Below are 115343 nucleotides of genomic sequence, written 5' to 3' on the forward strand. Positions count from 1 at the left end.
TTTAGGATTTTTCTCTTCAACTGAACCGGCTTAATCTGTGAAGTTGTTCACATTTGCCGTGTCAGTGGGAGCGCATTATAGGGAGTTCTTTTGGTATGGCAAGCCTTAAAATACAAAAAACCTATCAAGCGCTCATTATTTGAACTTTCCCTTCCATCTCACGAATAGCTGATACCGCTGAAACCCAGTACTGGCGCGGCCTGCGGCCTATTCCCATCTCCAGGCAGTTTTTTCAAAAAATGTATGGCGTCCCGCACGCAGACGGCGGCCGCTGGCGTAGAGGAGCCATAAACGGCGGATTAAGCAGCCGCTTTGACTCACGACAAGGCGCCCTCGGTTCACACCTTTTTATAATCAGGACCGTTTCTCCTTACTGGTGTGAATCTATGGCTTATCAACTGAACATTAACTGGCCCGAGTTTTTAGAGAAGTACTGGCAAAAGCGGCCGGTAGTATTAAAGAATGCTTTCCCAAACTTCGTCGATCCGATCACCCCGGACGAGCTGGCGGGTCTGGCCATGGAACCGGAAGTCGACAGCCGGCTGGTCAGCCTGGTGAACGAGCAGTGGCAGGCCAGCAACGGGCCGTTCGAACATTTTGATGGCCTGGGCGAAACCGGCTGGTCGCTGCTGGCGCAGGCGGTCAACCACTGGCATATGCCTGCCGCCGAGCTGGTTCGCCCGTTCCGCGTGCTGCCTGACTGGCGCCTTGATGACCTGATGATCTCCTTCTCGGTCCCGGGCGGCGGCGTTGGCCCGCACATCGACCAGTACGATGTCTTCATTATTCAGGGTATGGGCAGCCGCCGCTGGCGCGTGGGCGACAAGCTGCCGATGCGTCAGTTCTGCCCGCACCCGGCGCTGCTGCACGTCGATCCTTTCCCACCGATTATTGATGAAGACCTCGAGCCAGGCGATATCCTTTATATTCCACCGGGATTCCCGCACGACGGCATCACTCACGAAACGGCGCTCAACTACTCCGTTGGCTTCCGCGGGCCGAACGGTCGCGACCTGATCAGCAGCTTTGCCGACTACGCGCTGGAAAACGATCTCGGCAGCGAGCACTACAGCGATCCGGACCTGACCTGCCGCGAACATCCCGGCCGGGTTGAAGAGTATGAGCTCGACCGTCTGCGCGGGATGATGATCGACATGATTAGCCAGCCGGAGGACTTTACCCAGTGGTTCGGCCGCTTTGCCACCACCCCGCGTCACGATCTGGACATCGCGCCGGCCGAGCCGCCTTATGAAGAAGAAGAGATTGTTGATGCCCTCAACGGCGGCGAAACGCTGGCCCGCCTGAGCGGCCTGCGCGTGCTGCATATCGGCGACAGCTTCTTTGTGAACAGCGAAGCGCTGGCAATCACCGATATCGACGCGCTGGACGCGCTGTGCCGCTACACCTCGCTGAGTAAAGATGAGCTGGGCAAGGGGCTGCATAACCCGGACTTTATCGCCGAGCTAACGCGCCTTATCAACCAGGGTTACTGGTACTTCGAAGAGTAAGCCTCCCAAAGCCTGGCACCGCCAGGCTTCTTTTTATGGTCTGCTTTTATTACCCGCTTTTATTACGCCCGTTTTGGCAGCGTCAGAATAAAGCGGGTTGAGCGCGCGTCGGACTCTACCGCCACGCTGCCGCGGTGCGCCGTGACGATCGATTTAACGATAGCCAGGCCAATGCCGCTCCCCTCGCCTTTACGCTGGCGGGAGGGATCGACGCGGTAGAAGCGGTCGAAAAGCCGCGACAGATGCTCTGTAGGTATCGGCGCTCCCGGATTCTCAACGATCAGCTGAACCCGGGCATCGGCCTCCGTCAGGTGAACGGTGACCGCCCGGCCGCCCGGCGTATAGCGAATGGCGTTAGAGAGCAAATTACTCATCGCCCGGCGCAGCATCAGCGGGTCGCCCACCACCCAGCAGGCGCTGCCGCTAAAGTGCAGGGTCACTTCCCGCTCCTCGGCCCAGGCCTCAAAGAAGTCGAAGACCTTGCTGACCTCATCGGCCAGATTCAGCGCTTTTAGCTCCGGGATCAGCTGATTGTTGTCGGCCTGCGCCAGAAACAGCATATCGCTGACCATCCGCGACATCCGCGAGAACTCTTCCAGATTGGAGTACAGCACATCCTCCAGCTCTTTTTGACTGCGGGTCTGACTGAGCGCGATCTCCGTCTGGGTCACCAGGTTAGTTATCGGCGTGCGGATCTCATGGGCAATATCCGCGGAAAAGTTGGACTGACGGGTAAACACATCCTCGATACGTTCCAGCATATGGTTAAACGACAGCACCAGCCGCTCCAGCTCAATCGGCACCGACTGCGGGTTTAAGCGCACGTCGAGGTCGCGGGAGGTAATGTTTTGAATCTGTCGACTGACCCGGCGAATCGGCTTATGCCCGTGATAGACCACGAACAGCACAATAAAGAAGATAAGGATGCTGATAATCGTCGCCGCCGAAATCAGCCTCGCCTTCAGCTCGTTAATATAGTGGAGATGAAAATCGATCGACAGGGCCATAAGCAGGCGGTAGGCCGGCCTGCCGTCCGCCGCGCGGCCAAGCGGCAGCATAATCAGCCGCCAGGAGCGGGTCTGCATCTGGTGGTTATCGTGAGTTAACGCCCGCGGATGCGGATCTACCCACGAGATAACGTTGCCATCCTGCAGCCTGGCGGCAATGCCCGGCGTGCTCATGATATGGCTGAGATCCGGGCCGTTCGGTGACTGGAAAAGGGTCTGGCCGCTGCCGTCATCGAGGCAAATAAAGACGTTGGCGTAGCCATCGATCACGTTCTTTAAGATCTCCAGCCGCCGCGCCTGAGGATAGTCGGCGTGGTTGAGCACCGTCTCAAGGGTGGTGGCCAACTGCCTGAGGTCGTGGGCGTCGCGCTCTTCAAAATGCGCCTTTACCGAATGGATCATTATCCAGGTGAAGGCGAAAAAGGCCACTATCGTCGCCAGGCTGATAAAAAAGGTCAGCCGCGTCGCCAGCGAAAACGGGCGCCGCAGCAGCTTAATCGCCATCCGGCACCTCGAGCACGTAGCCGACGCCGCGCACGGTCTGGATAAGCTTAGGTTCAAAATCATTATCGATTTTGCCCCGCAGCCGCTTCACCGCCACGTCGATGGCGTTGGTGTCGCTGTCAAAATTCATGTCCCAAACCTGGGAGGCGATTAGCGAACGGGGCAGTACTTCCCCCTGATGGCGAATAAAGAACTCCAGCAGCGTAAACTCTTTGCTGGTCAGCGTGATGCGCGCGCCCGCGCGGGTCACCCTGCGGCTGACCAGGTCGAGCGTTAAATCCGCCACCTGGAACTGGCTCTCAACGATCGTCGCCGCCCCGCGGCGCAGGAGCGTCCTCACCCGCGCCAGCAGTTCGGCAAAGGCAAAGGGCTTGACCAGATAATCATCGGCCCCGAGCTCCAGCCCCTTCACCCGATGCTCAACGGTCCCCAGCGCGGTCAGCAGCAGGATCGGCATGCCTTTATCGGCGGATCGCAGCATTCTGACGATATCCCAGCCGTTCACATCCGGCAGCATGATGTCGAGGATCAGCAGGTCATAATCGCTAGTCATCGCCAGGTGATAGCCGTTCAGACCGTTATCCGCCAGATCGACAACAAAACCGGCTTCCGTCAGCCCTTTCGTCAGGTACTCACCGGTTTTCATCTCATCTTCGACGATCAAAATCTTCATCACCTGCTCCTTCACGCGCCGATTGTGCGGGCTTTCAATTTTAGAGGAGCCCAACCGGATAGCAATGAATTCTCAGGAAAATGACAGCTTTGTCATTTTCCCGTCACGCGTCAAACAGACGCCGTTGCGTAAAGTACAGGGCATTCCCTGATAGCCGATAAACCTGCCACTATGCGCCAGTTAAAGCTTATTTCGCTCAGCGTTATTTTTATCCTGACGGGCTGTCTCTCCTTAGCCCCGGACTACCGCCAGCCGACCTCGCCGGTACCGCAGCAGTTCTCCCTCAGCCAGAACCAACTGGTGACGCCGCCTGCGGGCTATCAGGAGACCGGCTGGCGCGCGTTTTTCGCCGACCCGCAGGTTAAATCGCTGATTGTCACCGCGCTTGGCAATAACCGGGACCTGCGCATGGCGACCCTGAAAGTGCAGGAAGCGCGGGCGCAGTACGGCGTGACCGATGCCGACCGCTATCCGCAGCTCGACGCCTCCGCCAGCACCACCTACGGCGGGAAGCTTAAAGGCGATACCACCACCAGCAGCGACTATCAGGCCGGGCTGAACCTCAGCTTCGATCTCGACTTCTTCGGCCGCCTGAAAAACATGAGTGAAGCGCAGCGGCAGACCTTTTTCGCCAGCGTAGAAGCCCAGCGCGCGGTACACATCTTATTGATTGCTAACGTTTCACAAAGCTACTTCAACCAGCGCCTGGCCGCAGCGCAGCTCGCCGTGGCCCGCGAGACGTTACAAAACTACCGCCAGTCCTATGCTTTCGTAGAGAAACAGCTGCTGACCGGCAGCAGCAGCGTGCTGGCGCTGGAGCAGGCGCGCGGGGTGATTGAAAGTACCCGCGCCGATATCGCCAGGCGCGAAGGCGAGCTGGCGCAGGCCAATAACGCCCTGCAGCTGCTATTGGGCAGCTATCAGCGCCTGCCGGACGACGCGGCCGACGGCGCGGGGGATATTCACAGCCTCAGGCTGCCGCCCGCCCTCTCCTCGCAGATCCTGCTCCAGCGCCCCGATATTTTAGAGGCCGAGCACGGGCTGCGGGCGGCGAACGCCAATATCGGCGCCGCGCGGGCGGCCTTCTTCCCGTCGATTACGCTAACCAGTTCGCTTTCCGGCAGCAGCGCCGACCTCTCCAGCCTGTTTAATCCGGCCAGCGGGATGTGGAACTTCATCCCTAAAATCGAGCTGCCGATATTCAACGCCGGGCGAAATCAGGCCAACCTCGACGTCGCCGAAATCCGCCAGCAGCAGTCGGTGGTGAATTACGAACAGAAAATCCAGAACGCCTTTAAAGAGGTGGCCGATGCCCTGGCCTTGCGCCAGAGCCTGGCGGATCAAATCAGCGCCCAGCAGCGCTATCTCGCCTCCCTGCAAATCACCCGCCAGCGCGCCGGAACGCTCTATCAACACGGCGCGGTCAGCTATATCGAAGTGCTGGACGCCGAACGTTCGCTGTTCGCCACGCAGCAGATCCTGCTGGATCTCAACTACGCCCGCCAGGTGAACGAAATTCAGCTCTTTACCGCCCTCGGCGGCGGCTGGCTCGAATAACCCATTATTGAATATCAGGAGTGTTAATCATGAATCATGTCGCAAAAACGGTCATTTTTGGTCTTCTTCTGTCCGCAGCGGTCTCCGGCGCCCAAGCCACCGGACACCAGCATGGCGAAATGATGCCCGCCGCGCCCGCCGCCGGGCAGGCGCAGGCCATCAGCGCCACCGGCGAAGTCAAAATCATTGATATGGAGAGTAAAAAAGTCACCATCGACCATGACGCCATCCCGGCGCTGAACTGGCCGCCGATGACCATGCGCTTCACCATCACTCCGCAAACCCAGCTTAACGCGGTTAAGCCCGGCGATAAGGTCGCCTTCACCTTTATTCAGCAGGGCAACCTCTCCTTATTACAGGATATCCACGTTAACTAATAAGGTGTTCACGGAGCGCATTACGATGGTCTCTCTAAAACTTAAAACCGCTGCGCTCATTATCAGCAGTATGTCTCTTGGCGGGATGATTGCGGCGGGCCTCTATTATAGCGGGCTTGCCCCCGCTCACCCTGCGGGCGACGCGGAGCCTGCCGCCGGGCAGGCGCGTAAAGTCCTGTTCTGGTATGACCCGATGTACCCCAATACGCGCTTTGATAAGCCGGGGAAATCGCCGTTTATGGATATGGACCTGGTGGCCAAATACGCCGATGAAGAGGCGCCGCCTTCGGCCGCGCCGGGCGTACGCATCGACCCGACGCAAACCCAGAATCTGGGCGTTAAAACCGCCGCCGTCGTCCGCGGCCCGCTCAGCTACGCCCGGACCTTCCCGGCCAACGTCAGCTATAACGAGTACCAGTTTGTCATCGTCCAGGCGCGCTCGGCGGGCTTTATCGACAGGGTCTACCCGCTGACCGTCGGGGATAAGATAAAGAAAGGCACCCCGCTTATCGACCTGACCATTCCCGACTGGGTCGAGGCGCAGAGCGAATATCTGCTGCTGCAGGAAACCGGCGGCACCGCCACCCAGGTGGAGGGGATCCTCGAGCGGCTGCGCCTCGCCGGAATGCCGGATGAGGATATCCGCCGCCTGAAGGCGACGCGCAAAATTCAGACCCGCTTCACCCTTAAAGCGCCGATTGACGGCGTGATTACCGCCTTTGATCTTCGCACCGGCATGAACATCGCCAAAGATAACGTGGTGGCCAAAATTCAGGGCATGGACCCGGTGTGGATTAGCGCCTCGGTGCCGGAATCTATCGCCTGGCTGATTAAAGACGCCTCGCAGTTTGTCCTTTCCGTTCCGGCATGGCCGGACAAAGCCTTCACCATCAGCAAATGGAGCATGCTGCCCGGCGTGGATGCGGCTACCCGCACGCTGCAGCTGCGTCTGCAGGTCGATAACCCGGACGAGGCGCTGAAGCCGGGAATGACCGCCTGGCTGAAGCTGAACGCGCAGAGTCAGCCGATGCTGCTGATCCCGTCGAAAGCGCTGATCGACAGCGGCGCGGAGCAGCGGGTTATCACCGTGGACGGCGATGGTCGCTTCGTGCCGAAACCGGTCGAGGTCTTCCAGCAGTCCGGCGATATGACGGCGATCCGCTCCGGCATTCATGAAGGAGAGAAGGTCGTCGCCAGCGGCCTGTTCCTGATTGATTCCGAGGCCAATATCTCCGGCGCGCTGGATCGGATGCGCGCAAAGCCGACCGCCGCGACGCCGAACGTACCGAATAGCGCGGCGCATGCGCACTGAGGAGATGACAAATGATTGAATGGATTATCCGTCGCTCGGTGGCCAACCGCTTTCTGGTGATCATGGGGGCGCTGTTCCTCAGCATCTGGGGGACGTGGACCATCGTCCATACGCCGGTGGATGCCCTGCCGGATCTCTCTGACGTGCAGGTGATCGTCAAGACCAGCTACCCCGGCCAGGCGCCGCAAATCGTCGAAAACCAGGTCACCTGGCCGCTGACCACCACCATGCTCTCGGTGCCGGGAGCCAAAACGGTGCGCGGCTTCTCGCAGTTCGGCGCCTCCTACGTCTACGTGATTTTTGCCGACGGCACCGATCCCTACTGGGCGCGCTCGCGGGTGCTGGAGTACCTCAACCAGGTGCAGGGCAAGCTTCCGGCCGGCGTCAGCGCCGAAATGGGCCCGGATGCCACCGGCGTCGGCTGGATCTACGAGTACGCGCTGGTCGACCGCAGCGGCAGGCACGACCTCGCCGAGCTGCGCTCGCTGCAGGACTGGTTTTTAAAATATGAGCTAAAAACGATTCCGGACGTTTCGGAAGTGGCCTCGGTGGGCGGCGTGGTCAAAGAGTATCAGGTCGTGGTCGACCCGCTGAAGCTGACCCAGTACGGCATTACCCTGGCGGCGGTGAAATCGGCGCTGGATGCCTCCAACCAGGAGGCCGGCGGCTCTTCCGTCGAGCTGGCGGAAGCCGAATATATGGTGCGCGCCAGCGGCTATCTGCAAAGCCTCGATGACTTTAACCACATCGTGCTGGCAACCGGCGACAGCGGCGTGCCGGTCTATCTGCGCGACGTCGCCAGGGTACAAATCGGCCCGGAAATGCGCCGCGGCATCGCCGAACTGAACGGCGAAGGCGAAGTGGCCGGCGGCGTGGTGATCCTGCGCTCCGGCAAGAACGCCCGCGAAGTGATTTCGGCCGTAAGGGCCAAACTGGCATCCCTGCAGAGCAGCCTGCCGGAAGGGGTTGAAGTAGTCACCACCTATGACCGCAGCCAGCTGATCGACCGGGCCATCGACAACCTCAGCATGAAGCTTCTGGAGGAGTTTATCGTCGTCGCGCTGGTCTGCGCCCTGTTCCTGTGGCACCTACGCTCGGCGCTGGTCGCCATTATCTCTCTCCCGCTCGGCCTGTGCTTCGCCTTTATCATGATGCATTTCCAGGGGCTGAACGCCAACATCATGTCGCTGGGCGGGATTGCGATTGCGGTGGGGGCGATGGTCGATGCCGCCATCGTGATGATAGAAAACGCCCACAAGCGGCTGGAGGAGTGGGATCATCAGCATCCCGGAGAGCGGCCCGATAACGACACGCGCTGGAAAATCATCACTGACGCCTCGGTGGAGGTCGGCCCGGCGCTGTTTATCAGCCTGCTGATTATCACCCTGTCGTTTATCCCGATTTTCACCCTCGAAGGGCAGGAAGGAAAACTGTTCGGCCCGCTGGCGTTTACCAAAACCTGGTCGATGGCCGGGGCGGCGCTGCTGGCGATCGTGGCGATCCCGATCCTAATGGGGTTCTGGATCCGCGGCAGGATCCCGGCGGAGAGCAGCAACCCGCTCAACCGCTTCCTGATCCGCATTTATCATCCGCTGCTGCTGAAGGTGCTGCGCTGGCCGAAGGCGACCCTGCTGGTCGCGGCGCTAACGATCCTGACGGTCATCTGGCCGCTCAGCCGGGTGGGCGGCGAGTTCCTGCCGCAGATCAACGAAGGCGATCTGCTGTATATGCCGTCAACCCTGCCGGGAATTTCCGCCTCGCAGGCGGCGGATATGCTGCAGAAGACCGATAAGCTGATCATGACGGTGCCGGAAGTGGCCCGCGTATTCGGCAAAACCGGTAAGGCCGAGACCGCCACCGATTCCGCCCCGCTGGAGATGGTCGAGACCACCATTCAGCTCAAGCCGCAGAATCAGTGGCGCCCGGGGATGACCATGGAGAAGATCGTCGAAGAGCTGGATAAAGCCGTGCGCCTGCCGGGACTCGCCAACCTGTGGGTGCCGCCGATCCGCAACCGGATCGATATGCTCTCCACCGGGATCAAGAGCCCGATCGGCATTAAGGTCTCCGGCACTAACCTCGCCGATATCGATGAGAGCGCAGAGCAGATTGAAGCGGTGGCCCGCACCGTGCCGGGCGTCACCTCAGCGCTGGCGGAGCGGCTGGTCGGCGGGCGCTATCTCAACATCGATATCAACCGCGAGCAGGCCGCCCGCTACGGCATGAGCGTCGGCGACGTGCAGCTGTTCGTCTCCTCGGCCATCGGCGGCGCGATGGTGGGCGAAACGGTAGAAGGCGTCGAGCGCTACCCGATCAACATCCGCTACCCGCAAAGCTACCGCGACAGCCCGGAGGCCCTGCGCCAGCTGCCGATCCTCACTCCGCTGAAGCAGCAAATCGTCCTCGGCGACGTGGCGCAGGTCAAAGTGGTAACCGGCCCGTCGATGCTGAAAACCGAGAACGCCCGCCCGACCAGCTGGATCTATATCGACGCCAGGGATCGCGACATGGTGTCGGTGGTGCACGATCTGCAGCAGGCCATCGCCCAGGGCGTGAAGCTGAAGCCGGGGACCAGCGTCTCCTACTCCGGCCAGTTTGAGCTGCTCGAACGCGCCAACCAGAAGCTGAAGCTGATGGTCCCCATGACGCTGATGATCATTTTCGTCCTGCTGTACCTCGCGTTCCGTCGCTTTGGCGAGGCGCTGCTGATCATCGCCAGCGTGCCGTTCGCGCTGGTCGGCGGCATCTGGTTCCTCTACTGGATGGGATTCCATCTGTCGGTGGCGACCGGTACCGGCTTTATCGCCCTTGCCGGGGTGGCGGCGGAATTTGGCGTGGTGATGCTGATGTACCTGCGCCACGCCATTGAAGCGGAGCCGTCGCTGGAAAACGCGGAAACCTTCAGCGCTGATAAGCTTGACGAGGCGCTGTACCGCGGCGCGGTGCTGCGCGTGCGGCCAAAGGCGATGACCGTGGCGGTCATTATCGCCGGCCTGCTGCCGATTTTATGGGGTACCGGCGCCGGTTCGGAGGTGATGAGCCGCATCGCCGCGCCGATGATTGGCGGGATGATCACCGCCCCGCTGCTGTCGCTGTTTATCATTCCGGCGGCCTATAAGCTGATGTGGCTGTACCGGCACCGACGCCCGGCGCAGCGGGCATAACCGGGCGGCGAGCGGGCCAGATCGCTATCCGCCCCGCTCGCCCTCGCTCGCGCACTCTGCCAGGAGGCGCTAGCACGTTGATGGCGACATCTGCGTGGTTCGATGCTGGATATGCGCCCGCAGCAGTTTCTCCATTTCCTCTTCTCTCACTTCGGGAGCAATTTTTTCACACGCAAAGGCCAGCGTTCGCTGCCGGTAAGGAGCCAGCAGCGGGTTATTATTTAATAATAATTCGCCGATCGCCTTAATCCGGCTCGCTTCAAGCCCCGGCAGCGCTTTAATGATGGCCCCGCACGGAATATCGCCGTCGTCGCCGATCATAACCAGCGAATAAAAATCGCTGAAGGCGGAGAGTTTCCACGCCGGCACGTTAAATTTATTGTAGTTAATTCCGCTGCTGTCGATATTGGCAAAATTGACGGTATAGAACGGAATAAAATCGTTTGCCTGCAGGGCCAGGGAAATAAACGCCGCGTCCCCGGTCTTATGTATCGTTGCCAGCAAAAGGTTGAGCAGAAACTCCATCTGCGTAACCGTCAGATCGACGGATATCACCTCATCATTTTGCAAAAAGAACAGAAAGGTGACCTTCTCCTGGCCATCTTTCATCGCGAAATCGGTCACCCGCAGCGCGACGTTGGGGTTCTGTATTTCCTCAAGCGTGACGGTGAGCGTACGGTTGTTTAACCGCTCGGTATCGGCGATGGTGCGGGCTCTGATGCTCTCGGGGTCCTCGCGAAACAGCATTTGCAGCCTGCGGTAGCCGCTGAAAACCGCAAATACCAGGTCCTGAACCCGATCGGGCGGGAGATACACCAGCGCTTCCGCACTCACGACGCTTTGCATCTTCAGGGCTAACGCCAGCACCGCGTTGGGGGATTTAATTATTCCGCTATTAATACCCGTTAAGATGTTCATCAAATAGTCTCCGTAGTAAGCTGCTGTGGCAACGAGGTCAGTTTCGCTAAATCAATAATTCGATCGGCGCTGGCGATGGTTGAAGGACGGTGGGCGATAATAATTCGGGTGATGTTTAAAGATTCAATCGCCGCGTTGACCATCTTTTCATTATTAATATCGAGATGGCTGGTAGCCTCATCCATAAATAAAATTTTCGGCTTTTGATAGAGCGCCCGGGCAATGAGCAAGCGCTGCTTTTGACCGCCGGAGATCCCGGCGCCAAGCTCGCCGATAATCGTTTCATAGCCCATCGGCATGCGCTGGATCTCTTCATGGATATTGCATCTCATGGCGCAGTCAACGAGCAGCGCCCGATCCATCTCCTCATCAAAGCCCGAAATGTTATCGGCAATAGACCCGGAAAACAGGCGGTCCTCCTGTAATACGCAGGCGATATTGCTGCGGAAGTTATTAATGCCGATTTTGTTAATATCAAAACCGCCGATAAATATATCGCCGCGCTCGGGCGTCAGCAGGCCAGACATGACTTTAAGTAACGTTGTTTTACCGATGCCTGACGCGCCGATCAGCGCGACGGACTCTCCAGCGGCCACGCTGATATTGACGTTAGAAAATACGGGTTTTGACAGCAGGTCATACTGATAGGCCAAATTCTGCACGTCTAAAGAAACGCCAATGTCATCGGCAAAAATCTTTCTTACCGGCGACTCTGCCTCCGGTTCGCTGTAGACAATTTCAGAAATACGCTCGTTATGTAGCGACAGCATTTTCAGCTGCATCGTGAGGTCGATAAGCGACGCGGCGCGCTGCGCAAACTGGCCGCGATAGGCGTTAAACGCCATATACATACCGATGGTCATCGTGTTATCCATAACCATTTGCGCGCCCAGCCATAAAATGACAACCTGATCGGCCGAGTTAATGAAGGTATTAATCCCGCCAAACAGCATATCGAAACGCGTTTGCTTCAGACCGGCGTTGCTGACATCGATATTGGTATTCAGCCAGTGCTGGGAGCGCCTGTTTTTCAGGTTAAGCGATTTTATCGTCGCGATGCCGTACAGCGTCTCCATAAAATGCGAGCCCGAACGCGCACGTTTGACGATCAGCTCTTCATTGATGGCGCGATAAAATTTATAGGTGATCGCGCGCATCGCGGCGTAGCAAAGGGTGAACCCCAGCACAACCCACACCAGCCAGCCGCCGTACAGGCTCAGCATCACAAGCAGGCCGATGGTCATGATGGAGTCAATAATTCCGCTAACGATGCTGTTGGTAAAGGTTGAGCGGATGGTATCCAGAGAAGCAAACCGCGACTGTATATCCCCCAGTTGGCGCTTCTCAAAGAAAGCGAGCGGCAGGCCGATCAGATGATCGAAAAAGCTCGTTTTCCACTGCACGTCGGTCAGCGTATTCAGCTTTAGCGAAACCCACGCGCGCAGCATACTGACCCAGGTTTTAAAAATCGTAAAAAACATTAGCCCGACGCAGATGACCAGCAGCAGGTTTTCATCATGTGCGGTAATAACATGGTCGGTAACAACCTGCGTGCCCATTGGCAGCAGCAAATTCACCGTTTCAATGACTACCGACAGCATCAATATTTTCGTCAGCGCTGACTTCAGGCCAACAATGTTGTGCATTAACTCCCGCAGCTTTAGCCGCGAGCGCTGCTTTTCCTGAACGAAGCCGCTATCCGGCCACGCCTCAAGCGCGATGCCGCTGAAGTTTTCTGATAATTCCTTACGATGAACCACGCGTCGCCCAAGCGCCGGATCGTTAATAACAAAACGCTTACCCTTTACCGCAACCAGCACGACAAAGTGATTTAATGACCAGTGCAGTATGCAGGGCAGACGGAGCTCGCCGATCTCTGCAATATCCAGGGATAATGCCCGCGTTTTCAGGCCAGCCTTCTGCGCAACCGTCGCCAGGGCGTTTAACGTCGTTCCGTGGGATGAGGAGCCGTAGGTATTGCGAAAGTTGAACAGATCGATATCTTTGCCGTAGAACCCACAAATCATTGCTAAGCAGGCATTACCGCACTCCGTTGATTCAGACTGTATAATTACCGGGACTTTGTTCCTGATTGAAAAGTTGATCCTTCTAAAAATTGAATCAAGCACATCTTTATTCATCTTTGGGACCCTTAAGGCTCTGAACTACTTTATATACTGGTGAGAACAGCCACTGATACAGCGGCCTCTCCTCGGTAAAAACAATGCTCTTCGCCTTAAGGCCATTCGATAGCACAAGCGTTCTGTTCTTATAAATAAACTCTTTTTCTTTAACGTTGATAATTGCTTTGTAGAGCGTGGGTGTCGTATTGCTGTTGGCCTGGCTATTGCCATAGTCAGATAATTCCCGGCGAGTAACCGGCATTGATGAGATTGACATCACCTTGCCAGAAAATTGACCAAACTTATCTGAAGGAAACGCATCGTAGCGGATATTCACGGTATCGCCGATTTTGACATAGGGTAAACTGTTATCGGGTAGCCACAGCAGTAAATAATAGTTAATGCCGGTAAGCTGCTTAACCTGAGCCAGGCTGCTCCCGGCCTCGATCATTTGACCACGGGTAACGGCTATCGACTCCACCCGGCCATCAATCGTCGACTTCACTAAAATTCTTCCGCTCGCGCTGTTTTCAATCAGCTGAGTTTGCAGATCTCTCAGCTGGCTATATTGTGAAGTAATCTGATTATCAATCTCAGCGGTCTTTACCGTTAAATCACTCCGGGTCTGGGTGAGCTGCAGTTCTATCTGCATTTTCTGCGATGATAACGACTGAAATGCATTTTGCTGCTGGACGAAAAGAGAGTGCTGATTATTGTACTGATCTTTATTGATCAACCCCCGCTGCAGGTAGCTGCTGTAGTTTTTCAGCGATGTCTCAATATGTGAAAGCCCTTTTTTGGCCGTCGTCAGCATTTTCTCGGTTTCATCCAGGGAGCGCTCATAGCGCTGAATCTGGCGACGCGTGGTGCCAATAAAATCATCTTTGTTAGCTTTTAGTTTTTGGATGATATCTTCAGCATTGACAATCTTGGCTTTCACCATCGAAACATTGGTATCACTGACGTTGCCGACGTCGGTGTTTTTGGACACATCCAGCTCAAATAACACGGCGCCTTTCTTAACAACATCACCAACCTGGACATACTGTTTCGAGATCGAACCCAACAGCGGTGAGGAGATATTAAGAGGATGAGGCAAAGTGATCACCTCGCCGGCGACATCAATTCTTTTGGTATATTTAAAAAAGCAAAGCATGGCGATGATAACAGCTAAAAAAGCGATACAGCAGGCGGAAACTATCAGCGGCGAAACGCCGCCGAACAAAATCACGCGTCCTTTCCAGTAGCTTCGCTGATGCTCTATCGCTTCCTGTCTGAACAATCTTTTACCCATGAGTACCTGACCTGATATAAAAAGGCCCGACGCATCGGGCCAGAAGAGGAATTAATTCAAAATCATGGTTTAAAGGTGCCGTCGAGGTAACCCTCGACCAGCTTTTGGGTATACTTCCAGGTATCATCGTAACCCACAATCGCGCCGCCGATACCGCAGGTAATGCCGCCGATAATACCGCCGACGATCATGCCAACACCCTGACCAATCGAACCAACACCCAAGAGCCCGCCGCCGTCGCCGCCATGCGTACCACCAATAACGGCCCCGCCAGCAAAGCCGGCAACTGCGCCAAGCGTTGCGCTGACTACCGCTTCACCGATATTGCCAAAAATATCCCACGGGCTGCTCCAGGAGTAGGCACCCGAAACGGCATTCATTTCTTCAAGAGAAAGTACTTTCATCACAATTCCTTATATATTTAATTTGTATATTCCAGATGGTATAAATTTATCAATCACATATGCTGTGTTGATGGGAGGCTATTTTCGGCACTTCCTGTAAAAAAACAACTTTAGTTTCATGAATAATCCAGGCTTCAGATCTAAATAAGAAATAAAAATATGAATAAGAAAAGTGATTGTTATCAAAGAGTATCGTTATCCGAACTTAACCTGTTCTCTACAGCCTTCGATCATATAGAGGGCAGCATCCTCATACCGCGGTGCTGATACCAGCGTCGGCTGTGATGACCTGTCGCGAAGGGCACCGGACTGGGCACTATTATTTTTTCTGAATCACAAAAAATAAGGTGAAATTTATGATAATTAACAACAACATAGAATTAAATTAACCAAGGAGAAAACCAAAGCATCAACGACTCAGCGGCCCATGGATGATGAACTTTAACGCTCACTGGTAGCTATCTCATTTTTTATTTTCTGAGCACCAGAGCTTGCAAAGCGTTACCGCTGTCGATAACAAGGATATTACGACTGCCATGAATAATAATAATCACGCGGCCACGATTATTATAAGCGTTTCACTACTATCTTACCTAAAAGAAGAGCGACGCTGACTCAGCGCCTCAAATCAAACCGCACTCAATCTTTATAGATATTAACTTTGTTTAACCTCATAACTTATCTCAACGGATGTTTTCCCACCTATATCGCCCCGGCAGCGCCCGCCATGAGTACGCTCCCCATCGTCCAGGAAAGCCATTTCCCCTGCTCGCTGCTTAACGTTTTACCTGTATTAAGTTTTATTGAAAAAAATTCAGATGAGTATTTTAACAGACCAGGATTAATATAGCGGCACTTACCCATACAAGCCGTAAGGGTTGCAGAGTAAGTATATATGGATACATACGGGAGAAGTTGCTGAAGTCTATATACACGGTCTCTTTTCCGGTACTCAATATTTTAACTTTAAATGAATGGATTAAACGGATGAAAAAAACAATTCTGGCTATGGTTATTACTGCCGCTACCGCTTTCAGTGCTCAGGCTTTGGCAACGAACCAGGCTGAAGTTACTATTCTGGGTGAAGTAGCAGACTCTCAGACTTCCTGCGTCGTGACGCCGACCGGTACCCTCAACAACGGTATCGTTAAGTTAATGACCGTGACCACTGCTGAAGCAACCGGTCAGTCTGTTAATACCTTATTTAAAAACCAGAAGTTTGGTTTCCAGGTTAAAGACTGTGCTATCGGCGGCGCGGATGAAAGCAACATTACCGGTCTGAGCGTGAAAGTCACCGGTACATCCTCTGTAGCTCCTGAGATTCTGGACAACGTTGCCGATAACGGCGCTCAAAACATCGGTATTGGTATTCAGAAAGTAAGCAACAGCGCTCGTATCAAATTCGATGGCACTGCGGTTGCTGAAGCCTATACCCCGCAGCAGGCAACTAACCTGGAATATCTTGCTGGCTACGTGAAAGTCAACGCGGCAAACCCGGTTACTGAAGGCCCGGTTAAAGGTGTTGCAACCTTTACCATTGATTACACCCTCTAATTAATTTTTAAGGGGCCTGCTCATTCAGCAGGCCCTTTTAATTAAATGCTGAAGGAATCTAATGTACCAGATGATGATCAAGGCAATCATTGCCTTCGCCATGATACTGAGCGGCTTTGCGCATGCAGGTATTGTTATCGAATCAACTCGCTATCTTTATAAAGAAGGCGCTCGTGAGATATCTGCGCAGATTGATAATAAAGACGAAATGCCTTACCTGATCAAGTCGTGGGTTGAAGCAGCAGAGGGAAAACCTCCTGCATTTATGGTCACGCCCCCCCTTTTTCGCCTGGAGATGAAACAGAAAAATACCGTCCGTATATTCTCCACTGGCAACGTCAATGCCCCCACTGACCGTGAATCATCCTATTTTTTCAATATTATGGCCATCCCGCCGTCGGATGATACCTATGCGAGCAACAATACTATACAGCTCGCCGTTCGCCATCGCATGCGGCTTATTTACCGACCGAAGGCGCTAGCCGAGCTGTCCAATAATACCGAAGCCGAGAAAATAGAATGGCGCAGGGCCGGAAAGCAGCTCACCATAAAAAACCCAACGCCATTTTTCTTTTATTTCAGAAATGTCCAGATTGGCGCCAGTGAATATCAGGCACAAATTAAATTTATTGAGCCTTTCTCCTCAAAAGCTATAACGCTAAAAGATAACGGCAATGCTACCAAAGTAACGTGGAAAATAGTCAATGATTATGGAGGTGCAGGTTCCCTCTATTCATCGATATTGCCATAAACAGTTCGCATTTATAAATGGATGTTTTTATGCCAATAGAACACAAAGATCACTTCAGGCTATCTACGCTCTGCATAGCGATTATTACTATAATGACGGCGAGCATTCACACTACGGTGAATGCGCGTGAATTCTTTGATCCCGCATTTATTACATCAGCCAATGGAGGTGACGCCTCCAACGTCCCCGACCTGTCAATTTATCAGTCGGTCAACGCTCAGGCTCCGGGCGACTACCGGGTTGACGTCGTCTTTAATGGTCGCTACCTGGAAACCAAAAACGTTAAATTTGTCGCGACCGAGCGCAGCAGCAGGCTTGATAAACAGCTAAACCTAACCCCCTGCTTTACGCTGGAGGCCCTCTCCCGGTATGGCGTCAGAGTTAAATCATTTCCCGAGCTAAAAGAGAACGAACAAGGCTGCGCCAACTTCGATATTATTCCAGACAGCAAAACAGTGTTCGATTTCACCGCCCAGCGCCTGGATATTTCCACCCCTCAGGCCGCGATGAGCACGGTAGCCAACGACTACATCCCGCCGGAAAAGTTTGATGACGGCATAAACGCCATGTTTGTGAACTACCAGTTTAACGGTTCGCAGGATTATAAAAGCGATAATGAATACTACGGCCTGAATCTGGAATCCGGGATAAACCTAGGCCCCTGGCGCATCAGGAACCTTAGCATGTGGAACAAAAGTAAGGGGGAATCAGCTCATTTTGATTCCGCCTATCTTTATCTGCAGCGCAGCTTGCGCTCTATCAGCAGCGACCTGATCATCGGTGAAAGCTCTTCTCTATCCGGCATATTTGATAGCGTCCCCTTTTCCGGCGTGCAGCTGGCGACGGATACCAGCATGCTGCCGGAGAGCATGCGCGGCTACGCCCCGGTGATCCGCGGTATTGCTAAAACCAACGCCCGGGTGGTGATCAAACAGAATGGCTATCAGGTTTACCAGACCTACGTCGCGCCGGGCGCGTTTGAAATTACGGATATGTACCCCAGCGGTGGGAGTGGCGATCTGTATGTTACGGTTGAAGAGTCCGATGGCTCGAGACAGAACTTTATCGTGCCCTTTGCGGCTCTGCCGGTGATGCTGAGGGAGAACCAGTTCGAATATGAAATCACCTCGGGGAGATACCGCCCTTACGTCGGCAGCATTGATGAACCCCCTTTTACACAGGCCACCGCCAAATACGGCTTATCAACCAGCGCCACCATTTTTGGCGGTATGCAGGCATCGGCAAAATATCAGGCCCTTTCTGGCGGAATGGGGTATAACCTCGCCAACCTGGGCGCCCTGTCAGCCGACGTGACCCAGGCATGGTCAAAAAAACGCTATGACGATAAAACGTCCGGCCAGTCGTGGCGCATACGCTACGGTAAAAATATTATCGAAACCGGAACCAATTTCACTATTGCCGGCTATCGCTACTCGACAAAAGGGTTTAACACCCTTTCCGAAGTGCTTAATACCTATTCCGATGACGGACGTTATTACTCGGCGCGCTCTTTACGCAATCGTACTAACCTGACGCTTAACCAGAGCCTGGGTAAATCGCGAGGTAGCCTGTCCATCAGCGCCCTCATCGAAGATTACTGGGATAACAAGCGTACCAATAAATCATTGAGCCTCGGCTATAACGGCGGCTGGCGGGGTGTTAACTACTATCTGGGCTATAGCTATAACCGCTATACCTGGGGTACACACAGTTCCAGCCATGAGGTGCGAAACGATCAGCGCCTCGCGCTCACCATTTCCATACCTCTGAGCAACTGGCTGCCAAATACCTATGCCAGCTATCAGATCACCGAAAGTAGCCCAGGTTCTACGGATCAGTACGTTTCTTTAGGCGGCATCGGGCTGGAAAACAATAATCTCGCCTGGGACATCCAGCAGGGTTACAGCAACCGTGAGCACTATAGCGGCGACCTCAGGGGAACCTATAACGGCTCGCGCGGCAGCATCAACGCAGGCTACAGCTACGACAACAACAGCCGGCGCTTCGACTACGGCGCCAGCGGTAGCCTGATCGCGCATGCGAACGGAATAACGTTTGGCCAGAATATCAGCAATGCGGCCGTGCTAATCCAGGCCCCAGGTCTGGACAACGTCAGGCTCAGCTCGGATTCAACGATCGTCACCGACAGTCGCGGCTACGCCATCGTTCCCTATATTACCCCCTACCGCAGTACCGATATCACTCTGGACAGCACATCCTTTGGCGACGACATGGAGCTGATGCAGACCACGCAGCAGGTTGTTCCCACCCGTGGCGCCATCGTGCGCGCAAACTATGCCGGGAATATTGGGCAGCGGGCATTTATTCGGCTTAAAACGCCAGCAGGCCGGGAGGTGCCATTTGGCGCGATGGCCACGCTTGCCGGGGCGGCTAAATCCCAGGCCAGCATCGTGAGCGACGCAGGCATGGTTTATATGACCGGCCTGCAGCCAACGGGTGCGCTGACGGTCAGCTGGGGTAAAAATGCGGGCCAGAAATGTACCGCCATCTATACCTTACCTGCCAGCCAGAATAAAAACGCCGGAGTCAGCCAGACTGAAGCCCTGTGTCGATAATAATCATAACGAGATGAGTGAAATGAAAAAAATGATTGTACTGCTGGCCGGAATATTTTTCTGCGGCGGGGTTTCGGCTGCACGGCTATGCTCTTATACCGATTCTGCGGGTAAAGAGGGTCCTAATGGTGGCGTAGAAGAACGTCAGGGTATGACGCTGTACCCCAAGATATCAGCCGATCCGACTCTTCCGGTTGGTGCAATCCTTTATAGCCGAACGATAGGCGGGATGAATCTACATCACCGACTCTATACCTGCGGACCGGGAGCAAATTATATCGTCGCCGTGAGCAGGCCAGAGGTTCCGGGGATGAGCCTTCGCGGCATGCCGGTTTATGAAACCGGCGTTGACGGTATCGGTATTCAGTTCAGCGATATATTCTCGAGCCGAGTCGGTAAACAGATCGTCGGAAAGGCAGGAACCTGGCCAACGCCTTATGATAAATCCGCGCAGTTTCTCGCAACGCCGTACTTTTCTGCCTGGTTAGTTAAAACGGGCCCCATCGATACCAGCGGGGCGACCAACATCAACGTCGAAATTGAGTTTCGCGTGGCAGACCCGGCCGACCCGGCATATGCAAGAAAAGGCGCTATCTACTGGGTCAACCCCAAAACATCAAGAGCAATATCCTTTCGTAATGAGAGCTGCAATATTTCGCTTAAAGGGCCGAGTACGGTCCATCTGCAAAGAATTGCCAAAAGCGATCTGCTGGCGCTTGCTCGCGGGGCGACAACCGGCAAAGGTAAAGAAATTGACATGAATATTACCTGCCCAACTGAGCTGCAAGGTCAGAAACTCACCTACTGGTTTAACCCCAAAGGGGAAGCGGTTGGCGCCGATCCAGGAGTACTGGAAAATACAGCAGGAGCCGGAGGCGCCAACAACGTTGGGATCATTTTGAAAAAAAATAATATTCCGGTGAAATTTTTCGATACCGATGCCTACACTATTCCGTCCCTTAGCCTTAATCAGGACATCAGCTTTACCGCTGATTATTACATGATAAATCCTGCTATTACAGACGGGCCGGTTAAAGCGGTTCTCGAGGTCGTTATCCAGGAAGATTAATCCCTGGCATTCAGAGTATAAAATGCCCTCAGCAAGAGGGCTTAAACGATTGGGGTAGATACGGGTATTTTGAATAACGTTGGCAGGGCCTGCTACACGAATCTCCGCATTCGGCCGTTAACAGCCCGACTCAGGAAACAAAACGACTAGCGGGGCCCTTATCCTTAGGCCAGCCCTGAAGTTCAGGAGACCGCCCTGCCAGCCTGACTCATCGCAGCTTTTTTACATATCTGGCCTGAGCGTTCCTTTGACAGGCTCAGAGCGAAACGGCTAGCGAGCCTTCACCTAACGTCACGAACGAGTATGTTTAAATAATATAATAATAACAAAATTCATTTTACAGCTATTACGTTCACGTGCTTATGCTTGTCTTTTACCAGGAGATAAATAAAATGGCGAACGACAGCAATAAATTACATAAATTAATAACAGACTTACGCACCAATTATATCATTAATGAATGCGTAGAGTTCCAGCCGGCGACAAGTACCCTACGTAATATCCACAATCCAGATCTTAAGGTCACGCTTAATTTACCCGCCGGACGCTGTTTGCTGTTATTAATTAATCATGGGGGCGACGTCGTCACGCAGCAGGATTTTATGAATATCGTCTGGAAACAGAGCGGCATGCGAGTCACCGCCAACGCCTATTACCAGAATATCTCGATTCTCCGCAGAGGTCTTTCCCATGCCGGGTTAGAGGAAAATGTGATCATTACCCTTCCCCGGATCGGGCTGACTCTGGCCTCCGGCACGCAAATCCGTCAATCAGTCACGGACGCATCCCCTGACTCAGGAAGCACCAAGAAACCGCTCCACAATACATCGATCGCGGTGGTTAAAGACAATAGCCACAAGGAGATCGAACTCGCATCGACGATTATGGACGAATATAGCTTAAAAAATGAGCCGGCATGGTCGGGAGACGGCAACAAACCCTTGCCAGCCACTCTTGTCAGCATTAAGAGACGCAGACCGGTTCTCACGCTAAAAAATGGCGTTCTTCTGGCGGCAGCCATCGTGGCGATGGCCGCGCTTTTCTCATACATGGCGGGTATAAAAGAAAGCTATTTTTCTGGCTATGAAACGATAACCTCGACCCAACAACGCTGCCATGTTTTTTCGGCAGAACCGGCATCCGACAGCCTGAAAAAAGCAGTGCTCAGCAAATATGGCGAACATATCACCCGCGATTGCCGGAACTATCCCTGGGTATACGTGACGACAACAACAGACCTCCCGAGAACATCGATCATCCGCTGCAATAAACCCTTCGCGCAATCGACTGCGTGTATTTCCGAATACTTTATTGAATAATGGCAAAAACGTTATGCCGCCATTTCGCTACATCGACGAATTAAAACATCAAGTAAAAATCATGACGGGATCGCTCTTAATTTAATCTGACATCAGACAATCTGCCGTCAGGTTCATGCAGACGCGTAATGGCAACCCGATGATTCGCTTATGTTATTGAGGGAAAGAATGTCCTGCCCGCGATAGCCCGCCCGGACAGGCTAGTTGATTCAAAGCAATTATATAAATAAGACTTTTCGCCAGGAGCCAGAGTATGCAGTGCTTAATCTATCACTTATACTTTTATCTAAATGTGAAAATATCTTAATTTTATCTGCATCCGCCGGATAAATCTTACCTGCTGCTGAATGAGTTATATATAATTAATGCATAGATATTACGTTATTAACAATACTGTTGAATTCCACCCAACGACCCGCAAGTTAAGAAATATTATCATCCCCACGAATATGGTCGTTCTGAACTCTCCGGCAAGCCGTTGTTTATTATTATTAATCGAGAGATCCGGCACAATTGTGACGCAGCAAGAGTTTATGTATAACGTTTGGGAAAAACTCGGGCTCGTAGTCTCAGCAAATACCTACTATCAAAACATTTGTCTACTCAGAAAGGGAATGAAAGAGATTGGATTTACCCGCGACCCCATCACAACGATACCGCGTATTGGCTTAACGCTGGCCCTTGATACACAGATTCAGACCATTGAATCCACTGACCCGCCAGCACCAGACAATGATGATGGACAGGCAGCCGATGACGCAGCATTGCCCGCATCTTATGAAGAGCTGAACAAAGCGGACTCTGGCCATGCCAGCAGCCCGCACGAAACCGTCGAGTCCGTTGCTGATATACCGGCATCAGTCCCCGACATTCCCGATCCGCTGTACCTGAAAAAGGGAGACGCCGGCAGACTCAGTAAACTTTTTTTGCTCATCTCGATTCTTATCTTTTCTATTCTGCTGACGGATCTCAAGGTCATTGTGGCCCACTTCCAGGATCAGCGTTACTTCGAAAACTATCAGCTCACCGTCAACACCGATGGCTGCCATCTGTTCCTCAATAAAGATATTCATAGCGCCGATGAACGAACGAAAGCGCTTAACTACGGCGTTCAGTTCAAATCTGACTGCCAAAAGTTCCCATGGGTATATATCAGCAGATACGCCATGCTGCCCAGGGCTTCGGTGATTCGCTGTAATAAACCCATGTCCAGCCCTAACTACTGTATTTCAAACTATTTTATTGAGGATCATTAGAATGAGACATTACCGTGTATCGGTGTATGTGCTTTGTGTATGCTTATTTTTAACTTTAATACTGGCGGGTTATTCGTTGTGGCAGCGCTATCAGCCGCTTGAATTCACATGCAAAGCAACCTTTGTTCAGCACCACGCGGACGAGAACCTCTATGTCTCGTTAACTTACAGAATTAGCAAAGATAGCGGCATGCTCAGCATGAATGGCCGTTCCATTACTAATGGGGCAAACAAATTCAATCGAAAAATATTTTTCAACATTGAAAAGCGCAACAACGTTTATCACCTGCACTCGGTTAACAATGTCGTTTTCCCTGATGAAACCGTTAACAACAGCTGGTTAGAGAAATATGAACCTATGTTTTTCGTTTATCCCCAAAAGGATATTTACGTGAAAATACTTGAGCAACAAAACAGCTATTTATTTATATTCTCGACCTTGCCAGCCTACGTATGTCATAAGCAAAAAGGTCTCTGAGATCGTCATCGTCCTTGCAGGCCACGGCGTTTTTTGCGTAACCGGCCATGACAGGCAGAGTCCTGCCGGATGATTTAAACGTGATTATATTTCTTACAGTAGAACACCGGCATATTATGTAAGTAGATGACAGGATTTTTATACTTATCGTACTCAATCTTCAGCGCAAGCTCTTTTCCTGCTTCATAAAAGAATGCAGGAAAATGAAAATCCACATTGCTGCCTTTGCTGTTATCGGTACTCAGGTACTCGACATACTGATTTTTAAGTATGTAAACATCATTATTTTTCACGTATGTAAAATTAATGACTCTGCCAACCTGCGACTGCACGCCATTCTCAGCGGCGATGGCGTGCACCGTGAGTTCGCCTTTATCATTCCCCAGGGTGAAACCAAAATTTGAGTCCAGACGAAAACCATCATGCAGCAAGGTATGACGACTCTGGCATACAATTTTATTATTTGAATCATCCGAATTGAAAAAATAGACCGCCGCAAATACACTCACTATCAGTAAAGCTGCCAGGTAATATATCTTTGTTCGCATTACTTTACCTTCATGTTTTTCATTACCGTCAGCGAGCGGCAGTTTTGATTGTTTTTATCGTATACGGGGCAATACATTAAGTTTAAGCGTGTATTCATTGGCGACGCAGTAAAATAAACCACTTCTTTATTCGCACAGGATAACCCTAGTGCCCTGAGGATTTCCTTAATCTCAGCGGGTGAATAATTGCGGTCTGCCGAAAATAGAGTACAGCCATCGGAAGAGATTTTGATATAGTCAGCAAAAGCATCGCCGCCGGCGCTATAGTGATGATTAAAAATACTCACTAAAGCCATCACCACAATGACGACTATCCCTGCATTCCTTAACCATTTACCTCTGTTATTGCCATGACTATTTACCGAACTCTCTGCTGGCTTGATTTCATCTACCGCCGGATCGTGTAATACCTCGGGCGTGCTATCAAACACCTCCAGAGTATCATCAACCTCTGCCAGGGTTGGAATTTCACCCGCGATATTATTCGGAGCCAGGGCCTCTTTGCCGTCAAGGTCGGTTTTTACACTGTTGTCAATTTGTAGCTCAATATCTTCATCCGGATACAGATATGCTACTTTTACGCTATTATTAAACCTCAATCCGTGCCTTGGCACCGTATCAATAACATCTGAAAACCCTAAAACTGCAAGGGACTTTCGGAGATGTAAAATACACTGGTAATAAGTGTTATGGCTCACCCCGGCATTGCGCTTGCTTCCCCATCCGCAGAGGATCAGCTCTTCCTGAGAAACTATCTCGCCCTGGTGACGGAGTAACTTTTCCAGACAGCAGCTCGCAGGAAGATGTAGCTTAATTTCTTTTGCATTTAGCTTATCAACAATCACCCGCTGGGAAGGGACGAATGCAGCCCTCTCCCCAATAATAAAGCTTTGGATGTTATCTGAGCGATCCATATTACTACACCCTTAGCTACCAGTGTCTTTGAAATCAGTGAGTTAGATATTCGGCGAATGAAGAAAATTTTTCGCGCAAATATTAACCGAACAAATAAAGATTAACAAACGGAATTTAACTATGTTCCGGTGTAAAAAATCCATATCGCAATACGCAAAATGCGAGGGATATCTATTTATTTCAGCAACATCCATTGACTGACTATCAACTTGTTTCCAGGTTAGCATTGGTGTAACTAATTATAAATACTAATGCCTTCCAAAAAGTCTTTAAAAGGTTATCAGAATGATTAGTTTATTAATCACCGTTCCTGACAACTCGTATCACGTAGCATCATCTTCTTCCCCGCCAGCGGGATATTTAGCCAGATTCTACTCTAACCGCTTACTTTTCGCCGGCAGTCGGGACGGCTGAAACGCATGAGATGATGAACGCAAATGATAAACAAAGCTGGAGTATTGCACCACAGACCGCGATGTCGGTAGAAACATATCAAAACATCCGATAACCTTCTGAAAATAGTCGCCTGCTTCTATATCCTGAAAAGAGTGGCCAATAAGATTGATATATTAAGATCAGATTGTTACGAGACCACGCCAGGTTTTAACCGTTCTAAAACACCTGACTTACACATGGCAAGCATTTCATTTACCAAACAGGTATTCGAGTTTAAAACACTCTGCGACTATATACAGGCACTGATTATAAAGCCGACAAGCCAGATATTCAGCCACGAGAATTGATGGTAGTTTTTGTTCACAATAAGGCAATCCGTTTTGGGAGGGGGAAATAATTAACGAACTATCGTGTGGCGAAGGGGTTACAAAACACCACGGCAAATCAGCGGCGCGCTCGGACGGAACAATAAGATAGCGTCGGGAGCGATTAAGGCGGCGAGGCTGGACGCTATCACCTTCTCTATCGTGGGCATCGACTGCGCCCTCCATGCGAATAAATCCGGGAAATGACGTCTATCTGCAGGATGTACAGAACCCAATGCAAAGCGCTATCGGCATCGCGCTGCGGGGGAAGGCTTCGGCAGTCATCCTCAGGAACTGCGCGCACAGCCCGCGCTAAGATAAATAAAGGACGCTATCTCCGTCGCCGGTTACCGCCCGCCTTCAGCGTAAAGGAGAGTAAAACCGCCGGGCAAACTGGCAGTCTCGGGCAGAATTACTAAGCTTAATCAGGTAAAACGGTTATTTTTCTTATAGGGAGCGTATATGGGATTCTGGAGAGTTGTTTTAACGATTATTCTGCCGCCGCTTGGCGTACTGTTGGGTAAAGGCTTCGGCTGGGCATTTATTCTTAACATTGTGCTGACGCTGCTGGGCTATATTCCCGGCCTGATTCACGCGTTCTGGGTGCAAACCCGCGATTAACCGACCCCACCATTACGGCGCACAGGCGCCGTTTGTTTCGTGAAGCCCGGCAGAACAATAATGGCTATCTGTATATTAGGCTTGAATACTATTTTTCAGCCGAGCCTCCCTATCGCGCGGCTCAATGCCGTTTTAATAACAGCCCTCTTATTATGGGGTCCTTATCCCTGGCTAAAATAAAGCTAGCAATATGCAATTACTCCCCAGCTAGCACCAATAATTTAAGACCCGAAAAATGATTCAACTCTTATGTTCCATATTTCGACATAATAATATTTAATATATTAGCCGGATCAATAGAAAGCAAGACAGCAATATGTGCAAATTCCACGACATCTAATCTCCTCTCGCCACTCTCCATTTTGGCGACAAATGATTGTGGGCGCCCCAGTGCCTGGGCCAGCTTTACCTGAGTTAACCCCTTTTCCTTCCTTGCTGTGCGCAATAATTTTATAACCATTTGATATTCTTCAGAATAAATAGAAGGCATGTTGTTTTTCTCGATCTATATCCCAAAATCGAATATTGATCGCTTCCATGAATATCCCAAAATGGGATAATTTATTATCCAACGCTCCCCAGAAAAAAACAGAGCGCATTACGGTAGCTCACGCGCTATGACCGAAGAAAAGAAGAAAAATAGCCGCCAGCTTATTTATTAGGCGTGAAACATCGGGATCCTGGCCGTTCCGTAACTCAGGTACATCACAAAGGCAACTGCATTAGCTTCCAGGGGAATCCAAATATAACCCCGTTAAAACAATGAGTTTCGTTTGTAACCTTAACCACCACAGGGAACTTTACTTATGAAAATCACCACCGCTGCCGCACTGCTCACTCGCCTTACGCAAGGAGGTCGCCATGTTTCTGGTTACCCTTGCTGAAAGCTTTATCGATATCTTCCAGCTCGCCGGGAAGGTCTTTCTCGACATGATGAGCGGGATAATCCCGATGCTGATCTGCCTGCTGCTCGCCATCAACTTTCTGATGAAGCTGGTAGGCCAGCAGCGCATGGAGCGGGTCGCGACGCTGCTTGGCCGCTCGCGCATTCTGACCTATGGCCTGCTGCCGATCCTCGGCTGGTTTTTTATGAGCAGCCCCGGCGCGTTGACGCTCGGCAAGCTGCTGCCCGAAAAGAGTAAACCCGGTTATGAAGACGCTCTGGGCACCACCGCCCATCCGCTAACCAGCCTGTTTCCCCACGTGGTGCCTTCGGAGCTGTTTGTCTGGCTCGGCGTCGCCGCAGGGATCCAGACGCTGGGGCTACCGATAACCGAGCTGGCGCTACGCTATATCGCTGCCGCCATCGTAATCGGCCTGCTGCGCGGCATGATCACCGAATATCTGTTCCTGCGCTTACGCCATAAAGCAACGGGAGGTACAGCATGATCTATCAGGCCCATATCGAACGCATCGGCCCTCACGTAGCGGACGGGCTGGCGGATAACCTACTGATTACCTTCCGCGCCGACGGCCCGGCGGACTGCCTGGACTATGCCCTCGCTCTGAGGCCGGTTTTCCAGCACGAGCATGCCCGTCTCCTGGCGGGAGATCGGTTAGTTATCGACGGCGAAAACTACACTATCAGCGCCGTTGGCAGCCATGCCCTACAGGCTCTGCTGGAACTCGGGCACCTGACCTTCATCTTTGACGGCGCCAGCACGCCACGCCATTCGGGAGCCGTGCATCTGGCAGGGAACGCGCCAGCGCTCGTTGCATTACAAGGGGATATGACCGTTAAGGAGGGGACGCGATGAACGTTGTCAATGTTGCTCCCGGCAGCGAGGGTTACGGTTCCGGGCTGGCGCTGCCAATCGGCAGCGGCCTGAAGGTAGTCTCGCTGACCGGACGCGAAATCCATCCCGTCGCCCGCAGGCTGGGTGAGCTTACGCAATCGGAAGTGATCAACGGCTTTCAGGCCGTCCCGCCGGATGAGGAGACGCTGTGCGTGGTGATCAACTGCGGCGGTTCGCTACGCTGCGGGCTGTATCCCAAAAAAGGGATCAAAACGATTAACGTGCTGCCCACCGGCCAGGCCGGACCGCTGGCGCAGTTTATCAACGCCGGCAACTACGTTTCGGACGTGCGGGAGGCGCAGATTACCCGCATCCCCCGGGAGACGTTAGCGAGTGAGCCGCAGACGGCGATTGTCGAGCCTTCCCCGCCTGCCGCGAGGCTCCAGTCCGTCCCCACGCCCGGCAACATGCTGATTCTGGCGGTGGAAAAGCTCGGCAATAAGACCGGCCACGTGATTGCCCTGCTGTTTGCCGCCAGCCGCGAGGCGGTGGACGTGTCGTTGCGCACGGTGATCCCCTTTATGGCCTTTGTGTCGGTGCTGATCGCTATCGTGCAGGCCACGTCGTTGGGCAACGTAATCGCCCACGCCCTGACGCCAATGGCGAACTCGCTGTGGGGATTGCTACTGCTGTCGGCGATCTGCGGCATCCCCTTTCTGTCGCCCATTCTCGGGCCCGGCGCGGCGATTACCCAGGTAGTGGGGGTGATGATTGGCACCCAGATTGGGCTGGGGCATATCTCGCCGGCCTTCGCCCTGCCCGCTCTGTTCGCCATTAACGTGCAAGTGGGTTGCGATTTCGTCCCCGTCGGCCTCTCGATGCAGGAGGCCAAACCGGAGACCATTGCCAGCGGCGTATCGGCCTTCTTGCTTTCCCGCCAGCTAACCGGCCCGCTGGCCGTGATGATTGGCTGGGTATTTTCCCTGGGACTGTTTTAATACATCTGAAAGGAACGTCATGATGAACAACTTAAAAGTGGCCGTTGTCGGCGCGGGAATTTACGGCAAACATCATATCAACGCCTATCTGCATAACCCGGACGTGGAGCTGGTCGCGGTGTGTGACAACAACGTGGAGCGGTGCCATGCCGCGGCGAATGAGCTGGGCATTCCGGGCTATGCTAGCCTGCCCGCGCTGCTGGATAAACAGCAGGTGGATATCATTTCCGTGGCGACTTCCGATCCTTTCCATAAGGAACCTGCGCTGCAGGCCATTGCCCAGGGTAAGCATGTGCTGATTGAGAAACCGCTGGCGACCTCGGTCGCCGACTGCGAGGAGATTATTGCCGCCGCCGTGGCGCACGGGGTGACCGTCGGCGTCGACTTTCACAAGCGCTGGGACCCGGCGGCGCTCCGCGTGCGCATGGAGGTACAGAAGGCAGAAAGCGGCAAGATCCTGCGCGGCTATATCAATATGGATGACGTGATCGCCGTTCCGACCGAATGGCTGGCCTGGTCGGCACAGAGTTCGCCGGTGTGGTTCCTCGGCTCGCACTGCTTCGACCTGGTGCGCTATATCAGCGGGCAGGAGGTGAAATCGGTTTACGCGGTCGGGCAGAAACGGCTGCTGGCGAGCAAGGGGCTGGACACGTGGGACAGCGTGCAAAGCACCCTCCTGATGGAGGACGGCAGTTCGTGGGTGATTGAGAACAGCTGGGTCCTGCCCGCCGCTTTCCCGAAAGATAACGACGGGCGCATGGCAGTGCTGTGCGAGAACGCCTGGATCCGCTCCGATTCACAAAACCGCGGGCTGGAGATCTTCGGCCAGCAGACGGTTAAAACCCCGAACAGCTACTTTATTACCTACCGCGACGGCGTCGCCAGCGGGTTTGGTATTGACCCGATTAATGACTTTATTAAAGCGGTGAAAACCCATACTCCGTATGCCGCCAGCGCAGACGACGGGCTACAGGCCAGTCGGATTTGCGAGACGGCGCATAAAAGCCTGCAGAGCGGCCAGGTGGAGCTACTGGTTTAACGGGGCCGGGAACAGGGATGTCTCCTCTCCCTTTGTCACTTTATACATCCGGTGACTGGCATTAGCCGATAACCGGATGGACTGCCCCCGCGGATGGCGATTCGCGCCACGCCTTCGGGCGCCAATAATACATACTTCGAACACATCTGTTTCTTCATGCTGCCACATCGTTTAAAAGCAGCGCGCCGCAGAACGGGACATTCCCGGAAGATGCCGGGCATCCTCCTGAGCGTCGATGAGGTGAAGGGGCTTATTCGCAGGATAGCGTCATGGGCTGATATTTTTACCCTGTGGTTGATAATAATATTTCTCGTTAAATAGTTTAATTTTCAATAAGGAAGTAAATCCATTCATTTATTTTATTCATTATTTTAAAACATCACGATTAAATATTAATTCCATGATTCTTAAAATAGACCAGAAGGCGCCGATTAAGTTTTATTATCAGTTGGACTTTATTTTTATTACTGGGTAAATTTACAGGTGTTATTTAGCGCGATGCGAACGTGTTGAAGCACGCCCGCACCGCTCATCACAATCACTATTTAGAAGGAATAGCAATTATGACTGAGACCGATTGTATTGCAGATTCATTCGATGCAGAAGTGCCGGTGAAAAATAAGCGCCAGCTTACCGTGAGCTATGCGAGCCGCTTTCCGGATTATACCCGTATTCCGGCTATCGTTATGAAGGGCCAGTGGCTGGAGGCGGCCGGGTTCGCGACGGGAGCAAAGGTAGAGGTTCGGGTCATGGCGGGCTGCATCGTGCTGACGGCGGTTGAGCCGGAACCGGAGCTGGAAGAAGCGATGCGCAAAGTAGAGAAGCTGTCAGCGAGGAAGCAGAAACAGGTCCGGGAGTTTATTGGGGTGATTGCGGGAAAGCGAGGTTGAAGCCTCTCGCATAAGGTAAATATCAATGCTTAATTCAAATGAGGGCTTAGGCTAAGCCCTCATTACATCCAGCAGCATTCTGCCATATGAGACAGAGGCTCTTGCCGTTGCTAAGCCATCAGCGCTTCTCAATGATGAAACCATCCCGCCGCAAAAAATCTATCACCTTTTCGATATTGCCAATTCCCCACTGATTAGATATCGCAATCAGTTCGCCGGATGGGAGTTCGATCAGCGCATCTTCGTGCATATGATACCTGTTTTGCCTGCCTTCCGGGATTTGTTCGGCCAGGACGATCGTTCTGTGTATCAGAATTTCGCTTAGCTTAGATTTCAGCGTATTAAGATCCTGGGGATTATGTTTACTAATCCAGTCAGTGAAAAGTGCCAGGGCCAGCTTACGTTTATTATAAATCACGCCATTATATTTATACTCGGAGTAATCTTTTTCTGATTTTTGGCTGCTGATTATTTGCTCTGTCCGCTTCTCCCGGAATCTCACCTGGTACTCTTCTAATTCCGGCACCGGAATGATCTGTTCGGCATTAATGAAAACTTCGCCCTTAAAGCTATACGGCGTGAGGCGAACGCAGCGAATATCGATACCCTTATCCCTTAACCATATTGCGGTAGTCGTCAGCTCTTTGCTAAAACCTGCAGAAGCAAGAATAATGCGAATATCCTTACCAAAATCAACGAGTTCACTCTCATCAAGGTCAACAAATTCAAGTAAGCTATCTTTGGCATTTATCTCTTTATTGTGCTTCAGCAAATAGGATTGATAGTATTCACACGCTTTAGTAAAGCTCATTGTGGAAATCATTGCCGCATATCTTAGCGCCTGCAGCTCCATATGCGCACCGATCTCATCTCGCTTCAGCTCGATGACCACAAGATTGGCCTGCTTATCAATGGCTAACAGATCGATTCTACGACGGCTATCTTCCCAGTCAGAAAACTCTTCCGCGATCACCATGCAATCTGGCGCGATAATATCGATATTTTTCTCGATCGCTGCCTGTAAATCATATCGTTCCTGGAGGCCTTCTGAAGTGAAAGACGTTTTTTCCAGGGCTGTGAGTTTTTTATCAAAAATATTATACAGTGCCACCTTTAAGTTCCTTGTAGGCAAAAAATAATTATTCTACATCCATCAGGCTTTTTAATTCTTGCGGTGTAAACGGGGGATTTCGGCGATGCAACATAGCATGGCAATTAGGGCAAACCGGAATAAGATCGGTTTTTGGGTCCAGATGATAATCCTCTTTAATTGCCGACAGCGGAGTCAGATGGTGAACATGGATAAATCCTTTCGCTATGTTCCCGTACTTCTTTGACATATCGAGGGCACAAACCATACATAAGTAGCCATGATAGCGCAGCGCAGCCTCGCGGGCATGACGATCCCGTTCATAGCGATTTACCATCACCTGAACCGCCGCCCCTTCAACGAACTCGTCCTGCGACAGTAGCTCATCGGGGAACAGAGAATCATCTGCAGCAACGCCGCCTTTATGATCGTCAATAATGCGAAACCCCTGGTCCATCAGCAGCTTGACGCATTTTGATTTGATCCCACCGCTGAAATCCGCAGGCGTAAACTCAAAGCCGGTGACCATTGAAGCGGCAATCCCCACGATAGCCTTTGAAGGGTAACGACGCCCCTCAAACTCGACTTCGTACAGCCGCGCTGCCTTGAACTGGTGAGCAACACCTGCGTCATAGGCGCGAATGGCTTCGATGATGCTTTCCCTTGATAACCGATTCGGTAACTTCTTCACCTGGTAAACTCATGCCATGGGAGATAGCTCATTATACTCAAATCGATATGCATTTCTCGATCGCATAGACCAGAGGAATGATTCTGTCGGACCGATGTTATTACTGATTTTTTGCTTTATTAGACTTGAATAGACGTGGACTGATACAACTCTCGCGGGCAACATTTATGCTGCGACAGACGCCGTACATTGACTTTTCACTCACTAAATAGTTTACTTTTTTTATTATAGTTACACCATGAGTGAATCTATGGCATCAAAAATAAACTGGCTATTGCAAAATACCTCTCCAGGAAGCCTGGTTTTGCAATCCTGGCTAACCCGGAACAACATATCGCCTTCTCTGGCCTTTAAATACGCGCAAAATGGCTGGTTAATAAAACTGCGGGCTGGCGTTTATGCGCGCGCAGGACGAGAACCAGACTGGAGTGATGCGCTATGGTGTCTGCAAAACCAGCTTGAAGCGCCGGTGCATCTGGCCGGACTGAGCAGTCTCTCCTGGCAGGGCCGTTCCCATTACCTACAGCTTAAGCAGAGTCAATGCTGGCTTGGCGTTGAAAACAAAGCGATATTGCCCAAATGGTTTAAAGAATTTCCCGGCGTTGAGTGGTGGGTGGTATCGGCTCTGAAGCTCCCTGAACTGGATGAAAAATACCGAACTGAGCTTGAGGTTAAAGGAAAAAGAATAACCGCCAGTACGCCAGAACTGGCAGCCTACGAGCTATTAAGCGCAGTACCTCAGGAAATCTCATTTGAGCACGCTGCCGAGCTTTTTCAGGGACTAGTCAATCTCAACCCACGTAAAGTGGAGAAGCTGCTTACGCTCAGCCAGTCCGTACAAACCAAGCGCCTGTATCTGTTTTTCGCCAGTTTCTATGAACATGCATGGTTTAAACGGGTAGATACCAGCAAAATCGACCTGGGGTCGGGCAACCGACAAATCGTTGTTAATGGCAAGCTGAACACGCAATACCAGATTACCGTGCCCGAAAATTTTACCAGGAAGGGAATAAACCATGGATAAAACCTCTCCCTACTACCGCCAGGTCGCCCTGCTGGTGCGGGCATTACCCTATGTCGCTAACGAGCCCTGTTTTGCGCTGAAAGGCGGAACGGCGATCAACTTATTCATCCGTGATTTTCCCCGCTTGTCCGTTGATATCGATCTGGCCTGGATCCCGCTGGAAAGCAGAGAGGTCGCGTTGCCTAACGTGCGGGAGGCACTCACCCGTATTGCCGCTGAACTGGAAGCGCAAGCCGGGATCCGTGCAGTGCTGCAAACCCATAATCCCGATGAGATGCGCATCATTGTCACCACGGACGACGCGCAAATTAAAATTGAAGTCTCGCCGGTTGCCCGGGGAACACTATATCCACCGCAAGAACGCGACGTCGTCGAAGCCGTGGAGGAAGAATTTGGTTTTGCCGCGATCCCGGTTGTCTCACTGCCCGATTTATACGGTGGCAAGCTATGTGCTGCGTTAGATCGCCAGCATCCCAGAGATTTCTACGACGTCAAAATGCTCCTTGATACACAAGGAATCGACCGCGCCATTTTCAATGGTTTTATCGCTTACTTGCTCAGCCATAATCGCCCATTGTCCGAAGTACTTAACCCACGCTGGAAGGATATCGTCCACATAGCAGTTTCAAAATCGACTTCTGACCAACGAGCAAATCGCAGTTCACTAGATCGAATAAATACCAATAACGTCAGTTCCACAGCTAAGCGTGTTAGTGGTCTGCCGGTATATGTGTCGATCCGATGAAGTAGTTCAGGTATACGATTAAGTTCTAGTGCAGCACGATGCTGACGTTTAGCTGTGGCGACCGCTCCAGTTATCTCTTGTGCGGGGTTGTAATCGATTAAACCGCTCTGCACGGCAAATCGCATAATTGCTGTTGTTCGTTGTTGTAGACGCGCTGCCACCTCAAGACGTCCAGACATCTCTACGGCTTTGATGGGAATAAGTAAATCTCTGGTTTTTAACTCAGCGATATTCCGCTTACCAATCGTATCGAACAGATTATCTTCCAGACTTTTAAGAACACGAGCACTATGCGACTCAGACCACTTTTGATTGCTAGCGTGCCAGTCTCTGGCAACAGATTCAAATATGATGACCTCTTTAGCCTGTTCTTCTTTTACTGCACGCTTATGCTCACGAGGATCGACACCGGCAGCAACAAGCCTCCTGGCCTCTTCCCTTTTTTGACGAGCATCAGCCAGTGACGTTTCGGGATAAACACCAAAAGCCATCAGGTGTTGTTTACCGCCAAAGCGGAAACGAAAGCGCCAGTATTTGGAGCCGTTAGGGTGTATCAGCAAAAACATGCCGTCGCCATCGACGAGCGAGTATTCCTTTGCCTCAGGTTTTGCAGAACGCACCTTGGTATCAGTCAGGGCCATGATGGTATTCCTTCCATATGCTGCCGTGAGTATATAAGCATTATCGAACCAGCATATATACTCGGTTCTATACTCACAAGCATGTTGATGTGGGGTAACTCAGATTGACGTCGGTTGACTGAAAAGCGGGGCAAAGCCTTGCGGATACTGGATTTCAGGCACAAAAAAAGACGTCCGTTGACGTCTATTGATGTTCCGATGGTGCCGAAGGCCGGACTCGAACCGGCACGTATTTCTACGGTTGATTTTGAATCAACTGCGTCTACCGATTTCGCCACTCCGGCACAGAAGGGATACGGAAACGTTGTGGATTATACCTGTCGTTGGCTGCCATGCAAGCAACAGCGTATGCCGGCGACGCTAAGTGTCGAAAAAAACAGCGTAACCCGCCTTATGCCGCGCTAACCCGCGCGCTCCCCTGCTCTCTCAGACCTTTATCTCCGAACCTGCTCGCAAAAACCTGCAAACGCTTCAGGGCGGTTTACATTTTCAGCCATTTGTTATCAGATCCTGTTATTGGTTCGCGTAATAACGCCGATACTTTCCCAATAACAGGGTGCCCGCTATGCGTTTCTATCAGATCGAACCCACGCTGGAGAACTACTGGCGCGGCATTATTCTGTTTGGCAAGAACGTCGCCTCCTACAAGTTCGCGCTGGCCCACGCCCTGTACGACGTCCGCCGCGACGGCAGCGACCTGATCCTGCTCGAAGACCTGGCGCTGCCCTTCAGCCAGCATCTGTGCCGCCATCTGCAGCAGGCGCCGAAGCAGATCACCTCCGCCAGAAGCCAGTTCCTTAATACCTGCGACAGCTTTAACCGCCGGGAGATAAACCAGGATCGGCTCACCGCCGCCACGGTGAAGCTCGGCTTTAGCGTGGTGCTGGATAAGTTTCACAACGTCAATCAGGGCGAAATCGATACGCGCTTTTTTATCGACGAGCGCAAGACGCATAAGGGCATCCGCCTGACCGACAGCTTTTACCAGCTGACCGAGCGCCAGCAGTACCCGAACCTGATCCATGAAACCGAGGCCCGCTGGCGGCTGGTCGAGCAGGCGTGGGCGATGAACGTCTCCCGCAGCCTAATCGCCATCGAGTACGATGCGGCCGAACAGCAGCTATTCAGCACCAGCAATGCCCGTCGGGTAGCCATCTCCAGCTGTCGCGACAGCCTCAACGGCTACCAAAAAGGACGATGCTTCTACTGCTACGCGCCGGTTAGCCTCGATAGCGGCGACGAGAATCTGGCCGACGTCGACCACTTTATCCCATGGAGCGCCCGTCATGAGGTGGGCAATATCAACGGCGTCTGGAATCTGGTCCTCGCCTGCCGGAGCTGCAACCGCGGCGAACGGGGCAAGTTTATGCGGGTGCCGTCGCAAAAATTACTCTACCGGTTGCGCGACAGGAACGAATATTTTATTACCAGCCACCTGCCGCTGCGCGAAACGCTCATCCGCCAGACCGGGAGCACGCCGGCGCGCAGGCATGATTTTTTAAACAACGCCTGGAATACCGCGCGTATTACGCTGCTTCATGAATGGGAGCCCCAGGCCGCCGGGCCGGATATCTTCTGATGACCATCAACTACTACCAACACAACGCCGACAGCTTTTTTACCGCCACCGTCGCTGTCGATATGTCCTCCCTGTACGCCCCCTTCGTTGAGGCGCTAACGCCGCCGGAGCTGATCCTCGATGCTGGCTGCGGTTCCGGGCGCGATGCGAAAGCTTTCGCCGAGATGGGCTATCGGGTTGAGGCCTTTGACGCCTCCTCAGAAATGGTGGCGCGGGCGGCGCGCTACAGCGGGCTGCCGGTCCGCCAGCGCAGCTTTACCGACATCAGCGAAACCGCGCGCTACGATGGGATCTGGTGCTGCGCATCGCTGCTGCACGTGCCTGGCGATGAGCTTCCCGGCGTGATGCAGCGGCTGGCGACGGCGCTTAAACCCGGCGGCGTCTGGTACGTCTCGTTTAAATACGGGACCGGCGAGCGCGAAAAAGAGGGGCGACGTTTTACCGACCTCGATGAAGCGGGCCTCACGGCGCTGGTCGCCGCTCTGCTGGATATCGACATCACGCGGATGTGGCAAACCCTGGATAAGCGCCCGGAACGCAGCGAAACCTGGCTGAATGCGCTGCTGCTGAAGGCCTGAGCCTGGTCTCCCTTCCCCTCGCCGCCGGGGGGAACCCTGGCCGCTCTTCGTTTCTCGCCCCTCCCCCCACACCTCCTTCTGCCAAGCGGCGCCACCCCCAATGCTCTACACTTCCTTCTTATCTACGCCAAACCCAAGGAAACCGTCATGAGCATAATTAAAAGCTACGCCGCCAAAGAAGCGGGCGCCGATCTGTCACTGTGGGAATACGACGCCGGTGAACTCCGGCCGGAAGATGTCGAGGTCCAGGTAGAGTACTGCGGCATCTGCCACTCGGACCTGTCGATGATCGACAACGAATGGGGCATGTCGAGCTACCCGCTGGTTGCCGGGCATGAAATCATTGGCCGCGTCGCGGCGCTGGGCAGTGCGGCGCAGGAGAAAGGGCTGAAGGTCGGTCAGAAGGTCGGCATCGGCTGGACGGCGCGCAGCTGCGGACACTGCGACGCCTGTATCAGCGGCAACCAGATCAACTGCCTGGAAGGCTCGGTGCCGACCATCATCAACCGCGGCGGCTTTGCCGATAAGCTGCGCGCCGACTGGCAGTGGGTGATCCCGCTGCCAGAAAGCATCGATATCGAATCCGCCGGCCCGATGCTCTGCGGCGGCATCACCGTCTTTAAACCGCTGCTGATGCATCACGTCACCGCCACCAGCCGCGTCGGCGTCATCGGCATCGGCGGCCTCGGCCACATCGCCATCAAGCTGCTGCGCGCGATGGGCGCGGAGGTCACCGCCTTCAGCTCCAACCCGGCAAAAGAGCCGGAAGTGCTGGCGATGGGCGCCGATCGCGTAGTCAACAGCCGCGATCCTGAAGCCTTAAAAGCGCTGGCCGGTCAGTTCGACCTGATCATCAACACCGTGGCGGTGGATCTCGAATGGCAGCCGTACTTCGAAGCGCTCTCCTGGGGCGGCAACTTCCACACCGTCGGCGCGGTGATGAAGCCGTTCCCGGTTCCCGCCTTCACCCTGATCGGCGGCGACCGCAGCATCTCCGGTTCGGCGACCGGCAACCCGTCCGAGCTGCGCAAGCTGATGAAGTTCGCCGGACGCAGCAAAGTGGCGCCAACCACCGAGCTGTTCCCGATGTCGCAAATCAACGAAGCGCTCAAGCACGTGCGCGAAGGCAAGGCCCGCTATCGGGTAGTGCTGAAAGCCGACTTCTGACGATCTCCGCCGCGCTCAGGCCGCATGTACGCTGCCTGAGCGCCGGTGTGTAACCTCTCCGCCGGGCGGCCCGTCTGCCCGGCAGCTGCGCCCCCGGTCATTAAATAGTCATCTTCCCGCCATACTTTTGCAGTCAAAGCTTCTCACAATCCGTGCTTCGACAATGCCCGATTGAGACGTCGCCGTTATGAGAAAAAGCTGGCTCCCCTGGCTGATACTGTCACCTTCGCTGCTGTTTTTACTGCTCTTTACCTGGTTCCCGCTGGGGCGATCGGTCTACGACAGCCTGTTCGATACCCGGATGGTCAGCGACGGCGCGCAGTTCGTCGGCCTCGATAACTTCACCCGCCTGTTCGCCGATAGCGTCTTCTGGCAGTCGCTGGTCAACAACCTGCTCTATATCCTGCTGACGGTGGTGCCCGGCGTGACGCTGGCCCTGCTGCTGGCGGTGGCGCTGAGCGAAAATCACCGCGTCAACCGCTGGCTGCGCACCGCCTTCTTCTTCCCGATGATTATCCCGATGGTCAGCGCCGCCGCGCTGTGGCTGTTTATCTTTATGCCCGGCCTCGGCCTGCTCGACCACTATCTGGCGAAGATCGTCGGCCCGATGAACAACAACTGGCTGGGGCGCAGCAACACCGCCCTGCTGGCGCTGGCGCTGATCGGGGTGTGGAAGTTTGCCGGCTACTACATGCTGTTTTTCCTCGCCGGCCTGCAGAGCATCCCGGCCTCGGCCCGCGAAGCGGCGATTATGGAAGGCGCCACCCGCAGCCAGGTGTTCTTTAAGGTCACCCTGCCGCTACTGCGCCCGACTCTCAGCTTCGTCATCACCACGGCGCTGATCTACTCCATTACCCAGATTGACCACGTGGCGGTGATGACCCGCGGCGGGCCGGACAACGCCACCACCGTCCTGCTCTACTACATCCAGAACCTGGCGTGGGATACCCACGACCTCGGCAAAGCCTCCGCCGCCACCTTCCTGACGCTGGCCGGGCTGTTCGCCTTCTCGCTGCTTAACCTCAGACTACTGGAGAAAGGAGCCCACCATGAGCGCTGAAATCTCGCCGCTGGCCGTGCGCTCACCGGCCGCATCGCGCCCGCTGTGGCTGCGCCTGCGTCGTTCGCAGCCCTTCACCCTCAGCGTGCTGATGTGCTGCCTGGCGCTGCTGTGGGTGAGCCCGTTTATCTGGATGCTGGCAACCTCGTTCAGCGCCACCACCTTCGGCGAGGATATGGCCTCGCTGCTGCCCAGGCTGCCGCTGACCCTCGATAACTTCCGCGACGCCTGGGCCAGCGCCGACTGGCTGAGCCTCTATGCCAACACCCTTATCTTCACCTTCGGCACCTTCTTCGTGCAGCTGCTGACCATCACCACCGCCGGCTACGTCTTCGCCTGCCACGAGTTCCGCGGCAAGCAGACCCTGTTCCTGCTGTTCCTGGTGCAGCTGATGATCATGCCGGTGGTGATGATGGTGCCGAACATGCTGACCCTTAAAACCTTCGGCCTGCTCAACACCCTCACCGGGGTGATGATGCCCTACTTCACCTCGGCGTTCGGCGTGTTCCTGATGCGCCAGGCGTTCCTCGCCATCCCCAAAGAGCTGGAGGAGGCGGCGCTGATGGAGGGCTGCCGCTGGTGGCAGGTGCTGTTCCGCGTGCTGCTGCCGATGTCCTGGCCATCGGTGCTGGCCTTCGCCACCGTCAGCATTACCTACCACTGGAACGAATACCTGTGGCCGCTGATGATGCTCAACGATCCCGATAAGCAGGTGCTGACCGTGGGGCTGGTCTCTTTCGCCATGGGCGCCGAATCCGGCGGCCAGTGGGGCACCATCGGCGCCGGGACGCTGATGGTCTGCCTGCCGCTGATGCTGGCGTTCATCCTTTTCCAGAAACAGTTCCTGCGAAGCTTCGGCTTCTCCGGGATCAAATAAGGAGTTATTGATGCTGTTAGCGCAAATTTCCGATACCCACTTCCGCAGCCACGGCCAGAAGCTGTACGGTTTTATCGACGTTAATGCCGCCAACGCCGACGTGGTTTCCCAGCTCAACGCCCTGCAGGAGCGTCCGGACGCGGTGGTGATCAGCGGCGATATCGTCAACTGCGGTCGCCCGGAGGAGTACGAGGCGGCCCGCCAGATCCTCAGCGGCCTGAACTATCCGCTGTATCTCATTCCCGGCAACCACGACGACAAAGCGCTGTTTCTCGAATACCTGCATCCGCTGTGCCCGCAGCTCGGCAGCGACCCGCAGAACATGCGCTACGCGGTGGACGATTTTGCCACCCGCCTGCTGTTTATCGACTCCAGCCGCGACGGCACCTCCAGCGGCTGGCTGACCGATGAAACCATTAAATGGCTGGAAGCCCAGCTGTTCGACGGCGGCGACAAGCCGGCGACGGTGTTTATGCACCATCCACCGCTGCCGCTGGGTAACGCCCAGATGGACCCCATCGCCTGTGAAAACGGCTATCGCCTGCTGGCGCTGGTGGAGCGCTTCCCGTCGCTGACGCGCATTTTCTGCGGCCATAACCATAGCCTGACGATGACCCAGCACCGCCAGGCGATTATCTCCACCGTGCCGGGAACCGTCCATCAGGTGCCCTATTTCCACGAAGATACCCGCCCGTACTACGACCTGTCGCCGGCCTCCTGCCTGATGCATCGCCAGGTGGGCGAGCAGTGGGTGAGCTACCAGCACTCGCTGGCGCACTATGCCGGGCCGTGGCTGTATGACGAAAACATCAGCTGCCCGACGCAAGAGCGCTAATCACGATGCTGAGTCTGCAAAATATCACCAAACGCTTCGACGGCAAGCCGGCCCTCAGTGCCCTGTCGCTGGATATTCACGAAGGCGAGTTCGTGGTGCTGGTCGGCCCCTCCGGCTGCGGCAAAAGCACCCTGCTGCGCCTGCTGGCCGGGCTCGATCGGGTCAGCGACGGTGAAATCTGGCTCCACGAGCAGAACATCACCGATATGTCGCCGCGCGAGCGCAACTTCGCGATGATCTTCCAGAACTACGCCCTGTTTCCGCATCTGTCGGTGCGCGACAACATCACCTTCGGCATGAAGGTGCGTAAAGAGGAGAAGGCCAGCTGGCAGCCGCGGGTGGATAACGTCGCGCAGATGCTGCAGCTGGACGCCCTGCTGGATCGCAAGCCGGCGAAGCTCTCCGGCGGCCAGCGCCAGCGGGTGGCGATGGCCCGCGCCATCGTGCGCAATCCGCGCCTGTTCCTGATGGATGAGCCGCTCTCCAACCTCGACGCCCGCCTGCGCAGCGAGGTGCGCGACAGCATTATGAACCTCCACCAGCAGCTGAAAACCAGCACCGTGTACGTCACCCACGACCAGACCGAGGCGATGTCGATGGCCGACCGCATTGTGGTGATGAACGCCGGCCACGTGCAGCAGGTCGGGCGCCCGGAGCACCTCTACGCCCACCCGGCCAACCTCTTCGTCGCCGGGTTTATCGGCTCTCCGGCGATGAACCTGCTGTCGCTGCCCTGCGCCGACGGCGAGGTGCGGCTCGGCGAGCTGCGCCATCCGCTGCCGCCGGGCTATCGCGACGAGTCCCGCGTCTGGCTAGGCCTTCGCCCGGAACACATCAGCGATCGCGTGGAGGAGGGCCACCTGCGCCTCTGTGCCACCGTCCTGCAACGAGAGCTGATGGGGGCCGATTACCTGCTCCACGTCAGCACCCCCATCGGCACCCTGCGCTTTAGCCGCCGCCATCGCGGCGCGGTGCCGGAGAAAGGCGATTCGCTGATCCTCGGCTTCTCGCCCGGGGATATTCATCTTTTTCATGCTGAGAAACAGCATAATTTAGCGCCCGCTCATCAGGCGCTTACTCCAGGAGATTGACCATGCTTAAAACTCTGACAGCGGTCGGGCTGTCGCTCGCGCTAAGCGGCGCAGCGCTGGCGAAAGAGAAGATCGATTTCATGTTTCCGGCGCCGGTAGACGGCAAGCTGACCATGGAGATGACCCGCGTCATCAAGGCCTTTAACGACTCGCAGCAGGACGTCGAAGTGCGCGGGGTCTTTACCGGCAACTACGACACCACCAAGATCAAAGCCGAGTCGGCGCAGAAGGCCGGGCAGCCGCCGGCGCTGGTGATCATGTCCGCCAACTTCACCACCGACCTCGCGCTCAAGGATGAGATCCTGCCGATGGACGAGCTGTTCAAATACGGCGACCAGAAGGCCGGAGATTTCCTGGTCAAAGAGTTCTGGCCGGCGATGCACAAAAACGCCCAGGTGATGGGCACCACTTACGCCATTCCGTTCCATAACTCGACGCCGATCCTCTACTACAACAAAACCCTGTTCGAGCAGGCCGGGATCAAGCAGCCGCCGCAGACCTGGGCCGAACTGCTGGCGGATGCCAAAAAGCTGACCGACGAGAGCAAAGGCCAGTGGGGCATTATGCTGCCGTCCACCAACGACGACTACGGCGGCTGGATCTTCTCGGCGCTGGTGCGCGCCAACGGCGGGAAGTACTTTAACGAAGACTATCCTGGCGAAGTCTATTACAACGCCCCGACCACCATCGGCGCCCTGCGCTTCTGGCAGAACCTGGTCTATCAGGACAAGGTGATGCCCTCCGGCGTGCTGAACTCGAAGCAGATCAGCGCGTCGTTCTTCTCCGGCAAGCTCGGGATGGCGATGCTGAGCACCGGCGCGCTGGGCTTTATGCGCGAGAACAGCAAAGACTTCGAGCTCGGCGTGGCGATGCTGCCGGCCAAAGAGCAGCGCGCGGTACCGATAGGCGGCGCCAGCCTGGTGAGCTTTAAAGGCATTTCCGACGCGCAGAAAAAGGCGGCCTACCAGTTCCTCACTTACCTCGTCAGCCCGCAGGTCAACGGCGAGTGGAGCCGCTTCACCGGCTACTTCTCCCCGCGTAAAGCGGCCTACGATACGCCGGAAATGAAGGCCTATCTGCAGCAGGACCCGCGCGCGGCCATCGCCCTGGAGCAGTTGAAATACGCCCATCCGTGGTACTCCACCTGGGAGACCGTCGCGGTACGCAAGGCGATGGAGAACCAGCTGGCGGCGGTGGTCAACGATGCGAAGGTCACCCCGGAAGCGGCGGTCGAGGCCGCGCAGAAAGAGGCCGATGCCCTGATGAAGCCCTACGTGGATAAAACCGCGCTCGCCGAGATAAAGTAAACCCCCGCCTCGTCGCCCGCCCGGTCGCACCGCGCCGAGCGGGGCGACGAGGAGTTTTCACCCCAGCCGTTTGATTTTTCAGCGTAAAAAAGGTACTTTTTCACCCTCTCCCCGCGCGAATGGTCGTACATAATGCCTATTATTCAGTCTGTTGAACGTGCCTTGACGATCCTCGATCTGTTTAACGACCAGGCGAAGGAGCTCAAAATCACCGACATCAGCAAGCAAATGGGCCTGAGCAAAAGCACGCTCCATTCGCTGCTCAAAACCCTGCAGCTGCACGGCTATATCGATCAGAACCCGGAAAACGGCAAATACCGCCTCGGCATGAAGCTGGTGGAGCGCGGCCACTTTGTGGTGGGCTCAATGGATATCCGCCAGAAGGCGAAGGGCTGGCTGACGGAGCTCTCGCAGCATACCGGGCAGACCACCCATCTCGGTATTCTCGACGGCCGCGAAGGCGTCTATATAGAGAAGATCGAAGGCCGGCTCGCCGCCATCGCCTACTCGCGCATTGGCCGCCGCCTGCCGGTGCACGCCACCGCCATCGGCAAGGTGCTGATTGCCTGGCTGAGCGACGCCGAGCGGGATCCCCTGCTCGATGGCTATCACTACACCGCCTTCACGCCCGCGACCATCACCTCCCGCGAGGCGCTGCTGGATGTCCTGGCGCAAACCCGCGCCCGGGGCTACGCCCTGGACAGCGAAGAGAACGAGCAGGGCGTGCGCTGCGTGGCGGTACCGGTGTGGAATCATGAATCGCGGGTGATTGCCGCCCTGAGTCTCTCCACCCTTACCTCACGGGTGGATGACGACGAGCTCACCCGCTACCGGCTGCAGCTGGAAGAGGCCGGGCACCAGCTGTCAAAAGCGCTGGGCTACCCGGCCTGATGGCCTACGCCTCTACCGGCAGGTAGCGGAAGTAGTCAAAATCAGCGTAGCAGCCGTCGCCGCTGATGTCCTCGCAGTGCAGGCCGACGAACGCCCCGGTAAAGAACCCGCGGCCGCCGATATAGTCGTCCGACAGCTTCCACGCCGCATAGTCGACAGGCACCTGGTGCCAGTTCTCGCCGTCAAACGAATAGCTATAGCGGTACACCAGGTGGTCGACGTCCACCCGCAGCCACACGCTCTGCGCCTCGTCCGGCACCGGGATCGGCTGCTCGTGCAGCGGCCAGGAAGGCACGTTGTGGTCGAGCTGCAGCACCTTCAGCGTTCTGCCCCGCCCCTCTTCGAAGTCGACAAAACAGTAGCTCCAGTTTTTGGTGTTGTAATAGCAGGTTAAACCGGCGCTCTGCTGGAAGTTCTCCGGCGCAAACTCCATCCGCGTTTCGGCGCGGAAGGCAAAGTGCTGCCAGCGCCGCGCCACGGTGGACTGGGTAAAGGTGGAGTTAAGCGAATCGTTGCCGTACAGGCGCAGATAGCCCGGCCGGGCGCTGAGGGAGCCGAGCGTCTCATCGAAGGGAATGCGCAGGGTTTGCAGCTCCGGGTCGAGGGCCGCGCCGTCGAACTCGTCGCACCACGCCGGCTCTGTCGCCGCTTTGCTTTCCGTCATCTGCGGGCCGGGCACCGTCAGCGCCGCGTGCTTGCCGCCCTCAATGACCGGCCAGCCGTCGCGCCAGGCGACGGGCGTAATGCCGGTTTCACGCCCCAGCGAGCAGTAGCCGCGCCCGCCGGACGCCAGCAGCGGCACGCCGGGCAGGCGCTGCGGGCGGCTGACGAGGTACGCCATATACCACTCGCCGGTATGCGTCTCCAGCAGCGAACCGTGGCCGCTTTTCTGCAGCGGGTTCTCCGGCAGGTGCCAGCTGCTCATCAGCGTCACCTCAGGAGAGAGCTCGTAGGGTCCGTCGATATTTTTCGCCCGCAGCACCACCACCGCGTGCTCGTAGCTGGTGCCGCCCTCCGCCACCAGCAGGTAGTACCAGCCCTCTTTGCGGTACAGGTGCGCCCCTTCGGTATAGCGCAGGTCGGTGCCGGTAAACAGGGTTTTGCGCGTCGGCGACAGGGTTTGCGTCTGCGGGAAGTACTCCTGCATGACGATGGTACAGTGCGGATCGCTGTGGTGGCGCGGCCCCCACGGGCGATAGATGTAGTATTTGCGGCCGTCGCTATCGTGAAACAGCGACGGATCAAACCCGCCGTTGCCCATCGCAATCGGCTCGCTCCACGGGCCTTCGACGGACGGAGCGGTCACCAGATAGTTACGGCCGTTTTTCCAAGGCGAATCAACGATCTTCACATCGGTATACAGCAGCCAGAACAGGCCGTCGGCGTAGCTCAGGCACGGCGCCCAGATACCGCCAGAGTCAGGGTTGCCTTTCATATCCAGCATCGACACGCGGTCCAGCGGCGTACTGACCAGCGACCAGTTTTTCAAATCCCGCGAGTGGTAAATGCGCACGCCCGGAAACCACTCAAAGGTGGACGTCGCGATGTAGTAATCCTCGCCCTGCCGGCACAGCGACGGGTCGGGGTTGAAGCCGGTCAAAATCGGGTTAGTAATCGTATACATATTGTCTCCCTCTTAATTGGATGCGGCGGCCGCGGCGCCGGGAACGTCTTCACTCTGCGCCGCGCGATGCTTAAGCAGCTGCTGGCTGATGGCCTCAACGCGCTCATCGCTCAGCTTGTAAAGTGAGAGCATGATGAACATGCCGACGTAGAGCACCACCGGCACCACGCAGAACAGGATTTTAATGGTGGTGAGCACCTCCACCGGCTGCACGCTGCTGCTGGCGGAGTAGTTCACAAAGGCGAGAACCCAGCCCACCACCGCGCCGCCGATCGCCAGGCCAATCTTCAGGCTGAACAGATAGGTGGAGAACACCAGGCCGTCGAGGCGGCGGCCGCTGCGGCTCTCTTCGTAATCCACCACGTCGGAGGCCATCAGCCACTGCAGCGGCGTGGTGGTGTTAAAGATGAACAGGAAAACGATGTTGAGCGCGAAAATCAGCGCAATATGTTCGGCAGGGATAAAGAACAGCAGCAGGCTTAACAGCGAATAGACGACGATAATTCCTTTGAAGGCCTTCACCCGATCGAAGCGCCCCAGCAGGCGCGACGAGGCCAGCGAGCCGAACATGGTGGCGATGCTGCCGTACAGCAGAAACTGCATCGCCATCTCCGGGTGATCCATTACGTATTTGACGAAGTAGAGCGTCGCCCCGCCGCGCACCACGTTGGAACAGGTCGCCATCATTTTGAAGGTGCACATGATCCGCCACTGGGTATTGCCGAACAGCAGCCGGAGATCTTTCATCACCGAGGCGCCCGGCTGTACCTCAAAGGTGTAGCGCTCTTTGGTGGTAAAGAAGCAGACGTACAGCAGCACCACGCCGGTCAGCCCCAGCACGCACATCGCGCCAAAGTAGCCCACCTGCTCGTTGCCCTTGCCGATGATCCCCACCAGCGGCAGCGCGATACCGCTGATCGCCAGCGATCCGGCGGCAGCAAGGAAAAAGCGCCACGACTGCAGCGTGTGGCGCTCTTTCGGATCGGCGGTGATCACCCCCGGCATCGCGCAGTAGGGCACGTTGACGAAGGTGTACACCAGCGTCAGCAGGATATAGGTGATGCTGGCATAGATGATTTTACCCTGCGCGGAGAAGTCCGGCGTGTAGAAGGTCAGCATGCAGACGAGGCCAAACGGGATCGCCCCCCACAGCAGGAACGGGCGGAACTGACCGTGGCGGGTACGGGTGCGATCCACCAGCAGCCCCATCAGCGGATCGGTGACGGCATCCAGCACGCGCGAAACTAAAAACAGCGTGCCCATCACCCCGGCGGAGAGCCCAAAGACGTCGGTATAGAAATAGGCCAGCAGGAACATCGTTGCCTGCCAGACAAAGCCGCAGGCGGTATCACCCAGCCCGTAGCCAATTTTATCTTTCATGGTTAATTGCATATTTATCCCCAACCCCAAAGAGTGGAATGATGCAAACGTCAGGGGCCTGAAGAGGGCAAAAAAATACCCGCTGCGTCGTCAGGAAAACACCCGTGATGCGTGTGCCTAATTCACGTTTTCGTGTTAACAGAGTGTAATAAACTGCTCGTTTTTACGGCAATGACCATTTTTAATTTATGAATTATGTTTTTTGGTTTTTGTGATTGCGGTCGGTATAAAGAGAAAACTGAAAAAATATTTTTAGCTTTTATTTTTAATGGCTTATTAAATAATAAAACCCTCTAAAAATAACCTTTTTAGGCCAATGAAAATTCGCCCGCGGAATATATTCCGCAGGCTAAAATTAACGCTTAATTATTTATAAGCCGAGGGCTTTTTTACCGGCGTTAATAACCTCAATAATTTTATCGGTATCATAAATACAGCCTTTCCAGGTGCCGCCGCTCACCGACTGCAGCGCGGCCCAGAGGCGCGTATCGTCCGGTAAAAAATCGTGAGGGTGCAGATCCGGATGCGGCGCTCTCGCCGCCAGCGCCAGGGCGCCCTCTTCCGGCGTCAGGCGCGCCTCCGCCGTGCCGATAAAGTTCACGCTGCCGGTCAGGGCCAGGCGGTCAACCACGATCTCGATAATGTCGTTATCGCGCAGCCTGCCGATGGGCCCGCCCGCCAGCGCCTCGGGCGCGACGTGGCCAAAACAGGCGCCGGTCGAGACGCCGGAGAAGCGCGCGTCGGTGATCAGCGAAACCGTTTTGCCCCACGACACGTGCTTCAGCGCCGAGGTGAGCTGGTAGGTCTCCTCCATGCCGGTGCCGGACGGCCCGCCGCCGATCACCACCATGATATCGCCCCGCTCAATCTCGCCGTTTTTAATCGCCCCGATCGCCCGCGCCTCCGAGACAAATACCCGCGCCCGGCCGGTGTGGCGATACACGCCGTCGTCGCCCACCACCGACGGGTCGATGGCCGTGGCTTTGACGACCGACCCTTCCGGCGCGATGTTGCCCACCGGGAAGGCCACCGTCGAGGTGAGCCCTTTCGCCCTGGCGCGCTCCGGCGGCAGGATCACGTCATCCGGATCGACGCCGTCCTGCTCCAGCAGGCACTGGCGGAACTTCTGCCGACGCTCAGAGACCTGCCACCAGTCGAGGTTTTCCCCGACCGTCTGGCCCGTGACCGTCATGGCGTCCAGGTGCAGCAGGCCAAGATCGCGCAGGTGCAGCATGACTTCCGGCACGCCGCCGGCGAGGAACGCGCGCACCGTCGGATGATAGTCCGGGCCGTTGGGCAGCACGCTGACCAGCCGCGGGACCTTGCGGTTGATCCGCGTCCAGTGGTCAACGTCGGGAATGGTGCAGCCCGCCGCGTGGGCAATGGCCGGAATATGCAGCAGCAGGTTGGTCGAGCCGCCAAACGCAGCGTGGAGCACCATCGCATTTTCGATAGCCTTATCGGTCAGGATATCGCGGGTGGTAATGCCGCGATTATCCAGCTCGCTCACCGCCCTTGCCGACTGGCGGGAGATCTCCAGCCACACGTCCTGCCCGGACGGGGCCAGCGCCGAATGCGGCAGCGCCATGCCCAGCGCCTCCGCCACCACCTGCGAGGTGCCGGCGGTACCTAAAAACTGGCAGCCACCGCCCGGCGACGCGCAGGCGCGGCAGCCGAGTTCCGCCGCTTCCTGCAGCGACAGCTCGTGGTTGGCGTAGCGCGCGCCGATGGTCTGTACCTTTCCGGCATCCTCGCCAAAGGTTGGCGGCAGCGTCGCCCCGCCGGGTACGAGGATCGTCGGCAGATTATGCATCGCCGCCAGGGCGATCATCGTTGCCGGCAGCCCCTTGTCGCAGGTGGCGACGCCGATCACCGCCCGCCGGGTAGGCAGGGAGCGGATCAGGCGGCGAAACACGATCGCCGCGTCGTTGCGGTACGGCAGGGAGTCGAACATCCCGTGGGTGCCCTGGGAGCGCCCGTCGCACGGATCGCTGACGAAGGCGGCGAAGGGAATGCCGCCGTTGCGGGTGATCTCCTTTGCCGCCGCCTGCATCTGCAGGCCAATCTCCCAGTGCCCGGTATGGTAGCCCAGCGCGATCGGCCGACCGTCGCCGGCGCGAATGCCGCCCTGGGTGCCGACGATCAGCACCTCTTTGCCCGTCAGCTTGTTGGCGTCCCAGCCCATGCCGGCGTTCTGCGTCATGCCGAACAGGTTGCCGCTCGGCGACTCCATCAGCATCTGCGGCGTCAGCGGCAGCGCGCCCTGAGGGCCAGCAGCGTGGGTGGTGACCGCATAGAATGCATCGTCCTGCGGGGTGAAAATCTTGTCGATGGTCATCGTCTTTTTCCGTATCAGCAGAGCTTGAGCCGTTGCAGCAGCGCTTTGAGCTGCGCCTTGCCCGCCTCATTCAGCGGCGAGGCCGGCGGCAGCACGTGCGTTGACAGCGGCCGGCCGCACAGGACCGTCGCCTCTTTAATGACGTTCACGAACGGCGTATCGAGCTGGTAGATCTGCGGGATTTGCAGCAGCGTCTGATGATAGTGCGCCGCCTGCGCCAGGTCGCCGTCGCGGAAGGCCTGCAGCAGCTTAACCGACAGCTGCGGCGCAAAGTTAGCGCTGGCCGAGATCGCCCCGTCACCGCCCAGCAGCAGCGTATTGAACAGGTGATCGTCGTAGCCGCAGAGCACCGAGAAGTTCGGGTGCGCCGCCTTTACGGTCAGGATCATGCTGCGCAGATGGGCTACGGAGTCGATGGTGTCCTTGATGCCGATGATATTGCTGCGCGAATCCGCCAGGGTTTTGACCAGCGCTGGCGTCAGGTCCTGGCCGCTGAGCGCCGGGAAGTTATAGAGAATAACCGGCAGCGTCACGCAGTCCGCCACCTGCTGGTAGTAGCGGATCAGGTTCTGTTCCGACACTTTCCAGTAGTAGGGGTTAATCACCACAATGCCGTCAGCCCCTTCCGCCTGCGCATGCTGGCTGAGCGCTATGGTCTCCCGCGCGTTGGTGCCGCCGGTGCCAATCAGAACCGGCACCCGCCGATCGACGTGGCCGATAGCGAATGCCGCAACCGCTTTACGCTCTTCGGTGCCGAGCTGCGAGAACTCCCCGCCGCTGCCGAGGAAGAACAGGCCGTCAACGCCCGCGGCGATCGTATCGTCGATAAGCGCCGCGAAGCCCGGCTTATCAAGCTGGCCGTCGGCGGTAAAGATGGTGGAAACAGGCGGAATAATCCCCGAGAACTGCACGGTCTGCTGCATGAGATCTCCTTGCTGAAGCATTGCTCGCTATTTTTGTTCTACATTGTAGAACAGCGTTCGTTTATTTAACGATCATACTATGCTGCCGGGAAAGGGAAGGTAAATGGGGTTGCGGACGTAAGTGCCGGTTTTTCAGGCTGGATCACATAATGCTGCAACGGCGCTGATCTATCGCCCCGGTCAGCGCAGCGGAGGCGGAGAAAATCCTCAATACGCGGCAAACTCTGCTTTCATCAGGCGCAATACGGGCGGGGAAAATGCCGAAGATAGCGCGCGGCGCCGGTGCGGACTACAGGATCGCGGGGCTGCAGGAGAGCGGGCCCGTCTCCCCGCCAGGCGCCGGGCCTGGCGGGATTCGTTGGATTAACGCTGGCTTAGGCCTTATCCGCCTGGGATTCGGCCCACACCTTACGCGCGGCCTTGCGCTCTTCGCTGGTATCAAGCCGGTCCTGCAGATAGTGCTCAATCTGCTCGAGGCTGCGGTTGCGGGTTTCCGGCACGCATTTAATGACGAACAGCGCGCCAAACACGCCGATCCCGGCGAAGATAAAGAAGGTTCCGGAGAGGCCAATCCACGACAGCAGGATCGGGAAGAAGAGCGAAATCATGAAGTTGGCGATCCACATTGAGAACACCGCCCCGCCCATAAAGATCCCGCGCAGGCGGGTGGGGAAGATCTCCGACAGCAGCAGCCAGGTCACCGGCGACAGCGCGCCCTGCTGGAAGCTGAGGAACAGCAGCATGCCCACCAGCACCATATAGGCCCGCAGCGCGTCCGGCTGGCCGTTGACGGTTTCCGGCAGCAAATAGCTCACCGCGCCGATAAACACCAGGCAGGCGGTACAGCCAAACTGGCCGATCATGGTCATCGTCCGGCGGCCAATTTTACCCAGCATCCAGATGCCGACAAAGGTCATCAATACCGACACCACCCCGTTGGCAATGGTGGCAAACAGCGCGGCGTTATCGCTCATCCCCACCGACGTCAGCACCGTTGGCGCGTAGTACATAATGGTATTTACGCCGGTAAGCTGCTGAATAACGGCAATACCGATACCAATCATAAACAGCTTAAACAGCCACGGAGTCATAATTTCGCGGAACCGCGGCTTGCCGAGACTGCGCTGCTCATCGAGCGTTTCGCTGATCTCCATCAGCTCCCACTCGACGTCCTCTTTGCGGCGAGTGCGCTCCAGAACCCGACGCGCTTCCGCCAGGCGCCCCTTCATCGCGTACCAGCGCGGCGAATCCGGCATAAACATCATGCCAAACCACAGCAGCACGGCGGGCAGCGTGGCGACCGCCAGCATCCAGCGCCAGGTACTCTCCCCGCCCCATACGGCGTGGAAGCCAGCGTTCGAGATATAGGCCAGCAGCTGGCCCGATACAATCATTAGCTCCTGCAGCGTCACCAGCTGCCCGCGCTTGTTCGCCGGCGCCATTTCGGCGATATAGACCGGCACGGTTGCCGCCGCGCCGCCAACCGCCACGCCGAGTACCAGGCGAAAGAAAATCATCCAGTTAACGTCGGGCGCCAGCGCGGTACCGATGGCGCCAATGGCGAAGATAACCGCCAGCCAGAGGATGATTTTCTTTCTACCCGCCGCGCTGGCCATATAGCCGGAAAGCAGCGCGCCGAACGCGGCACCGAACAGCAGCGAGCTGGTCACCAGGCCGGTGGTGAACGGGGTGAGATGCAGCTCATTGCCCATAAACAGCAATGCGCCGGAGATAACGCCGGTATCGTAGCCGAACAGCAAACCGCCGAGCGTTGCTATCAGCGCAACGACTTTCACAAACGGCGTGGTCGGGGCGTCGCTATTGGGCCCCGAGGCCCTGTTGAGGGTGAGATATTGTTCCTTTGACATAAAAGACTCCAGTAACCTGCCTTGTAGGGGGAGATCCGCTCTGGTCTGAATGCAGAGGCGATGGCCTCACTGACGTGTTTATTTGATTAGCGCACGGCGCCGGGAAAAAGCAGGCCACGCTGCTGCATGGCCTGAAGTGAAGCAACGATTAAATTCCTGCCGTTTCGCGAATATATTTCCGCGCCTTCAGCGCATATTCGAAGGGGTTGGCCAGCGCCGGATCCTGCTCGGCTTCCACTACCATCCAGCCCTTGTAGCCAAAATCATCCAGCAGCTTAAATACCGGACGAAAATCGATCGCGCCGTCGCCGGGCACGGTAAAGGTGCCCTTCTTCACGCCGTCGAGGAAGGAAAGCCCCTCGCGGCGCACCTGCTCAATCACCGCCGGTCGTACGTCCTTCAGGTGCACGTGGTTGATACGCGGCAGATATTTTTTGAGGATCGCCAGCATCGGCTCCGCGCCGCCTTCGGAGTACCAGGCATGGCCGGTGTCGTACAGCAGGAAGACGCCGTCATCCACCAGCGACATAAACTTATCGATCTCTGCCGTCGTTTGAACGCCGGTTCCCATGTGGTGGTGCAGGCAAACCTGCATCCCTTTTTCCGCGGCCAGGCGCCCCAGGGTGTTGTAGCCCTCGGCAACCCGCTGCCACTCCTCTTCGCTAAAGCACGGCTTGGCGTCGGCCAGGATCGGCTTGTCCAGCCCCTGGATGCTGCCGCTTTGCTCGGAGCAGCCGATCACCTTCGCCCCCATCGCATGGAGGAAATTCATATGGTTAACGAATTCATCAATGGTTTTTTCGCGCTGCCCGTCGGCAAAAAAGGTGCTAAACCAGGCGTTGCAGATCTGGATACCGCGGATCGCCAGCATCGGCTGCAGCACCGCCGGATCGCGGGGATATTTACTACCGACTTCGCTGCCGCTAAAGCCCGCCAGCGCCATTTCGCTGACGATCTGCTGGAAGGTGTTTTCGCTGCCCAGCTCCGGCATGTCGTCGTTAGTCCAGCCGATCGGGGCAATAGCCAGTTTGATATTATCTTTGTTCATTAGGTTGCTCCTGCCGCCGCGTCTTAACGACGCAGCAATTCACGTTCGATGAGTTCACGGGTTTCCACTGCCTGGTACTTCATCTTCTCCGGGTAGCCGAACAGGGAGGCGGCCACAATCGGCTCGCCGCCGACTTTGAACGTCCGTTCGGCAAATTTCATCTCGCGCAGCGTGCGGAACAGCGCGTTGAAATCTACGTCCCCTTCGCCGACGCCCACGTGCTGGTGCACGGCGGCATCAACGCCCGGCGGGTTAACGATGTAACGGCAGTGCCTGGTATGGTTGCGGGTATCGGCGATCAGCACGTGGGAGAGATCGTCGCCGGCGTAGCGCAGCATCTTCTCCACATCGCCTATCCCTTTGTCATAGAAGAAGGTGTGCGGCACGCTGTACACGTACTTCACGTTTTCACTGCGGAACGACTTCACGATATCGACGGTTTCGTTGTTCTCTTCGCAGAAGTCCCACGGATGGGCCTGGATCTCAACGCGAATACCTTCGCGCTCAAAGATCGGCAGCAGCTCCTCCATTGAGCGATAGAACATCTCTTCGCAAATTTCCGGCTGGTTAGGATCGCCCGAGAACTCGGTGTTGATCACCTGGACGCCCATCTCCACCGCGACTTCGATCAGCCGCTTCCAGTTTTTCACCGCCGCCTGGCGACGCGCTTCATCCGGACCCGACCAGCGATAGACGCAGATGAATGAAGAGAGCTCAACGCCGGTGTCGCGCAGCGCCTGCTTGTACTCGGCAATCACTTCGCGACCGGCGCGCGGGTGCTTATAAAACGGGTTAATCTGCGGATGCGGCGACTGCTCAATATAGCGGTAGCCCCACTCCGCGACCTGATGCACCATCCCGCTAATCCCGAGGTCTTTAATCACATCCACATCAAAGGCAATTTTCATCATCGAGTCCTGTTTGCAGAGGTTGCACAGACGCAGCCGCGCTTAGCGCTGATAGAAAGCCGGGCACTCCGGCAGCGCGACCGCGACTGGTCCGGTGCTTTCCTGCGCCTGCAGGCAGGCGTCGGCGGCGACAGAGGCGGCATAGCCATCCCACGCCGACGGGCCCTGCAGCCTGCCGGCCCGCACGTCGTTGATAAAGGCCTGCAGCTCGACGTCGTAGGCTTTGATAAAGCGATCTTTCCAGTCGGTGAGGATCGGCGTCGACAGATTGGCCGCTTTGCGCATCTGCACCGCCGAGGGTTCCGGCAGGCGCGCAATCCCGGTTTCACCCACCACTTCGCACTGAATGTCGTAGCCGTACTGGCAGTTGACGAAAACTTCGACGTCGATCAGGGCGCCTTTTTTGGTTTCAAACGAGACGATCTGCGGATCTCTCAGCCGGGCGTGGGTGTGGGAAGTGGCGCGCGGGAAGCGAACCTGCACCGAGCGATAGTCGTCGTTCAGCAGCCAGCGCAGCACGTCCAGCTCGTGGATCAGGGTGTTGGTGATCGCCATATCGGTGGTGTAGTTCTCGCCGACGCTCTGGTTGCGGTGCGCGCACTTCAGCATCAGCGGCGCGCCGATATCGCCGTCATCAATCACTTTTTTCAGCGCCAGGTAGCCTTCATCGTACGGACGCATAAAGCCGACCTGCACCAGCCTGCGGCCGGCTTTTATTTCGGCATCGACAATGCGGCGGCAGCCTTCGGCGCTCATCGCCAGCGGCTTTTCGCAGAATACCGGCTTGCCGGCGGCAATCGCCGCGAGGGTGTACTCTTCGTGGGTCGGGTCCCATGAGGTCACCAGAATAGCGTCAACGTCGCTGGCGTTAATCACGTCGTGACCGTCGGCGTAGACTTCGGCGTGAACGCCGGGCAGCGCAACCGCCGCCCGCGCGTTGTCGGCATTGATGTCCGAAACGGCCACCACCGTGGCCCCCTGTAATACCTGAGTGCAGCGACGGATATGCTCTTTACCAATGGCGCCTGCGCCAATAACGCCTAATCTGAGTGACATAATAGTGTTCTCCCGCGGTTCTGTAGGGTTCAGGGTGGGTGTTCTGTTTTAGTAATCCCGCGCCTCAGCGCGTTTTTCATTAATCTGCTCTGCGACTTTGCGGATCCGCTCGGACAGCGCCGTCTGGGCCACGCCGACGTTCCACCAGCTGCCGTACTTATGCACCATGGTTTTCGGCAGCACTTTAATATCAATCAGCGTGCTGACCGTTTCACGACGCGCGGCGTCCAGCGCATGGCGCAGTTCATCAAGGGTGGTGACGCGCCAGGTTTTGCAGCCGTAGCCCGCGGCGATGGTCGCGAAATCGACCGGCACCAGGCCGCCCTGCAGCCGCCCGCTCTCCGCCGAGCGGTAGCGGAACTCAGTGCCGAAGCTGTCCATACCGTGCTCGATCTGCAGGTTGTTAATACAGCCGTTGGCCATGTTATCGAGCAGCACGATGTTGATCTTCGCGCGCTCCTGTAAAGAGGTGACCAGCTCGGAGTGCAGCATCATGAATGAGCCGTCGCCCACCAGCGAATAGACCTCGCTTTGCGGCTGCGCCAGCTTCACGCCCAGCGCGGCATTCACCTCATAGCCCATGCAGGAGTAGCCGTACTCAACGTGATAGGTGTTGGTCCCCCGGTTGCGCCAGACGCGCTGCAGATCGCCGGGCAGGCTGCCCGCCGCCGCCACGATCACCGCATCGGAGGCCAGCGTTTCATTCAGCACGCCGAGCACGCTGCACTGCGTTAAGGTTGAATCCGTGATCTGGCGGAATTCGCGGTACACCACATCGCGATCCAGGCGATCGTCAATTTCCGGGACGAAGGACTCGTCCTGCCATACCGCCTGATAGACGCGCTGGGTCTCTTTCAGCTGGCGGCTCTGGACGCTGTCGATCTGCGCTCCCCATTCTGCCTGCCAGGATTCGCCCGCCAGGGCGTCGTCCAGCGCGGTGAGCGCTTCGCGGGCATCGGCCAGCAGCGGGATCCCGTCGAGCTTCCAGGCGTCAAAATTGCTGACGTTGACGTTAAGGAAGCGCACGCCGGGATGCTGGAAAAGCCATTTTGACGCGGTGGTGAAATCGCTGAAGCGGGTGCCGATACCGATCACTAAATCGGCCTCTTTCGCCAGCAGGTTGGCCGCCAGGCAGCCGGTTTCGCCCACCCCGCCAACGTTCAGCGGATGGGAGGAGACCACCGAGCCTTTCCCGGCCTGCGTTTCCGCAAAGGGGATGCCGTAGCGTTCGGCAAAGCGGGACAGCGCCTCGCCGGCACCGGCGTACTTCACCCCGCCGCCGCAGATAATCAGCGGCTTGCGGCTGGCCTTAATCGCCGCCAGCGCATCCGCCAGCTGCGCGGCGCTGGCCGGGCGACGGTCGAGCCGATGCACGCGTCGGGCAAAGAAAGAGAGCGGATAATCCCAGGCTTCGCCCTGAACGTCCTGCGGCAGACAGAGGGTCACGGCGCCGGTCTCAGCCGGGTCGGTCAGGACGCGCATCGCGTTAATGCAGGCGCTCATCAGCTGCTCCGGGCGCGTAATGCGGTCCCAGTATTTGCTCACCGCGCGAAACGCGTCGTTGGTGCTGATGCTCAGGTCATAGCTCTGTTCAACCTGCTGCAGGACGGGATCAGGCTGACGGGTCGCAAACACGTCGCCGGGCAGCAGAAGAAGAGGAATACGGTTGGCGGTCGCGGTGGCCGCGGCGGTAATCATGTTGGCGGCGCCCGGCCCCACGGAGGAGGTGCAGGCGATGATCTGCCGGCGCAGAGACTGTCTGGCAAAGCCGGTCGCCGCGTGCGCCATCCCCTGCTCGTTACGCCCCTGGAATACCCGCATTTCGCCGCTGTCCTGCTCCAGCGCCTGGCCCAGCCCCAGCACGTTGCCGTGGCCGAAGATGGCAAAAATACCTTTGACGAATTTATGCTCTTCGCCATCGACTTCCAGATACTGGTTATCAAGGAACTTCACCAGCGCCTGCGCCATTGTCAGTCTCAGTTTGCCCATGTTGCACAATCCTTATTGTTCAGTATTTGTGTGTGGGTTAGCGCTTTTGCCCCTGCGGCGATACCGGAAGAGGTCCAGACAAATCGTTAACGGCCACTGGAATACTGTTGGATTATAGGCAAACATTTTTTTCATTAAACATAAATACAGAAAAAACATTTCATTTTGCGAGAAGGATCAAACTCTCGGCGCATTTCACTCGTTTCATCGACATCGGCGCGCAACCCGCCTCCCATTCTGCGTCACGCCACATACCAATATCCTTTTAAAAATCAGGTATAAAGATGTTTATTACTCACCCTTTTTCACGCAAGAGCAGCCGGCGCCAGCAAACCTTTGTATAATGGTGCCCGGCGCCGCAGAGTGGTAGATCCCTCACACTTTTGGTTTTTTAATTTCGATCCAATTTGCAAATGAAATATTTATTTCTCAAACTAAGGGGAATCGTTCACTCTCAGGCTGTTTGTGGAGACCTCGTCGATATCGACCCTTCCGTACAGCAGACATGCAAAAGGAAACCGTAGCTATGAATGCAGCAGTAAAGCGGCTCGACGTCATCTGTATTGGCCGGGTGGCTGTCGACCTCTATGCCCAGCAGATTGGCGCAAGGCTGGAAGATGTCGCCAGTTTCTCTAAATATCTGGGCGGCTCCTCGGGCAACGTGGCCTTTGGCACCGCCATTCAGGGGTTAAAATCGGCGATGCTTGCCCGCGTGGGTGATGAGCACAATGGCCGCTTTTTACGTGAAACGCTAAGCCGTGCCGGGGTTGATACCGAATACCTGATAACCGACCAGCAGCGCCTTACCGCACTGGTGATGCTGGGGATTAAAGATCAGGAAACCTTCCCGCTTATTTTTTACCGCGACAACTGCGCCGATATGGCGCTGACGCCGGAAGATATTAAGGAAGAGTACATCGCCTCCTCCCGGGCGCTGGCGATCACCGGCACGCACCTTTCGCATGCCAACACCCGCGCAGCGGTGCTGAAAGCGCTGGAGTACGCCCGCCACCACGGCCTGCGGACGGCGCTGGATATCGACTATCGCCCGGTTCTTTGGGGATTAACCTCGCCCGGCGATGGTGAAACGCGTTTCATTGCTTCCGGTTCCGTCACCCGTCAGCTGCAGGAAGTGCTACATCTGTTCGATTTAGTGGTCGGTACAGAAGAAGAGTTTCATATTGCCGGCGGCAGCACCGATACGCTGACGGCGCTGAAAAACGTCCGCCACGCCACCAAAGCCACCCTGGTGTGCAAGCGCGGTCCGATGGGCTGCGTGGTGCTGGAAGGCGAGATCCCCGACAGCTGGGACAGCGTGCCACTGCAGCAGGGCGTGCGGGTGGAGGTGCTCAACGTGCTGGGCGCCGGCGATGCCTTTATGTCTGGCCTGCTGCGCGGCTGGCTGAACGACGAGGGCTGGGAGCAGGCCTGCCGCTACGCTAACGCCTGCGGGGCGCTGGTGGTCTCTCGCCACGGCTGCGCGCCGGCGATGCCGACGAAAGTGGAGCTCGATGACTATCTGCTGCGCGCGGAATCGGTCCCGCGCCCGGATCTCGACGCCCGTCTGAACCATCTCCATCGGGTGACCAGCCGCCGCCAGCAGTGGCCTGAGCTGTGCATCTTCGCCTTTGACCACCGCAAGCAGCTGGCGGATCTGGTGCAGGAAACCGGTCGCGATACGGCCTGCATCCCGCAGCTCAAGCTGCTGCTGCTGGCCGCCGCCGAAGCGGCAGCGCAGGAGGCCGGGCTCGATCGGCGCAGCGGTATTCTCGCCGATGGCACCTACGGCCAGCGCGCGCTGAACGCCATTACCGGCAAAGGCTGGTGGATCGGGCGGCCAATCGAGCTGCCGGGCTCTCGCCCGCTGCGTCTTGAGCACGGCAATATCGGCTCTCAGCTGATCGACTGGCCGCTGGAACAGGTGGTTAAGTGCCTGGTCTTCTATCATCCGGCCGACCCGGTGGCGCTGCGCGCCGAGCAGGATGCGCTGCTGCTGGAGGTCTGGCAGGCCTGCAATAAGTCCGGGCACGAGCTGCTGCTGGAAGTTATCCTGCCGGAGAGCGGCCCGGATAAGGACGAGCGCCACTATTACGCCATGCTGGAACATTTTTACCGGCTCGGTATCCAGCCCGACTGGTGGAAGCTGCCGCCGCTCTCCAGCGCAAACTGGGAGAAGATCGCCGCGCTGATCGAACGCGAAGATAGCCTGTGCCGCGGGATCCTGATCCTTGGCCTCGACGCGCCGCCCGATCGCCTGCGCGCCGGATTCGCCGAAGCCGCGAACCACCCTATCATCAAAGGCTTTGCCGTCGGCCGCACCATTTTTGGTCAGCCTTCGCGCCGCTGGATGCAGGGCGAGCTTAGCGATGAGGCGCTGATCGATGAGGTGAAACGCAACTACCTGGCGCTTATCGGCTACTGGCGCGAAGCCCGCGGCTAATCCTGCTCAGCCCGCACCTTCCCCCTCCGGTGCGGGCTTTTTTCGCTTTCTTCGTGAAATGAATCGCGTATTTCATCGCAAAAAATGAAAAATTCGCTTCATTTGGTACACTGGAAGTTATATTTCTTTCATTTCATCAGAGCGCAATTTATGGCCAATAATCCAACCCAACTTACCATCCTGCAGGATGAGATCAGGCGTCGCTACGATACGTTAAGCAAACGCTTAAAACAGGTGGCGCGCTATATTCTGGATAACAGCAATAGCGTGGCTTTCGATACCGTCGCCTCTATCGCCCAGCAGGCCGACGTTCCGCCATCCACCCTGATTCGTTTCGCTAATGCTTTTGGCTTCAGCGGCTTTAACGAAATGAAGCAGATGTTCAGACAGCATCTGATGGAAGAGACCGCCAACTATACCGAGCGCGCGCGCCTGTTCCGTCAGACCACCAACGATGAGAGCTCGCCGCCGGAAACGCCGACCGAAATTCTCAATATGTTTACCATGGTCAACACCCAGGCGCTGCAGCAGCTTGCCATGCAGACCTCGGGCGACGATCTTGAGCGCGCGGTAGCCCTGCTGGCGGAAGCGGAGAATATCTACGTTATCGGCCTGCGCCGCTCGTTTAGCGTCGCCTCCTATCTGACCTACGCCCTGCGCCATCTTGACCGCAAGGCCTTCCTGATCGACGGGCTCGGCGGCATGTTTACCGAGCAGCTGAGCCTGGTCGGCCCGAAAGACGTGGTGGTAGCGGTCAGCTTCTCGCCTTACGCCCGCGAGGTGGTTGAGCTGGTTGAGCTCGGCGCTCAGCGCAAAGCGCGGCAGATTGCTATTACCGACAGCCAGGTCAGCCCGCTCGCGGCCTTCAGCGACGTCTGCTTCGTGGTGCGCGAGGCCCAGGTTGACGGGTTCCGCTCGCAGGTGGCTTCGCTGTGTCTCGCCCAGACGCTGGCGGTTTCGCTGGCCCTCAACAGCAGCAAAGATCAGCAGGCCCAGCAGCAGCAGGCCTGAGGCACCGCCTCCCCGGAGGCGGCGCGTCCGCCCGTCCGCCCGTCCGCTCGACCACGGCCACGACCACGACCACGACCAGACGTACTCTCTTCTCCCGGACGGCGGCGTCAACGCCTTATCCGGGCTAGCGCCGCACGCCTTGTCATCCCGTCCAGTCAGGCGACATTGTGCAAATTCGCCCCGCCCGTCCAGACAACCTGCTATCGACCAGGGCCGCGCAGCCGGGAACGCTCAGGCAATAAAAAAGGCCGGTTAGCAAATCTAACCGGCCCTGCGTCGCGTTCACGGCGTATCAGTCGTGGCGAGGATAGTCGGGGCTATTGATCCACGCGTGATCTTCTTCCCAGCTAAACAGCCACCGGCGATCCGGCCCGGCCATCACGTTCAGATAGTAGCTGTCATAGCCGGCAATCGCCGCCACCGGATGATAGCCGCGCGGCACCATCACCACGTCGTGGTTGTAGGGCGCCATGCAGGCGTCCAGGCTGCGGTCATCGGTATAGACGCGCTGGAAGGCAAAGCCCTGCGGCGGGTCGAAGCGGTGATAGTAGGTCTCCTCCAGCTGGGTCTCGCGGCCAGGCAGCGCGGTATCGTGCTTGTGCGACGGCCACGAGCTGGTGGCACCCTCATCGGTGTAGACCTCGACCACCAGCAGGCAGTCAGCCTGCGCGCTGTCCGGCAGAATATTGTGCACCTGGCGCTGATTGCGCCCTTTGCCGCGATGCTCAACGCCAACGTCCTGCGGGCGAATCACCCGCGCGGGGAAGCTCCCCTTACCCGGCGCGCTGCAGACCGCCAGCTCGAGATCGGAATCGGCGGTAACCTCGACTTTATCCTGCGGCGGCACGTAGACCGACCACGGCGGCGTGCGCTCAAACGGCGACATCCGCTGCCCGAGGTCCGGGAAATCGGCCTTCGTCGTTTTGACCGAGGCCAGCCCGGCGACCAGCACCAGGCACAGCTCGCGTTCGCCGCTTTCCAGCGTCACGCTCTGCCCTTTTTTCAGCATCCAGACGTCAAAGCCGATATAGCGCCAGCCGGCGCTTTGCGGCGTAATGTGCTGGATCTGCCCCTCTTTTTGCGATTTAGCCAGTAACGACATGGCGCTCTCCTTCGCCGATTAGCCTAACGTCGGCATGCTGAATTCAGATACGGTTTGCTGCCCTTCCGGCCAGCGGACGGTGGCGGTTTTCATGCGCGTGTAGAAACGCACGCCGTCCGGCCCGTGGACGTTCAGGGCGCCGAAGACCGAGCGCTTCCAGCCGCCAAAGCTGTGGAACGCCATCGGTACCGGCACCGGCACGTTGACCCCGACCATCCCGGCCTGCACGTCATGGACGAATTCACGCGCGGTATGACCGCTGCTGGTGAAAACGGCGCTGCCGTTGCCAAACTCGTGGCTGTTCACCAGTTCCAGCGCGCTGTGATAGTCGGCGACGCGCACAATCCCCAGCACCGGCCCAAAAATCTCTTCCCGCCAGATGGTCATCTCCGGCGTCACGTTATCAAACAGCGTCCCGCCAACATAGTAACCTTCATCGTAACCCGGCACCCGCGGCTTACGGCCGTCGACTACCAGCGTTGCGCCTTCGCTGACGCCCTTATCAATATAGCCCAGCACTTTTTTCTGATGGCTGTCGGAAACTACCGGGCCCATTTCGTTCTCTTCTTTGCCGCGCATGCAGCCAGGGCCGACCTTCAGCGCCTGCACCAGCGGCTGGAGGCGGGCAATCAGCTTGTCTGCGGTTTCATCGCCGACGGCAACCACCACCGGCAGCGCCATGCAGCGTTCTCCCGCCGAGCCAAACGCGCCGCCCATAATCGCGTTCACCGTGGCATCGAGGTCCGCATCCGGCATCACGATCGCATGGTTTTTCGCTGCGCCGAAGGCCTGCACGCGCTTCCCGTGAGCGCTGGCGGTTTTGTAGATATACTCCGCCACGCCGGAGGAGCCGACAAAGCTGACCGCCGCAATGCGCGGGTCGGTGTAGAGCTGCTCGGCATCTTCGTTGCTGCAGTGGATCACGTTAAAGACGCCATCCGGCAGGCCCGCCTCTTTGAGCAGCTCCGCAAGACGTACCGCCGCGGTAGGGGCCAGCGCAGGCGGCTTGAGGATGAAGCTGTTGCCGCAGGCCAGCGCCAGCGGGAACATCCACATCGGCACCATTGCCGGGAAGTTAAACGGCGTAATCCCCGCCACCACGCCCAGCGGCTGCATCAGGGAGTAGCTGTCGACGCCGGTACCGACGTCGGATGAATACTCACCTTTAATCAGGTGCGGGATCCCGCAGGCAAACTCAACCACTTCCAGGCCGCGTGTCAGCTCGCCCAGCGCATCCGACCACACCTTACCGTGCTCGCTAACGATGATCCCCGCCAGCTCTTCGGCATGTTGTTCCAGCAGCATTTTAAAGTTGAACAGCACCCGGGCGCGGCGCAGGGGCGTAGTACGCGACCAGCTTTCAAACGCGTCGCGAGCGACCTGAATGGCGTCAGAGACCTCCTCGGCGGTGGAGAGCGTGACTTCGCGCACCACTTTGCCCGTCGCCGGGTCAAACACCGGCATCGTTTCATTGCTGCTGCTGGTAACGGTCTGCCCGCCAATAAAGTTTCCTGTGATCGTCATGTTCTCGCCTCATGGTGTGGAAGGCCAACGCTGCGGCCCATCTCCGATTTTGCTGTGCTATAACCGTAGTAAAATGAAATTTATATTTCAACACAGATATAAAATGAAATTCTAATTTGGTGATGATGGTCGCAATTTTAAGCAATAACGCTTCTGTTCCTGCAAGAAAGCGCGATCGCACGGAAACAGACGCTGCGGCGCTTCGGCCCGACGCGCATCGTCCCTTTTGCGCACGCTATTTTGCGAGGCGGCTCAAACAATCACCATTTCACTCATTGCCTATTTTGGAATAAACGTTTTGACTAGAGGGTAATCGAACGATGCCACTTCATCCTGTTCCCGGAGAGTAAAATGACCATTGCCCTGCACCGCTTCTGCATTAATCGCAAGATCGCCCCTTCGCTGAATATCGAGTCCTTCTTTCGCCTGGTGAACAGCCTCGGGCTGAACAAGGTCGAGCTGCGCAACGATCTCCCTGGCGGAAAGGTGACCGACGATCTCAGCGCCCGCCAGGTGCGCGAACTGGCCGAGCGCTACCATATTGAGATTCTGACCATCAATGCGGTTTATCCCTTCAACTGCCGTACGCCGGAGGTGCGCAGCCTGACCGAATCCCTGCTGAAGGAGGCGCAGGCCGTTGGCGCGAAGTCGCTGGTGCTCTGCCCGCTCAACGACGGCAGCGCGGTCTCCACCGACGAGACGCTGAGCGCGCTTCGCGAGCTGGCGCCGCTGTTCTCTTTTTACGGCATCCACGGGCTGGTTGAGCCGCTGGGCTTTCCGCAAAGCTCGCTGCGCTCGGCGGCGCAGGCGCAAACGCTTATTCACGATGCCCGCGTGCCGTTTAAGCTGCTGATCGATACCTTCCACCACCATCTCTACCCGCAGGCGGATGAGGCGTTTAGCCAGCTGGAGATCGACGCTATCGGCCTGGTCCATCTCTCCGGCGTCGAGGATACCCGCCCGCGCGAGGAGCTCACCGACGATGAGCGCATCATGCTGACGCCGCGCGACAGGCTGCAAACCTGCGAGCAGGTCAAAAACCTCGAGGCGCGCGGTTATCAGGGCGTTTACGCCTTCGAGCCGTTTGCGCCGGAGCTGGCAAACTGGCGTGAAGACGATATCCGTCGTGAGGTAGAGCAGAGCATCGCGCTGATCCAGCAGCACTGCGCCTGAAGAAAATAAACGCCGACTCTGCCCTAAAGTGGCGATTCCCTGCGTCTTTTTGCGGCCAGGTTGCCTATAATCGACGCAGGATAAATGGAGGAATCGACCATGAGCTCACCCCTGCTGATTGCGCGTACGCTGGAAAAACAGCTGCATCTACTCCCCGGAATGGCCAACCGTCACGGCCTGATCACCGGGGCTACCGGGACCGGTAAAACCGTCACGCTGCAGAAGCTGGCGGAGTCCTTTTCCGAAATCGGCGTGCCGGTTTTTATGGCTGACGTGAAGGGTGACCTCACCGGTATCGCCGAGGCGGGCCAGAGCAGCGAAAAGCTGCAGGCGCGGCTGGAAAAAATCGGCGTCACCGACTGGCAACCGCACGCTAACCCGGTGGTAGTGTGGGATATTTTCGGCGAGAAAGGCCACCCGCTTCGCGCCACGGTTTCCGACCTCGGCCCGCTGCTGCTGGCGCGCCTGCTGAACCTCAACGAGGTCCAGTCCGGGGTGCTGAATATCATTTTCCGCATCGCCGACGACCGCGGCCTGCTGCTGCTCGACTTTAAAGATCTGCGCGCCATTACCCAGTACATCGGCGATAACGCGAAAAGCTTCCAGAACCAGTACGGCAACATCAGCAGCGCCTCGGTGGGAGCTATCCAGCGCGGCCTGCTGACGCTTGAGCAGCAGGGGGCGGAGCACTTCTTCGGCGAGCCGATGCTGGATATCGCGGACTGGATGCGCGTTGATGCCAGCGGCAAAGGGGTGATTAATATCCTCAGCGCCGAAAAGCTGTATCAGATGCCGAAGCTGTACGCGGCCAGCCTGCTGTGGATGCTCTCGGAGCTCTACGAGCGCCTGCCGGAAGCCGGCGATCTGGACAAACCGAAGCTGGTCTTTTTCTTCGACGAGGCGCACCTGCTTTTTAACGATGCGCCACAGGTTTTACTCGATAAAATTGAACAGGTTATCCGCCTTATTCGCTCCAAGGCGGTGGGGGTTTACTTCGTTTCGCAAAACCCGGCGGATATCCCCGACGCGGTGCTCGGCCAGCTGGGCAACCGGGTGCAGCACGCCCTGCGCGCCTTCACGCCGAAGGATCAGAAGGCGGTAAAAACGGCGGCGCAAACCATGCGCGCCAATCCGGCGTTCAGTACCGAACAGGCTATTCAGGAGCTGGGTACCGGCGAGGCGCTGGTTTCCTTCCTCGACGAAAAAGGCAGCCCGTCGGTGGTAGAGCGGGTGATGGTTATCGCCCCCTGCTCGCGGATGGGGCCGGTGACGGACGACGAGCGTAACGGGCTGATTAACCACTCCGCGCTGTACGGAAAATACGAGGAAGAGATCGATCGCGAGTCGGCGTTTGAAATGCTGCAAAAAGGGGTGCAGGCCACCACCGAACAGCAGGATGCGCCGCCGGCCAAAGGCCAGCAGAGCAGCGCCGACGACGGCCTGCTCGGCGGCCTGAAGGATATTCTGTTTGGCACCACCGGCCCGCGCGGCGGCAAGCACGACGGTATTGTGCAAACGGCGGCCAAAAGCGCGGTGCGTCAGGTGACGAATCAGATAGTAAGAGGGATGCTGGGTAGTTTACTCGGCGGGCGAAAACGGTAGGTTAATGCCCCCTCTCCGCGGCGGAGAGGGGGAAGTGCGCTAGCCTTTTCGCATCATCAGCCAGAGGCTTATCAGGAAGAAGCTGGCGCTCGGCAGCAGCGCGCCGATGATCGGCGGAATGCCGTAGACCAGGGTCAGCGGGCCGAAAATCTGGTCCAGCACGTAGAAGATAAAGCCGAAGCTAATCCCCGTCACCACCCTCACGCCCATCGCCACGCTGCGCAGCGGACCAAAGATAAACGACAGCGCCATCAGCATCATTACCGCCACCGACAGCGGCTGGAAGATCTTGCTCCACATATTGAGCTGGTAGCGGCCAGGGTCCTGACCGCTGGACTTCAGATAGGTGACGTAGTTGTGCAGGCCGCTAATCGACAGCGCGTCGGGATCCAGCGCTACCACGCCCAGCTTGTCCGGCGTCAGCTTGGTATTCCAGGTGCCGCTGACCATCTGCGAGCCGGTAATCTGTTTCGGGTCGGTGAGGTTGGACTCATCAACCTGCGACAGGCGCCAGACCTTATTCTCGCTGTCGAATTTCGCCGACGCGGCGTAGCGAACTGACTGCAGGCGACGCGCATCGTTGAAGGCGTAAATGCTCACGCCGCCCAGCTCGTCGTTACCTTTAACCCGTTCTATATAGACAAAATTGTGGCCGTCTTTCGCCCACAGGCCCTGCTGAGTAGAAAGCAGCGAGCCGCCGTACATCTGCTGAGCGCGGTAGTTACGCGCCATCTGCTCGCCCTGCGGCGCAACCCATTCGCCCATCGCCATCGTCAGCAGAACCAGCGGGATAGCGGTTTTCATTACCGCCAGCGCCACCTGCAGACGAGTGAAGCCTGAGGCCTGCATCACCACCAGCTCGCTGCGCTGTGCCAGCGCGCCGAGGCCAAGCAGCGCCCCGAGCAGCGCCGCCATCGGGAAGAATATCTGCACGTCTTTCGGCACGCTGAGCAGGGTGTATAACCCGGCGCCCAGCGCGTCGTAGCTGCCCTGCCCGGCCTTTTTCAGCTGATCGACAAACTTGATAATGCCCGACAGCGAAACCAGCATGAACAGCGTCATCATGATGGTGTTGAAAATCGTCTTACCGATATAACGGTCAAGTACGCCAAACGCCTGCATCACGCCGCTCCTTTGTTAAAACGGGCACGGAAGCGACGCATTGGCACCGTATCCCACAGGTTCAACAGCACCGCCAGCGCGAAATAGAGCAGGTTGATGCCCCACATCCAGATCATCGGGTCCATTTTACCTTTGCCGCCGTTCGACTTAATCGAGGTTTGCAGCAGGAAGAAGACCAGGTAAAGCAGCATGGCCGGCAGCATCGACAGCACGCGGCCCTGACGCGGGTTGACGACGCTCAGCGGAACCACCATCAGCGCCATGATAAAGACGGTCGCCACCAGCGTGAAGCGCCAGTGCAGCTCGGCGCGCGCGCGATCGGTCTGGGTATGCCACAGCGTGCGCATATCCATCTGTTCGGTATCATCGGGATCTGAGGTGACCGCCTGATGGCCGACAATCGCCTGATAGTTTTTGAAGTCGGTGATGCGGAAATCGCGCAGCATGGCGGTGCCCTCAAAGCGGGTACCCTGATTCATGGTCACCACCTGCGAGCCGTCTTTCCGCTGCGAGAGTTCGCCCGAATCGGCGACCACCACCGACGGACGAGCGTTGCCTTTCGGCCGCAGCTGCGCGAGGAATACGTCCTGGAAACGCTTGCCGTTAACGCTTTCAATAAACAGCACCGCGCTACCGTCGCTGGCCTGCTGGAACTGGCCCTGGGCCAGCGCGGCCATGCCGGGGTTCGCTTTTGCTTCCGACAGCACTTCGTCCTGATGCCGGGACGACCACGGCCCCGCCCACATCACGTTGACCGCCGCGACCGCGCCGGTGAACAGCGCGAGGATCATCGCCGCCTTCACCAGCACCGCTTTGCTCAGGCCGCAGGCGTGCATCACCGTGATTTCGCTTTCGGTGTAGAGTTTGCCCAGCGTCATCAGCAGCCCGAGGAACAGACTCAGGGGCAGGATCAGCTGCGCCATTTCCGGAATGCCCAGCCCTAACAGCGAGAGCACCAGATTTGTCGGGATATCGCCATCTACCGCAGCGCCGAGGATCCTGACCAGTTTCTGACAAAAGAAAATGAGCAGCAGGATGAATAGGATCGCCAACTGGCTTTTCAGCGTCTCACGAACCAGATATCTTATGATTATCACTATAAATACGCCCGTAAAAACCCGTCTTATTGCAGGAAAATTGCTTGTTTCATGGCTTAAACGTCATTTATTCTCTTTGGTCGTCGAAATCATCGCTAAGATTAAATGACTCATCGGTTCTGCGTATCAGGTTTTTTTCTGACGAACCAAGGCCGTAATAACGTTAAGATTAACACGAAGTCACCACAACAGCGGACATGAGTTACGAAAGCTTTCAATTCTATCCGTAGCCACCGTCGTTGTCTTTAAGATTCAGGAGCGTAGTGCATGGAGTTCAGTGTAAAAAGCGGTAGCCCGGAGAAGCAGCGGAGTGCCTGTATCGTGGTCGGCGTCTTCGAACCGCGTCGCCTCTCCCCCATTGCCGAACAACTCGATAAAATCAGTGACGGCTATATCAGCGCCCTGCTGCGTCGCGGTGAACTGGAAGGTAAGCCAGGCCAGACGCTGCTGCTCCACCATGTGCCAAATATTCTGTCAGAGCGCATTCTGCTGATTGGATGTGGCAAAGAGCGCGAGCTGGATGAGCGCCAGTACAAGCAGGTGATTCAAAAAACCATTAATACCCTGAATGATACCGGGTCGATGGAAGCGGTCTGTTTCCTCACCGAGCTGCACGTCAAAGGGCGTAACAACTACTGGAAAGTTCGCCAGGCCGTTGAGACCGCGAAAGAGACGCTGTACAGCTTCGATCAGCTGAAGACTAATAAAAGCGAACCGCGTCGTCCGCTGCGTAAAATGGTCTTCAACGTGCCCACCCGCCGCGAGCTGACCAGCGGCGAGCGCGCAATCCAGCACGGTCTGGCTATCGCCTCAGGGATCAAAGCGGCAAAAGATCTCGGCAACATGCCGCCGAATATCTGCAACGCGGCCTATCTCGCCTCTCAGGCGCGCCAGCTGGCGGATACCTGGAGCAAAAACGTCGTCACCCGCGTGATCGGCGAGCAGCAGATGCGCGAGCTGGGAATGAACTCCTACCTTGCGGTCGGCAACGGCTCGCAGAACGAATCGCTGATGTCGGTGATTGAGTACAAAGGCAACCCGGCGGAAGATGCGCGCCCGATCGTGCTGGTCGGTAAGGGCCTGACCTTCGACTCCGGCGGTATCTCCATCAAGCCTGCCGAAGGCATGGACGAGATGAAGTACGACATGTGCGGCGCGGCGGCGGTGTACGGCGTGATGCGTATGGTGGCCGAGCTGCAGCTGCCGCTGAACGTCATCGGCGTGCTGGCGGGCTGTGAAAACATGCCCGGCGGTCGCGCCTATCGCCCGGGCGACGTCCTGACCACCATGTCCGGCCAGACGGTTGAAGTGCTGAATACCGATGCTGAAGGCCGCCTGGTGCTCTGCGACGTCCTGACCTACGTTGAGCGCTTCGAACCGGAAGCGGTGATTGACGTGGCGACGCTGACCGGCGCCTGCGTGATTGCCCTCGGCCACCATATCACCGGTCTGATGTCGAACCACAATCCGCTGGCCCATGAGCTGATTGGCGCATCCGAGCTGGCGGGCGACCGCGCGTGGCGTCTGCCGCTGGGTGACGAGTTCCAGGATCAGCTGGAGTCTAACTTTGCGGATATGGCCAACATCGGCGGCCGTCCGGGCGGAGCCATTACCGCCGGCTGCTTCCTGTCGCGCTTCGCCCGCAAGTACAACTGGGCGCACCTCGATATCGCCGGCACCGCATGGCGTTCGGGTAAAGCCAAAGGCGCGACCGGTCGTCCGGTGGCGCTGCTGTCGCAGTTCCTGCTCAACCGCGCCGGCTTTACCGGCGAAGAGTAATCTTGCAGGCCGGATGGCGCGACGCTTATCCGGCCCGTAAGTTCGAGCAATTAGAATTCAGTACCCTATGGATTTCGAGTTGCATCGCGGCGGCAGAGCGGCGCACACTTCCGCCAGCATAGTTCACTCTGCGGCCGGGGGTGCCCAAAGGCAGCCAACCAAGAGGCAACGGGAAAGACAACGGGTAGAGATATGAAGAACGCAACCTTTTATCTGCTGGACAACGACGCGCAGCAGGACGGCCTGAGCGCCGTCGAACAGCTGGTGTGTGAAATTGCCGCGGAGCGCTGGCGCAGCGGCAAGCGCGTGCTGATCGCCTGTGAAGATGAGCAGCAGGCGGTTCGCCTCGACGAAGCGCTGTGGACGCGGCCACCGGAGAGTTTTGTTCCGCATAATCTGGCGGGAGAAGGCCCCAGAGGCGGCGCGCCGGTGGAGGTCGCCTGGCCGCAAAAGCGCAACAGCAGCCCGCGGGACATCCTGATCAGTCTGCGGGTAAACTTTGCAGATTTTGCCACCGCTTTCACAGAAGTGATAGACTTTGTCCCTTACGAAGACTCTTTGAAACAACTGGCGCGCGAACGCTACAAAGCGTACCGCATGGCTGGTTTCAACCTGAACACGGCAACCTGGAAATAATGGAAAAGACATACAACCCACAAGATATCGAACAGCCGCTTTACGAGCACTGGGAAAAGCAGGGCTATTTCAAACCGAATGGTGATGAAAGCCAGGAGAGCTTCTGCATCATGATCCCACCGCCGAACGTCACCGGCAGTTTGCATATGGGTCATGCCTTCCAGCAAACCATCATGGATACCATGATTCGCTACCAGCGCATGCAGGGTAAAAATACCCTGTGGCAGGCCGGTACCGACCACGCGGGTATCGCAACCCAGATGGTGGTTGAGCGTAAGATTGCCGCCGAAGAGGGTAAAACCCGCCACGATTACGGTCGTGACGCCTTTATCGACAAAATTTGGCAGTGGAAAGCGGAATCCGGCGGCACCATTACCCGTCAGATGCGCCGCCTGGGCAACTCCGTGGACTGGGAGCGCGAGCGCTTCACCATGGACGAAGGCCTCTCCAACGCCGTGAAGGAAGTCTTTGTCCGCCTGTACAAAGAGGACCTGATCTACCGCGGCAAGCGCCTGGTCAACTGGGATCCGAAGCTGCGCACCGCGATTTCCGATCTCGAAGTGGAAAACCGCGAGTCTAAAGGCTCCATGTGGCACATCCGCTACCCGCTGGCCGACGGTGCGAAAACCGCCGACGGTAAAGATTACCTGGTGGTGGCCACCACCCGTCCGGAAACCGTACTCGGCGATACCGGCGTGGCCGTTAACCCGGAAGATCCGCGCTATAAAGACCTGATCGGCAAATTCGTTATTCTGCCGCTGGTTGACCGCCGCATTCCCATCGTCGGCGACGAACACGCCGATATGGAAAAGGGCACCGGCTGCGTGAAGATCACCCCGGCGCACGACTTTAACGACTACGAAGTCGGTAAACGTCACGGCCTGCCGATGATCAACATCCTGACCTTTGACGGCGATATCCGCGAAACCGCGGAGGTGTACGACACCAAAGGCAACGAATCTGACGCCTACCCTAACGCCATCCCGTCCCAGTTCCAGAATCTGGAACGCTTTGCCGCGCGTAGAGCGGTGGTTGCCGCCGTCGACGCGCTGGGCCTGTTAGAAGAGGTTAAACCGCACGACCTGACCGTACCGTACGGCGATCGCGGCGGCGTGGTTATCGAGCCGATGCTGACCGACCAGTGGTACGTTCGTGCCGACGTGCTGGCAAAACCGGCGGTGGAAGCGGTTGAGAACGGCGACATTCAGTTCGTGCCGAAGCAGTACGAAAACATGTATTTCTCCTGGATGCGCGATATTCAGGACTGGTGTATCTCCCGTCAGCTGTGGTGGGGTCACCGCATCCCGGCATGGTACGACAACGAAGGCAACGTCTACGTTGGCCGCACAGAAGAAGAAGTGCGCAGCGAAAACAACCTGAGCGCAGACGTCGCGCTGCGCCAGGACGACGACGTTCTCGATACGTGGTTCTCCTCCGCGCTGTGGACCTTCTCCACCCTCGGCTGGCCGGAAAACACCGACGCGCTGCGTCAGTTCCACCCCACCAGCGTGATGGTATCCGGCTTCGACATCATCTTCTTCTGGATTGCCCGCATGATCATGATGACCATGCACTTCATCAAAGATGAAAACGGCAAGCCGCAGGTTCCGTTTAAGACCGTCTACATGACCGGCCTGATCCGCGATGACGAAGGCCAGAAGATGTCCAAGTCCAAGGGTAACGTGATTGACCCGCTGGATATGGTCGACGGTATTTCCCTGGCCGACCTGCTGGAGAAACGTACCGGCAACATGATGCAGCCGCAGCTGGCGGAAAAAATCGCTAAGCGCACCGAAAAACAGTTCCCGGACGGCATTGAGCCGCACGGTACCGACGCCCTGCGCTTCACCCTGGCGGCGCTGGCCTCAACCGGCCGCGACATCAACTGGGACATGAAGCGCCTGGAAGGCTACCGCAACTTCTGTAACAAGCTGTGGAACGCCAGCCGCTTCGTGCTGATGAATACCGAAGATCAGGACTGCGGCTTCAACGGCGGCGCCATGGAGCTCTCTCTGGCCGATCGCTGGATCCTGGCTGAATTCAACCAGACCATCAAAGCGTACCGCGAAGCGCTGGATAACTTCCGCTTCGATATCGCCGCGGGCATTCTGTACGAGTTCACCTGGAACCAGTTCTGCGACTGGTATCTGGAGCTGACCAAGCCGGTAATGAACGGCGGCAGCGACGCCGAGCTGCGCGGCACCCGCAATACGCTGGTCACCGTGCTGGAAGGCCTGCTGCGCCTGGCGCACCCGATCATTCCGTTTATCACCGAAACCATCTGGCAGCGCGTGAAGGTCATTTGCGGCGTAACCGCCGATACCATCATGCTGCAGCCGTTCCCGCAGTACGATGCATCCCAGGTTGATGAAGCCGCGGCTTCCGATACCGAGTGGCTGAAGCAGGCCATCATCGCCGTGCGTAACATTCGCGCGGAAATGAACATTGCCCCAGGCAAACCGCTGGAGCTTCTGCTGCGCGGCTGCAGCAACGATGCCATTCGTCGCGTAAACGACAACCGCAGCTTCCTGCTGAACCTGGCGCGCCTGGAAAGCATCACCGTGCTGGCTGCCGATGATAAAGGTCCGGTTTCCGTCACCAAGATCATCGACGGCGCCGAGCTGCTGATCCCGATGGCCGGCCTTATCGACAAGGACGCCGAGCTGGCGCGTCTGGCGAAAGAAGTGGCGAAAGTCGAAGCGGAAATTGGCCGCATCGAAAGCAAGCTTTCCAACGAAGGCTTTGTCGCCCGCGCACCGGAAGCGGTCATTGCTAAAGAGCGTGAAAAGCTGGAAGGTTACGCGGAAGCGAAAACCAAGCTGGTTGAACAGCAGGCCGTCATCGCCGCGCTGTAACCCTCAGCCCCTTGCCTGACCGGGCAAGGGGCCCAATCACCGCGTATTCCCACGCGCTAACGACCAGGTTGCAGCACAAACGTCCGTCGCGTTGAACAGCGCTTGCGCTGCCCCCTTTTCCGATGTTATTAACAACAGCATCATCTGCCATTTTTGCTATGAGTAATCGTATGAATACCATCGCGACCATCACGGTGTCGCTGCGCCGGATCACCGCGCAAGACAATGCGGCTATCGCCGGCGTTATTCGCCAGGTTTCAGCCGAATATGGGCTGACGGCCGATAAAGGCTATACGGTAGCCGACCCTAATCTGGATGAGCTTTTCCAGCTCTATAGCCAGCCGGGTTCCGCATACTGGGTGGTGGAGCAGGATGGTCAGGTCGTCGGCGGCGGCGGCGTAGCGCCGCTGGCCCACAGCGAGCCCGATATCTGCGAGCTGCAGAAGATGTATTTTATGACTTCCGCCCGTGGACAGGGGCTGGCGAAAAAGCTGGCGCTGCTCGCGCTGGATCATGCCCGCGAGCAGGGATTCAGGCGCTGCTATCTGGAAACCACCGCCTTCCTCAAGGAAGCTGTGGGGTTATACGAGCACCTTGGTTTCGAGCATATTGACGGACCGCTGGGCCATACCGGCCACGTGGATTGCGAAGTGCGGATGCTTAAAACGCTGTAGTTAGTCTTGTTGTTTACGCTTCCCCGGCCGCGCTGCGCTTACCGGGGACCCGCCCTCTTCCCGTTGCTCCGGGAACCCCACTTCAGGCCGCCACCGGCACTCCGCTATGGAAGCGAATCTCCGCCTCCGGCGCGTTGATCAGCGCAGCTTCCGCGGCCCCCAGCTGGCGCACGCGCTCGCTGATATCTTCCCCGGCAATCTGCTGCGCCAGGCGCAGGTAATCCTCGAAGTGACGCGCTTCGGAGCGCAGCAGCGACAGGTAGAACTTCTGCAGACTCTCCTCCAGCCACGGCGCCAGAGCGGCAAAGCGCTCGCAGGAGCGCGCTTCGATATAGGCCCCGCAGATCAGCTTATCGATCAGCATCACCGGCTCATGGGACCGCACCTCCCGGCGCAGCCCGCGGGCGTAGCTGCTGGCGGTCATTTTGACGTAGGGAATATCGTGCGCCAGCATGATCTCGCGCACCTGCCAAAAGTGGTGCAGCTCTTCTTTAATCAGCAGCACCATGCTGTCAATCAGCTGGCGTCCCCACGGGTCGTCCGTATGCGGCATGGTGCTTTTATTGATCCGCTTATGCAGCGCGACGAAATCCGGCTCCGGGCCCCAGCGGTAGGTAAAGTCCTCGTACGGCTTCAGGCAGGCCAGCAGCTCGTCGGCGCCCTCTTTATCCGCCACATATTTACGCACCAGCAGCATGGCGTTCTGCGCCGCTTTCAGCTCGCAGACCATATGATCGGTGAGCAGCAGCGGCAGGTTTTCCGGCTTACGGGCTTCATCAATCCACGCTTGCGGGGTGGTGCAGTGCAGGAAGTTGAGTACGGGGGAGAGTATTTGCGGGTAGTCCATCGAGATTCCTTGCTATACGGCGGCAGATACCGCCGTATCCATCAGCGGCTTAGTGGCGTACGCCGTCGTCATCTTCATCGACGAAATCTTCGTCATCGTCTTCGTCGCCATCTTCACCGTTAGGGTCTTCGTAGTAGGTGCCCCAACCGTCATACTCGACGCCAAACTTTTCTGCCAGCGTCATCAGCTGTTCAACCTGAGCATCAATCAGCTCAACCTTCAGCGCGCTCTCGCTCAGGATATCGCAGCAGATAACGGTTTCGCCCTCTTCGACTTCCAGCTCTTCCGGCTCGGTCACTTCGTAACCCAGCTTGAAGGCTTCGACCGCAACTTTTTCCAGCGTTTCGAAGTCGTCGGCGGAGAGATGATGCTCAATGGTGTACAGCGCGTCCGGATCGCTGCCGTCTTCGAGCAGCTCTTCGATAATCAGACGCGTTTCTTCACGCTGTTCTTCCAGTAGTTCCGGGTTTGCCATGGCTCGTTCCTCATAATGTGCGGCAGTTACTTCTATTGTCACATACCGCCGTGATTGCCTCCACCTTTGCGCGAAAGATTTGTGCGGCGGGGTTGCAAATGAATATTCATACATATAAAGTGAATTTTAATTCAATAAGTGGCTTAAGCCATGCGAGGGAACCATGTCGACGTTTTATCAGAAGCATTTTTTGAAGTTGCTTGATTTTACACCTGCAGAAATCACCGCCCTGCTCAAGCTGGCGACCAGACTCAAAACCGATAAAAAAAACAGCATTGAAATCCAGCATCTCGCCGGCAAAAACATCGCGCTCATCTTCGAAAAAGACTCTACCCGCACACGATGCTCTTTCGAAGTTGCCGCATTCGATCAGGGCGCGCGCGTGACCTACCTCGGGCCAAGCGGCAGCCAGATCGGCCATAAAGAGTCCATTAAAGATACCGCTCGCGTGCTGGGCCGGATGTATGACGGTATTCAGTACCGCGGCCACGGCCAGGAAGTGGTTGAAACCCTCGCCCAATACGCTGGCGTGCCGGTGTGGAACGGCCTGACCAACGAATTTCACCCTACCCAGCTGCTGGCGGATCTGCTGACCATGCAGGAACACCTGCCGGGGAAAGCGTTCAACGAGATGACCCTCGCCTACGCCGGCGACGCGCGTAATAACATGGGCAATTCGATGCTGGAAGCAGCGGCCCTTACCGGGCTGGATCTGCGCCTCGTCGCGCCGGCGGCCTGCTGGCCGGAAGAGAGCCTGGTGGCCGAGTGCAAAGCGCTGGCGCAAAAGCACGGCGGCAACATCACCCTGACCGAAGATATCGCCGCCGGCGTGAAGGGCGCAGACTTTATCTATACCGACGTTTGGGTATCTATGGGTGAAGCCAAAGAGAAGTGGGCCGAGCGTATCGCCCAGCTGCGTGAGTATCAGGTGAACAGCAGCATGATGGCGCTGACCGGCAACCCGCAGGTGAAGTTCCTCCACTGCCTGCCGGCGTTCCACGACGATCAGACCGCGCTTGGCCAGCAGATGGCCGCCGAGTTTGGCCTGCATGGCGGGATGGAAGTCACCGACGAGGTGTTTGAATCCGCGGCGAGCATCGTCTTCGATCAGGCCGAAAACCGCATGCACACCATCAAGGCGGTGATGGTCGCGACCCTGAGTAAATAACCCGCGGAGACTCCCGGAGGCGGCGCGTGCGCCTTATCCGGGCCACCGCACCGCCCCCTCTCCCCGGCAAGCACTGCGCAACCGGGGAGTGATGGCCCTTAGCCCATCAGCATCTTCACCACCGCTTTGCGCACTTTGGCAGGCGAGCCCACCGCGCACAGCGGCTTATGCACCTCCCCTGGATAAAACACCACAAAATCTCCCGCGCGGAGGATCATGGTTTTCTCCTCCTCGCCGGCGGCGAGGAACGCGATGTCTTTATCCGCCAGCCAGTCGATATCCGGCGTCCCGGCAGGCCGGGTGCTGAAGGTCATCCCCTCCTCGCCCTGCAGCACAATCTGGATATCCAGGTAGCGCGCGTGATACTCGGCGCGGCGCTCGCTGAGCGCTTCGGTGGTATCCTGCGAAATCAGATAAAACAGGTTGTTGCCGTCAATATCGTGCTTACCGAGCGGCGTCTGCTCGGTGACGTGAGCCTTAACGTATTCGATAGCGTGACGCAGCGGCTCCGGTAGCCAGGCCTGCAGATGGTGAATGTTGCCGACGATCATAATAACCCTCAAATATAAAACAGCTTTTCATTTCTGGTTTTTATACGCCCCTTGCGACTGCCATACCACCACTTTTTAACGCTTTTTTGCGCTGGCGCAGCGATATTGAAGCAAACGTTTACCTGTTTGTGGACTAATCGCTTGATCCGAAATTTGAGCTGCGTATAATGCCGGTCGATTTGCCGGGAGGAAGCATGGTCTATTGCGTACGACATTCTGTCTTACCGCGTCTGAAAACAGGCGCTGGCGTAGCGTTTTTCTTTCCGTTGCTCAATGAATTCTCGAAGCCCCTTATTTAAGGGGCTTTTTTTTTGCCCAGGCGTCAGGAGATAAACATGGCTAACCCGCTATATCAAAAACATATCATTTCCATAAACGATCTCAGCCGCGAAGACCTTGAACTGGTCCTGGCGACCGCTGCAAAACTGAAAGCGCACCCGCAGCCGGAACTGCTGAAGCACAAGGTTATCGCCAGCTGTTTTTTTGAAGCCTCTACCCGCACCCGTCTGTCGTTCGAAACCTCGATGCACCGCCTCGGCGCCAGCGTGGTAGGCTTCTCCGACAGCAGCAACACCTCGCTGGGCAAAAAGGGCGAAACCCTCGCCGACACCATTTCGGTCATCAGCACCTACGTTGACGCCATCGTAATGCGTCATCCGCAGGAAGGCGCCTCACGCCTGGCAACCGAATTCTCCGGCGGCATTCCGGTGCTCAACGCCGGCGACGGCGCTAACCAGCACCCGACGCAAACCCTGCTGGATCTGTTCACCATCCAGGAAACCCAGGGCCGCCTGGAAAACCTCAACGTGGCGATGGTCGGCGACCTGAAATACGGCCGTACCGTGCACTCCCTGACCCAGGCGCTGGCGAAATTTAACGGCAACCGCTTCTACTTTATCGCGCCTGACGCGCTGGCCATGCCGCAGTACATCCTCGATATGCTCGATGAGAAAGGGATTGCCTGGAGCGTCCATAGCGCCATAGATGAGGTCATGGAGGAGGTCGATATTCTCTATATGACCCGCGTCCAGAAAGAGCGCCTCGACCCGTCGGAATATGCCAACGTGAAGGCGCAGTTTGTGCTGCGCGCCGCCGATCTGGAAGGCGCCCGCGACAATATGAAAGTGCTGCACCCGCTGCCGCGCATTGACGAAATCACCACCGATGTTGATAAAACGCCGCACGCCTGGTACTTCCAGCAGGCCGGCAACGGCATCTTCGCACGCCAGGCGTTACTGGCACTGGTACTGAATAGCGAGCTGGCTCTGTAAGGGGAAACGACCATGACACACGATAATAAACTGCAGGTAGAAGCCATTAAGCGTGGCACCGTCATCGACCACATCCCCGCGCAGGTGGGCTTTAAGCTGCTGACGCTGTTCAAGCTGACCGAAACCGACCAGCGCATCACCATCGGCCTGAATCTGCCGTCAGGTGAAATGGGCCGCAAGGATCTGATTAAAATCGAGAACACCTTCCTGACCGACGAGCAGGTCAACCAGCTGGCGCTGTACGCCCCGCTGGCGACGGTAAACCGCATCGACGATTACGAAGTGGTCGGCAAGTCGCGCCCTAATCTGCCGGAGCGGATTAACAGCGTGCTGGTGTGCCCGAACAGCAACTGTATCAGCCACGCCGAGCCCGTTTCCTCCAGTTTTGCGGTGAAAAAACGTGAACATGACATCGCGCTGAAGTGCAAATATTGTGAAAAAGAGTTTTCACATAATGTGGTTCTGGCCAACTAATTGAGGTTGGTATTGGCAACCTGGCTCCCTATAATGGCCGGGTCCTTAACGCGCTATCCTTCAAGCTGCTTCCTTGTCGGCGGCGTGAGCGCCCACGGCGACTCGCCTCCTGCCGCGTCGATGCAACCCGAAGGATTTCGCGTCACTTCTTAATTAAGCTGTTATTCAGGAGAACTCATGTCTAAAACTATCGCGACGGAAAATGCACCCGCAGCTATCGGCCCGTACGTTCAGGGTGTTGATCTGGGTAGCATGATCATCACTTCCGGCCAGATCCCGGTTGATCCTAAAACGGGCAGCGTACCGGAAGATGTTGCCGCTCAGGCGCGCCAGTCTCTGGACAACGTAAAGGCTATCGTTGAAGCAGCAGGCCTGAAAGTGGGCGATATCGTTAAAACCACCGTATTCGTTAAAGACCTGAACGATTTCGCCACCGTGAATGCCGCGTATGAAGCGTTCTTCACCGAGCATGATGCGACCTTCCCGGCGCGCTCCTGCGTCGAAGTTGCGCGTCTGCCGAAAGACGTGAAGATTGAGATTGAAGCGATCGCGATTCGCCGCTGATTGTTCAGCCCTCTCCGCCGCGGAGAGGGTTATCTCCCGGCCGCGGGTTGAGCAGCCGTCAGGGAACGCATATTCCATTCTAAAGCCTCACGACCTTCTGTCAGCTTTCGTTACCGAAATAGGCGATTAAGCGCAGCGAAAGCGATTTAACTCATTTAGCGCCGGGAAGCGTTAATATATATATATCATTAAAAATAAATTAATTAATCTATCTTTTAACAAAAACAATTAAAACATTCCATTAATAATTATTGACGCACGGAATTCCATTATTATTAAGTAGACTGCTCGAACAATCTGCGTATTATGTATTCAACATCGCTCATCGAGGGAACGCTGAATGCATGCTGCCGATCTTTTAAGGTTAAAATTTCAGAGTCACCGCCAGTTAGCAATCCATGCCGATAAAGGATTTACAACCACGCTGCAGGCTGCGGGAGGCGTTGCATCGGATATTTATTCGGGAATTGAAAGAGCCAGCTGGTACGCAAGCTGTTTAATACCTCGATACAATGATGTTTGCCAGCAGCTGAAATCCGAAGAGATAAGGACAGCTTATTTGATAAATTCAAATAAATAAATCCGGTAAATATTGAATAAATATACCTAAGGGATTTATATTATGTCTAATCCAGCCTGGCTTTGGTTAGTGGATGCCAATGGTTCTCCACTCGTCGGCTCGTCCCTGGTGACCAACCGCATCGGTGCTATTGAAATTCGATCGCTGACCCATAACGTGAATCTTCCAACGGATGGAAATACGGGACGACTAGCGGGAAAGCGCCTCTGCCACAGTGCCGGCCCTAAGGCCGGCCTGTGATATCTCCCCTACTCGACCTTCGTCGCCCGCAGCAGTTTCTCCAGCGGGTAGACCGCCGCAATCACCAGCTCATCCTGGGTTTTCGCCGCCTCATCCAGCTGCGCCTGCACCGACGCATACTCCTTATCATCCAGCGTGCCCTGACGGGCCACCAGGTCCGTCAGCCGCAGCCCCAGCGTCGCCAGCTTATCAACCTGCTGCACCACCGGGCCGATCGCCGCCAGCTGATAGCTGCTTTCCGTCAGCGCCAGCGCATCGGCGGTATTATTTTGCCAGCGGGTGAAGACGTGACGCAGCGCGTCCGCGCTTTCGTTATCTTCCGCGTCGCTAATCAGCCTTTCGGCCCAGCGGTCAAGGCTGCGCACGGTGTCGCTCTCCGGCGGCAGCGCGTCGGCCAGGCGGTTCAGCGGCTCAAACTGATGATAGTTATTGGCCTGGAATTTCAGGTGCTGGCGCGTGTAATAGTGCGCCGGCTCGATGGCCTGGGCGAGGATCTGCAGCGCCAGGGTGCTGCCGCCGTTTGCCAACCGGGTGAACTGCACCAGCTGCTGGCCGTGCTGCTGCAGGCCGACCGAGACCGTTGACCAGCCGTCCATGGCCTGCAGGCGCTGGTACATATTGTCGCTGTCTTTGACATCCTGCGCCGACCACAGGCGCTCGGCGACCGCGAAGGCCCGCGGCCACAGCTTGATATCCAGCACCGGCGCCGCCACGTTTTCCGCCCACAGCGCCGCTTCGCCGCCGAGCAGGTTCTTCTGCTGTTCGGCATCGGGAACCACCGGCTGGATCCCCTCCGGCACCTCGTCCAGCCGCTGCCCGCTCACCGGATAGCGGGCGTTGCCCAGCAGGAAGTAGCCGCCAAGCCTATCGTCGTTGACGGTGAGCACCGGCCGGGTTTCCCCCATCCAGGTATCGACGCTGAAGGTTATCTGGTTATCGTTCAGCCACGCGATATCCTGCACCGCCCGACGTGATTTGCCTTTAAAATCAATAAACCCGCGCCAGCCGCTGTCGCCTTTTATCAGCGTGAAGCTGCCCTCCACCGCGCTCCCCTTCAGCCGCGGCATCACGAAGCTCCAGCTTTGGGCGCTGTCGTTATCGGTGATGGTGTCGACGCCGTTCAGGCCCTGCGGGACGACTTCATTGCGGTAGTGATAGGCGGTGTACTGCGGCTGATCGAGATAAAATCCGGTAGAGAGGATCCCGCGATAGCCGTGCTTCGCCACCTCCCCCAGCGCGTCCTGCCCCTGCCACGACTGGATCAAAATGCTTTTCGGCAGATCGGGGTGATAGATTTCGTCCCAGCCCACCATCTGGCGATGGTACTTTTCGAGGATCGTCTCCAGCCGGCGGTTGAAGTACGCCTGCAGCGCGTGGCTGTCCGCCAGCCCCTTGCCGCGCATAAACTTCTGGATCGCCGGATTCGCCTGCCACTGGCTGTCGTCAACCTCATCCCCGCCAATATGCAGATAAGGGTCGGGGAAGATCGCCGCCAGCTCGCCGATCATCGCTTCGGCAAAGGCGTACGTGGCCTCTTTGGTCGGGTCAAGCACCGGCTTAAGCACGCCCCAGTGGCGCTCCATTTGATAGGGTCCCGGCGCGCTCATCAGCTCCGGGTAGGCCACCGCAATGGCCGAGGCGTGCCCGGGCATGTCAATTTCCGGCACCACGCGGATGCCGCGATCCGTCGCGTAGCGCACGATCTCTTTCATCTGCGCCTGGGTGTAGAACAGCCCGTCGCTGGCCTGCTGCTGCAGCTTCGGATAGCGCGTGGAGGCAAAGCGCCAGCCCTGATCGTCGGTCAGGTGCCAGTGGAAGACGTTGAGCTTGGCGGCCGCCATGCCGTCAATTTGCCGCTTGATGGCGTCCAGCGGCATAAAGTGGCGCGCGGAGTCGAGCAGCAGCCCGCGCCACGGGAAGCGCGGCGCATCGTCGATCGTAACGTAAGGAATGGCGGTATTCTCCGCGCCGTTCTGGATCAGCTGGAGCAGGGTTTCCATCCCGCGCAGCGCGCCGAAGCGGGTATTCGCCCTGAGGGTCACGCCCTCGGCGCTCACCTTCAGCTGGTAGCTTTCATCGCTGTCGGGGCGCGGAATGGCCGGGACCTTTTTGGCAATCACCACGTTAATCGTCGGCGCTTTCGCCGGCGCCAGCTGCGGCTGCAGCGTCCAGCCGGTCTGACGGGCGATGCGCTCGCGCCAGCGGCTGGCGGCATCCCCCAAATCGTCGCCGCTGACGTTGAGCGTCAGCTGATTATTCAGCACCAGCGCGCCCTGCGCCTGTGGACGCTCGACGTGAGCCGGCCAGGGCATAAGCGGCAGATCGCCCGCCGGGGCGGCGCAGGCCAGGCCGCTGAGAATTAATCCGCTGGTAAGCACTCCATAGCGCAGGGTGTTAAGCATGAGTTTTCCTTTTGATGACGGGCCAAAAAAAAGCAAAACATTTGGTTAACATGCGCCAAAAAGAGCGTCAAGGAAATGAGATGACGCGCTTCACAACTTAATGAAGTTTAAGATAAATGCCCTCTCCCCTGAGCGGGAGAGGGGCGGAGAAAACCGGGGTTACTGCCAGCCGTAGCGGCGGCTGTAGAAGCCTTTGACCATCTGGGTCAGCGTCATGTAGCCCGCCAGAATCGCAATCAGCCACGGGAAGTAGCTCAGCGGCAGCGCCTGCAGCTGCAGATAGCCCGCCAGCGGCGAGAACGGCAGCGCGATGCCGACCACCATCACCACCAGGGTCATCGCAAACAGCGGCCACGCGGCGCGGCTCTGGACGAACGGAATGCGTCGGGTACGGATCATATGCACAATCAGCGTTTGCGACAGCAGCCCTTCAATAAACCAGCCCGACTGGAACAGCGTCTGCGCTTCCGGCACGTTGGCGTGGAATACCCACCACATCAGGCAGAAGGTGAGGATATCGAAGATGGAGCTAATCGGGCCGAAAAAGACCATAAAGCGCCCCAGCTCGGCCGGGTTCCAGCGCTGCGGCTTACGGATCTGCTCATCGTCAACGTTATCAAACGGGATCGCTACCTGGGATACATCGTACAGCAGGTTCTGAATCAGCAGGTGCAGCGGCAGCATCGGCAGGAACGGCAGAAATGCGCTCGCTACCAGCACGCTGAAGACGTTGCCGAAGTTCGAGCTGGCGGTCATTTTGATGTACTTGAGCATGTTGGCAAAAGTGCGACGCCCTTCGATAACCCCCTCTTCCAGCACCATCAGGCTCTTTTCCAGCAGGATGATATCCGCCGCCTCGCGGGCGATATCCACCGCCCCATCGACGGAAATCCCGATGTCCGCCGCGCGCAGCGCCGGGGCGTCGTTAATCCCGTCGCCCATAAAGCCCACCACGTGCCCCTCGCGTTTGAGCAGCGTCACGATGCGCTCTTTATGCAGCGGCGCCAGGCGCGCAAACAGGGTGGTGCGTTTCGCCAGCGCCGCCAGCTCATCATCGCTGAGCGCTTCAATCTGGCTGCCGACAACCACCTCACCCGCGTCCAGACCCACCTCATGGCATACCTTCGCCGCCACCAGTTCGCTATCGCCGGTGAGGATTTTGACGGTAATGCCGCTGGCCTTCAGCGCTTTCAGCGCCGGGGCGGTGGTCTCTTTCGGCGGATCGAGGAAGGCGATATAGCCTTCGAGGATCAGGTCCGACTCGTCGGCCCGCTGATAGTCCCCTTCCCGCGCCGGCAGATAGCGGGTGGCCACCGCCACCACGCGCAGCCCCTGACGGTTCAGCGTGTCGGTTACCCGGCGGATACGGCGCAGCATGGTCTCGTCCAGCGGCACGATGTCGCCGTTGTAGCGGACCTGGGTCGAGACGTTGAGGATCTCCTGCAGCGCGCCTTTGCAGATAAGCTGATGGACGCCCTCCTGCTCGCTCACCACCACCGACATCCGGCGGCGCTCAAAGTCGAAGGGGATCTCGTCCACTTTCTGCCAGCGCTCGGCAAGCTGACGGGCGGCGTCCAGCTCCACGCCCTCCAGCACTGCGGTATCGAGCAGGTTTTTCAGTCCGGTCTGGTAGTGGCTGTTAAGCCAGGCGACGTTCAGCACGCGCTCGCTGACTTTGCCTGAAACGTCGGTATGGTTTTCCAGCACGATTTTATCCTGGGTCAGGGTGCCGGTTTTATCGGTACACAGGATATCCATCGCGCCAAAGTTCTGGATGGCGTCGAGGTGTTTGACGATGACCTTCTGTTTTGACAGCTTCACCGCCCCGCGCGCCAGGGTCGAGGTGACGATCATCGGCAGCATTTCCGGCGTCAGGCCAACCGCCACAGATAGGGCGAACAGCGCCGCTTCCCACCAGTCGCCTTTGGTAAAGCCGTTAATCAGCAGCACCACCGGCGCCATCACCAGCATAAAGCGGATCAGCAGCATGCTGACGCGGCTGATGCCCTTCTGGAAGGCGTTGGGTTCGCTCTCCTGCTCGCTCACCCGCCCGGCCAGCTGGCCGAACCAGGTGCCGCCGCCGGTGGCGAACACGATCGCCTGCGCCGTGCCGCTCACCACGTTGGTGCCCATAAAGCACAGGGTATCGCACTCCAGCGGGTTGCTCTGCAGCGGGTCGCGGCTGCGGGCCACTTTTTCCACCGGCAGCGATTCGCCGGTCAGCGAGGCCTGGGCGACAAAAAGATCGCGCGCCTGGAGAATGCGCAGGTCCGCCGGGATCATATCTCCCGCCGAGAGCTTAACGATGTCCCCCGGCACCAGCCGGTCGATAGGCAGCTCGCACCAGCGGCTTTCGCCCTGTTCGTTGACCACCCGCAGCACCGTGGCGGTGTTGCTGACCATCGCCTTCAGCGCATCCGCTGCCCGGGTGGAGCGGGCTTCCTGAATAAAGTTGAGCAGCGTGGAGATCCCGACCATCAGCGCAATCACGCCCGCGGCAAACAGATCCTCCGTAGAGTAGGAGACGATGCCCAGCACGGTCAGCAGCAGGTTGAAGGGGTTGCGATAGCAGGTCCACAGATGCACCCACCACGGCGAAGGCTTCTGGGCGGGGATTTGGTTGTCGCCGTGCGCCGCAACTTTCTGCGCCACTTCGGCGGCGTTGAGCCCTTCCGGGTGGCTGTCGAAGGCGCGCCAGAGTTCGTTTTCATCCATGGCCGCCACGTTCAGGCAGCGCTTGCCCAGCGAGTCAGGGATCGGCGCGCTGGCTAGATTGCGGGCATCGGGGAGCGGATCGCGCTGCACCAGGCGGTGTGGCAGGTGGCGGCTAAGCTGCGCAAACAGCTGCCGGGTAAAATTTTTCAACATAAACAGTCCCTCCGCGCTCGCACAGCGAACGCAGCAAAATCGACGGGCACGGTAAAACATACCTGTCAGGCATTATTTTTTTATGGCAGGGACATCAAGGACGTCACTGCTTTACGCTTCCGGTAAAGCAGTGCTAAGCAGGCTTACCGGAAAGAGATATAACTCCATCGAGGATGAGGAGTGGGATCGGGGTCCATAAAATCTCCGGTAAGTGAGTAAAAACGGCGCGGATTATACCGCGGCCAGCGATCTATTTGTGGCAATTATGGCTATGGTAAACCCGCGTAACTAAACCGGACGTAAACCAGACTTTGCTCATTGCGGTCTGGTTGAGTAGCATTAGGCTCAATTTAATCGGACCATCGCGAGAACCCTGCATGCAAAACCGGCTGACCATCAAAGATATCGCGCGCTTGAGCGGCGTCGGGAAATCGACGGTATCGCGCGTGCTCAACAATGAAAGCGGCGTCAACGAGCGCACCCGCGAGCGGGTGGAAGCGGTTATGCAGCAGCACGGCTTCTCGCCCTCCCGCTCCGCGCGCGCGATGCGCGGTCAGAGCGATAAGGTGGTGGCGATTATCGTCACCCGTCTGGACTCGCTGTCGGAAAACCTCGCCGTTCAGACCATGCTGCCCGCTTTTTACGAGCAGGGTTACGATCCGATTATGATGGAGAGCCAGTTCTCCCCGGCGCTGGTTAGCGAGCATCTCAGGATCCTCGCCCGCCGCCATGTCGACGGCGTGGTGCTGTTTGGCTTTACCGGCATTACCGAAGAGATGCTCACGCCGTGGCGCGAAACGCTGGTGCTGCTGGCCCGCGACGCGCCGGGCTTTGCCTCGGTCTGCTACGACGACGACGGGGCGGTGAGGATGCTGATGCAGCGCCTCTACGATCGCGGCCATCGCCATATCAGCTTCCTCGGGGTGCCGCACAGCGACGTCACCACCGGCCAGCGCCGCCATCAGGCCTACCTCGATTTCTGCCAGCAGCACCGCCTCACGCCCACCGCCGCGCTGCCGGGCCTGGCGATGAAGCAGGGCTATGAAAACGTCGCCAGCGTCCTCGGCGCCGACACCAGCGCCCTGCTGTGCGCCACCGATACTCTCGCCCTTGGCGCCAGCAAGTATCTGCAGGAGCAGCGCATCGACAGCCTGCAGATCGCCAGCGTCGGCAGCACGCCGCTGATGAAGTTCCTGCATCCGGAAATTCTCACCGTCGATCCGGGCTACGCCGAGGCCGGACGCCAGGCGGCACGGCAGCTGATCGAACAGATCGCCGGCAATGCTAACCCTCGTCAAATCGTCATTCCCGCGGCGCTGATTTAGTCCCGTCAGCAGGATTTATGTGATCGTGGCTGCGTTTCGGGAACGTTCCCATTTTGCAAACGAAGCGGAGCGGTTAGGATTCGTCTCAGTTCATTACGCAATCTCTTCCCTCTGTTTTGAGGCCTCACAATGAGTAAAGTAAATCAGCAGGACATCGATAAATTAATCGAACTGGTAGGCGGGCGCGACAACATCGCCACCGTCAGCCACTGTATTACCCGTCTGCGCTTTGTGTTAAATAACCCGGCCATCGCCAGGCCGAAAGATATTGAACAGCTGCGCATGGTGAAGGGCTGCTTTACCAACGCCGGGCAGTTCCAGGTGGTGATCGGCACCGACGTGGACGACTACTACAAGGCGCTGCTGGCCACCACCGGCCAGGCCTCTGCGGATAAAGAGCAGGCCAAACAGGCCGCGCGGCAGAACATGAAGTGGCACGAGCAGCTGATCTCGCACTTTGCCGAGATCTTCTTCCCGCTGCTGCCGGCGCTGATCAGCGGCGGCCTGATCCTCGGCTTTCGCAACGTAATCGGCGATCTGCCGATGAGCAACGGCCAGACGCTGGCGCAAATGCACCCGTCGCTGAAAACAATCTATGACTTCCTGTGGCTGATTGGCGAAGCCATCTTCTTCTACCTGCCGGTCGGCATCTGCTGGTCAGCGGTGAAGAAAATGGGCGGCACGCCGATCCTCGGCATCGTGCTGGGCGTCACGCTGGTTTCTCCCCAGCTGATGAACGCCTACATGCTCGGCCAGCAGGTACCGGAAGTGTGGAACTTCGGCCTGTTTACCATCGCCAAAGTGGGCTATCAGGCGCAGGTGATCCCGGCCCTGCTGGCCGGTCTGGCGCTGGGCTTTATCGAGACGCGCATGAAGCGCATCGTGCCTGACTACCTCTACCTGGTCATCGTCCCGGTGTGCTCCCTGATCCTGGCGGTGTTCCTTGCTCACGCCTTTATCGGCCCGTTTGGCCGCATGATCGGCGACGGCGTGGCCTTTGCGGTACGCCATCTGATGACCGGTAGCTTCGCGCCGATTGGCGCCGCGCTGTTCGGCTTCCTGTATGCGCCACTGGTGATTACCGGCGTCCATCAGACCACCCTGGCTATCGATATGCAGATGATTCAGAGCATGGGCGGTACGCCGGTGTGGCCGCTGATTGCGCTCTCCAACATTGCCCAGGCCTCGGCGGTAGTCGGCATTATTATCGCCAGCCGCAAGCAGAATGAGCGTGAAATCTCCGTCCCGGCGGCGATCTCCGCCTACCTTGGCGTCACCGAGCCGGCGATGTACGGCATCAACCTGAAGTACCGCTTCCCGATGCTCTGCGCGATGATCGGCTCCGGCCTCGCCGGGCTGCTGTGCGGCCTGAACGGCGTGATGGCGAACGGGATCGGCGTCGGCGGCCTGCCAGGCATCCTCTCCATTCAGCCGACCTACTGGCAGGTTTACGGCCTGGCAATGGCTATTGCCGTCGTCGTGCCGATTGTTCTCACGACCTTCGTGTACCAGCGCAAATTCCGCCAGGGCACCTTGCAGATTGTCTGATTTTATCTTCCTTCCGGGGCGCGAAAGCGCCCCCTCGTTGTAGCAGGAAAGCACTATGAATACCCTTCCCCTCTGGTGGCAAAACGGCGTTATTTACCAAATCTATCCGAAGAGTTTCCAGGATACGACCGGCAGCGGTACCGGCGATCTGCGTGGGGTCACCGCGCGCCTCGACTACCTGCACAAGCTTGGCGTGGACGCCATCTGGCTGACCCCGTTCTACGTCTCGCCGCAGGTGGATAACGGCTACGATGTGGCGAACTACACCGCCATCGATCCGACCTACGGCACGCTGGATGACTTTGACGAACTGGTGGCCGAGGCGAAAGCGCGCGGCATCCGCATCGTGCTGGATATGGTGCTTAACCACACCTCAACCGCCCACGCCTGGTTCCGCGAGTCGTTAAAGAGAGAGAGCCCGTACCGCCAGTTTTATATCTGGCGCGACGGCGAACCCACCACCCCGCCGAATAACTGGCGCTCCAAATTCGGCGGCAACGCCTGGCAGTGGCACGCCGAAAGCGGTCAGTACTATCTGCACCTGTTCGCCGCCGAGCAGGCGGACCTCAACTGGGAAAACCCGGCCGTGCGCGCGGAGCTAAAAAAGGTCTGCGAATTCTGGGCCGACCGCGGCGTTGACGGCCTGCGCCTCGACGTTATCAACCTGATCTCGAAAGAGCAGACCTTCCCGTCCGATGCCGAGGGCGACGGCCGCCGCTTCTATACCGACGGCCCGCGCGTGCACGAATTCCTGCAGGAGATGAGCCGCGACGTCTTCACTCCGCGCAATCTGATGACGGTCGGGGAGATGTCCTCCACCACCCTGGAGCACTGCCAGCAGTACGCGGCGCAGGAGGGCCAGGAGCTGTCGATGACCTTTAACTTCCACCACCTGAAGGTGGATTATCCCGGCGGCGAAAAATGGAGCCTCGCGCGTCCTGACTACGTGGCGCTGAAGGCGCTGTTCAGCCACTGGCAGCAGGGGATGCACAACCGCGCGTGGAACGCTCTGTTCTGGTGTAACCACGATCAGCCGCGCATCGTTTCGCGCTTCGGCGACGAGGGCGAATACCGGGTTCCGGCGGCCAAAATGCTGGCGATGGTGCTGCACGGGATGCAGGGCACCCCCTATATCTACCAAGGGGAAGAGATTGGCATGACCAATCCGCACTTCTCGCGAATCAGCGACTATCGCGACGTCGAAAGCCACAACATGTTTATTGAGCGTGCCGCCCAGGGGCAGGCGCCCGACGAGCTGCTGGCGATTCTGGCCAGCAAATCCCGCGACAACAGCCGGACGCCGATGCAGTGGAGCGGCCGCGAGAACGGCGGCTTCAGCGAAGGCGAGCCGTGGATTGCATTGTGCGATAACTATCGCCACATCAACGCCGAGTCGGCGCTGGCCGATCCTGATTCGGTGTTCTATGCCTATCAGCAGCTGATCGCGCTGCGCAAAAGCACGCCGGTGCTGACCTGGGGCGACTATCTCGATCTTTGCCCGGCGCATCCGTCTCTGTGGTGCTATCGCCGTCAGTGGCAGGGGCAAACGCTGGTGGTGGTGGCTAACCTGAGCCGTGAATTCCAGAACTGGCAGCCGGATGAGATGAAGGGCGACTGGCGGGTATTGATGAGCAACTACGCGGAAGCGGCGAATCGCCCGGCGGCCATGACCCTGCGTCCGTTTGAAGCCGTGTGGTGGCTGCAGGAGTAAGGCGGCGCCGCGGCTGGCGCAGCGCTTGAGCGGGCTACGTTAGAGTAGCCCGAGCTGGCGCCGCGCCTTTGTCGTCAGACTCTGTCGGCCGTTGACAGCGCGCTGCTGGCCTCCTGGCGGGTCGAGGCGTGCTCCTCTTTCGCCTTCAGGCGATCCCACGCCCGGAAGAACGGATAGTAAACCACCAGCGAAATCGTCAGGTTCACCACCTGCAGAATGGTGCCGGAAATATGCCCGCCCGTTGCCAGATAGCCGCTAATAAAAATCGGCGTGGTAAACGGCAGCGCAATCCCCGCCGGCGGAGCGACCAGCCCGGTCGCCATCGCGGTGTACGAGACAATCACCAGCAGAACCGGCGTCAGGATAAACGGCAGGAAGAAATAGGGGTTCATCACCAGCGGAATACCGAACACCATCGGTTCGCTGATATTAAACAGCGCGCCGGGCGCGGCGATTTTCCCCAGCTGCTTCATCTGCTGGCTGCGGCTTCTGAACAGCATAAACAGCACCAGCCCCAGCAGCGCCCCGGTACCGCCGGGGGCAATCCACAGATCGTAAAACTGCTGCGTAATGATGTGCGGGATCGGCTGGCCGTTCTGAAACGCGGTGAGGTTTTCCGACATATTCGACAGCCACACCGGCTGAATAAACACCAGCACGATGGCATCGCCGTGCAGCCCCAGCGTCCACAGAATGCCGATCAGGATAACCGAGAAGATCATCCCCGGCAGCGTGCCGCCGACGTGGTGCATCGGGATGCCGATAATGGTGGCGATCATGCTGTTAATGTCGCCGAACGGTGAGGCTTCGACGATCAGGCGCAGCGCCAGCACCACCGCCAGCACGCAGAATCCGGGGATCAGCGCGAGGAACGATTTCGCCACCGCCGGCGGCACGCCGTCCGGCATGCGGATAACCAGGTTGCGGCTGGCGACAAAGCGGTAAATCTCGGTGGAGAGCAGCGAAATCACGATGGCAACAAACAGCCCCTGGCTGCCTACCAGCCCGACCGGGATCACCCCTTTGACCACTTCCGCCGCGCCGTGCACCGGCGTAAACAGCGTGCTTTGCGGGATCGTCATCACGAAGGCGACCAGCGACATCGCCCCGGCGGTCAGCGGATCAAGCGTGCGGTACTTCTCCGCCAGCCGGTAGGCAATCCCGAAGCTCGATATCAGCGCCATAATGTCGTAGGTCGCTTTGACCGGATAAAGAATTTTATCGCGCCAGACGTCGCCGAACAGGCCGCTCATCATATCGGCATAGCCGGGAATGGGCAGGTAGGCGAAAATCAGGAAAAATGAGCCAATCAGCATAAACGGCATATTCAGAATAATGCCGTCGCGCACCGACAGGACGTGCTTTTGCCCGGCGATTTTCAGCGCCGCAGGCATGACGTAACGTTCAATCCACGTTGTGTTCGACATAAGACGATCCCCAAAGGAAATAACGATCAGTTAAATTGCGTCAGCCATTGACGGTTGATGGTTAAGACTTCGTCCAGCAGCGCCTGCGCGTCGGTGACGTTGCCCACCAGCGGGTTGGTCACCAACGCCAGCAGCGCGCTATCGCGGCAGCCGTGTACCGCGGCTTCAATGGTCAGCCGCTCAAAGGCCTTCACCTGCTGCGTCAGGCCGTTCATCGCCGGCGGCAGCGCGCCAAAGGTCAGCGGCCGGGCGCCCTGGGCATCAATAATGCTGTTGGTTTCCACCACCGCGTCATCGTCAAGGCCGTGAATCGCCCCGTTGTTGCGGGTGTTCACCACCATCTCCTTGCCGAGATTGTTATGAATCGCGTTGATGAGCTCCACGGCCACTTCCGAGTAGTAAGCGCCGCCGCGGAAGCTGAGCTGCTCCGGCTTCTCATCGAGGGCCGGGTTGGCGTACAGCGCGAACAGCTCCTGCTCGACCTTCATCACCTGCTCGGCGCGGGTACCCTTGGTTTTTGCCGCCGCGATCTCCTCCGCCAGCATCGCCGGCGTCAGCCAGAAGTAGCGATGATAGGGGCAGGGAATAGCGTTCAGCGCGCGCAGGAACGGCGCCGGCCACGGCAGCTCTTTGATATTGTTCATCGACAGCGCCTGACCATCGCACAGCATATCGATAACCTTGCGGGTCACGTCTTCGTGCCCCTGCATCACTTTATGCACCCACACCATATGGTTGAGCCCGGCAAAGCGCAGGTTAACCTCTTCCGCCTTCGCGCCCAGCATGCCGGTAATCATGTGCTGCATATTAATCGGCACGTTGCACAGGCCGATAATCTTCGCCTTGCTGTGGCGGCTCACCGCTTCGGTGACAATCCCGGCCGGGTTGGTGAAGTTGAGGATAAACGCCTGCGGCGCCAGCTGCTCGACCTTGCGCGCCACCTCAAGGATCGCCGGGATGGTGCGCAGCGCTTTGGCGAATCCGCCCACGCCGGTGGTTTCCTGGCCCAGCAGGTTGTACTTCAGCCCGAGGCGCTCGTCGCCGGCCCGCGCCGCCAGCTGGCCGACGCGCAGCTGGGTCAGGACGAAGCTGGCCCCGCGGATCGCCTCGTCCAGCGCAAAGTGGATGCTGACGATGACGTGCTCCAGCCCTTTGCGGGTCAGCATCCGCCGCGTCAGCGCGGCGATAATTTCCACCTTCTCCCTGCCTGATTCAACGTCAACCAGCGCCAGCTCCGTAACCGGAAGCTGTTCATAACGAACGATAATTCCTTCAATAAGCTCCGGCGTATAGCTACTGCCGCCGCCAATGACGGCAATTTTTAGTGCTTGCATAGAGACCTCTTTCGGCATGCAGAGAGCCGCGCGCGGTCGACGTGAGCGCGCGTGATGGTTCAGGGATATAAGAGAAAAATCAGGAATTAAGCAGCGCGAGCGCCTTATCAAGCACCGCCGCGCCGCGCATCATGCCGTAGTCGGCCATATCGATCACCGCGACCGCTTTTCCGTGCGGGGCGGCCAGCGCGCTCAGGCGTCCGGCCTCATACTTCACCTGCGGCCCCAGCAGGATCACGTCGGCATTGGCCAGCTCGCGCTCAAATTCCGCGACCGCCACCGCGTAAATATCCAGCGACAGCGCGCGCTGCTGCGCCTCGGCTTTCATCTTCGTGACCAGCATGCTGGTTGACATACCTGCTGCACAGCACAGAACGATTCGTTGCATGACCTCTCCCCCAGATGGATTTATGACTTCGCCCGTTAGGGCCTCAGCGAATATATTGTTAAGATTGTGTGAAAGTGAAGGCTATCTGAAAATAATTTTCACCGATGTGATCGAAACGTAATTTTTGATCATTATTGCTCGCACCGTTTGCCCGATTACCGGCGAAACCATAGGAAATACCTTGGGCTGGTGCTATAAATAGGCACAGACGGTAAGTGAAAAATATTTTCAACGTGATGTTCTGGGGAAAGGGACGGTCAGGATGGATATCGTAGGTCAGTTGCAGCAAGGGCTGGTGCGTTTTAGCACCCAGGAGTCGCGGGTTGCGGCGTTTATTCTGGAAAATTTGAGCTTTACCGCCAGCGCGTCCATCGATGAACTGGCCGCCAGCGCCGGGGTCAGCCCGGCCACCATCACCCGCTTCGCCCGCTCCGTTGGCTGCGAGGATATTCGCGATCTGCGCAAGCAGCTGGCGCAGGCCAGCGAGCGCCGGACCAGCTGGGTGAGCCCGAACAGCCACGCCCTGCCCGCCGCCTGGCGCGACAGGCTGAGCTATCTTGGCGATACGCTGACCCGGCAGCTGGCGCAGACCTCGGAGGCGGCGGTCGAGAAGCTCAAATCCCGCCTGCTGACCGCGCGCGCCGTGCACTGCTTCGCGCTCGGCGCCCAGGATGTTGCCCTCGCCACGCTGCTGCAGCACCAGCTGCTGCCCTCCGGCATCGCTATCAACCTGTGCCAGGACAGCGCCCTGATGCGCATGACGGCCTCGACGCTGAGCGACGATCACCTGCTGCTGGTGCTGGTCACCGCCGGCGCGGACAATATTTTGCAAAGCGCGACCCTGCAGGCGCGAACCCAGGGGGTAACCATCATCGCCCTGGCGCCGGAAAACCACGCCCTGGCCAACATGGCCGCCGGGATTATTCCGCTCCCCGATAGCCCGCAGCTGGCCCGCTACGCCCTGCTGCTGCTGGTCGATCTGCTGAACGATACGCTCATTGCCTGAGCCGCGCCGCCTGCCGCCTGCTCGGGCGGCGTCACGACATTTTTATGCTTGTTTTTTAAGCAGATAAATTTACATTTAGCGCAAGCGCCCATCATCCGTACTCTCACCTTTTTACTTTGTCCTGCATCAATAAAATCGCAAACATCTTTGATGCAAATCACTACATATAGAACTTAAAATGCGTCCCGGCCCAACATATTGTATTAATCGTCTATTATGTCGACACAGCCCATCGTACTCAGGCGGTGGTGGGATGTGGATAAAACGGGCCGGAACCGCAGGAAAACGGCGGCAGCTATAGCGCCTCGCGACCTCGGTATACCTTCCGCCTCTGTGGATAACCTGTTCTATAAAGTATGGAGTGATCATGACACCGCATGTGATGAAAAGAGATGGCTGCAAAATGCCGTTTAAGTCAGAGCGCATTAAAGAAGCAATTCTGCGTGCAGCTAAAGCAGCGGGAGTCGATGACGCAGACTATTGCGCCACCGTCGCAGAAGTCGTTAGCCAGCAAATGCAAAACCGGGCTCAGGTCGATATTAACGAGATCCAGACCGCCGTTGAGAACCAGCTGATGTCCGGTCCGTGGAAGCAGCTGGCTCGCGCCTATATTGAATATCGCCACGATCGCGATATCGAGCGTGAAAAACGCGGCCGCCTGAACCAGGAGATTCGCGGCCTGGTAGAGCAAACCAACTCGTCCCTGCTTAACGAAAACGCCAACAAAGACAGTAAGGTGATCCCCACCCAGCGCGACCTGCTGGCCGGGATTGTCGCCAAACATTACGCTCGCCAGCACCTGCTGCCGCGCGACGTGGTGCAGGCGCACGAACGCGGCGAGATCCACTATCACGATCTCGACTACTCGCCGTTCTTCCCGATGTTTAACTGCATGCTGATTGACCTCAAGGGCATGCTGACCCACGGCTTTAAAATGGGCAACGCCGAGATCGAGCCGCCGAAATCTATCTCTACCGCCACGGCGGTTACGGCGCAGATTATCGCCCAGGTCGCCAGCCATATTTACGGCGGGACCACCATCAACCGAATTGACGAAGTGCTGGCGCCGTTCGTGGCCGAGAGCTGCAAGAAGCATCGTAAAATCGCCGAAGAGTGGCAGATCCCGAACGCCGAAGAGTATGCCCGCTCTCGCACCGAGAAAGAGTGCTACGACGCCTTCCAGTCGCTGGAATACGAAGTAAATACCCTGCACACCGCCAACGGCCAGACGCCGTTCGTCACCTTTGGCTTTGGCCTCGGCACCAGCTGGGAATCGCGTCTGATTCAGCAATCGATTCTGCGCAACCGCATTGCCGGCCTCGGTAAAAACCGCAAAACCGCGGTGTTCCCGAAGCTGGTCTTCGCCATTCGCGACGGCCTGAACCACCGGTTTGGCGACGCCAACTACGACATCAAGCAGCTGGCGCTGGAGTGCGCGAGCAAGCGCATGTATCCGGATATCCTCAACTACGATCAGGTGGTGAAGGTCACCGGCTCGTTTAAAACGCCGATGGGCTGCCGCAGCTTCCTCGGGGTGTGGGAAAACGAGGACGGCGAGCAGGTTCACGACGGCCGCAACAACCTCGGCGTCATCAGCCTCAACCTGCCGCGGATCGCGCTGGAAGCTAAGGGCGACGAAGCCGCCTTCTGGAAACTGCTCGACAGCCGCCTGGAGCTGGCGCGTAAGGCCCTGATGACGCGCATTGCGCGCCTCGAAGGGGTGAAGGCCCGCGTCGCACCAATCCTCTATATGGAAGGCGCCTGCGGCGTACGCCTGAAGGCGGACGACGACGTGGCGGATATCTTTAAAAACGGCCGCGCGTCGATTTCGCTGGGCTATATCGGCATTCACGAAACCATCAACGCGCTCTCCGGCAACCAGCATATGTACGATAGCGACGCGCTGCGCGAGAAAGGCATCGCCATCGTCAAGCGCATGCGCGACGCCGTGGAGCAGTGGAAGGAGGAGACCGGCTACGGCTTCAGCCTCTACAGCACGCCGAGTGAAAACCTGTGCGATCGCTTCTGTCGCCTCGATACCGCCGAGTTTGGCGTCATCAGCGGCGTGACCGATAAGGGCTACTACACCAACAGCTTCCACCTCGACGTCGAGAAGAAGGTGAACCCTTACGATAAGATCGACTTCGAAGCGCCTTACCCGCCGCTGGCTAACGGAGGCTTCATTTGCTATGGCGAATACCCGAACATTCAGCACAACCTGAAGGCGCTGGAAGACGTCTGGGATTACAGCTATCAGCACGTGCCGTACTACGGGACCAACACGCCCATCGACGAGTGCTACGAGTGCGGCTTTACCGGCGAGTTCGAGTGCACCAGCAAAGGGTTTACCTGCCCGAAATGCGGTAACCACGACGCGGCCCGCGTCTCGGTCACCCGCCGCGTGTGCGGCTATCTCGGCAGCCCGGACGCCCGTCCGTTCAACGCCGGCAAGCAGGAAGAGGTGAAGCGCCGCATTAAGCACCTTGGCAACGGGCAGCTCGGTTAATTCCGAGCGGTTTAGCCCCTCCCCCTCTCCCCAACGAGGAGAGGGGATCAATCAGTAGCCGTTTGACCATTCAGGAGCCGCTCCCGGATCGCGCCGCAAAGCGCTTTTTATCCAGGGCTACCGCCACTATATGGGTTTCCTCAAATCAGTTGGCGTTGTAGCAAGGCGGCAAGCGAGCAAGTCCCGGGGAGCTTACTGTAGTAAGTAACCTGGGAGCACGAGCGCAGCCAACGCCGCTACAGCGTCAAATGTGAAGAGGAAACAATGAATTACCATCAGTACTATCCGGTAGATATCGTCAACGGCCCCGGCACCCGCTGCACCCTGTTCGTCTCAGGCTGCGTCCACGAATGCCCCGGCTGCTACAACAAGAGCACGTGGCGGCTCAACTCCGGCCTGCCGTTCACCACCGAAATGGCCGACCGCATCATCGCCGACCTCAACGACACGCGCATTCAGCGTCAGGGGATCACCCTCTCCGGCGGCGATCCCCTGCATCCGCAGAACGTATCGGCGATCCTCGCGCTGGTGCAGCGCATTCGCGCCGAGTGTCCCGGGAAGGATATCTGGATGTGGACGGGCTACAGGTTTGAGGAGCTCAACGACGCGCAGATGGCGGTGGTCGACCTGATTAACGTGCTGGTCGACGGCAAGTTCGTCCAGGATCTAAAAGACCCGATGCTTATCTGGCGCGGCAGCAGCAACCAGGTGGTGCATCACCTGCGCTAGCCGCGCTTAAAAGCGGCTGACGCACTCCATTGCCACGGTTTTAAATTCGTCAAAGCTGCCGGTGGCGGCAAGACGGGCCATCGCGCGTTCGCGCAGGAAAGTCACGAAAATATCGTAGATCGCCATCGCCTCTTCATACTCGCTCTTGCTGATGGCCAGCAGGAAGATGATGTGGGCGGTTTCGTCGCCCCAGACCATACCGTTCGGGGCAATCACGGTGTAGACCACCGTTTTTTTCGCCAGCAGGCCGAGGGCGTGGGGTAGCGCAATGCCGTCGCCGAGCATGGTGCTGACGATGGCCTCACGCTCGACAACCGAGTCATAAAAACCGGCGTCAACAAACCCCTCCTCCTGCAGCTGCTGGCACAGTTCGGCAAACAGCGTCTGGCGATCGATGGGGGTGTCGATTACCCGGAAATGGGCCTCGTCGAAATACTTATCCAGCATCCACGGGCGGGTTCTGTCCACCAGCACCAGCTTGCCGATCTGATCCAGCTGATAATCCGTCGGGAACGGGGCGATGGTGACCACCGGCTTATCCTTTTCACCGATGCGCACGGTGGAAATCACGAAATCCTCGGCAACGGCTTCAAGCAGCTCGTACTCGCGCTGCGACAGGGTGGCGGCAATTTCCAGCTGCGGATATTTGCGCTGCAGGGTCGCCTCGATCATCCGCACCATCGCGTTGCTGGTATCGCACACCAGCAGCACGCGCGGCTGGCGCTGGTAGCCGATATTGTAATGGCGCTCGAGGCCGACGCCGATGTGCAGCACCAGGAAGCCGATCTCGTTTTCGCTGATCGCATAGGGGGTGTATTTCCCCCAGCTGGAGACGGCCGCCAGGGTCATATCCCACGCCATCGGATAGTGCTGCTTGATGTTATCCAGCAGCGGATTGGGGATCATTATCTGGTAGCGCACCCGGGTGATCATGGTCTTAATATGGGTCAGCAGATCGGCGTGCAGCTGGGCGTCATCAAGCAGGTTGTAGTTATACTGGGTGTTGATATAGCGCAGGATGTAGTTCACCAGCGCTTCGTCGTCGTCGGCGCTGATGGTGCCCGGATCGACGTCCTGTACCTGGCGGGCGGCAAGGTGCACGCACAGCCACTCCTCTTCCGCCGCAGAGAGCGCCTTCCCCGCCAGCTGCTGCAGCATCCCGACCAGCTCCCGGGCGGCATCGCGCACGTTCTGCGCCACGTCTTCAGCGCTAAATTCCGCCAGCGGATAGCCTTCGCTGGCGCGACGCACCACCACCGCGCTGTAGAGGCGGATAAAACGCTCGCCCTCATCCGTCAGACGGACGTGGTGGCGGGTGAGGATCTCCTGCAGCTCGCGCGCCAGCCGGGCGGAACCCTCGGCGCTCAGACCGCCTTTATCCACCGGCAGCGGCAGTCCGCCCTGCTGCGCATGCTCCCACAGGAGATCGGTCAGGCAGGCGCGAATCGACACTTCGCTGCCGAATAGCTTCATGCCGTGGCGCGGGCGCGTCTCGAGGGTTAGCTGGTAGCGCTGGAAGCGTTCGCGCACGTCCACCATATCGCTCTGCAGCGTGGCGCGGCTGACGAACCACTCGTCGGCAAGGTCTTCGAGCTTGAGCGAAAAGGCCGAGGTCAAAAAGCGTATCAGCAAAAAGTTGATGCGATCCTGCGCGGTACGCGGAATATGCTGCGCCTTCGGGGTGGTCTCCGCCAGCGTCTGGTATAGCGTCGGGTCGTCAACGTTGAGCCGATAGCCGCTGCCGCGGATAAGCATAAACTGCGCCCCGTAGGGCAGCAGCAGCGCGTTAAGCGCCGTGATATCGGCGCGTACGGTACGGGTAGAAACTGACAGCCGCTGCGCCAGTTCATCCTGCGGCAGCGTTTCGTTTTGCAGCAGGCTAAACAGCTGCGCTAAACGTTGGTTGGGGAATCGCATGTCAGTTCCTTCATCTTTACGGCTCAAGGTTGAGCGGATATCACCATCTGTGACGGGCTGCCTACCGGAGTATAGTCCGGGGCAAAGGTCAGCCTGCCGCTTTCGGGCGCCACGCTGAAACGGGTGATATTATCGCTACGCTGGTTCATGACGTACAGCCACTGCCCCTGATTATCCAGCGTGAGCGTTCGTGGGTAGTCCCCGCGCGTCCAGATATCTTCCTGATGGCTCAGGCTACCGTCCGCCATCACGCTAAAGTGGGCGATGCTGTTATGCAGGCGGTTCGCCACGTACAGCTGTCTGCCGTCGGCGCTCAGCGCCAGGCCGGCGGCAAAGCTGGTGCCTTTATAGCCCTTCGGCAGCGCGGAGATCGTTTTGCCCTCGCGCAGCAGGCCACTGGTCTTATCAAGGTGATAGAAAGTTAGCGTAGAGGACTCTTCGTTAATCAGCCACAGTCCGTCGCCCTTCGGCGTGAAGACAAAGTGACGCGGCCCGGCGCCCGGTGAAGACGCGGCGATAAACGGCGGATCGTTGGGCGTCAGCTTGCCGCTGGCGCCGTCCATCCGGTACTGATAGATCCGATCCAGCCCCAGATCGGTGGAGTAAACGTATTTTCCGCTGGGATCGGCCGAGATCATATGGGCGTGGGGGCCGTTATGGTCGCTAATGGCGAAGCTGCCCTCAACCGCCGCCGCCGGGCGCGCCGCGCCGGCCGGTCCCTGATCCTGATGCACGTCCACCGCCTCGCCCAGGCGACCGTCTTCCTGCACCGGCAGCACGGCGGTCGTGCCGCTAACGTAGTTTGCCACCAGCAGATGGCGACCGTCCGGCGTCAGGGAGAGATAAACCGGCCCGGCCCCGCCGGAAGAGACCTGATTCAGCTCGCTCAGCTCGCCGTTGGCCCCCACGCGCCACGCCTGCACCACGCCCTTTTCCACTTCGCTGGCGGCGTACAGGGTTTTGCCGTCGCGCGAAACGGTGAGCTGCGCGACGTTGGGCAGGGAGCTGACCAGCGTTCTGTTGCTCAACGCGCCGGTTTTCGCCTCGACGGTAAAGCGATACAGGCCTTCACCGTTGGGGTTGTAGGTGCCGACCCAGGCGTACTGCGCCTGGGCGCAGGTGCTGGCGGCGAGCAGGGAAAGTGAAGCAACAAGCAGGTGACGAGCGGCAGGCATGGTGACTCCTTGATGGTTCGGTGAGGTGTGAGTGGCCATCCCCCGCCCCGCCCTTGCGGCGAGGTTCGGGGGACGGCAGAGCAATGACTATTTAACCAGCGCCCTGGTCATCTCCAGCAGCTGACGCACGTCCGCCGGACGGGTGTTGCCGCTCTCTTTATCAATAATAGAGCTGTAGATGTGAGGGATGATTTTACTGACGCCGGCGTCCAGCGCGATCTGCAGGATCTCGCCGTAGTTTTGCAGATCGATCCCGCCGGTCGGCTCCAGCCAGAAATCGTGACGGGCGCAGGCCTGCGCGACGGCGAGGTACTCATCGCGGTGCTTCAGGCCGCCCATCGGGAAGTATTTGATTGAGCTGCCGCCCATATCTTTTAGTAACGCAATGGCGGTTTCCAGCGGCACAATTCCGTCCGCGGCGCCGCTGCTCAGCGGGCCGGTGGAGATCTTCACCATCCCCGGCGTGCCGGTCGGCGACACCAGGCCGTTGACGACGGTTTCGCTCTGCCCCAGCAGCGCGCGGCTGGTGCCGACGCCGGTAAAGACCTGGTTGACGTGCTGCGGCTGCACCTGGCGGGAGATCTCGCTGACCATCGCCGACTGGTTTGGATCCCCCGCGCCGAGGCCCACCGACAGCGCGTTATCGATAAGCCGGGCGTATTCACGCATATCGGCCACCGCGCTCGCCACGTCCGGGTAATTTTTAGAGAGCACGCCGACCAGAACATGACCTTCCGCCGCTTCGTAGATGTCGCGGGCGTTGTCTTTGCTGCCCGCCAGGACGTTCAGACACACGCGATCGCGGTAAAAATTCGGGGTCAGTTTCATGCTTTCTTCTCCTTGTTCAGAACTTCGCCGATGCGGCGGGAGACGATCTCCAGCTGCTGTGCGGTAACGCTGCGCACGTCGGCCTCAATAATGCCTTCGTTGGCCTTATAGCCGCGGAAGTAGATGGCGTATTCGCCCTGCTTCAGCGCCTCAACCAGCTCGCCGGTGGCGATGCCGGTCACGGCTTCAGTAAACTTAATTTCCGCCCGCGCGATATCGCGACCGGCGCTGTCCCAGACCACCCGCGCGCTCACCCCGTTGAGGGCGTTGAGCTGGTTAATGAACGGCGTCATCTTCGCCACCATCTCATCGCCGCTCTCCTTGCGCGCCGTCAGGTAGTGTTCAATCGCGCAGGTCAGGCCAAGAATGCCCTCTTTACCGACCTTCATCGCCCGGCCAATGCCGCCTGACTGGCGTTTGACCCACTCCACGTACTGCGTTTTACCGATCACCAGGCCGCTGGTTGGGCCCTCAATCGCTTTGGCGCCGCTGTAAATTACCAGGTCGGCGCCGGCGCTGTAGTAGCACTGCAGATCTTCTTCCGCCGCCGCGTCGACGATCAGCGGCAGGTTGTGCTTACGCGCCACCACCACCGCCTGCTCAACGCTGAGCATGCTTTTCTGCACGCAGTGGTGCGATTTGATGTAGAGGATCGCCGCGGTGCGCGGGGTGATCGCCGCCGCCAGCTGATCGGCGGAGCACTCGTTGGCGTAACCCGCTTCCACCAGCCTGCCGCCGCCCAGCGCCACCATCGATCCCACCGGCGCGCCGAAGTTGACGTTATGGCCCTTCGGCAGGACGATTTCGTTGTTTTCGATCGGCGTGACGTGAAGGTTCTCCAGCAGCCAGCTGCTCTCTTTCACCAGTACCGCCGCTACCGACTGGGCGATCCCCGCGGAGGCGCAGGAGACAACGGTGGCCCCTTCGACGTCCAGCAGGTTGGCGATGTACTCGCCGGTTTTATTGACCAGGTCTTTCATTTCGAAGTAGTGGTTCATGCCGCTCATCACGGCTTCGACCACTTCAGGGCGCGGCGTGGATACGCCCAGCGCCGTCATGCGGCCTGATGTATTAATCACTTGTTTTAAATTGTACTTTTCAAAAATCGAAGGCATTTTCCGCGCTCCCTTGTTCGGTCAGATAGCCCTTGCCTGCGCGAATCGCGGCAAGCGGCACCAGAATAGTGTCAGCCTGCAGGCTCTCTTTTTCGGCGTCGACCAGTACCGTCGGCGCATGCTGCAGAGCAAACAGGGTTAAATCAGCGTCGTAGCCCACGGCCAGGCGCCCTTTTTGCGTCAGGCGCAGCCCGTCGGCGGCGCCGGCGGTAACGCACTCCACCACCTGCGGTAGCGACATGCCGATGGCGAGAAACTTCGACATCACCAGCGCCAGCGAACGCACCGGGCCGTCAATACGGTTGCGGCAGTAAATATCGGAGCTGATGGTCTGCGGCAGAATGCCCAGCGCTATTGCCCGGCGCGCCACCTCAAAGCTGAAGCTGGCGGTGCCGTGGCCGACGTCAAGGCGCACGCCGCGCTTCAGGGCGCGGGTCACCGAGGCGCGCAGCTCGCCGGACGCGGTCAGAATGCGGTTCGGCTTGCCGTTATAGCAGTGGGTGATGATGTCCCCCGCGCTCAGCAGGTCGGCAATTTCATCGAGGTTCGGCGGGTTGTTGCCGATGTGCACCATCAGCGGCAGGCCGCCGTTTTCGCGCTGCATCGCCTTCGCCCGCTCGAGGGGAGTAATGCCGTTGTCGCCAACCACGCTGCTGCTCATGCGCGCCTTCAGGCCGACGATAAAGTCTGGGTGGCGCTTCACCGCCTGGCTTACCGCATCGGCATCGACGTTGGCCATATTAGCCAGCTCGTTCTGGGCGATCAGCCCGACGCGGGAGATGTTGAGCAGCGCAAAGACCTCGGTGGCCGCGCTGCGGGTCAGCTGATAAAAGTCGTCGATATCGTCCGCGCCGGTGCTGCCGGCATCAATCACCGTGGTCACCCCGGTGGCAATGCCCACGCTGTCCGGCTGGTCGTAATAGATCGGCGAGTTCGGGTAGCAGTGAACGTGGGAATCAATCCAGCCGGCGCTGGCGTAGCAGCGGCCGTCCAGCTCAACGGTTTTGCGCGCAGGCGCGCTAATCTCGCCCAGCGCCGCAATCTTCCCGTCCTGAATGGCGATATCGGTCAGGGTATCGTCGACGAGGCGCGCACGGCGCAGGAGTAAATCAAACATGGGTCTCTCCTGTTAAAGCGGGCGCTCGCGCGCCCGCAGGACTTAACCAATAGCAATCGGGAAAAGGGAACCGAGGATCATCGCGCCAAGGATGGCGCCGCCGGTGATCGGCTTCTGCCAGATGTAAAACAGCAGGGCGCCCACCAGAGAACCGATACCGATAGGAATCGATGCGGTCATCGCGCTGAGGATAATCAGCGGCCCAAGGAAGCGGCCAGAGGCGTTACCCGCCCCCATCATGACGTCGGCACCGTAGGTGGAGTCGCTCTGATTAATGGTGAACTTACGCGCCAGGATGATGATGTAGCCGACGGCGAGGCCCAGCGCCAGGCCGGTAGCCAGCGAGGCGGCAAAGTTAGCCACCGGGAAGACGAAGCCCGCGCCCAGCAGCAGCGCCGGCACGCCGAGGCCGATACCGGTCTGAATCGCGCCGCCGATATCAAGGATCCCCACCAGCGAGCCTTCAATGATGCGCGCAAACAGGAAGCTGGCGCCAAACGCCGCGACCGCCCCGTAGGCGCCGGTATCAATGCCCGCTTTCAGCATGGCCACGAAGGCCACTTCGTTAAACGCGCCGATGCCGTAGAGGTAATACATGTGTGTCCCGGCGAAGACGCCGGAGGAGAGCAGGCCAACGAAGATCGGGAACGACCAGTCGGCATACCAAAAACCTTTATTCTGTTCCATTGAGAGGCTCCTGTTATTTGCCGCTGAGCGAATTGTGAATCAGATCCAGCCAGTTCGGTACGCCCAGGTGGAAGGACTCCAGGGTCTTAATATCGAAGCCGCGGAAGAAGGCACTCAGCACGAACAGCGCAACAATGGCGGACATCATCACTTTGGTGACGCGGTGCCAGCCGCTCTCTTCGACGCCCTTACCGATCAGGATGCCCAGCACCAGACCCGGAACGGCGTTACCCATAATTAGCTGCGCGGCGCCGCCGAAAATGGTGGCCCAGAAGCCCGACTTTTTGCCGGCATCAATAGCCGCCAGCCAGAAGATAACCGGCATCACCGTGTTAACCAGCAGGTTAGCAGCGGGAACCAGGACCTTAACGGCGGTGACCTGCAGCGCTTCCGGCACGGAAGAGGCGGTCAGGTTAAGGAAGGAGACCACGAACATGCCGATAACGCCGCAGGCAATCGCCATCTTCTTCGGATCGTGCAGCGTCTCGCCGACGTTGCGGTTTTTCAGCATCAGCGCCGCGGCGCCCCAGTTAGGAATGATGCGGTGATCGACGTCCTGGGTGAAGGAGCCTGCTGCGACGGAAGAGGCCCAGGCGTTAAAGAAGAAGCCGAGGCCAAAGGAGAAGTGGGAAGCCGGATCGCCTTCACAGGAGTTCAGCTCGCCCAACGTACGAAATGCACCCATCCCTTGCGTGGTGGGCGCATGAAACATACGTGCCGCTCCGGCGCCCACACCGACGCCGACCAGGCCGCCGATAATGAGCGATTTTATTAAAATTATCAGGAACATAGTTTAACCCTATGGTGAAAATCAGGTTTGCGTGACGAAATCCACTTTATCGAGATTAATGGCGGTCACGTTGACGGTGACGTTCAGCTCCACGCTGTAGGTCCGTCGTTCACGGCGCAAAAAGAAGAATAAAAACGCTTCTTTGCGCACCGCTTCACGCGCATGAACAACCTCCACATCCTGTGGCTCAATACGCAGTAAGATGTGCGGCGAGGTTTTCATCACCGCCGCCTGCACGTGGTTCAGGGCATCGGCGAACGCCCTTGTCTTGCTCTCGCCTTTGCCCGTAACGCTCACCGTGGTGGTGAATTGCTCTTTCATACTCAGGCGCCGTATTTCTTTTTCCAGGCTTCTACCAGGCGCTCGCCCAGCTCTTCTTTATCCATAAAGCCGAAGCCCAGAACGTTGTAGCCTTCGTTGATAGCGGTGACGCCTTCATCAACGGAACGCATGCCGTATTTCGCTTTGTAGCCATATTTATTTTGCGCGGTGATGGCGCCTGCGCCGCCGCTGCCGCAGAAGGAGATGCCGAAGGTGGCGTTCTCTGCTTTCATCATGTCGCCCAGCTTCATATCAGCGGCAACGCCCGGTACCACGACTGCACGAGCTCCGGCTTTTTCCGCGCCAGCGGCAACTTTCTGCCCTTTACCCAGGCGATCGCCAATTACTACGGTGATTTGTTCCATTTTTTAGCTCCTTACAGGTTTTCTTTTGCGACTTCGAAGTGGACGGACAGCAGCCAGGACTCTTCTTCTGGCAGGTTGCCGAACTGCGCGACCACTTCGCGGGCCAGCATCATTGAATCTTGTGAAATCTCTTCAAACAGGCTGGCATCCACTTCCGGCAGCGGCTCGCCGCTAATTGACCGGTGGGCCATAGCCCGCACGTGGGAGGTCAGCATCTGCTCCTGGACGGCGTTGGGGATGATGTTACGGCGACCTAGCAGGGTATAAACCTGCTGCAGCATCTTCTCAGCCAGCTGCTCGGTTTGCGTTGCCTGCTCCCCTACGTCGTGTGTTACCGCTCCGTTATTCACTTGTCTTACCCCGTTGATGTCTCTGGGGACAAAACTAACGCCGGGGGTGAGGAGTTTGTAGCGAGTTGTTTTCCACTTCGAAGTGGAAAGGCCGCCGGACGATGCGATCCATTGCACAGAATTGGCCTAAATCTGCCATTTTCGGCAGAACGGCGTGAGGAGAGTCACAAGAACGTCATTAAATTAGCGTGCGCAAGCGGCCGAAACGGCGGCAGAGAAGAGCGGGAAAATGTGACAGGGATTGGGTTTTGTGCGAAGACGACGTGCAGGAGGTACCGGCTGATACCTCCTGGAAAAGATCTTAACGGTACTTCTGGTGGTAGGTGTTACGGGTGGTTTTGAACGCTTCCGCAGCGGTCTGCGCCTCTTTGACCTTGCCTTCATTGGCCAGCTTCAGGGCGCCGTCAATCTGGCCAATCAGGATATCGAGGCCGTGGCGATAGTCCTTCATCTCCGCGCTGTCCGCCGCTTTGCCTTCCAGCTTCGGCGGGGTCTCTTTCTGCGCATCGACGGCGGCGTCGCGCATCTTCGTCAGCGCCGCTTTCAGCTCGCCGGCATCCGCGGTCTTCTGCACCACCTGCAGATTCTGCGCGATAGTATCCATATCCTCGCCCAGATCGGCGGCAAACGCCGACGCTGAACCCATCGCCAGGGCTGAGACAGCCAGCGCTGCTAACAGTTTTTTACGCATTGCTCACTTCCTTTTTTATTATTTAAGCATAAGGAAAAGGCGCCACCTGGGCGCCTTTCTATACCCGTTATTGCTCAAGCCGAGGCCTGAATAATCCGGTATAACACGCCGTTATTGCCCGGCGATTTTCATCTCTGGCAGCAGCACGGAACCGCACTGGATGTTGCTGCGCATTTCGATATCGTCGGCGACGGTCACGATATTACGCCACATATCTTTCAGATTTCCGGCGATGGTGATTTCGCTTACCGGATACTGAATTTCACCATTCTCCACCCAGAAACCGGACGCGCCGCGCGAGTAATCGCCGGTCACACCGCTGACACCCTGCCCCATCAGTTCGGTGACGACAAGCCCGGTGCCCATCTCTTTAAGCAACTTTTCAAAACTCAGGCCGCGGCCGTTGATTCGCCAGTTGTGGATGCCGCCCGCGTGTCCGGTGCTCTTCATGCCCAGCTTGCGCGCCGAGTAGTTGGTCAGCAGCCACTGCGTCAGAATGCCGTCCTTAATGATGTCGCGACGCTCCGTACGCACGCCTTCGCTGTCGAACGGCGTTGACGCCAGCCCTTTCAGCAGGTGCGGATGCTCTTCGATGGTCAGCCAGTCCGGGAGGATCTGGGTGCCGAGGGCGTCAAGCAGGAAGGTCGATTTACGGTACACCGCGCCGCCGGCAATCGCGCCGACCAGGTGACCAAACAGCCCGGTCGCCACTTCATTGGCAAAAATCACCGGCGCCTTCATGGTCGAGAGCTTACGCGGCGCCAGGCGCGAAAGAGTGCGGCGGGCGCACTCGTCGCCCACCCACTCCGGCGACGCTAAATCTTCAATCGCGCGGCCGATGGTATAGGCGTAATCACGCTCCATATCGCCGTTTTCTTCCGCGATAACGCAGCTGGATAGCGAATGGCGGGTAGAACAGTAGCCCTGCAGCATGCCGTGGCTGTTGCCGAATACCTTGATGCCGTAGTGGCTGTTGAAGCTGCCGCCTTCGGTGTTGGTGATACGTTTATCGGCCTGCAGCGCCACCTGTTCAGCGCGGGCGGCCAGCTCGATGGCCCGATCCGGCGTCACTTCCGCCGGGTGGAACAGGTCAAGATCCGGGGCGTCAAAGGCCAGCAGCTCTTTATCGGCAACGCCGGCAAACGGGTCAGGCGAGGTATAGCGGGCAATATCCAGCGCCGCCTGCACCGTACGGGCAATCGCCTGCGGGCTAAGATCGGTTGAGGAGGCGCTGCCTTTGCGATGCTGATGATAAACGGTGATGCCTAAGGCACCATCGCTGTTGAATTCTACGTTCTCCACCTCGCCGTAGCGGGTGCTGACGCTGATGCCGGTGGTTTTGCTGACGGAGACTTCAGCACCGTCTGATTTACCTGCCGCCAGTTCCAGCGCCGTGGTCACGGCCTCTTCCAGCGCCTTACGCTGCTGTGCAACTTGAGAGATGACTTTCATCGCTAATGCCATAATGTAGGAAGGAGTTAATTGAAGTCTAACAGAGAACCGTTTTTCAGTGCGCGCCTTAACTGGTAACATTAGCCTCTTTTTTTAAGGAGCCTGAGATGACAAAGCAGCCCGATGACTGGCTCGACGACGTTCCCGGTGATGACGTCGAAGATGAAGACGATGAAATTATCTGGGTCAGTAAAAGTGAAATTAAGCGTGACGCCGAAGAACTGAAGCGTCTTGGCGCGGAACTGGTAGAGCTGGGGAAAAACGCGCTGGATAAAATCCCGCTCGATACCGACCTGCGCGACGCCATTGAACTTGCCCAACGGATCAAGAAAGAGGGCCGCCGCCGCCAGATGCAGCTGATTGGCAAAATGCTGCGCAGCCGCGACGTTGACCCGATTCGCCAGGCGCTGGACAAGCTGAAGAACCGCCACAACCAGCAGGTTGCGCTGTTCCATAAGCTGGAGATGATCCGCGACCGTCTGATTGCCGATGGCGATGACGCGGTGCCGGAAGTGCTGAACCTGTGGCCGGAAGCTGACCGTCAGCAGCTGCGTTCGCTTATCCGTAACGCGCAAAAAGAGAAAGAAGGCAACAAGCCGCCGAAGTCCGCGCGCCTGATCTTCCAGTATCTGCGTGAGCTGGCCGAAGGCGAAAGCTAATTTCGCTCCCGCCCGCCTGGCTTCTCCGCAGGCGGCGCGCCTGTCCGGGCTACCTGATTAACGTTTAACCTGTAGCCCGGCATGCGTGCGCATTGCCGGGAAGGCTGGCTTTCCCCGCACCGTCCGCAGGGGAGCTCTCTTTGTTCCCACCGTCAGGCCATCCTGAGGCCTATGTTCAGCGCCTTTCAGCTTTTTTTGCGCCTGTTTTGCCCCTGTTTTGCTTCTCTTTGCCTTTTCTTTGCCTTCTCTTGTGCCTCCCTGCTGCTTACCTGCGTTTTTATCCTGCCTGAGCGCCGTTTTGCCAGGCGTCAGCAGACGTGACTTTTTTGCTGCCTCAGCCGCCAATAAAAGCTGAATCGTTAAAGCTAATAGTGCATAAATTCACATTTTCATCGGCAACAATTACGCCAAATTGCATTAAAACAGGACTTCAGTCGCAGTTAAAAACAGCAAATCGCGCATATTCTCACCAGGTGAGGCACTTCACATTTTCATCATCCGCTAACTATTAGATTCCTTTCATTGATAACAATATCGATTCAGCAAAAAGGGACGAAAAATGAAAAAAATAGTAGCGTTGACGGCAGTAGCGATGATGATTTCTGGGCAAGTCGCGGCAAAAACCTGGGTGCTGACAAGCGCTGAAAGCAGTACAGAGAAAGGAAACTGGCAGGTAAGCAGCGATCAGCTGAAAATAAAAGATCGCCATTTCAGCATCGAGCAAAAAGTGCTCCACGGCGGCAAGCAGGAGGGGAGTAAAGTTATCGTGATTCGCAGCCAGGACGGCCTGACTATCGCGCTCAGCCCGACTCGCGGCATGAACTTGCTCAAAATCGAAGGTTTCGGCACGCGGATGGGCTGGGACTCGCCGGTCAAAGAGGTGGTGAACCCGGCGTTTATTAATCTGGAAAGCCGCAACGGGCTGGGCTGGCTGGAAGGTTTCAATGAGATGATGGTGCGCTGCGGCTACGAATGGACCGGTCATCCGGTCACCGCCGACGGACAGATTTACACCCTGCACGGCAAAGCCGGAAACACGCCGGCCTCGCAGGTTGAGGTCGAGGTTGCCGATAGCGCGCCGTATGAAATTCGCATTCGCGGGCTGGTGAAGGAGAGCACCTTCAAGAAGGCCGATCTGCAGACCATGACCGAGCTGCGCTACGTGCCGGGCAGCAACAGCTTTAGCCTGCACGATGTCTTAACCAACCATGCCGATTATCCGCATGATTATCAGATAATCTACCACAGCAATTTCGGTACGCCGATTCTCGAAGAAGGCGCGCGTTTCCTTGCGCCGATGGCCAGCATCAGCCCGTTCAACGACTATGCCAAAGCCGGTTTGAAAACGTGGCAAACCTATGCCGGCCCGACCAAAGACTTTGACGAGATGGTATTTAATATTCAGCCGCTCGCCGATGACCATCACCAAACGCTGGCGGCGGTAGTTAACAAGGCTGGCGATAAAGGCGCGTCAATTCAGTTTGATACCCGCCAGCTGCCGGTCCTGACGCTGTGGAAAAACACCGATAGCCAAAAACAGGGCTATGTTACCGGCATCGAGCCAGGTACCAGCTATGCCTATCCGGTGACCATTGAGCGCGAGCAGAAACGCGTGAAGCAGCTGCAGCCGGGCGCCAGCGCGCAGTTTGATCTGACCTATACCCTGCTGCACAACAATAAACAGGTTGCCGAGGTTGAGCAGAGGATTGCGGCGATCCAGGGCGATGCGAAGGTTGCGGAAAACGACGCGCCGATCGCCAAAGAGTAACCTCCCGGCAGGCGCTGCTCCCGGGCTTACCGCAGAGGCAGCGCCGACACCGCACATCCCCCTTCCCGGCGCCAGCGCCGGGATATCGCTTAGGCCATCACCACCTGGCGCAGCTGCTGCGCAAAGCGCCGGTACTGCGCCTCGTCAATCGCCTGCGGGTAGCTCAGCACCATCAGCGCATGATCGGCGATGCCGTAATGATAGGTCGGGTGACGGTGCGGCCACGGGTTGTCGCTAAAGCCCATCGCGGCGTAAAACTGCAGCCGCCGACGGGCGATTTCCGTGGTCAGCGGATCGATCTCGAGGATGGTCAGCGGCGCACGCTTCAGTATTTCCGCCAGCAGGCGCTTGCCGTAACCGCGCGAGCGCAGGCCGTCGTCAATCGCCAGATGTTCAATGTAGCCATAGCCCGCAAACTGCCAGCTGCCGCTCAGCCCGATAAACTCGCCGTCATCAAACCACGCCTCCAGCGCATAGTGCGGGTCGCGCAGCGCGCGCTGTTTAGCCAGCGGCTCGCGCTGCTCGTGCCAGGGGAAAGCCTTGACGTACAGCGCATCGAGCGCGGGAAAGTGCGGCGAATCGATCGAGGTCAGTTTTTCAGAAGTGAGCATGACAAAATCCAGGATGGCAAAAAATCTGCCCTCGCGCGGAGGGCAGAGAGACGATCGTCGGAATTACTCCGCCGCAGCCGCCTTGCTGGCCAGCTTATCCAGCAGCTTCTGATGAATGCCGCCGAAGCCGCCGTTGCTCATCACCAGAATGTGGTCGCCCGGATGGGCGGTTTTGATGATCATATCCACCAGCACGTCGACATCGGCGCTCCAGTGGGCTGGCTGCACGCAGGCTTCAGCCACCTCGGCGACCTGCCACGGAATATGCTGTGGCTGCAGCAGGAAGACTTCATCCGCGCGGCCCAGCGACGGCGCCAGATCGTCTTTGCAGACGCCCATTTTCATGGTGTTCGAGCGCGGTTCGAGCACTGCCAGAATGCGGGCAGTGCCGCCAACCTTGCCGCGCAGCGCCTGCAGCGTCGCGAGGATCGCCGTCGGGTGGTGGGCAAAATCGTCGTACACGGTGACGCCGTTCGCTTCGCCGCGCAGCTCAAGGCGGCGGCGGGCGTTGATAAAGCTGCCCAGCGCGTTGGCGGCGTCTGCCGGCACCACGCCGACATGGCGGGCGGCGGCAATCGCCATCAGGCCGTTGTGCATATTATGCTCGCCAACCAGCGTCCACTTCACTTCCCCGACCTTCTCACCGTCAAGCCAGACTTCCCACTGCGAAGCGTCGGCGTTGAGCTTCTTCGCCTGCCAGTGGCCCTGCTCGCCGACCAGCTCCTGCTCGCTCCAGCAGCCCATCGCCATGGTCTGCTTCAGGTTGATGTCGTTTTCCGGCAGAATAATTTTTCCCTGGCCCGGGACAATGCGCACCAGATGATGGAACTGCTTCTGGATAGCCTTCAGGTCATCAAAGATATCCGCGTGATCGAACTCAAGGTTATTGAGGATCAGGGTTCGCGGGCAGTAGTGAACAAATTTCGAACGCTTATCAAAGAAAGCGCAGTCATATTCATCCGCTTCGATAACAAAGAACGGGCTGCCGCCCAGGCGCGCGGAGACCTCGAAATTACCCGGCACGCCGCCAATCACAAAGCCCGGCTGATAGCCGCAGGCTTCGAGGATCCAGGTCGCCATGCCGGCGGTCGTCGTTTTACCGTGGGTGCCGGCTACCGCCACAACCCAACGATCGCGCAGGACGAAATCATGCAGCCACTGCGGGCCGGACATGTACGGAATGTTGTTTTCCAGCACCGCTTCGACACACGGATTGCCGCGGGTCATCGCGTTACCGATGATCACCAGGTCCGGCCGAGGCTCCAGCTGGCTGGCGTCATATCCTTGAATAAGATCGATCCCCTGATTTTCCAGCAGGGTGCTCATCGGCGGATAGACGTTAGCATCCGACCCCGTTACCTCATGACCGAGGGAACGCGCCAGCATCGCCAGCCCCCCCATAAACGTGCCACAGATACCTAAAATATGAATGCGCATTCGTCACTTCCCTCTTTAATCTGGCGCACATTTTACCCTTATGTTCGGCATCAGAGAAATGCATTTCAGGCGAATCCGTTTTTTGCTGGCGCGATTCACCTGTGCGTATTTTTTTTATTCTTTGTTAAGATTGTTGCGTTCGTTTTACTTCACATAAACATGCAGGGAACGGGTTATGAAAACGTTAGGTGAATTTATTGTCGAAAAGCAGCACGAGTTCTCCCACGCAACCGGCGAGCTAACTGCTTTGTTGTCGGCGATAAAACTAGGCGCCAAGATCATCCACCGCGATATCAACAAGGCCGGTCTGGTCGATATCCTGGGTGCCAGCGGTGCTGAAAACGTCCAGGGCGAGGTGCAGCAAAAACTCGATCTGTTCGCCAATGAAAAATTAAAGGCCGCACTGCGAGCGCGCGATATTGTTGCCGGGATCGCCTCTGAAGAAGAAGACGAAATCGTCGTCTTTGAAGGCTGCGAACACGCAAAATACGTGGTGCTCATGGACCCGCTGGATGGTTCCTCTAACATCGACGTTAACGTCTCTGTCGGGACCATCTTCTCCATCTACCGTCGCATAACCCCGGTCGGCACGCCGGTCACCGTCGAAGATTTCCTGCAGCCGGGCAGTAAACAGGTCGCCGCAGGCTACGTCGTTTACGGCTCCTCCACGATGCTGGTTTATACCACCGGCTGCGGCGTGCACGCCTTCACCTACGATCCTTCTCTTGGCGTATTCTGCCTCTCCCAGGAGCGCATGCGCTTCCCGGAGAAAGGCAATACCTACTCCATCAACGAAGGCAACTACATCAAATTCCCGATGGGTGTGAAGAAGTACATTAAGTTTTGCCAGGAAGAGGATATCGCGACCCAGCGCCCCTATACCTCGCGCTATATCGGCTCACTGGTAGCGGATTTCCACCGCAATCTGCTGAAAGGCGGCATTTATCTCTACCCAAGCACCGCCAGCCACCCGGACGGGAAGCTGCGCCTGCTGTACGAATGCAACCCGATGGCGTTCCTCGCCGAGCAGGCGGGCGGTAAGGCCAGCGACGGTAAAGAGCGTATTCTCGATATCGTCCCGGTTAGCCTGCACCAGCGCCGCTCCTTCTTCGTCGGCAACAACCATATGGTTGAAGACGTCGAAAACCTGATTAAAGAGTTCCCGGACGCGTAACGCTTCTGACTTCCCCTCTCGCCCGGCGAGAGGGGAATTTACGCTAGCGATTCGCCGCCCCGCTTACCCGCGATACCGGCGAGTTCTGGCGGTTTTCCCACAGCACCGTCAGCCCGCGCTGCAGCGCAATAAAGATAAACAGCAGAATGCCGATCGCAATTTTCGTCCACCACGAGCTGAGCGTACCGTCAAAGTTGATGTAGGTCTGAATCAGCCCCTGAATCGCCACGCCGAACAGCGTGCCTAATACCGTGCCGACGCCGCCGCTGAGCAGCGTGCCGCCAATCACCACCGACGCAATCGCGTCCAGCTCAACGCCCACTCCGGCCAGCGCGTAACCGGCCTGGGTATAGATAGAAAAAACGATCCCCGCCAGCGTCGCCAGCCCGGTCGAG

General features: G+C 57.5%; 101 protein-coding genes, 1 tRNA gene and 3 pseudogenes (1 of these 105 running past the window's edge). 55 read left to right on the forward strand and 50 right to left on the reverse strand.

Annotated elements, in window-relative coordinates:
• Positions 1 to 386 precede the first annotated feature (386 nt).
• A complete protein-coding gene (locus tag RTE01_RS12075; protein ID WP_134525200.1) occupies positions 387 to 1508 on the forward strand; it encodes a ribosomal protein uL16 3-hydroxylase in 1122 nt (373 codons plus the stop codon).
• 62 nt (positions 1509 to 1570) lie between these two features.
• On the opposite strand, the gene RTE01_RS12080 is transcribed toward RTE01_RS12075, so the two are convergent.
• Positions 1571 to 3019: a Cu(+)/Ag(+) sensor histidine kinase gene (locus RTE01_RS12080; protein WP_134525199.1), complete on the reverse strand. Its 1449-nt coding sequence runs from the start codon at positions 3017 to 3019 to the stop codon at positions 1571 to 1573.
• The gene (locus tag RTE01_RS12085; protein ID WP_045853224.1) at positions 3009 to 3692 is read right to left on the reverse strand and encodes a copper/silver response regulator transcription factor; all 684 of its coding nucleotides are present in this window, start codon (positions 3690 to 3692) and stop codon (positions 3009 to 3011) included. Before RTE01_RS12085 ends, RTE01_RS12080 begins: the two co-directional genes overlap by 11 nt.
• 171 nt (positions 3693 to 3863) lie before the next feature.
• Here RTE01_RS12085 and RTE01_RS12090 point away from each other — a divergent pair, with 171 nt between their 5' ends.
• Genes RTE01_RS12090 through RTE01_RS12105 form a run of 4 tightly spaced genes read left to right on the forward strand, consistent with a single transcriptional unit; the run spans position 3864 to position 10102 of the window.
• On the forward strand, positions 3864 to 5249 hold the full coding sequence (locus RTE01_RS12090) for a Cu(I)/Ag(I) efflux RND transporter outer membrane protein (RefSeq protein ID WP_134525198.1): 1386 nt from the start codon (positions 3864 to 3866) through the stop codon (positions 5247 to 5249).
• Positions 5250 to 5278: 29 nt separating this feature from the next.
• Positions 5279 to 5626: a cation efflux system protein CusF gene (gene cusF, locus RTE01_RS12095; RefSeq protein ID WP_134525197.1), complete on the forward strand. Its 348-nt coding sequence runs from the start codon at positions 5279 to 5281 to the stop codon at positions 5624 to 5626.
• A 25-nt stretch (positions 5627 to 5651) separates the two neighbouring features.
• Positions 5652 to 6938: an efflux RND transporter periplasmic adaptor subunit gene (locus RTE01_RS12100; RefSeq protein WP_134525196.1), complete on the forward strand. Its 1287-nt coding sequence runs from the start codon at positions 5652 to 5654 to the stop codon at positions 6936 to 6938.
• 11 nt (positions 6939 to 6949) lie between these two features.
• Positions 6950 to 10102: a CusA/CzcA family heavy metal efflux RND transporter gene (locus RTE01_RS12105; protein ID WP_041143856.1), complete on the forward strand. Its 3153-nt coding sequence runs from the start codon at positions 6950 to 6952 to the stop codon at positions 10100 to 10102.
• Positions 10103 to 10171: 69 nt separating this feature from the next.
• Here the strand turns inward: RTE01_RS12105 and yjeJ are convergent, their stop codons facing one another.
• The 4 genes from yjeJ to RTE01_RS12125 all read right to left on the reverse strand — a co-directional run bounded on the left by yjeJ (position 10172) and on the right by RTE01_RS12125 (position 14841).
• Positions 10172 to 11020, reverse strand: coding sequence for a YjeJ family protein (gene yjeJ, locus RTE01_RS12110; RefSeq protein ID WP_134525195.1), 849 nt, complete (start codon positions 11018 to 11020; stop codon positions 10172 to 10174).
• Positions 11020 to 13161 carry a peptidase domain-containing ABC transporter gene (locus RTE01_RS12115; protein ID WP_134525194.1) on the reverse strand — a complete coding sequence of 714 codons (2142 nt, stop codon included), beginning with the start codon at positions 13159 to 13161 and terminating at the stop codon, positions 11020 to 11022. The genes yjeJ and RTE01_RS12115 overlap by 1 nt, the downstream gene beginning before the upstream one ends.
• Positions 13154 to 14437: an HlyD family secretion protein gene (locus RTE01_RS12120; protein ID WP_134525193.1), complete on the reverse strand. Its 1284-nt coding sequence runs from the start codon at positions 14435 to 14437 to the stop codon at positions 13154 to 13156. Before RTE01_RS12120 ends, RTE01_RS12115 begins: the two co-directional genes overlap by 8 nt.
• Positions 14438 to 14499: 62 nt before the next feature.
• Complete coding sequence (locus RTE01_RS12125; RefSeq protein WP_041143852.1) at positions 14500 to 14841, reverse strand: hypothetical protein; 342 nt, start codon at positions 14839 to 14841, stop codon at positions 14500 to 14502.
• 987 nt (positions 14842 to 15828) lie between these two features.
• Between RTE01_RS12125 and RTE01_RS12130 the strand changes: the two genes are divergently transcribed.
• The 7 genes from RTE01_RS12130 (at position 15829) to RTE01_RS12160 (ending at position 23844) form a co-directional block, all read left to right on the forward strand.
• The gene (locus tag RTE01_RS12130) at positions 15829 to 16395 is read left to right on the forward strand and encodes a fimbrial protein (RefSeq protein ID WP_134525192.1); all 567 of its coding nucleotides are present in this window, start codon (positions 15829 to 15831) and stop codon (positions 16393 to 16395) included.
• A gap of 61 nt (positions 16396 to 16456) precedes the next feature.
• Complete coding sequence (locus RTE01_RS12135) at positions 16457 to 17146, forward strand: fimbrial biogenesis chaperone (RefSeq protein WP_041143850.1); 690 nt, start codon at positions 16457 to 16459, stop codon at positions 17144 to 17146.
• A gap of 29 nt (positions 17147 to 17175) precedes the next feature.
• Complete coding sequence (locus tag RTE01_RS12140; protein WP_134525191.1) at positions 17176 to 19722, forward strand: fimbria/pilus outer membrane usher protein; 2547 nt, start codon at positions 17176 to 17178, stop codon at positions 19720 to 19722.
• A 22-nt stretch (positions 19723 to 19744) separates the two neighbouring features.
• Positions 19745 to 20791 (forward strand): fimbrial protein, encoded by a 1047-nt coding sequence (locus RTE01_RS12145; RefSeq protein ID WP_166793705.1) that lies wholly within the window; start codon positions 19745 to 19747, stop codon positions 20789 to 20791.
• 392 nt (positions 20792 to 21183) lie between these two features.
• Positions 21184 to 22110, forward strand: a complete 927-nt coding sequence (locus RTE01_RS12150) for a winged helix-turn-helix domain-containing protein (RefSeq protein WP_134525189.1) — start codon at positions 21184 to 21186, stop codon at positions 22108 to 22110.
• Positions 22111 to 22559: 449 nt separating this feature from the next.
• Entirely contained in the window at positions 22560 to 23366 is an 807-nt protein-coding gene (locus RTE01_RS12155) for a winged helix-turn-helix domain-containing protein (RefSeq protein ID WP_228709368.1), read from the forward strand.
• 1 nt (position 23367) lies between these two features.
• The gene (locus tag RTE01_RS12160) at positions 23368 to 23844 is read left to right on the forward strand and encodes a hypothetical protein (protein WP_134525187.1); all 477 of its coding nucleotides are present in this window, start codon (positions 23368 to 23370) and stop codon (positions 23842 to 23844) included.
• 74 nt (positions 23845 to 23918) lie between these two features.
• Here the strand turns inward: RTE01_RS12160 and RTE01_RS12165 are convergent, their stop codons facing one another.
• Complete coding sequence (locus RTE01_RS12165) at positions 23919 to 24392, reverse strand: hypothetical protein (RefSeq protein ID WP_123550914.1); 474 nt, start codon at positions 24390 to 24392, stop codon at positions 23919 to 23921.
• Positions 24392 to 25306: a winged helix-turn-helix domain-containing protein gene (locus RTE01_RS12170; RefSeq protein WP_134525185.1), complete on the reverse strand. Its 915-nt coding sequence runs from the start codon at positions 25304 to 25306 to the stop codon at positions 24392 to 24394. The genes RTE01_RS12165 and RTE01_RS12170 overlap by 1 nt, the downstream gene beginning before the upstream one ends.
• 1224 nt (positions 25307 to 26530) lie before the next feature.
• Here RTE01_RS12170 and RTE01_RS12175 point away from each other — a divergent pair.
• Positions 26531 to 26689, forward strand: a complete 159-nt coding sequence (locus tag RTE01_RS12175; protein ID WP_041143845.1) for a YqaE/Pmp3 family membrane protein — start codon at positions 26531 to 26533, stop codon at positions 26687 to 26689.
• Positions 26690 to 26936: 247 nt separating this feature from the next.
• On the opposite strand, the gene RTE01_RS12180 is transcribed toward RTE01_RS12175, so the two are convergent.
• Positions 26937 to 27179 (reverse strand): helix-turn-helix domain-containing protein, encoded by a 243-nt coding sequence (locus tag RTE01_RS12180; RefSeq protein ID WP_134525184.1) that lies wholly within the window; start codon positions 27177 to 27179, stop codon positions 26937 to 26939.
• A gap of 371 nt (positions 27180 to 27550) precedes the next feature.
• Here RTE01_RS12180 and srlA point away from each other — a divergent pair, with 371 nt between their 5' ends.
• The 5 genes from srlA (at position 27551) to symE (ending at position 31352) form a co-directional block, all read left to right on the forward strand.
• Entirely contained in the window at positions 27551 to 28078 is a 528-nt protein-coding gene (gene srlA, locus RTE01_RS12185) for a PTS glucitol/sorbitol transporter subunit IIC (protein ID WP_134525183.1), read from the forward strand.
• A complete protein-coding gene (locus tag RTE01_RS12190) occupies positions 28075 to 28446 on the forward strand; it encodes a PTS glucitol/sorbitol transporter subunit IIA (RefSeq protein WP_134525182.1) in 372 nt (123 codons plus the stop codon). The genes srlA and RTE01_RS12190 overlap by 4 nt, the downstream gene beginning before the upstream one ends.
• On the forward strand, positions 28443 to 29423 hold the full coding sequence (srlE, locus tag RTE01_RS12195) for a PTS glucitol/sorbitol transporter subunit IIB (RefSeq protein ID WP_134525181.1): 981 nt from the start codon (positions 28443 to 28445) through the stop codon (positions 29421 to 29423). The genes RTE01_RS12190 and srlE overlap by 4 nt, the downstream gene beginning before the upstream one ends.
• Before the next feature lie 22 nt (positions 29424 to 29445).
• Positions 29446 to 30462, forward strand: a complete 1017-nt coding sequence (locus RTE01_RS12200; RefSeq protein WP_134528372.1) for a Gfo/Idh/MocA family protein — start codon at positions 29446 to 29448, stop codon at positions 30460 to 30462.
• 563 nt (positions 30463 to 31025) lie between these two features.
• Positions 31026 to 31352, forward strand: a complete 327-nt coding sequence (gene symE / locus RTE01_RS12205; RefSeq protein WP_134525180.1) for an endoribonuclease SymE — start codon at positions 31026 to 31028, stop codon at positions 31350 to 31352.
• 118 nt (positions 31353 to 31470) lie between these two features.
• Here symE and RTE01_RS12210 read toward each other — a convergent pair whose 3' ends face one another.
• Both RTE01_RS12210 and RTE01_RS12215 read right to left on the reverse strand, forming a co-directional pair.
• On the reverse strand, positions 31471 to 32463 hold the full coding sequence (locus RTE01_RS12210; protein ID WP_134525179.1) for a PDDEXK family nuclease: 993 nt from the start codon (positions 32461 to 32463) through the stop codon (positions 31471 to 31473).
• Positions 32464 to 32491: 28 nt separating this feature from the next.
• Entirely contained in the window at positions 32492 to 33133 is a 642-nt protein-coding gene (locus tag RTE01_RS12215) for an HNH endonuclease (protein ID WP_134525178.1), read from the reverse strand.
• Between the two features lie 250 nt (positions 33134 to 33383).
• Here RTE01_RS12215 and RTE01_RS12220 point away from each other — a divergent pair, with 250 nt between their 5' ends.
• Together RTE01_RS12220 and RTE01_RS12225 are read left to right on the forward strand one after the other, a co-directional pair.
• Positions 33384 to 34157 carry a type IV toxin-antitoxin system AbiEi family antitoxin gene (locus RTE01_RS12220; protein WP_141335056.1) on the forward strand — a complete coding sequence of 258 codons (774 nt, stop codon included), beginning with the start codon at positions 33384 to 33386 and terminating at the stop codon, positions 34155 to 34157.
• A pseudogene (locus tag RTE01_RS12225) lies at positions 34150 to 34767 on the forward strand (nucleotidyl transferase AbiEii/AbiGii toxin family protein); the annotation flags it as partial. The gene RTE01_RS12220 and the pseudogene RTE01_RS12225, both read left to right, overlap by 8 nt.
• On the opposite strand, the pseudogene RTE01_RS26395 reads toward RTE01_RS12225, so the two are convergent.
• Together RTE01_RS26395 and RTE01_RS12235 are read right to left on the reverse strand one after the other, a co-directional pair.
• Positions 34752 to 35543, reverse strand: a pseudogene (locus tag RTE01_RS26395) (tyrosine-type recombinase/integrase); the annotation flags it as partial. The pseudogenes RTE01_RS12225 and RTE01_RS26395 sit on opposite strands and share 16 nt — an antisense overlap.
• Before the next feature lie 199 nt (positions 35544 to 35742).
• Positions 35743 to 35827, reverse strand: a tRNA-Leu gene (locus RTE01_RS12235).
• A 281-nt stretch (positions 35828 to 36108) separates the two neighbouring features.
• On the opposite strand from RTE01_RS12235, the gene RTE01_RS12240 reads away from it, so the two are divergent.
• The 9 genes from RTE01_RS12240 to RTE01_RS12280 all read left to right on the forward strand — a co-directional run bounded on the left by RTE01_RS12240 (position 36109) and on the right by RTE01_RS12280 (position 44928).
• Complete coding sequence (locus RTE01_RS12240) at positions 36109 to 37122, forward strand: HNH endonuclease (protein WP_134525176.1); 1014 nt, start codon at positions 36109 to 36111, stop codon at positions 37120 to 37122.
• Complete coding sequence (locus RTE01_RS12245; protein WP_134525175.1) at positions 37122 to 37700, forward strand: class I SAM-dependent methyltransferase; 579 nt, start codon at positions 37122 to 37124, stop codon at positions 37698 to 37700. Before RTE01_RS12240 ends, RTE01_RS12245 begins: the two co-directional genes overlap by 1 nt.
• A 147-nt stretch (positions 37701 to 37847) precedes the next feature.
• Entirely contained in the window at positions 37848 to 38867 is a 1020-nt protein-coding gene (gene ahr, locus RTE01_RS12250; protein WP_134525174.1) for an NADPH-dependent aldehyde reductase Ahr, read from the forward strand.
• A 187-nt stretch (positions 38868 to 39054) separates the two neighbouring features.
• A complete protein-coding gene (locus RTE01_RS12255; RefSeq protein WP_045853265.1) occupies positions 39055 to 39927 on the forward strand; it encodes a carbohydrate ABC transporter permease in 873 nt (290 codons plus the stop codon).
• Positions 39917 to 40804: a carbohydrate ABC transporter permease gene (locus tag RTE01_RS12260; RefSeq protein ID WP_041143815.1), complete on the forward strand. Its 888-nt coding sequence runs from the start codon at positions 39917 to 39919 to the stop codon at positions 40802 to 40804. The genes RTE01_RS12255 and RTE01_RS12260 overlap by 11 nt, the downstream gene beginning before the upstream one ends.
• A 10-nt stretch (positions 40805 to 40814) precedes the next feature.
• Positions 40815 to 41639, forward strand: a complete 825-nt coding sequence (locus RTE01_RS12265; protein ID WP_134525173.1) for a phosphodiesterase — start codon at positions 40815 to 40817, stop codon at positions 41637 to 41639.
• 5 nt (positions 41640 to 41644) lie between these two features.
• Positions 41645 to 42730, forward strand: a complete 1086-nt coding sequence (locus tag RTE01_RS12270; protein WP_134525172.1) for an ABC transporter ATP-binding protein — start codon at positions 41645 to 41647, stop codon at positions 42728 to 42730.
• 2 nt (positions 42731 to 42732) lie between these two features.
• The gene (locus tag RTE01_RS12275) at positions 42733 to 44037 is read left to right on the forward strand and encodes an ABC transporter substrate-binding protein (RefSeq protein WP_134525171.1); all 1305 of its coding nucleotides are present in this window, start codon (positions 42733 to 42735) and stop codon (positions 44035 to 44037) included.
• A 132-nt stretch (positions 44038 to 44169) separates the two neighbouring features.
• On the forward strand, positions 44170 to 44928 hold the full coding sequence (locus tag RTE01_RS12280; protein ID WP_134525170.1) for an IclR family transcriptional regulator: 759 nt from the start codon (positions 44170 to 44172) through the stop codon (positions 44926 to 44928).
• 4 nt (positions 44929 to 44932) lie between these two features.
• Here the strand turns inward: RTE01_RS12280 and RTE01_RS12285 are convergent, their stop codons facing one another.
• From RTE01_RS12285 to iolD, 9 genes are all read right to left on the reverse strand, one after another.
• Positions 44933 to 46552: a glycoside hydrolase family 43 protein gene (locus tag RTE01_RS12285; protein WP_134525169.1), complete on the reverse strand. Its 1620-nt coding sequence runs from the start codon at positions 46550 to 46552 to the stop codon at positions 44933 to 44935.
• 12 nt (positions 46553 to 46564) lie between these two features.
• Positions 46565 to 47944, reverse strand: a complete 1380-nt coding sequence (locus RTE01_RS12290; RefSeq protein WP_141335058.1) for a glycoside-pentoside-hexuronide (GPH):cation symporter — start codon at positions 47942 to 47944, stop codon at positions 46565 to 46567.
• Between the two features lie 358 nt (positions 47945 to 48302).
• Positions 48303 to 50270, reverse strand: coding sequence for a YjhG/YagF family D-xylonate dehydratase (locus tag RTE01_RS12295; RefSeq protein WP_134525168.1), 1968 nt, complete (start codon positions 50268 to 50270; stop codon positions 48303 to 48305).
• Between the two features lie 14 nt (positions 50271 to 50284).
• Positions 50285 to 51193 carry a dihydrodipicolinate synthase family protein gene (locus tag RTE01_RS12300; protein ID WP_134525167.1) on the reverse strand — a complete coding sequence of 303 codons (909 nt, stop codon included), beginning with the start codon at positions 51191 to 51193 and terminating at the stop codon, positions 50285 to 50287.
• A gap of 374 nt (positions 51194 to 51567) precedes the next feature.
• Positions 51568 to 53061, reverse strand: coding sequence for a sugar porter family MFS transporter (locus tag RTE01_RS12305; protein WP_041143806.1), 1494 nt, complete (start codon positions 53059 to 53061; stop codon positions 51568 to 51570).
• 148 nt (positions 53062 to 53209) lie between these two features.
• Positions 53210 to 54109, reverse strand: a complete 900-nt coding sequence (gene iolE, locus RTE01_RS12310) for a myo-inosose-2 dehydratase (protein ID WP_123552816.1) — start codon at positions 54107 to 54109, stop codon at positions 53210 to 53212.
• Positions 54110 to 54132: 23 nt separating this feature from the next.
• Positions 54133 to 55017, reverse strand: a complete 885-nt coding sequence (locus tag RTE01_RS12315; protein WP_115193703.1) for a sugar phosphate isomerase/epimerase family protein — start codon at positions 55015 to 55017, stop codon at positions 54133 to 54135.
• A gap of 42 nt (positions 55018 to 55059) precedes the next feature.
• Positions 55060 to 56073: a Gfo/Idh/MocA family protein gene (locus RTE01_RS12320; protein WP_076946977.1), complete on the reverse strand. Its 1014-nt coding sequence runs from the start codon at positions 56071 to 56073 to the stop codon at positions 55060 to 55062.
• A gap of 48 nt (positions 56074 to 56121) precedes the next feature.
• Positions 56122 to 58062 carry a 3D-(3,5/4)-trihydroxycyclohexane-1,2-dione acylhydrolase (decyclizing) gene (gene iolD, locus RTE01_RS12325; protein ID WP_134525166.1) on the reverse strand — a complete coding sequence of 647 codons (1941 nt, stop codon included), beginning with the start codon at positions 58060 to 58062 and terminating at the stop codon, positions 56122 to 56124.
• A gap of 526 nt (positions 58063 to 58588) precedes the next feature.
• On the opposite strand from iolD, the gene RTE01_RS12330 reads away from it, so the two are divergent.
• Positions 58589 to 60502, forward strand: a complete 1914-nt coding sequence (locus tag RTE01_RS12330; protein WP_134525165.1) for a bifunctional 5-dehydro-2-deoxygluconokinase/5-dehydro-2-deoxyphosphogluconate aldolase — start codon at positions 58589 to 58591, stop codon at positions 60500 to 60502.
• A 150-nt stretch (positions 60503 to 60652) separates the two neighbouring features.
• The gene (locus RTE01_RS12335; protein WP_115193705.1) at positions 60653 to 61513 is read left to right on the forward strand and encodes a MurR/RpiR family transcriptional regulator; all 861 of its coding nucleotides are present in this window, start codon (positions 60653 to 60655) and stop codon (positions 61511 to 61513) included.
• 292 nt (positions 61514 to 61805) lie between these two features.
• Here the strand turns inward: RTE01_RS12335 and iolB are convergent, their stop codons facing one another.
• Together iolB and RTE01_RS12345 are read right to left on the reverse strand one after the other, a co-directional pair.
• Complete coding sequence (gene iolB / locus RTE01_RS12340) at positions 61806 to 62615, reverse strand: 5-deoxy-glucuronate isomerase (RefSeq protein ID WP_041143799.1); 810 nt, start codon at positions 62613 to 62615, stop codon at positions 61806 to 61808.
• Positions 62616 to 62633: 18 nt separating this feature from the next.
• Positions 62634 to 64139 (reverse strand): CoA-acylating methylmalonate-semialdehyde dehydrogenase, encoded by a 1506-nt coding sequence (locus tag RTE01_RS12345; RefSeq protein ID WP_041143798.1) that lies wholly within the window; start codon positions 64137 to 64139, stop codon positions 62634 to 62636.
• A 351-nt stretch (positions 64140 to 64490) separates the two neighbouring features.
• On the opposite strand from RTE01_RS12345, the gene RTE01_RS12350 reads away from it, so the two are divergent.
• Together RTE01_RS12350 and RTE01_RS12355 are read left to right on the forward strand one after the other, a co-directional pair.
• A complete protein-coding gene (locus tag RTE01_RS12350; protein ID WP_134525164.1) occupies positions 64491 to 65312 on the forward strand; it encodes a TIM barrel protein in 822 nt (273 codons plus the stop codon).
• A 99-nt stretch (positions 65313 to 65411) separates the two neighbouring features.
• Positions 65412 to 66914, forward strand: a complete 1503-nt coding sequence (locus tag RTE01_RS12355) for a helicase HerA-like C-terminal domain-containing protein (protein ID WP_134525163.1) — start codon at positions 65412 to 65414, stop codon at positions 66912 to 66914.
• Positions 66915 to 66953: 39 nt separating this feature from the next.
• Here RTE01_RS12355 and lptG read toward each other — a convergent pair whose 3' ends face one another.
• Both lptG and lptF read right to left on the reverse strand, forming a co-directional pair.
• Positions 66954 to 68036, reverse strand: a complete 1083-nt coding sequence (gene lptG / locus RTE01_RS12360) for an LPS export ABC transporter permease LptG (RefSeq protein WP_041143795.1) — start codon at positions 68034 to 68036, stop codon at positions 66954 to 66956.
• Positions 68036 to 69133 carry an LPS export ABC transporter permease LptF gene (gene lptF, locus RTE01_RS12365; RefSeq protein ID WP_041143794.1) on the reverse strand — a complete coding sequence of 366 codons (1098 nt, stop codon included), beginning with the start codon at positions 69131 to 69133 and terminating at the stop codon, positions 68036 to 68038. The genes lptG and lptF overlap by 1 nt, the downstream gene beginning before the upstream one ends.
• 267 nt (positions 69134 to 69400) lie before the next feature.
• Here lptF and pepA point away from each other — a divergent pair, with 267 nt between their 5' ends.
• The 4 genes from pepA (at position 69401) to RTE01_RS12385 (ending at position 75077) form a co-directional block, all read left to right on the forward strand.
• Positions 69401 to 70912: a leucyl aminopeptidase gene (gene pepA, locus RTE01_RS12370; protein WP_041143793.1), complete on the forward strand. Its 1512-nt coding sequence runs from the start codon at positions 69401 to 69403 to the stop codon at positions 70910 to 70912.
• Between the two features lie 192 nt (positions 70913 to 71104).
• Complete coding sequence (gene holC / locus RTE01_RS12375; protein ID WP_041143792.1) at positions 71105 to 71548, forward strand: DNA polymerase III subunit chi; 444 nt, start codon at positions 71105 to 71107, stop codon at positions 71546 to 71548.
• Positions 71548 to 74403, forward strand: coding sequence for a valine--tRNA ligase (locus RTE01_RS12380; RefSeq protein ID WP_134525162.1), 2856 nt, complete (start codon positions 71548 to 71550; stop codon positions 74401 to 74403). Before holC ends, RTE01_RS12380 begins: the two co-directional genes overlap by 1 nt.
• A 170-nt stretch (positions 74404 to 74573) precedes the next feature.
• A complete protein-coding gene (locus RTE01_RS12385) occupies positions 74574 to 75077 on the forward strand; it encodes a GNAT family N-acetyltransferase (RefSeq protein ID WP_134525161.1) in 504 nt (167 codons plus the stop codon).
• Between the two features lie 82 nt (positions 75078 to 75159).
• Here the strand turns inward: RTE01_RS12385 and miaE are convergent, their stop codons facing one another.
• Both miaE and rraB read right to left on the reverse strand, forming a co-directional pair.
• Positions 75160 to 75924, reverse strand: coding sequence for a tRNA isopentenyl-2-thiomethyl-A-37 hydroxylase MiaE (gene miaE / locus RTE01_RS12390; protein WP_041143789.1), 765 nt, complete (start codon positions 75922 to 75924; stop codon positions 75160 to 75162).
• Between the two features lie 49 nt (positions 75925 to 75973).
• Positions 75974 to 76399: a ribonuclease E inhibitor RraB gene (gene rraB, locus RTE01_RS12395; RefSeq protein WP_041143788.1), complete on the reverse strand. Its 426-nt coding sequence runs from the start codon at positions 76397 to 76399 to the stop codon at positions 75974 to 75976.
• Positions 76400 to 76497: 98 nt separating this feature from the next.
• Here rraB and argL point away from each other — a divergent pair, with 98 nt between their 5' ends.
• The gene (gene argL / locus RTE01_RS26595) at positions 76498 to 76593 is read left to right on the forward strand and encodes a putative translational regulatory protein ArgL (RefSeq protein ID WP_374756750.1); all 96 of its coding nucleotides are present in this window, start codon (positions 76498 to 76500) and stop codon (positions 76591 to 76593) included.
• Positions 76563 to 77567: an ornithine carbamoyltransferase gene (gene argF / locus RTE01_RS12400; RefSeq protein ID WP_134525160.1), complete on the forward strand. Its 1005-nt coding sequence runs from the start codon at positions 76563 to 76565 to the stop codon at positions 77565 to 77567. Before argL ends, argF begins: the two co-directional genes overlap by 31 nt.
• Positions 77568 to 77665: 98 nt before the next feature.
• On the opposite strand, the gene RTE01_RS12405 is transcribed toward argF, so the two are convergent.
• Positions 77666 to 78118 (reverse strand): YhcH/YjgK/YiaL family protein, encoded by a 453-nt coding sequence (locus RTE01_RS12405; protein ID WP_134525159.1) that lies wholly within the window; start codon positions 78116 to 78118, stop codon positions 77666 to 77668.
• Between the two features lie 194 nt (positions 78119 to 78312).
• Between RTE01_RS12405 and RTE01_RS12415 the strand changes: the two genes are divergently transcribed.
• The 7 genes and pseudogenes from RTE01_RS12415 to RTE01_RS26540 form a co-directional block, all read left to right on the forward strand.
• On the forward strand, positions 78313 to 78417 hold the full coding sequence (locus RTE01_RS12415; RefSeq protein ID WP_080773194.1) for a pyrBI operon leader peptide: 105 nt from the start codon (positions 78313 to 78315) through the stop codon (positions 78415 to 78417).
• On the forward strand, positions 78392 to 78451 hold the full coding sequence (locus RTE01_RS26400) for a pyrBI operon leader peptide (protein ID WP_112150686.1): 60 nt from the start codon (positions 78392 to 78394) through the stop codon (positions 78449 to 78451). Before RTE01_RS12415 ends, RTE01_RS26400 begins: the two co-directional genes overlap by 26 nt.
• 2 nt (positions 78452 to 78453) lie before the next feature.
• Entirely contained in the window at positions 78454 to 79389 is a 936-nt protein-coding gene (pyrB, locus tag RTE01_RS12425) for an aspartate carbamoyltransferase (RefSeq protein ID WP_041143785.1), read from the forward strand.
• A 12-nt stretch (positions 79390 to 79401) separates the two neighbouring features.
• The gene (gene pyrI, locus RTE01_RS12430) at positions 79402 to 79863 is read left to right on the forward strand and encodes an aspartate carbamoyltransferase regulatory subunit (RefSeq protein ID WP_115193710.1); all 462 of its coding nucleotides are present in this window, start codon (positions 79402 to 79404) and stop codon (positions 79861 to 79863) included.
• A 177-nt stretch (positions 79864 to 80040) separates the two neighbouring features.
• Positions 80041 to 80427, forward strand: coding sequence for a 2-iminobutanoate/2-iminopropanoate deaminase (gene ridA, locus RTE01_RS12435; RefSeq protein ID WP_076946998.1), 387 nt, complete (start codon positions 80041 to 80043; stop codon positions 80425 to 80427).
• A gap of 340 nt (positions 80428 to 80767) precedes the next feature.
• Positions 80768 to 81007, forward strand: coding sequence for a hypothetical protein (locus tag RTE01_RS12440; protein WP_174824237.1), 240 nt, complete (start codon positions 80768 to 80770; stop codon positions 81005 to 81007).
• Between the two features lie 42 nt (positions 81008 to 81049).
• A pseudogene (locus RTE01_RS26540) lies at positions 81050 to 81214 on the forward strand (type VI secretion system tube protein Hcp); the annotation flags it as partial.
• Positions 81215 to 81255: 41 nt separating this feature from the next.
• Here RTE01_RS26540 and RTE01_RS12445 read toward each other — a convergent pair.
• The 3 genes from RTE01_RS12445 to mgtL form a co-directional block, all read right to left on the reverse strand.
• Positions 81256 to 83649: a beta-N-acetylhexosaminidase gene (locus RTE01_RS12445; protein ID WP_141335060.1), complete on the reverse strand. Its 2394-nt coding sequence runs from the start codon at positions 83647 to 83649 to the stop codon at positions 81256 to 81258.
• Positions 83650 to 83808: 159 nt separating this feature from the next.
• Positions 83809 to 86517, reverse strand: coding sequence for a magnesium-translocating P-type ATPase (gene mgtA / locus RTE01_RS12450; protein ID WP_115193716.1), 2709 nt, complete (start codon positions 86515 to 86517; stop codon positions 83809 to 83811).
• A 143-nt stretch (positions 86518 to 86660) separates the two neighbouring features.
• On the reverse strand, positions 86661 to 86714 hold the full coding sequence (mgtL, locus tag RTE01_RS26600) for a mgtA regulatory leader peptide MgtL (RefSeq protein WP_227503286.1): 54 nt from the start codon (positions 86712 to 86714) through the stop codon (positions 86661 to 86663).
• A 180-nt stretch (positions 86715 to 86894) separates the two neighbouring features.
• On the opposite strand from mgtL, the gene treR reads away from it, so the two are divergent.
• The 3 genes from treR to treC all read left to right on the forward strand — a co-directional run bounded on the left by treR (position 86895) and on the right by treC (position 91101).
• Positions 86895 to 87842 (forward strand): trehalose operon repressor TreR, encoded by a 948-nt coding sequence (gene treR, locus RTE01_RS12455; protein WP_041143775.1) that lies wholly within the window; start codon positions 86895 to 86897, stop codon positions 87840 to 87842.
• Positions 87843 to 87971: 129 nt separating this feature from the next.
• Positions 87972 to 89390: a PTS trehalose transporter subunit IIBC gene (gene treB, locus RTE01_RS12460; protein ID WP_045853310.1), complete on the forward strand. Its 1419-nt coding sequence runs from the start codon at positions 87972 to 87974 to the stop codon at positions 89388 to 89390.
• A 55-nt stretch (positions 89391 to 89445) separates the two neighbouring features.
• A complete protein-coding gene (treC, locus tag RTE01_RS12465) occupies positions 89446 to 91101 on the forward strand; it encodes an alpha,alpha-phosphotrehalase (RefSeq protein ID WP_041143773.1) in 1656 nt (551 codons plus the stop codon).
• A gap of 74 nt (positions 91102 to 91175) precedes the next feature.
• Here treC and celB read toward each other — a convergent pair whose 3' ends face one another.
• From celB to RTE01_RS12480, 3 genes are all read right to left on the reverse strand, one after another.
• Entirely contained in the window at positions 91176 to 92528 is a 1353-nt protein-coding gene (celB, locus tag RTE01_RS12470; protein ID WP_041143772.1) for a PTS cellobiose transporter subunit IIC, read from the reverse strand.
• Between the two features lie 26 nt (positions 92529 to 92554).
• Positions 92555 to 93862 (reverse strand): 6-phospho-beta-glucosidase, encoded by a 1308-nt coding sequence (locus tag RTE01_RS12475; RefSeq protein ID WP_134525158.1) that lies wholly within the window; start codon positions 93860 to 93862, stop codon positions 92555 to 92557.
• Positions 93863 to 93941: 79 nt separating this feature from the next.
• Positions 93942 to 94250, reverse strand: a complete 309-nt coding sequence (locus tag RTE01_RS12480) for a PTS sugar transporter subunit IIB (RefSeq protein ID WP_041143771.1) — start codon at positions 94248 to 94250, stop codon at positions 93942 to 93944.
• A gap of 262 nt (positions 94251 to 94512) precedes the next feature.
• On the opposite strand from RTE01_RS12480, the gene RTE01_RS12485 reads away from it, so the two are divergent.
• The 3 genes from RTE01_RS12485 (at position 94513) to nrdG (ending at position 98491) form a co-directional block, all read left to right on the forward strand.
• Complete coding sequence (locus RTE01_RS12485) at positions 94513 to 95256, forward strand: MurR/RpiR family transcriptional regulator (RefSeq protein WP_041143770.1); 744 nt, start codon at positions 94513 to 94515, stop codon at positions 95254 to 95256.
• Positions 95257 to 95623: 367 nt separating this feature from the next.
• A complete protein-coding gene (nrdD, locus tag RTE01_RS12490) occupies positions 95624 to 97762 on the forward strand; it encodes an anaerobic ribonucleoside-triphosphate reductase (protein ID WP_041143769.1) in 2139 nt (712 codons plus the stop codon).
• Positions 97763 to 98026: 264 nt separating this feature from the next.
• Positions 98027 to 98491 carry an anaerobic ribonucleoside-triphosphate reductase-activating protein gene (nrdG, locus tag RTE01_RS12495; protein ID WP_134525157.1) on the forward strand — a complete coding sequence of 155 codons (465 nt, stop codon included), beginning with the start codon at positions 98027 to 98029 and terminating at the stop codon, positions 98489 to 98491.
• 6 nt (positions 98492 to 98497) lie between these two features.
• Here the strand turns inward: nrdG and RTE01_RS12500 are convergent, their stop codons facing one another.
• The 12 genes from RTE01_RS12500 to pmbA all read right to left on the reverse strand — a co-directional run bounded on the left by RTE01_RS12500 (position 98498) and on the right by pmbA (position 109311).
• The gene (locus RTE01_RS12500; protein WP_134525156.1) at positions 98498 to 100408 is read right to left on the reverse strand and encodes a BglG family transcription antiterminator; all 1911 of its coding nucleotides are present in this window, start codon (positions 100406 to 100408) and stop codon (positions 98498 to 98500) included.
• A 23-nt stretch (positions 100409 to 100431) separates the two neighbouring features.
• Complete coding sequence (locus RTE01_RS12505; protein WP_115193722.1) at positions 100432 to 101583, reverse strand: lactonase family protein; 1152 nt, start codon at positions 101581 to 101583, stop codon at positions 100432 to 100434.
• A gap of 87 nt (positions 101584 to 101670) precedes the next feature.
• Positions 101671 to 102411, reverse strand: a complete 741-nt coding sequence (dagF, locus tag RTE01_RS12510; protein ID WP_041143765.1) for a 2-dehydro-3-deoxy-phosphogluconate aldolase — start codon at positions 102409 to 102411, stop codon at positions 101671 to 101673.
• Complete coding sequence (locus RTE01_RS12515) at positions 102408 to 103526, reverse strand: DgaE family pyridoxal phosphate-dependent ammonia lyase (RefSeq protein ID WP_141335062.1); 1119 nt, start codon at positions 103524 to 103526, stop codon at positions 102408 to 102410. Before RTE01_RS12515 ends, dagF begins: the two co-directional genes overlap by 4 nt.
• A complete protein-coding gene (locus RTE01_RS12520; protein WP_123552844.1) occupies positions 103510 to 104643 on the reverse strand; it encodes an amidohydrolase/deacetylase family metallohydrolase in 1134 nt (377 codons plus the stop codon). The genes RTE01_RS12515 and RTE01_RS12520 overlap by 17 nt, the downstream gene beginning before the upstream one ends.
• A 42-nt stretch (positions 104644 to 104685) precedes the next feature.
• Positions 104686 to 105330 (reverse strand): DUF4310 family protein, encoded by a 645-nt coding sequence (locus RTE01_RS12525; RefSeq protein WP_032689791.1) that lies wholly within the window; start codon positions 105328 to 105330, stop codon positions 104686 to 104688.
• A gap of 13 nt (positions 105331 to 105343) precedes the next feature.
• Positions 105344 to 106120: a DUF4311 domain-containing protein gene (locus RTE01_RS12530; RefSeq protein ID WP_041143762.1), complete on the reverse strand. Its 777-nt coding sequence runs from the start codon at positions 106118 to 106120 to the stop codon at positions 105344 to 105346.
• Positions 106121 to 106141: 21 nt separating this feature from the next.
• Positions 106142 to 106441 carry a DUF4312 family protein gene (locus tag RTE01_RS12535; protein WP_041143761.1) on the reverse strand — a complete coding sequence of 100 codons (300 nt, stop codon included), beginning with the start codon at positions 106439 to 106441 and terminating at the stop codon, positions 106142 to 106144.
• 2 nt (positions 106442 to 106443) lie between these two features.
• Positions 106444 to 106806 carry an SFCGS family glycine-rich protein gene (locus tag RTE01_RS12540; RefSeq protein ID WP_076947013.1) on the reverse strand — a complete coding sequence of 121 codons (363 nt, stop codon included), beginning with the start codon at positions 106804 to 106806 and terminating at the stop codon, positions 106444 to 106446.
• A gap of 11 nt (positions 106807 to 106817) precedes the next feature.
• Positions 106818 to 107156 carry a glycine dehydrogenase gene (locus tag RTE01_RS12545; RefSeq protein ID WP_041143759.1) on the reverse strand — a complete coding sequence of 113 codons (339 nt, stop codon included), beginning with the start codon at positions 107154 to 107156 and terminating at the stop codon, positions 106818 to 106820.
• A gap of 301 nt (positions 107157 to 107457) precedes the next feature.
• A complete protein-coding gene (gene cybC, locus RTE01_RS12550) occupies positions 107458 to 107847 on the reverse strand; it encodes a cytochrome b562 (RefSeq protein ID WP_041143758.1) in 390 nt (129 codons plus the stop codon).
• Between the two features lie 111 nt (positions 107848 to 107958).
• Entirely contained in the window at positions 107959 to 109311 is a 1353-nt protein-coding gene (gene pmbA, locus RTE01_RS12555) for a metalloprotease PmbA (protein WP_041143757.1), read from the reverse strand.
• Positions 109312 to 109406: 95 nt separating this feature from the next.
• Between pmbA and yjgA the strand changes: the two genes are divergently transcribed.
• Both yjgA and RTE01_RS12565 read left to right on the forward strand, forming a co-directional pair.
• A complete protein-coding gene (gene yjgA / locus RTE01_RS12560) occupies positions 109407 to 109958 on the forward strand; it encodes a ribosome biogenesis factor YjgA (RefSeq protein WP_041143756.1) in 552 nt (183 codons plus the stop codon).
• A 559-nt stretch (positions 109959 to 110517) separates the two neighbouring features.
• Positions 110518 to 111726, forward strand: a complete 1209-nt coding sequence (locus tag RTE01_RS12565) for an aldose 1-epimerase family protein (RefSeq protein ID WP_041143755.1) — start codon at positions 110518 to 110520, stop codon at positions 111724 to 111726.
• Positions 111727 to 111815: 89 nt separating this feature from the next.
• On the opposite strand, the gene RTE01_RS12570 is transcribed toward RTE01_RS12565, so the two are convergent.
• Entirely contained in the window at positions 111816 to 112337 is a 522-nt protein-coding gene (locus tag RTE01_RS12570) for a GNAT family N-acetyltransferase (RefSeq protein WP_115193724.1), read from the reverse strand.
• Positions 112338 to 112400: 63 nt separating this feature from the next.
• Positions 112401 to 113774: a UDP-N-acetylmuramate:L-alanyl-gamma-D-glutamyl-meso-diaminopimelate ligase gene (gene mpl, locus RTE01_RS12575; protein WP_041143753.1), complete on the reverse strand. Its 1374-nt coding sequence runs from the start codon at positions 113772 to 113774 to the stop codon at positions 112401 to 112403.
• A gap of 175 nt (positions 113775 to 113949) precedes the next feature.
• On the opposite strand from mpl, the gene fbp reads away from it, so the two are divergent.
• On the forward strand, positions 113950 to 114948 hold the full coding sequence (gene fbp, locus RTE01_RS12580) for a class 1 fructose-bisphosphatase (RefSeq protein ID WP_041143752.1): 999 nt from the start codon (positions 113950 to 113952) through the stop codon (positions 114946 to 114948).
• Between the two features lie 43 nt (positions 114949 to 114991).
• Here fbp and yjfF read toward each other — a convergent pair whose 3' ends face one another.
• Positions 114992 to 115343, reverse strand: the 3' end of a protein-coding gene (yjfF, locus tag RTE01_RS12585; protein ID WP_041143751.1) for a galactofuranose ABC transporter, permease protein YjfF. 647 nt of this gene lie beyond the right edge of the window; 352 of the gene's 999 nt are visible here — the last part of the coding sequence; its start codon lies off the right edge, out of view — the gene reads right to left on this strand; its stop codon occupies positions 114992 to 114994.

This window comes from Klebsiella terrigena, assembly GCF_006539725.1.
Taxonomy (GTDB): domain Bacteria; phylum Pseudomonadota; class Gammaproteobacteria; order Enterobacterales; family Enterobacteriaceae; genus Klebsiella; species Klebsiella terrigena.

Coding starts and splice junctions, on each gene's coding strand:
- RTE01_RS12275 (WP_134525171.1), top strand. CDS start 42,733: ATGCTTAAAACTCTGACAGCGGTCGGGCTGTCGCTCGCGCTAAGCGGC.
- RTE01_RS12270 (WP_134525172.1), top strand. CDS start 41,645: ATGCTGAGTCTGCAAAATATCACCAAACGCTTCGACGGCAAGCCGGCC.
- ridA (WP_076946998.1), top strand. CDS start 80,041: ATGTCTAAAACTATCGCGACGGAAAATGCACCCGCAGCTATCGGCCCG.
- RTE01_RS12130 (WP_134525192.1), top strand. CDS start 15,829: ATGAAAAAAACAATTCTGGCTATGGTTATTACTGCCGCTACCGCTTTC.
- RTE01_RS12385 (WP_134525161.1), top strand. CDS start 74,574: ATGAATACCATCGCGACCATCACGGTGTCGCTGCGCCGGATCACCGCG.
- RTE01_RS12305 (WP_041143806.1), bottom strand. CDS start 53,061: ATGTCAAAGGAACAATATCTCACCCTCAACAGGGCCTCGGGGCCCAAT.
- RTE01_RS12565 (WP_041143755.1), top strand. CDS start 110,518: ATGAAAAAAATAGTAGCGTTGACGGCAGTAGCGATGATGATTTCTGGG.
- argL (WP_374756750.1), top strand. CDS start 76,498: ATGAATATTCATACATATAAAGTGAATTTTAATTCAATAAGTGGCTTA.
- dagF (WP_041143765.1), bottom strand. CDS start 102,411: ATGAAACTGACCCCGAATTTTTACCGCGATCGCGTGTGTCTGAACGTC.
- RTE01_RS12500 (WP_134525156.1), bottom strand. CDS start 100,408: ATGCGATTCCCCAACCAACGTTTAGCGCAGCTGTTTAGCCTGCTGCAA.
- yjgA (WP_041143756.1), top strand. CDS start 109,407: ATGACAAAGCAGCCCGATGACTGGCTCGACGACGTTCCCGGTGATGAC.
- RTE01_RS12245 (WP_134525175.1), top strand. CDS start 37,122: ATGACCATCAACTACTACCAACACAACGCCGACAGCTTTTTTACCGCC.
- RTE01_RS12220 (WP_141335056.1), top strand. CDS start 33,384: ATGGCATCAAAAATAAACTGGCTATTGCAAAATACCTCTCCAGGAAGC.
- RTE01_RS12150 (WP_134525189.1), top strand. CDS start 21,184: ATGGCGAACGACAGCAATAAATTACATAAATTAATAACAGACTTACGC.
- RTE01_RS12440 (WP_174824237.1), top strand. CDS start 80,768: ATGCATGCTGCCGATCTTTTAAGGTTAAAATTTCAGAGTCACCGCCAG.
- RTE01_RS12485 (WP_041143770.1), top strand. CDS start 94,513: ATGGATATCGTAGGTCAGTTGCAGCAAGGGCTGGTGCGTTTTAGCACC.
- cybC (WP_041143758.1), bottom strand. CDS start 107,847: ATGCGTAAAAAACTGTTAGCAGCGCTGGCTGTCTCAGCCCTGGCGATG.
- RTE01_RS12530 (WP_041143762.1), bottom strand. CDS start 106,120: ATGTTCCTGATAATTTTAATAAAATCGCTCATTATCGGCGGCCTGGTC.
- RTE01_RS12135 (WP_041143850.1), top strand. CDS start 16,457: ATGTACCAGATGATGATCAAGGCAATCATTGCCTTCGCCATGATACTG.
- pyrI (WP_115193710.1), top strand. CDS start 79,402: ATGACACACGATAATAAACTGCAGGTAGAAGCCATTAAGCGTGGCACC.
- yjeJ (WP_134525195.1), bottom strand. CDS start 11,020: ATGAACATCTTAACGGGTATTAATAGCGGAATAATTAAATCCCCCAAC.
- treR (WP_041143775.1), top strand. CDS start 86,895: ATGCAAAACCGGCTGACCATCAAAGATATCGCGCGCTTGAGCGGCGTC.
- RTE01_RS12165 (WP_123550914.1), bottom strand. CDS start 24,392: ATGCGAACAAAGATATATTACCTGGCAGCTTTACTGATAGTGAGTGTA.
- RTE01_RS12570 (WP_115193724.1), bottom strand. CDS start 112,337: ATGCTCACTTCTGAAAAACTGACCTCGATCGATTCGCCGCACTTTCCC.
- RTE01_RS12320 (WP_076946977.1), bottom strand. CDS start 56,073: ATGTCACTCAGATTAGGCGTTATTGGCGCAGGCGCCATTGGTAAAGAG.
- nrdG (WP_134525157.1), top strand. CDS start 98,027: ATGAATTACCATCAGTACTATCCGGTAGATATCGTCAACGGCCCCGGC.
- RTE01_RS12515 (WP_141335062.1), bottom strand. CDS start 103,526: ATGCCTTCGATTTTTGAAAAGTACAATTTAAAACAAGTGATTAATACA.
- ahr (WP_134525174.1), top strand. CDS start 37,848: ATGAGCATAATTAAAAGCTACGCCGCCAAAGAAGCGGGCGCCGATCTG.
- RTE01_RS12505 (WP_115193722.1), bottom strand. CDS start 101,583: ATGCCTGCCGCTCGTCACCTGCTTGTTGCTTCACTTTCCCTGCTCGCC.
- cusF (WP_134525197.1), top strand. CDS start 5,279: ATGAATCATGTCGCAAAAACGGTCATTTTTGGTCTTCTTCTGTCCGCA.
- RTE01_RS12175 (WP_041143845.1), top strand. CDS start 26,531: ATGGGATTCTGGAGAGTTGTTTTAACGATTATTCTGCCGCCGCTTGGC.
- RTE01_RS12075 (WP_134525200.1), top strand. CDS start 387: ATGGCTTATCAACTGAACATTAACTGGCCCGAGTTTTTAGAGAAGTAC.
- iolE (WP_123552816.1), bottom strand. CDS start 54,109: ATGAACAAAGATAATATCAAACTGGCTATTGCCCCGATCGGCTGGACT.
- RTE01_RS12125 (WP_041143852.1), bottom strand. CDS start 14,841: ATGAAAGTACTTTCTCTTGAAGAAATGAATGCCGTTTCGGGTGCCTAC.
- RTE01_RS12140 (WP_134525191.1), top strand. CDS start 17,176: ATGCCAATAGAACACAAAGATCACTTCAGGCTATCTACGCTCTGCATA.
- RTE01_RS12540 (WP_076947013.1), bottom strand. CDS start 106,806: ATGGAACAAATCACCGTAGTAATTGGCGATCGCCTGGGTAAAGGGCAG.
- srlE (WP_134525181.1), top strand. CDS start 28,443: ATGAACGTTGTCAATGTTGCTCCCGGCAGCGAGGGTTACGGTTCCGGG.
- RTE01_RS12520 (WP_123552844.1), bottom strand. CDS start 104,643: ATGTTTGATTTACTCCTGCGCCGTGCGCGCCTCGTCGACGATACCCTG.
- RTE01_RS12080 (WP_134525199.1), bottom strand. CDS start 3,019: ATGGCGATTAAGCTGCTGCGGCGCCCGTTTTCGCTGGCGACGCGGCTG.
- argF (WP_134525160.1), top strand. CDS start 76,563: ATGTCGACGTTTTATCAGAAGCATTTTTTGAAGTTGCTTGATTTTACA.
- RTE01_RS12295 (WP_134525168.1), bottom strand. CDS start 50,270: ATGACCATCGACAAGATTTTCACCCCGCAGGACGATGCATTCTATGCG.
- RTE01_RS12180 (WP_134525184.1), bottom strand. CDS start 27,179: ATGCCTTCTATTTATTCTGAAGAATATCAAATGGTTATAAAATTATTG.
- RTE01_RS12100 (WP_134525196.1), top strand. CDS start 5,652: ATGGTCTCTCTAAAACTTAAAACCGCTGCGCTCATTATCAGCAGTATG.
- RTE01_RS12535 (WP_041143761.1), bottom strand. CDS start 106,441: ATGAAAGAGCAATTCACCACCACGGTGAGCGTTACGGGCAAAGGCGAG.
- miaE (WP_041143789.1), bottom strand. CDS start 75,924: ATGGACTACCCGCAAATACTCTCCCCCGTACTCAACTTCCTGCACTGC.
- RTE01_RS12240 (WP_134525176.1), top strand. CDS start 36,109: ATGCGTTTCTATCAGATCGAACCCACGCTGGAGAACTACTGGCGCGGC.
- celB (WP_041143772.1), bottom strand. CDS start 92,528: ATGTCGAACACAACGTGGATTGAACGTTACGTCATGCCTGCGGCGCTG.
- RTE01_RS12255 (WP_045853265.1), top strand. CDS start 39,055: ATGAGAAAAAGCTGGCTCCCCTGGCTGATACTGTCACCTTCGCTGCTG.
- RTE01_RS12120 (WP_134525193.1), bottom strand. CDS start 14,437: ATGGGTAAAAGATTGTTCAGACAGGAAGCGATAGAGCATCAGCGAAGC.
- RTE01_RS12330 (WP_134525165.1), top strand. CDS start 58,589: ATGAATGCAGCAGTAAAGCGGCTCGACGTCATCTGTATTGGCCGGGTG.
- RTE01_RS12405 (WP_134525159.1), bottom strand. CDS start 78,118: ATGATCGTCGGCAACATTCACCATCTGCAGGCCTGGCTACCGGAGCCG.
- pmbA (WP_041143757.1), bottom strand. CDS start 109,311: ATGGCATTAGCGATGAAAGTCATCTCTCAAGTTGCACAGCAGCGTAAG.
- RTE01_RS12115 (WP_134525194.1), bottom strand. CDS start 13,161: ATGAATAAAGATGTGCTTGATTCAATTTTTAGAAGGATCAACTTTTCA.
- RTE01_RS12285 (WP_134525169.1), bottom strand. CDS start 46,552: ATGTATACGATTACTAACCCGATTTTGACCGGCTTCAACCCCGACCCG.
- mgtA (WP_115193716.1), bottom strand. CDS start 86,517: ATGTTGAAAAATTTTACCCGGCAGCTGTTTGCGCAGCTTAGCCGCCAC.
- RTE01_RS12345 (WP_041143798.1), bottom strand. CDS start 64,139: ATGACGATCACAGGAAACTTTATTGGCGGGCAGACCGTTACCAGCAGC.
- RTE01_RS12090 (WP_134525198.1), top strand. CDS start 3,864: ATGCGCCAGTTAAAGCTTATTTCGCTCAGCGTTATTTTTATCCTGACG.
- pyrB (WP_041143785.1), top strand. CDS start 78,454: ATGGCTAACCCGCTATATCAAAAACATATCATTTCCATAAACGATCTC.
- RTE01_RS12525 (WP_032689791.1), bottom strand. CDS start 105,330: ATGGAACAGAATAAAGGTTTTTGGTATGCCGACTGGTCGTTCCCGATC.
- holC (WP_041143792.1), top strand. CDS start 71,105: ATGAAGAACGCAACCTTTTATCTGCTGGACAACGACGCGCAGCAGGAC.
- RTE01_RS12170 (WP_134525185.1), bottom strand. CDS start 25,306: ATGGATCGCTCAGATAACATCCAAAGCTTTATTATTGGGGAGAGGGCT.
- iolB (WP_041143799.1), bottom strand. CDS start 62,615: ATGTCGTTACTGGCTAAATCGCAAAAAGAGGGGCAGATCCAGCACATT.
- RTE01_RS12480 (WP_041143771.1), bottom strand. CDS start 94,250: ATGCAACGAATCGTTCTGTGCTGTGCAGCAGGTATGTCAACCAGCATG.
- RTE01_RS12380 (WP_134525162.1), top strand. CDS start 71,548: ATGGAAAAGACATACAACCCACAAGATATCGAACAGCCGCTTTACGAG.
- RTE01_RS12190 (WP_134525182.1), top strand. CDS start 28,075: ATGATCTATCAGGCCCATATCGAACGCATCGGCCCTCACGTAGCGGAC.
- RTE01_RS12280 (WP_134525170.1), top strand. CDS start 44,170: ATGCCTATTATTCAGTCTGTTGAACGTGCCTTGACGATCCTCGATCTG.
- RTE01_RS12155 (WP_228709368.1), top strand. CDS start 22,560: ATGGTCGTTCTGAACTCTCCGGCAAGCCGTTGTTTATTATTATTAATC.
- fbp (WP_041143752.1), top strand. CDS start 113,950: ATGAAAACGTTAGGTGAATTTATTGTCGAAAAGCAGCACGAGTTCTCC.
- RTE01_RS12315 (WP_115193703.1), bottom strand. CDS start 55,017: ATGAAAATTGCCTTTGATGTGGATGTGATTAAAGACCTCGGGATTAGC.
- RTE01_RS12260 (WP_041143815.1), top strand. CDS start 39,917: ATGAGCGCTGAAATCTCGCCGCTGGCCGTGCGCTCACCGGCCGCATCG.
- lptG (WP_041143795.1), bottom strand. CDS start 68,036: ATGCAGGCGTTTGGCGTACTTGACCGTTATATCGGTAAGACGATTTTC.
- nrdD (WP_041143769.1), top strand. CDS start 95,624: ATGACACCGCATGTGATGAAAAGAGATGGCTGCAAAATGCCGTTTAAG.
- symE (WP_134525180.1), top strand. CDS start 31,026: ATGACTGAGACCGATTGTATTGCAGATTCATTCGATGCAGAAGTGCCG.
- srlA (WP_134525183.1), top strand. CDS start 27,551: ATGTTTCTGGTTACCCTTGCTGAAAGCTTTATCGATATCTTCCAGCTC.
- RTE01_RS12145 (WP_166793705.1), top strand. CDS start 19,745: ATGAAAAAAATGATTGTACTGCTGGCCGGAATATTTTTCTGCGGCGGG.
- RTE01_RS12085 (WP_045853224.1), bottom strand. CDS start 3,692: ATGAAGATTTTGATCGTCGAAGATGAGATGAAAACCGGTGAGTACCTG.
- RTE01_RS12160 (WP_134525187.1), top strand. CDS start 23,368: ATGAGACATTACCGTGTATCGGTGTATGTGCTTTGTGTATGCTTATTT.
- RTE01_RS12105 (WP_041143856.1), top strand. CDS start 6,950: ATGATTGAATGGATTATCCGTCGCTCGGTGGCCAACCGCTTTCTGGTG.
- RTE01_RS12415 (WP_080773194.1), top strand. CDS start 78,313: ATGGTCTATTGCGTACGACATTCTGTCTTACCGCGTCTGAAAACAGGC.
- rraB (WP_041143788.1), bottom strand. CDS start 76,399: ATGGCAAACCCGGAACTACTGGAAGAACAGCGTGAAGAAACGCGTCTG.
- RTE01_RS12300 (WP_134525167.1), bottom strand. CDS start 51,193: ATGCAGCAGACCGTGCAGTTCTCGGGGATTATTCCGCCTGTTTCCACC.
- iolD (WP_134525166.1), bottom strand. CDS start 58,062: ATGGGCAAACTGAGACTGACAATGGCGCAGGCGCTGGTGAAGTTCCTT.
- treC (WP_041143773.1), top strand. CDS start 89,446: ATGAATACCCTTCCCCTCTGGTGGCAAAACGGCGTTATTTACCAAATC.
- pepA (WP_041143793.1), top strand. CDS start 69,401: ATGGAGTTCAGTGTAAAAAGCGGTAGCCCGGAGAAGCAGCGGAGTGCC.
- RTE01_RS12355 (WP_134525163.1), top strand. CDS start 65,412: ATGAGCTCACCCCTGCTGATTGCGCGTACGCTGGAAAAACAGCTGCAT.
- RTE01_RS12265 (WP_134525173.1), top strand. CDS start 40,815: ATGCTGTTAGCGCAAATTTCCGATACCCACTTCCGCAGCCACGGCCAG.
- RTE01_RS12200 (WP_134528372.1), top strand. CDS start 29,446: ATGAACAACTTAAAAGTGGCCGTTGTCGGCGCGGGAATTTACGGCAAA.
- RTE01_RS12350 (WP_134525164.1), top strand. CDS start 64,491: ATGACCATTGCCCTGCACCGCTTCTGCATTAATCGCAAGATCGCCCCT.
- mpl (WP_041143753.1), bottom strand. CDS start 113,774: ATGCGCATTCATATTTTAGGTATCTGTGGCACGTTTATGGGGGGGCTG.
- RTE01_RS12290 (WP_141335058.1), bottom strand. CDS start 47,944: ATGCAATTAACCATGAAAGATAAAATTGGCTACGGGCTGGGTGATACC.
- RTE01_RS12475 (WP_134525158.1), bottom strand. CDS start 93,862: ATGCAAGCACTAAAAATTGCCGTCATTGGCGGCGGCAGTAGCTATACG.
- RTE01_RS12445 (WP_141335060.1), bottom strand. CDS start 83,649: ATGCTTAACACCCTGCGCTATGGAGTGCTTACCAGCGGATTAATTCTC.
- treB (WP_045853310.1), top strand. CDS start 87,972: ATGAGTAAAGTAAATCAGCAGGACATCGATAAATTAATCGAACTGGTA.
- RTE01_RS12335 (WP_115193705.1), top strand. CDS start 60,653: ATGGCCAATAATCCAACCCAACTTACCATCCTGCAGGATGAGATCAGG.